At 48.4% G+C, this 112,997-nt stretch carries 101 protein-coding genes, 1 pseudogene and 1 riboswitch; of the genes and pseudogenes, 58 read left to right on the top strand and 44 right to left on the bottom strand.

Annotated features, from left to right (window positions below; genetic code table 11):
- Window positions 1–37 precede the first annotated feature (37 nt).
- Window positions 38–6,160, top strand: coding sequence for a non-ribosomal peptide synthetase (locus TW77_RS16895; RefSeq protein ID WP_052713240.1), 6,123 nt, complete (start codon window positions 38–40; stop codon window positions 6,158–6,160).
- 137 nt (window positions 6,161–6,297) lie between these two features.
- On the opposite strand, the gene TW77_RS16890 is transcribed toward TW77_RS16895, so the two are convergent.
- Both TW77_RS16890 and TW77_RS25420 read right to left on the bottom strand, forming a co-directional pair.
- On the bottom strand, window positions 6,298–7,530 hold the full coding sequence (locus TW77_RS16890; RefSeq protein WP_046006151.1) for a lysine N(6)-hydroxylase/L-ornithine N(5)-oxygenase family protein: 1,233 nt from the start codon (window positions 7,528–7,530) through the stop codon (window positions 6,298–6,300).
- A gap of 14 nt (window positions 7,531–7,544) precedes the next feature.
- Complete coding sequence (locus tag TW77_RS25420; protein ID WP_162197966.1) at window positions 7,545–7,715, bottom strand: hypothetical protein; 171 nt, start codon at window positions 7,713–7,715, stop codon at window positions 7,545–7,547.
- 83 nt (window positions 7,716–7,798) lie between these two features.
- Between TW77_RS25420 and dapE the strand changes: the two genes are divergently transcribed.
- Complete coding sequence (dapE, locus tag TW77_RS16885; protein WP_046006150.1) at window positions 7,799–9,022, top strand: succinyl-diaminopimelate desuccinylase; 1,224 nt, start codon at window positions 7,799–7,801, stop codon at window positions 9,020–9,022.
- 25 nt (window positions 9,023–9,047) lie between these two features.
- On the opposite strand, the gene TW77_RS16880 is transcribed toward dapE, so the two are convergent.
- From TW77_RS16880 to fhuF, 6 genes are all read right to left on the bottom strand, one after another.
- The gene (locus TW77_RS16880; protein ID WP_046006149.1) at window positions 9,048–9,812 is read right to left on the bottom strand and encodes a 2,3-dihydro-2,3-dihydroxybenzoate dehydrogenase; all 765 of its coding nucleotides are present in this window, start codon (window positions 9,810–9,812) and stop codon (window positions 9,048–9,050) included.
- Window positions 9,802–11,124, bottom strand: coding sequence for a condensation domain-containing protein (locus TW77_RS16875; RefSeq protein ID WP_046006148.1), 1,323 nt, complete (start codon window positions 11,122–11,124; stop codon window positions 9,802–9,804). The genes TW77_RS16880 and TW77_RS16875 overlap by 11 nt, the downstream gene beginning before the upstream one ends.
- Window positions 11,124–11,990 (bottom strand): isochorismatase family protein, encoded by an 867-nt coding sequence (locus tag TW77_RS16870; RefSeq protein WP_046006147.1) that lies wholly within the window; start codon window positions 11,988–11,990, stop codon window positions 11,124–11,126. Before TW77_RS16870 ends, TW77_RS16875 begins: the two co-directional genes overlap by 1 nt.
- A 23-nt stretch (window positions 11,991–12,013) precedes the next feature.
- On the bottom strand, window positions 12,014–13,615 hold the full coding sequence (locus TW77_RS16865; RefSeq protein WP_046006146.1) for a (2,3-dihydroxybenzoyl)adenylate synthase: 1,602 nt from the start codon (window positions 13,613–13,615) through the stop codon (window positions 12,014–12,016).
- Window positions 13,612–14,850 (bottom strand): isochorismate synthase, encoded by a 1,239-nt coding sequence (locus TW77_RS16860; RefSeq protein WP_046006145.1) that lies wholly within the window; start codon window positions 14,848–14,850, stop codon window positions 13,612–13,614. The genes TW77_RS16865 and TW77_RS16860 overlap by 4 nt, the downstream gene beginning before the upstream one ends.
- A gap of 77 nt (window positions 14,851–14,927) precedes the next feature.
- Complete coding sequence (fhuF, locus tag TW77_RS16855) at window positions 14,928–15,689, bottom strand: siderophore-iron reductase FhuF (RefSeq protein WP_156158697.1); 762 nt, start codon at window positions 15,687–15,689, stop codon at window positions 14,928–14,930.
- A gap of 120 nt (window positions 15,690–15,809) precedes the next feature.
- Between fhuF and TW77_RS16850 the strand changes: the two genes are divergently transcribed.
- Window positions 15,810–17,450 carry a cyclic peptide export ABC transporter gene (locus TW77_RS16850; protein WP_046006143.1) on the top strand — a complete coding sequence of 547 codons (1,641 nt, stop codon included), beginning with the start codon at window positions 15,810–15,812 and terminating at the stop codon, window positions 17,448–17,450.
- On the opposite strand, the gene TW77_RS16845 is transcribed toward TW77_RS16850, so the two are convergent.
- From TW77_RS16845 to TW77_RS16830, 4 genes are all read right to left on the bottom strand, one after another.
- Complete coding sequence (locus TW77_RS16845; protein ID WP_046006142.1) at window positions 17,447–18,136, bottom strand: 4'-phosphopantetheinyl transferase family protein; 690 nt, start codon at window positions 18,134–18,136, stop codon at window positions 17,447–17,449. The two genes, TW77_RS16850 and TW77_RS16845, sit on opposite strands and share 4 nt — an antisense overlap.
- Before the next feature lie 92 nt (window positions 18,137–18,228).
- Window positions 18,229–18,615: a hypothetical protein gene (locus TW77_RS16840; protein WP_052713239.1), complete on the bottom strand. Its 387-nt coding sequence runs from the start codon at window positions 18,613–18,615 to the stop codon at window positions 18,229–18,231.
- A 2-nt stretch (window positions 18,616–18,617) separates the two neighbouring features.
- Window positions 18,618–20,285 carry a S41 family peptidase gene (locus TW77_RS16835; protein WP_046006141.1) on the bottom strand — a complete coding sequence of 556 codons (1,668 nt, stop codon included), beginning with the start codon at window positions 20,283–20,285 and terminating at the stop codon, window positions 18,618–18,620.
- 161 nt (window positions 20,286–20,446) lie between these two features.
- Window positions 20,447–21,151, bottom strand: a complete 705-nt coding sequence (locus TW77_RS16830) for a hypothetical protein (RefSeq protein WP_046006140.1) — start codon at window positions 21,149–21,151, stop codon at window positions 20,447–20,449.
- 161 nt (window positions 21,152–21,312) lie between these two features.
- Here TW77_RS16830 and TW77_RS16825 point away from each other — a divergent pair, with 161 nt between their 5' ends.
- The 3 genes from TW77_RS16825 (at window position 21,313) to TW77_RS16810 (ending at window position 25,430) form a co-directional block, all read left to right on the top strand.
- A complete protein-coding gene (locus TW77_RS16825; protein WP_046006139.1) occupies window positions 21,313–21,693 on the top strand; it encodes a hypothetical protein in 381 nt (126 codons plus the stop codon).
- 489 nt (window positions 21,694–22,182) lie between these two features.
- Window positions 22,183–23,376, top strand: coding sequence for a DUF3103 family protein (locus TW77_RS16820; RefSeq protein ID WP_046006138.1), 1,194 nt, complete (start codon window positions 22,183–22,185; stop codon window positions 23,374–23,376).
- Window positions 23,377–24,725: 1,349 nt separating this feature from the next.
- The gene (locus TW77_RS16810) at window positions 24,726–25,430 is read left to right on the top strand and encodes a hypothetical protein (protein ID WP_046006137.1); all 705 of its coding nucleotides are present in this window, start codon (window positions 24,726–24,728) and stop codon (window positions 25,428–25,430) included.
- Window positions 25,431–25,485: 55 nt separating this feature from the next.
- Here the strand turns inward: TW77_RS16810 and TW77_RS16805 are convergent, their stop codons facing one another.
- Entirely contained in the window at window positions 25,486–25,710 is a 225-nt protein-coding gene (locus TW77_RS16805) for a hypothetical protein (RefSeq protein WP_046006136.1), read from the bottom strand.
- 406 nt (window positions 25,711–26,116) lie between these two features.
- A complete protein-coding gene (locus TW77_RS16795) occupies window positions 26,117–27,763 on the bottom strand; it encodes an endonuclease (RefSeq protein ID WP_082078956.1) in 1,647 nt (548 codons plus the stop codon).
- Window positions 27,764–28,087: 324 nt separating this feature from the next.
- On the opposite strand from TW77_RS16795, the gene TW77_RS16790 reads away from it, so the two are divergent.
- The 5 genes from TW77_RS16790 to TW77_RS16770 all read left to right on the top strand — a co-directional run bounded on the left by TW77_RS16790 (window position 28,088) and on the right by TW77_RS16770 (window position 33,905).
- Complete coding sequence (locus tag TW77_RS16790; protein ID WP_046006134.1) at window positions 28,088–29,905, top strand: assimilatory sulfite reductase (NADPH) flavoprotein subunit; 1,818 nt, start codon at window positions 28,088–28,090, stop codon at window positions 29,903–29,905.
- Between the two features lie 54 nt (window positions 29,906–29,959).
- A complete protein-coding gene (gene cysI / locus TW77_RS16785) occupies window positions 29,960–31,684 on the top strand; it encodes an assimilatory sulfite reductase (NADPH) hemoprotein subunit (RefSeq protein ID WP_046006133.1) in 1,725 nt (574 codons plus the stop codon).
- Between the two features lie 64 nt (window positions 31,685–31,748).
- The gene (locus tag TW77_RS16780; RefSeq protein WP_046006132.1) at window positions 31,749–32,489 is read left to right on the top strand and encodes a phosphoadenylyl-sulfate reductase; all 741 of its coding nucleotides are present in this window, start codon (window positions 31,749–31,751) and stop codon (window positions 32,487–32,489) included.
- A 124-nt stretch (window positions 32,490–32,613) separates the two neighbouring features.
- Window positions 32,614–33,399: a hypothetical protein gene (locus TW77_RS16775; RefSeq protein ID WP_046006131.1), complete on the top strand. Its 786-nt coding sequence runs from the start codon at window positions 32,614–32,616 to the stop codon at window positions 33,397–33,399.
- Window positions 33,396–33,905, top strand: a complete 510-nt coding sequence (locus TW77_RS16770) for a DUF4124 domain-containing protein (RefSeq protein ID WP_046006130.1) — start codon at window positions 33,396–33,398, stop codon at window positions 33,903–33,905. Before TW77_RS16775 ends, TW77_RS16770 begins: the two co-directional genes overlap by 4 nt.
- Here TW77_RS16770 and TW77_RS16765 read toward each other — a convergent pair.
- Genes TW77_RS16765 through TW77_RS16755 form a run of 3 tightly spaced genes read right to left on the bottom strand, consistent with a single transcriptional unit; the run spans window position 33,902 to window position 35,882 of the window.
- Entirely contained in the window at window positions 33,902–34,999 is a 1,098-nt protein-coding gene (locus TW77_RS16765; protein WP_046006129.1) for an NAD(P)/FAD-dependent oxidoreductase, read from the bottom strand. The two genes, TW77_RS16770 and TW77_RS16765, sit on opposite strands and share 4 nt — an antisense overlap.
- A gap of 28 nt (window positions 35,000–35,027) precedes the next feature.
- Window positions 35,028–35,468: a PaaI family thioesterase gene (locus TW77_RS16760; protein WP_046006128.1), complete on the bottom strand. Its 441-nt coding sequence runs from the start codon at window positions 35,466–35,468 to the stop codon at window positions 35,028–35,030.
- A 15-nt stretch (window positions 35,469–35,483) separates the two neighbouring features.
- Window positions 35,484–35,882 (bottom strand): RNA-binding S4 domain-containing protein, encoded by a 399-nt coding sequence (locus TW77_RS16755; protein ID WP_046006127.1) that lies wholly within the window; start codon window positions 35,880–35,882, stop codon window positions 35,484–35,486.
- Window positions 35,883–36,088: 206 nt separating this feature from the next.
- Here TW77_RS16755 and TW77_RS16750 point away from each other — a divergent pair, with 206 nt between their 5' ends.
- Together TW77_RS16750 and TW77_RS16745 are read left to right on the top strand one after the other, a co-directional pair.
- Window positions 36,089–36,361 (top strand): hypothetical protein, encoded by a 273-nt coding sequence (locus tag TW77_RS16750; protein ID WP_046006126.1) that lies wholly within the window; start codon window positions 36,089–36,091, stop codon window positions 36,359–36,361.
- Between the two features lie 84 nt (window positions 36,362–36,445).
- On the top strand, window positions 36,446–37,120 hold the full coding sequence (locus tag TW77_RS16745) for a hypothetical protein (RefSeq protein WP_046006125.1): 675 nt from the start codon (window positions 36,446–36,448) through the stop codon (window positions 37,118–37,120).
- Between the two features lie 55 nt (window positions 37,121–37,175).
- Here the strand turns inward: TW77_RS16745 and TW77_RS16740 are convergent, their stop codons facing one another.
- A complete protein-coding gene (locus TW77_RS16740; protein ID WP_046006124.1) occupies window positions 37,176–37,838 on the bottom strand; it encodes a DUF2959 domain-containing protein in 663 nt (220 codons plus the stop codon).
- Between the two features lie 111 nt (window positions 37,839–37,949).
- Here TW77_RS16740 and TW77_RS16735 point away from each other — a divergent pair, with 111 nt between their 5' ends.
- Genes TW77_RS16735 through dtd form a run of 3 tightly spaced genes read left to right on the top strand, consistent with a single transcriptional unit; the run spans window position 37,950 to window position 40,261 of the window.
- Entirely contained in the window at window positions 37,950–38,831 is an 882-nt protein-coding gene (locus tag TW77_RS16735) for a virulence factor BrkB family protein (RefSeq protein WP_046006123.1), read from the top strand.
- An 11-nt stretch (window positions 38,832–38,842) separates the two neighbouring features.
- Window positions 38,843–39,784, top strand: a complete 942-nt coding sequence (locus tag TW77_RS16730) for an alpha/beta fold hydrolase (protein WP_046006122.1) — start codon at window positions 38,843–38,845, stop codon at window positions 39,782–39,784.
- Between the two features lie 39 nt (window positions 39,785–39,823).
- Entirely contained in the window at window positions 39,824–40,261 is a 438-nt protein-coding gene (dtd, locus tag TW77_RS16725; RefSeq protein WP_046006121.1) for a D-aminoacyl-tRNA deacylase, read from the top strand.
- Between the two features lie 12 nt (window positions 40,262–40,273).
- Here the strand turns inward: dtd and TW77_RS16720 are convergent, their stop codons facing one another.
- Window positions 40,274–40,963, bottom strand: a complete 690-nt coding sequence (locus tag TW77_RS16720) for a spermidine synthase (protein WP_046006158.1) — start codon at window positions 40,961–40,963, stop codon at window positions 40,274–40,276.
- A 215-nt stretch (window positions 40,964–41,178) separates the two neighbouring features.
- Between TW77_RS16720 and TW77_RS16715 the strand changes: the two genes are divergently transcribed.
- The gene (locus tag TW77_RS16715) at window positions 41,179–42,072 is read left to right on the top strand and encodes a bifunctional GNAT family N-acetyltransferase/hotdog fold thioesterase (protein WP_046006120.1); all 894 of its coding nucleotides are present in this window, start codon (window positions 41,179–41,181) and stop codon (window positions 42,070–42,072) included.
- Window positions 42,073–42,108: 36 nt separating this feature from the next.
- Here the strand turns inward: TW77_RS16715 and TW77_RS16710 are convergent, their stop codons facing one another.
- Window positions 42,109–43,131, bottom strand: coding sequence for a phospholipase A (locus TW77_RS16710; protein WP_046006119.1), 1,023 nt, complete (start codon window positions 43,129–43,131; stop codon window positions 42,109–42,111).
- 169 nt (window positions 43,132–43,300) lie between these two features.
- Here TW77_RS16710 and TW77_RS16705 point away from each other — a divergent pair, with 169 nt between their 5' ends.
- A complete protein-coding gene (locus TW77_RS16705) occupies window positions 43,301–43,504 on the top strand; it encodes a hypothetical protein (RefSeq protein WP_046006118.1) in 204 nt (67 codons plus the stop codon).
- A 128-nt stretch (window positions 43,505–43,632) separates the two neighbouring features.
- On the opposite strand, the gene TW77_RS16700 is transcribed toward TW77_RS16705, so the two are convergent.
- The 4 genes from TW77_RS16700 to dapA are packed head-to-tail and all read right to left on the bottom strand — an operon-like array spanning window position 43,633 to window position 47,600.
- Window positions 43,633–44,745, bottom strand: coding sequence for a succinylglutamate desuccinylase/aspartoacylase family protein (locus TW77_RS16700; protein ID WP_046006117.1), 1,113 nt, complete (start codon window positions 44,743–44,745; stop codon window positions 43,633–43,635).
- Window positions 44,746–44,747: 2 nt separating this feature from the next.
- Window positions 44,748–45,953, bottom strand: a complete 1,206-nt coding sequence (locus TW77_RS16695) for a PLP-dependent decarboxylase (RefSeq protein WP_046006116.1) — start codon at window positions 45,951–45,953, stop codon at window positions 44,748–44,750.
- Complete coding sequence (locus TW77_RS16690; protein ID WP_046006115.1) at window positions 45,953–46,693, bottom strand: 2,3,4,5-tetrahydropyridine-2,6-dicarboxylate N-succinyltransferase; 741 nt, start codon at window positions 46,691–46,693, stop codon at window positions 45,953–45,955. The genes TW77_RS16695 and TW77_RS16690 overlap by 1 nt, the downstream gene beginning before the upstream one ends.
- Window positions 46,694–46,703: 10 nt before the next feature.
- Window positions 46,704–47,600, bottom strand: coding sequence for a 4-hydroxy-tetrahydrodipicolinate synthase (dapA, locus tag TW77_RS16685; RefSeq protein WP_046006114.1), 897 nt, complete (start codon window positions 47,598–47,600; stop codon window positions 46,704–46,706).
- A gap of 113 nt (window positions 47,601–47,713) precedes the next feature.
- A riboswitch (Lysine riboswitch) is annotated at window positions 47,714–47,890 on the bottom strand.
- A 173-nt stretch (window positions 47,891–48,063) separates the two neighbouring features.
- On the opposite strand from dapA, the gene TW77_RS16680 reads away from it, so the two are divergent.
- On the top strand, window positions 48,064–49,821 hold the full coding sequence (locus TW77_RS16680; protein WP_052713238.1) for a response regulator: 1,758 nt from the start codon (window positions 48,064–48,066) through the stop codon (window positions 49,819–49,821).
- On the opposite strand, the gene TW77_RS16675 is transcribed toward TW77_RS16680, so the two are convergent.
- Both TW77_RS16675 and TW77_RS16670 read right to left on the bottom strand, forming a co-directional pair.
- Entirely contained in the window at window positions 49,805–50,419 is a 615-nt protein-coding gene (locus tag TW77_RS16675; RefSeq protein WP_046006112.1) for a hypothetical protein, read from the bottom strand. The two genes, TW77_RS16680 and TW77_RS16675, sit on opposite strands and share 17 nt — an antisense overlap.
- Window positions 50,420–50,515: 96 nt before the next feature.
- Window positions 50,516–51,397 carry a TraB/GumN family protein gene (locus TW77_RS16670; RefSeq protein WP_046006111.1) on the bottom strand — a complete coding sequence of 294 codons (882 nt, stop codon included), beginning with the start codon at window positions 51,395–51,397 and terminating at the stop codon, window positions 50,516–50,518.
- A gap of 517 nt (window positions 51,398–51,914) precedes the next feature.
- On the opposite strand from TW77_RS16670, the gene ilvG reads away from it, so the two are divergent.
- From ilvG to can, 8 genes are all read left to right on the top strand, one after another.
- Complete coding sequence (gene ilvG / locus TW77_RS16665) at window positions 51,915–53,570, top strand: acetolactate synthase 2 catalytic subunit (RefSeq protein ID WP_046006157.1); 1,656 nt, start codon at window positions 51,915–51,917, stop codon at window positions 53,568–53,570.
- Window positions 53,571–53,598: 28 nt separating this feature from the next.
- Window positions 53,599–53,838 (top strand): acetolactate synthase 2 small subunit, encoded by a 240-nt coding sequence (gene ilvM / locus TW77_RS16660; RefSeq protein WP_010383772.1) that lies wholly within the window; start codon window positions 53,599–53,601, stop codon window positions 53,836–53,838.
- 18 nt (window positions 53,839–53,856) lie between these two features.
- A complete protein-coding gene (locus TW77_RS16655) occupies window positions 53,857–54,780 on the top strand; it encodes a branched-chain amino acid transaminase (RefSeq protein ID WP_046006110.1) in 924 nt (307 codons plus the stop codon).
- Window positions 54,781–54,890: 110 nt separating this feature from the next.
- Complete coding sequence (gene ilvD, locus TW77_RS16650; protein ID WP_046006156.1) at window positions 54,891–56,747, top strand: dihydroxy-acid dehydratase; 1,857 nt, start codon at window positions 54,891–54,893, stop codon at window positions 56,745–56,747.
- A 2-nt stretch (window positions 56,748–56,749) separates the two neighbouring features.
- Window positions 56,750–58,294 (top strand): threonine ammonia-lyase, biosynthetic, encoded by a 1,545-nt coding sequence (gene ilvA, locus TW77_RS16645; RefSeq protein WP_046006109.1) that lies wholly within the window; start codon window positions 56,750–56,752, stop codon window positions 58,292–58,294.
- A 62-nt stretch (window positions 58,295–58,356) separates the two neighbouring features.
- Entirely contained in the window at window positions 58,357–59,412 is a 1,056-nt protein-coding gene (locus tag TW77_RS16640; RefSeq protein WP_046006108.1) for an ABC transporter substrate-binding protein, read from the top strand.
- 75 nt (window positions 59,413–59,487) lie between these two features.
- Window positions 59,488–60,681 carry a methyltransferase gene (locus TW77_RS16635; RefSeq protein WP_046006107.1) on the top strand — a complete coding sequence of 398 codons (1,194 nt, stop codon included), beginning with the start codon at window positions 59,488–59,490 and terminating at the stop codon, window positions 60,679–60,681.
- A 9-nt stretch (window positions 60,682–60,690) separates the two neighbouring features.
- Window positions 60,691–61,359, top strand: a complete 669-nt coding sequence (gene can, locus TW77_RS16630) for a carbonate dehydratase (RefSeq protein WP_046006106.1) — start codon at window positions 60,691–60,693, stop codon at window positions 61,357–61,359.
- A gap of 6 nt (window positions 61,360–61,365) precedes the next feature.
- Here the strand turns inward: can and ubiK are convergent, their stop codons facing one another.
- A complete protein-coding gene (gene ubiK, locus TW77_RS16625; RefSeq protein WP_046006105.1) occupies window positions 61,366–61,635 on the bottom strand; it encodes a ubiquinone biosynthesis accessory factor UbiK in 270 nt (89 codons plus the stop codon).
- 127 nt (window positions 61,636–61,762) lie between these two features.
- Between ubiK and rep the strand changes: the two genes are divergently transcribed.
- Window positions 61,763–63,775 carry a DNA helicase Rep gene (gene rep, locus TW77_RS16620; protein ID WP_046006104.1) on the top strand — a complete coding sequence of 671 codons (2,013 nt, stop codon included), beginning with the start codon at window positions 61,763–61,765 and terminating at the stop codon, window positions 63,773–63,775.
- Here the strand turns inward: rep and TW77_RS16615 are convergent.
- The 3 genes from TW77_RS16615 to elbB form a co-directional block, all read right to left on the bottom strand.
- On the bottom strand, window positions 63,772–66,345 hold the full coding sequence (locus tag TW77_RS16615; protein WP_046006103.1) for a sensor domain-containing diguanylate cyclase: 2,574 nt from the start codon (window positions 66,343–66,345) through the stop codon (window positions 63,772–63,774). The two genes, rep and TW77_RS16615, sit on opposite strands and share 4 nt — an antisense overlap.
- A 169-nt stretch (window positions 66,346–66,514) precedes the next feature.
- Entirely contained in the window at window positions 66,515–66,904 is a 390-nt protein-coding gene (locus tag TW77_RS16610; protein ID WP_046006102.1) for a c-type cytochrome, read from the bottom strand.
- Window positions 66,905–67,133: 229 nt separating this feature from the next.
- Window positions 67,134–67,784 carry an isoprenoid biosynthesis glyoxalase ElbB gene (gene elbB, locus TW77_RS16605; protein WP_046006101.1) on the bottom strand — a complete coding sequence of 217 codons (651 nt, stop codon included), beginning with the start codon at window positions 67,782–67,784 and terminating at the stop codon, window positions 67,134–67,136.
- 434 nt (window positions 67,785–68,218) lie between these two features.
- Between elbB and polA the strand changes: the two genes are divergently transcribed.
- The 3 genes from polA to TW77_RS16590 all read left to right on the top strand — a co-directional run bounded on the left by polA (window position 68,219) and on the right by TW77_RS16590 (window position 72,497).
- Window positions 68,219–70,972, top strand: coding sequence for a DNA polymerase I (gene polA / locus TW77_RS16600; RefSeq protein WP_046006100.1), 2,754 nt, complete (start codon window positions 68,219–68,221; stop codon window positions 70,970–70,972).
- 438 nt (window positions 70,973–71,410) lie between these two features.
- Window positions 71,411–71,974 (top strand): YceI family protein, encoded by a 564-nt coding sequence (locus TW77_RS16595; RefSeq protein ID WP_046006099.1) that lies wholly within the window; start codon window positions 71,411–71,413, stop codon window positions 71,972–71,974.
- Window positions 71,967–72,497 carry a DUF1285 domain-containing protein gene (locus TW77_RS16590; RefSeq protein WP_046006098.1) on the top strand — a complete coding sequence of 177 codons (531 nt, stop codon included), beginning with the start codon at window positions 71,967–71,969 and terminating at the stop codon, window positions 72,495–72,497. The genes TW77_RS16595 and TW77_RS16590 overlap by 8 nt, the downstream gene beginning before the upstream one ends.
- A 31-nt stretch (window positions 72,498–72,528) precedes the next feature.
- Here TW77_RS16590 and yihA read toward each other — a convergent pair whose 3' ends face one another.
- A complete protein-coding gene (gene yihA, locus TW77_RS16585) occupies window positions 72,529–73,179 on the bottom strand; it encodes a ribosome biogenesis GTP-binding protein YihA/YsxC (protein ID WP_046006097.1) in 651 nt (216 codons plus the stop codon).
- 370 nt (window positions 73,180–73,549) lie between these two features.
- On the opposite strand from yihA, the gene TW77_RS16580 reads away from it, so the two are divergent.
- From TW77_RS16580 to TW77_RS16565, 4 genes are all read left to right on the top strand, one after another.
- Entirely contained in the window at window positions 73,550–74,182 is a 633-nt protein-coding gene (locus TW77_RS16580) for a c-type cytochrome (RefSeq protein WP_046006096.1), read from the top strand.
- A 647-nt stretch (window positions 74,183–74,829) separates the two neighbouring features.
- The gene (locus TW77_RS16575; RefSeq protein ID WP_046006095.1) at window positions 74,830–75,480 is read left to right on the top strand and encodes a class I SAM-dependent methyltransferase; all 651 of its coding nucleotides are present in this window, start codon (window positions 74,830–74,832) and stop codon (window positions 75,478–75,480) included.
- Between the two features lie 22 nt (window positions 75,481–75,502).
- Window positions 75,503–76,078, top strand: coding sequence for a Der GTPase-activating protein YihI (gene yihI, locus TW77_RS16570; RefSeq protein WP_046006094.1), 576 nt, complete (start codon window positions 75,503–75,505; stop codon window positions 76,076–76,078).
- Between the two features lie 3 nt (window positions 76,079–76,081).
- Window positions 76,082–76,588, top strand: coding sequence for a DUF2489 domain-containing protein (locus tag TW77_RS16565; protein WP_046006093.1), 507 nt, complete (start codon window positions 76,082–76,084; stop codon window positions 76,586–76,588).
- A 14-nt stretch (window positions 76,589–76,602) separates the two neighbouring features.
- Here the strand turns inward: TW77_RS16565 and TW77_RS16560 are convergent, their stop codons facing one another.
- From TW77_RS16560 to cutA, 6 genes are all read right to left on the bottom strand, one after another.
- Window positions 76,603–77,496 carry a DMT family transporter gene (locus tag TW77_RS16560; protein WP_046006092.1) on the bottom strand — a complete coding sequence of 298 codons (894 nt, stop codon included), beginning with the start codon at window positions 77,494–77,496 and terminating at the stop codon, window positions 76,603–76,605.
- A gap of 169 nt (window positions 77,497–77,665) precedes the next feature.
- Window positions 77,666–79,006 (bottom strand): acetyl-CoA carboxylase biotin carboxylase subunit, encoded by a 1,341-nt coding sequence (accC, locus tag TW77_RS16555; protein WP_046006091.1) that lies wholly within the window; start codon window positions 79,004–79,006, stop codon window positions 77,666–77,668.
- A 21-nt stretch (window positions 79,007–79,027) separates the two neighbouring features.
- Window positions 79,028–79,486 (bottom strand): acetyl-CoA carboxylase biotin carboxyl carrier protein, encoded by a 459-nt coding sequence (gene accB, locus TW77_RS16550; protein WP_046006090.1) that lies wholly within the window; start codon window positions 79,484–79,486, stop codon window positions 79,028–79,030.
- Window positions 79,487–79,505: 19 nt separating this feature from the next.
- Window positions 79,506–79,967, bottom strand: a complete 462-nt coding sequence (aroQ, locus tag TW77_RS16545) for a type II 3-dehydroquinate dehydratase (protein WP_046006089.1) — start codon at window positions 79,965–79,967, stop codon at window positions 79,506–79,508.
- Window positions 79,968–80,203: 236 nt separating this feature from the next.
- Window positions 80,204–82,033, bottom strand: a complete 1,830-nt coding sequence (locus TW77_RS16540) for a protein-disulfide reductase DsbD (RefSeq protein ID WP_052713237.1) — start codon at window positions 82,031–82,033, stop codon at window positions 80,204–80,206.
- Window positions 82,033–82,353: a divalent-cation tolerance protein CutA gene (cutA, locus tag TW77_RS16535; protein WP_046006088.1), complete on the bottom strand. Its 321-nt coding sequence runs from the start codon at window positions 82,351–82,353 to the stop codon at window positions 82,033–82,035. Before cutA ends, TW77_RS16540 begins: the two co-directional genes overlap by 1 nt.
- 174 nt (window positions 82,354–82,527) lie before the next feature.
- Between cutA and TW77_RS16530 the strand changes: the two genes are divergently transcribed.
- The 5 genes from TW77_RS16530 (at window position 82,528) to TW77_RS25230 (ending at window position 87,484) form a co-directional block, all read left to right on the top strand.
- Window positions 82,528–83,034, top strand: a complete 507-nt coding sequence (locus TW77_RS16530; RefSeq protein WP_046006087.1) for an FxsA family protein — start codon at window positions 82,528–82,530, stop codon at window positions 83,032–83,034.
- Between the two features lie 144 nt (window positions 83,035–83,178).
- Window positions 83,179–83,466: a co-chaperone GroES gene (locus TW77_RS16525; protein WP_046006086.1), complete on the top strand. Its 288-nt coding sequence runs from the start codon at window positions 83,179–83,181 to the stop codon at window positions 83,464–83,466.
- Between the two features lie 61 nt (window positions 83,467–83,527).
- The gene (gene groL, locus TW77_RS16520; RefSeq protein ID WP_046006085.1) at window positions 83,528–85,177 is read left to right on the top strand and encodes a chaperonin GroEL; all 1,650 of its coding nucleotides are present in this window, start codon (window positions 83,528–83,530) and stop codon (window positions 85,175–85,177) included.
- Window positions 85,178–85,404: 227 nt separating this feature from the next.
- Window positions 85,405–86,601 (top strand): tyrosine-type recombinase/integrase, encoded by a 1,197-nt coding sequence (locus tag TW77_RS16515; RefSeq protein WP_082078955.1) that lies wholly within the window; start codon window positions 85,405–85,407, stop codon window positions 86,599–86,601.
- Between the two features lie 733 nt (window positions 86,602–87,334).
- Window positions 87,335–87,484, top strand: a complete 150-nt coding sequence (locus TW77_RS25230) for a hypothetical protein (protein ID WP_156158696.1) — start codon at window positions 87,335–87,337, stop codon at window positions 87,482–87,484.
- A 1,696-nt stretch (window positions 87,485–89,180) separates the two neighbouring features.
- Here TW77_RS25230 and TW77_RS16510 read toward each other — a convergent pair.
- A complete protein-coding gene (locus TW77_RS16510; protein WP_205623883.1) occupies window positions 89,181–89,399 on the bottom strand; it encodes a helix-turn-helix domain-containing protein in 219 nt (72 codons plus the stop codon).
- Window positions 89,400–89,527: 128 nt separating this feature from the next.
- On the opposite strand from TW77_RS16510, the gene TW77_RS16505 reads away from it, so the two are divergent.
- The 3 genes from TW77_RS16505 (at window position 89,528) to TW77_RS16495 (ending at window position 91,188) form a co-directional block, all read left to right on the top strand.
- On the top strand, window positions 89,528–89,998 hold the full coding sequence (locus tag TW77_RS16505) for a hypothetical protein (RefSeq protein ID WP_046006083.1): 471 nt from the start codon (window positions 89,528–89,530) through the stop codon (window positions 89,996–89,998).
- A gap of 428 nt (window positions 89,999–90,426) precedes the next feature.
- Entirely contained in the window at window positions 90,427–90,825 is a 399-nt protein-coding gene (locus TW77_RS16500) for a hypothetical protein (protein ID WP_046006082.1), read from the top strand.
- A gap of 54 nt (window positions 90,826–90,879) precedes the next feature.
- Window positions 90,880–91,188, top strand: coding sequence for a hypothetical protein (locus TW77_RS16495; protein ID WP_046006081.1), 309 nt, complete (start codon window positions 90,880–90,882; stop codon window positions 91,186–91,188).
- A 738-nt stretch (window positions 91,189–91,926) separates the two neighbouring features.
- Here TW77_RS16495 and TW77_RS16490 read toward each other — a convergent pair.
- Complete coding sequence (locus TW77_RS16490; protein WP_052713235.1) at window positions 91,927–92,916, bottom strand: hypothetical protein; 990 nt, start codon at window positions 92,914–92,916, stop codon at window positions 91,927–91,929.
- Between the two features lie 13 nt (window positions 92,917–92,929).
- A complete protein-coding gene (locus tag TW77_RS16485; protein ID WP_046006080.1) occupies window positions 92,930–93,151 on the bottom strand; it encodes a hypothetical protein in 222 nt (73 codons plus the stop codon).
- A 559-nt stretch (window positions 93,152–93,710) separates the two neighbouring features.
- Between TW77_RS16485 and TW77_RS16480 the strand changes: the two genes are divergently transcribed.
- The 3 genes and pseudogenes from TW77_RS16480 to TW77_RS26055 all read left to right on the top strand — a co-directional run bounded on the left by TW77_RS16480 (window position 93,711) and on the right by TW77_RS26055 (window position 96,250).
- Window positions 93,711–93,968 (top strand): hypothetical protein, encoded by a 258-nt coding sequence (locus TW77_RS16480; RefSeq protein WP_046006079.1) that lies wholly within the window; start codon window positions 93,711–93,713, stop codon window positions 93,966–93,968.
- 1,559 nt (window positions 93,969–95,527) lie between these two features.
- A pseudogene (locus tag TW77_RS26060) lies at window positions 95,528–95,860 on the top strand (phage integrase SAM-like domain-containing protein); the annotation flags it as partial.
- 159 nt (window positions 95,861–96,019) lie between these two features.
- The gene (locus TW77_RS26055; protein WP_082078954.1) at window positions 96,020–96,250 is read left to right on the top strand and encodes a site-specific integrase; all 231 of its coding nucleotides are present in this window, start codon (window positions 96,020–96,022) and stop codon (window positions 96,248–96,250) included.
- A gap of 636 nt (window positions 96,251–96,886) precedes the next feature.
- On the opposite strand, the gene TW77_RS16475 is transcribed toward TW77_RS26055, so the two are convergent.
- Entirely contained in the window at window positions 96,887–97,186 is a 300-nt protein-coding gene (locus tag TW77_RS16475) for a hypothetical protein (protein ID WP_156158695.1), read from the bottom strand.
- 352 nt (window positions 97,187–97,538) lie between these two features.
- On the opposite strand from TW77_RS16475, the gene TW77_RS16470 reads away from it, so the two are divergent.
- From TW77_RS16470 to TW77_RS16460, 3 genes are all read left to right on the top strand, one after another.
- Complete coding sequence (locus tag TW77_RS16470) at window positions 97,539–98,555, top strand: hypothetical protein (RefSeq protein ID WP_046006077.1); 1,017 nt, start codon at window positions 97,539–97,541, stop codon at window positions 98,553–98,555.
- Between the two features lie 184 nt (window positions 98,556–98,739).
- On the top strand, window positions 98,740–99,051 hold the full coding sequence (locus TW77_RS16465) for a hypothetical protein (protein ID WP_046006076.1): 312 nt from the start codon (window positions 98,740–98,742) through the stop codon (window positions 99,049–99,051).
- On the top strand, window positions 99,051–99,539 hold the full coding sequence (locus TW77_RS16460; RefSeq protein WP_046006075.1) for a hypothetical protein: 489 nt from the start codon (window positions 99,051–99,053) through the stop codon (window positions 99,537–99,539). Before TW77_RS16465 ends, TW77_RS16460 begins: the two co-directional genes overlap by 1 nt.
- 113 nt (window positions 99,540–99,652) lie before the next feature.
- Here the strand turns inward: TW77_RS16460 and TW77_RS16455 are convergent, their stop codons facing one another.
- Together TW77_RS16455 and TW77_RS16450 are read right to left on the bottom strand one after the other, a co-directional pair.
- Entirely contained in the window at window positions 99,653–100,258 is a 606-nt protein-coding gene (locus TW77_RS16455; RefSeq protein WP_046006074.1) for a hypothetical protein, read from the bottom strand.
- Window positions 100,259–100,503: 245 nt separating this feature from the next.
- Window positions 100,504–100,758, bottom strand: coding sequence for a helix-turn-helix domain-containing protein (locus TW77_RS16450; RefSeq protein ID WP_046006073.1), 255 nt, complete (start codon window positions 100,756–100,758; stop codon window positions 100,504–100,506).
- Window positions 100,759–100,849: 91 nt separating this feature from the next.
- Here TW77_RS16450 and TW77_RS16445 point away from each other — a divergent pair, with 91 nt between their 5' ends.
- The 3 genes from TW77_RS16445 to TW77_RS16435 all read left to right on the top strand — a co-directional run bounded on the left by TW77_RS16445 (window position 100,850) and on the right by TW77_RS16435 (window position 103,776).
- Complete coding sequence (locus TW77_RS16445) at window positions 100,850–101,224, top strand: hypothetical protein (RefSeq protein ID WP_046006072.1); 375 nt, start codon at window positions 100,850–100,852, stop codon at window positions 101,222–101,224.
- 802 nt (window positions 101,225–102,026) lie between these two features.
- Window positions 102,027–102,338 (top strand): hypothetical protein, encoded by a 312-nt coding sequence (locus TW77_RS16440; protein ID WP_046006071.1) that lies wholly within the window; start codon window positions 102,027–102,029, stop codon window positions 102,336–102,338.
- Window positions 102,322–103,776 (top strand): hypothetical protein, encoded by a 1,455-nt coding sequence (locus TW77_RS16435; protein ID WP_046006070.1) that lies wholly within the window; start codon window positions 102,322–102,324, stop codon window positions 103,774–103,776. Before TW77_RS16440 ends, TW77_RS16435 begins: the two co-directional genes overlap by 17 nt.
- Before the next feature lie 295 nt (window positions 103,777–104,071).
- Here the strand turns inward: TW77_RS16435 and TW77_RS16430 are convergent, their stop codons facing one another.
- Entirely contained in the window at window positions 104,072–107,224 is a 3,153-nt protein-coding gene (locus TW77_RS16430) for an Eco57I restriction-modification methylase domain-containing protein (RefSeq protein WP_046006069.1), read from the bottom strand.
- A gap of 445 nt (window positions 107,225–107,669) precedes the next feature.
- Between TW77_RS16430 and TW77_RS16425 the strand changes: the two genes are divergently transcribed.
- From TW77_RS16425 to TW77_RS16395, 6 genes are all read left to right on the top strand, one after another.
- Complete coding sequence (locus TW77_RS16425) at window positions 107,670–108,122, top strand: hypothetical protein (protein WP_156158694.1); 453 nt, start codon at window positions 107,670–107,672, stop codon at window positions 108,120–108,122.
- Window positions 108,119–109,072, top strand: coding sequence for a relaxase/mobilization nuclease domain-containing protein (locus TW77_RS16420; protein WP_046006067.1), 954 nt, complete (start codon window positions 108,119–108,121; stop codon window positions 109,070–109,072). Before TW77_RS16425 ends, TW77_RS16420 begins: the two co-directional genes overlap by 4 nt.
- An 18-nt stretch (window positions 109,073–109,090) precedes the next feature.
- A complete protein-coding gene (locus TW77_RS25225; protein ID WP_156158693.1) occupies window positions 109,091–109,330 on the top strand; it encodes a hypothetical protein in 240 nt (79 codons plus the stop codon).
- Window positions 109,331–109,332: 2 nt separating this feature from the next.
- Entirely contained in the window at window positions 109,333–110,793 is a 1,461-nt protein-coding gene (locus TW77_RS16410; protein WP_046006065.1) for a type IV secretory system conjugative DNA transfer family protein, read from the top strand.
- A 196-nt stretch (window positions 110,794–110,989) separates the two neighbouring features.
- Complete coding sequence (locus TW77_RS24405) at window positions 110,990–111,772, top strand: J domain-containing protein (protein ID WP_156158692.1); 783 nt, start codon at window positions 110,990–110,992, stop codon at window positions 111,770–111,772.
- 30 nt (window positions 111,773–111,802) lie between these two features.
- Complete coding sequence (locus TW77_RS16395; RefSeq protein ID WP_046006063.1) at window positions 111,803–112,894, top strand: hypothetical protein; 1,092 nt, start codon at window positions 111,803–111,805, stop codon at window positions 112,892–112,894.
- Window positions 112,895–112,997 lie beyond the last annotated feature (103 nt).

Genomic DNA, 112,997 nt, shown 5'->3' with positions numbered 1-112,997 from the left:
TGTACTCGACCGGGCACTGAATCTGTGCCCACCGGGTGTGGCCGGAGAGCTTTATATCGCCGGTACGGGTCTGGCACGGGGGTATGTTAACCGTGCCGACCTGAGCGCCGAGCGCTTTGTGGCCGACCCGTTTATGAATGATGGCAGCCGCATGTATCGCAGTGGCGACTTAGTGTGCTGGAACAGCGAAGGCCAGCTGGATTATCTCGGCCGGACCGACCATCAGGTTAAAATTCGTGGTTTCCGAATTGAGCTGGGCGAAATCGAGGCGGCCTTGTACGCCATAGATGGTGTCCGGGAAGCGGTCATAGTGGCCGACCGCGATGGCGCGACGCAGCGTCTGGTAGGCTATGTGTCGGGCGAAGCGGACGTCGAACTGGCGGTCGACGCGCTCAAAGCAGAACTGGCGGCCCAACTGCCAGAGTATATGGTGCCGGCCGTGATCATGGTGCTGGATACGTTACCGCTGAACAGCAATGGCAAAATCGACCGAAAAGCACTGCCAAAACCACAGCTGAACAGTGCCGTGCAATATGTTGCGCCGCAGGGCAAGGCCGAGCAATTGCTGGCTGAAAGCTGGCAAAGTGTGCTGGGTGTTGCTCAGGTTGGCCGGGATGACAACTTCTTCGCGTTGGGTGGCGACTCCATTTTGAGTTTACAGATCATTGCCCGACTGCGTCAGGGCGGTTTCTCCGTGACGGCAAAACAGCTGTTTGAATTGCAAACGGTGGCCAGACTGGCACCAGTGATGACGGAGCACACTGCGGATGCTTTGCCACAGCAAAATGTCAGTGGTCAGGTGGCACTGTTGCCAATTCAGCAGGCTTTCTTTGAGCGCAACATGACGCATTACCAGCACTGGAACCAGGCGGTGATGCTGGAGCTGGCGACGCCGCTGACTGCCGAGCAACTGACACAACAGGTGACTGAATTGCTGACCCAGCACGACGCGCTGAGACTGCGTTTTATTCGTGATGCAGCAGGACAATGGCAACAAAGTTATCGCGATGTCAGTGCCGATATGGCGGCGCAAAGCATCTGGTATCAGCGTGCCTCAATCAGCGAACTGAGTGACATTGCCGAGCAGGCGCAGCGCAGTCTGGATCTGGAAAATGGCCCGCTGCTACGCGTGGTACATGTGAGTCTTGACGACGGCACTGCGCGCTTATTACTGGTGATCCACCACCTGGCGGTCGATGGGGTTTCCTGGCGCATCTTGCTGGAAGATTTGACCACCTTGTGGCAATCGGAACAGGCACAGCTGGGGGCAAAAAGTCACAGCTATCAGTTCTGGGCACAGCAGATCCAAAGCTATGCCTCGGCGCATCCGGCTGAATATGCCTACTGGCAGGAAATGGCGACGCCGCAGACCCGTTTCCCCGAGCTGAACCCGGCGGGCAGTCGCCAGTATCAGGCCGCGGATATTTCTACCCTGATACTCGATACGGCAACGACTACGGCACTGCTAACCCAGGCGGGGCAGACTTACCGCACTCAGGTCAATGACCTGTTACTCAGCGCACTGAGCGAGGCCCTATACCGCTGGACCGCGCAAACTGAGCATCAGATCAACCTGGAAGGACATGGCCGTGAGCCATGGAATGATGAGGTCGATCTGAGTCGCACAGTGGGCTGGTTTACCAGCCTGTTCCCGGTGTTGTTGACGCGTCTTCCCGAGTTGTCCGACACCATTAAGTACAACAAAGAGCAGTTGCGCGGCATCCCGAACAAAGGCGTAGGTTATGGTGCTTTCCGCTACTACGGCAGTGCTTCGCAGCGCAGCGAACTGGCGGCTCAGACGCCCGCTGAAATAGAGTTTAACTATCTCGGCCAGCTCGACAACGTGGCCAGCAAAGAAGCCGGCTGGCGACCTGCTACTGAGTCCACCGGCACGGCCTGGGATCCGAACTATGAAATGGACACAGAGCTGTCGATCACCGCGCAAGTCACTGAAGGTCAGTTACAGGTACTGGTTCGCTACGCGCCACAACGCGTGCCTGCACAGCAGGTGGAGATCTTCACCGCGCATCTGCAAGGTGCTCTGGAAGAAGTGGTGGCTCAGTGCGCAGTGGCTGAGGCGACCTTTACGCCATCCGATCTGCCACTTAGCGGGCTGAGCCAGGCACAAATCGACAACCTGCCGCTGGCACTTGAGCACGTCAGTACGTTATATCCTTTGTCGCCGATGCAGCAGGGCATGCTGTTCCAGAGCCTCTATCAGGGGGGCGAAACCTATGTTAACCAGAGCTGCTTTATGGTTACGGGTCTGGATATGGCCCGCTTTAAAGCCGCCTGGCAGCAGGTGGTGGATCGCCACGACACGCTGCGGACCGGATTTGTCGATGTCGACGGTATCTCGTTACAGTATGTCGCTCAGTCAGCCGAGCTTGACTGGCAGGTGCTGGACTGGCGTGACCGGGCGGTCTCTGAGGTAGAACTGAAAGCGTTTGCCAGACAAGAGTCGCGTCGCGGCTTTGATCTGCAAGGCGAACCGGGCCTGAGCAGAATGCGCATTATCGAGCTGTCAGACGGTCGTCATGCTTTGGTCTGGACCATGCACCATATTCTCACCGATGGCTGGAGCCGCGCCGCCATGCTGGGTGAAGTGTTGATGGCCTACGAAGGGCAAACTTTACCGCCGGTGACGGGCCAGTATGGCGATTATATCGCTTACCTGGCGCAACTGGATGAAGCGCAAAATCGCGCCTTCTGGCAGCAACAACTGGCGCCACTGGAAGAGCCCAGTTACCTGAGCGGCACCCTGAACAAGCCTCAGAGCGGCCAGTTTGGTGGCTTTGATGTGCACCTGTCTGCCCCTGAATTTGCCCAGCTGGTGGCTTTTTGTCAGGATCATCGCATTACCCAGAATACCCTGGTGCAGGGCGCCTGGGCGCTGCTGCTGAGCCGTTATTTGGGTCGCGATACTGTGTGCTTCGGTGCCACAACCTCGGGTCGTCCAAACGATTTGGCCGGTCATGACGCCATCCAGGGCATGTTTATCAATACCGTGCCTATGGTTGCATGCGTCGATCCGGCTCAGTCGCTGAACGACTGGCTACAGGCCCAGCAAAGCACGGCGCTGGCGGTGCGTGAGCATGAGTTTACGCCGCTGTACGACATTCAGAAGCTGGCAGCACAGTCACTGGAACTCAGTCGCGAGGGCTTATTCGACACCCTGTTGGTATTCGAAAACTACCCCATTGATGAGGCGATGTTACAACAGGAAGCACGTCAGACCCGTTTTGAAGTCCTGGAAGATCGCGAAGAAACCAACTTCCCGCTGACCATCAGCTTTATTCAGGAAGACACCCTGCGACTGCACTTCAGCTATCAGGGAAGTGAGCTTGCCGAAGCTGATGTGAAAGCACTGGCCGCGCAGTATAAAACGCTGATCCTGGCTATGTTGCAGACACCGCAGGCGCGTTTGTCTGAGTTTTCACTGGTCAGCGAGACACAGCAGCAGACCTTGCAGGGTCTGGGCTTTGGTGAGTCTATCACACCGCTGCACTCGGGCGCGGTGGAGCCAATTTATCTGCCGGGTGGTGCAGTACCACAGCTCGGTGCGACGCAATATCAGGATGTGGTGTCAACAATCAACCGCCTGGCGGAGCTGACGCCAGATGCCGAGGCGGTGATCTGCGACGGGCGCAGCTACAGCTACAAAGTGCTGGCCGACAAGTCCAGTCAGCTGGCCCATTACCTGCGCGAACAGGGGGTGAGGCCTGAGCAGCGCGTCGGTGTGGCACTGGCGCGAGGGATTGATTTACCGTTGGCATTTCTGGCCATTCTCAAAGCCGGGGCTGTGTATGTGCCGATGGATCTCAGTTATCCGCAGGAACGTCTGGCCTACATGATCAAGGACAGTCAGATGGCCCATATCCTGACCAGCGACAACAGCCTGGATGACATTGCCGGTTCAGCCACGTTACACCCTTTTGCCGACATCGAACTGAGCGAACAATGGCAGCAGCCAGCGGTGTGTCCGGCGCAGGGCGCGTATCTGATCTACACTTCGGGCTCGACGGGTAATCCTAAAGGCGTGCTGGTCAGCCGGGCGTCTATCGCGGCACATTGCCGCGGCATTGGTCGCCGTTATGAAATGCGCCCCAGTGATCGCGAGCTGATCTTTATGTCGTTCTGTTTCGATGGTGCGCATGAGCGCTGGCTGACGGTGCTGACCCATGGCGCGGCTGTGGTGATCCGCCCTGAGCGCCAGTGGGACTTACACGAAACCTATCAGAACCTGCATCAGCAGCGGGTGTCTATAGCTGTCTTCCCGCCGGTGTTCCTGCGTGAGCTGGCAGCCCATGTCGAGCAGGTCGGCAACCCGCCGCCGGTTCGGGTCTACTGTTTTGGTGGCGATGCGATGCCACAGGCCACCTTTGAGCTGGCCCAGCGGGTATTAAAACCTGACTTCTTTATCAATGGTTACGGTCCGACCGAAACTGTGGTCACGCCACTGACCTGGAAAGCCCTGCCGGGCAGCGAGTTTGATGCGGTGTATGCGCCGATAGGTGAACTGGTCGGCCAGCGTCAGGCCTGGCTGCTCGACAGTCACCTCAATCTGGTGTTGCCGGGACAGGTGGGCGAGTTATATCTGGCCGAAGAAATTGGCCTGGCACGGGGCTACCTGAACCGTCCAGACTTAACCGCCGAGCGCTTTGTGGCTAACCCGTTTGCCAATGATGGCAGTCGCTTATATCGCACCGGCGATCTGGTACGCTGGAACGAGCAGGGGCTGATGGAATACCTGGGCCGGACCGACCATCAGGTGAAAATTCGTGGGTTCAGGATTGAACTGGGCGAAATCGAAACCCTGCTGCGCAAGCGCCCTGAAGTACGTCAGGCCGTGGTCGTCGCGGATGACACCCCCAGTGGTAAGCGTCTGGTGGCCTATGTCAGTGGCCATCAGGGCGAGCTGCCCGATGAAGCCGCACTCAAAGCCATGCTGACAGCCAGTCTGCCGGACTACATGGTGCCTGCGGTGATCATGGCACTCAGCGATTTGCCGCTGAACAGCAATGGCAAAATAGACCGCAAGGCGCTACCTAAGGCTGAGCTGCAAAGTGAAGTCAGTTATGTCGCGCCACATAACCACACTGAAGCCCTGATGGCCGAGATCTGGCAAATGGTGCTGGGCGTGGCACAGGTCGGGCGTCGGGATAATTTCTTTGCGCTGGGCGGCGACTCTATCTCCGGGCTGAAAGTGATCAGCCTGTGGCAGCAGCGCAGTGAGCAGCCGCTGGCACTCAAGCAACTGTGGCAGGCGAGTGATTTGGCGGCGCTGGTGGCGACTATGCAAAACGCCGATAACTCCGTATTGCAGCCGCTGAACCCGCACACGGACAAAGCCGAGACCTTGTATTGTTTCCATGAAGGCAATGGCCTGACTGCGCCATACCGCCCGCTGGCCGAGCAGCTCACGGGTCAGTTTAATTGCGTCGGGGTGGCGCCGGCGGCGAACCTGTCAGACATTAATGGCCTGACGGCGCTGGCCGGGCATTACGCTGAGGCGCTGATGACGGCGCAGCCGCACGGGGCTTTCCATCTGATGGGCTGGTCACTGGGTGGCGCACTGGCAGTACTGGTGGCCCGCACGCTTAAAGCGCAGGGGCGCAACGTGCGTCAGGTGTATCTGGTGGATAGTTGGAACCCGTGTAGCGACTTTGCCGCGACGCAGCTGAATTGGTCCGACTGGGTGCTGGAGTGGATTGGTGGGGCAGCCCAATCGGTCGACGCCGCATTGCATCAGGCGTTTGTGGCAGAGCTCAGCGAGGCGTTACAGCAAGACCTGAAGGATGCAGATACGCTGGCAAGCTGGCTGGTGGCGCATCGCACTCGTTTTGCTGAACTGTTCAATGAAGAGCTGCTACTGCTGCCACAGCAGGAGCTTGGCAAACTGCTGTCCGACGGGTTTGAGCTGTATCGACTGGCCCGAATGACGCCGACAGAACATCAGCCGGATTACACCCTGGATGGCGTGACCGAACGGGCGCACGCCTGGTGGTCAACGGATGCCGACCCCGCAGCGACGGCGGCCTATCAAACCATGCTGGGCAGCATAGTGACGGCGACCCACACAGAGGATGATCACCAGCAGATCATCCGCGCCGCAGCGGTTCAGGCCGATTTGATAGCCAAACTTACTCAGCGGGATTAACCTCCCGCTACCGCTTAAAAAGCCGCTGCAAAGCGGTTTTTTTATGTGTTTTCAGGGGTAAATAAGCGTTTGGCGTATATGAAGTGGGGATTGGAAAGGAAAAAAACGGGCTCCGAGGGAAGCCCGTAACAGGGAGATCACAGCTCGAGGGCGTCGACAATCTCAGCGGATCGCACCGCCAGAATAGACAGCAGAGAATCACTGATCCCATGGGTCTGCTCATTCACACCCTGAGTGAAGATCTTGGGCTTGAACTGCTCGCTGGTCTCCAGTTGATATTGGCGTGTAATGTTTGGTTGTAACCACTCACTCACCTGCTCAAGCAGCGGTGAACGGCTCGGATACTGGTAGCCTGTGGCCAGCACCAGCTGATCATATTCCACCTGACTGACACCATGGATGTTTTCCAGCTCCAGAACCACTTTACCCTCGGTATTAATGCGGGCTGCATTGACACTGGTACGGTTGCGGATCGCCAGACGCTCTGTGCCGTTGAGTTTTTGTTGGTACAGGCTGGCGTAAATGTGGTCGATCAGTGGCTCATCGACCACTGAATAGTTGGTGCTGCGGAACTCGTTAAAGTAACGATCTCTTTGCTCCGGCGACTTGCTGAAGACCACGTCGGTAAAGCCGGGATCAAAGATCTCATTAACAAACGGACTGGAATCGGCAGGTTTCATCGCACCGGCACGCATGATCATATCGACCTCAGGCTGCTCGGTCATCGCTGCCAGATCGGCAAAGATCTCGGCACCACTTTGACCGGCACCAATCACCGCAACGCGATCGCCGTCTTGCACTTTATCCTTGTTATGCAGATATTGTGACGAATGCCAGACGTTCTCGGCATCCTGTAAGGCATTGAATGGCGCCGGTACTTTGGCCGAACCACCCACACTGACCACCAGGTGCTTGGTCAGGCGCACACTTTGCTGACCTTCGCTGTCGCGACTGATCACTTTGAGGTGATCAACCTGGCCGTCCAGCAGCACCGGCTCTACGGCGCACACCTGCTCACCAAAATGACAATAGTCGCGGAAGTGGCTGGCGGCCCAGCCCAGGTAATCGTTGAATTCATGTCGTGACGGGTAGAAGGTTTTCAGATTGATAAAGTTGTCGAGACGCTTGTTATGGTGCAGGTAGTTAATAAAGCTGAAGTGACTGGTTGGGTTGCGCAGCGAGACCAGATCTTTTAAAAACGAGATCTGCATCGTGGTGTTGTCCAGCAACATGCCGCCATGCCACAAAAAGTCCTGCTGCTTTTCGATAAAGCAGACTCGATCGCTCAGTTTATTTTGTTCCTGAAGGGCGATGGCCAGAGCCAGGTTGGCGGGACCAAATCCAATCCCAATCACGTCGTATAGTTTCATTGTTTTGCCTTTGATTACCTTAACCACACGCAAAGCTGCGTGAAATAGTGTTTCTTGCCTTTAAGGACGAAGGCTGCGGGCGTTTCTTTAGGGCTGAAGTAGGGGAAATCAGCACAAAGCGCAGTGAAAAAAATCGCATTGATCCAGGGCAAAAATCCGGCAATTAATATGAATTTTTTACCCATCGGCTCGTCTAGCTAATCAACCGGGGCAAAGGTTTTACTTTTGTCCATCATTTCAATAACTAAGAATAAACGGGTAAAGCCATATGCAAGTTGCCGGAACGGCTCTGAAACGCTGTGCGACATTAAGTGAACAGGCCATTGCACTGACTCAAAAGTTGGTGCGTTATAAATCCATTACCCCGGACGATGCCGGCAGCTTCTGCTTTTTAGTGCGCAAGTTACAGTCGCTTGGCTTTGACTGCCACGAAGTCACTCGTCAGGGCGTGCGCAACCTGGTGGCTAAACGCGTGTTTGGCCCCGGTGAAACACTGGCTTTTGCCGGACATCTGGATGTGGTGCCGCCGGGCCCGCTGGAGTTGTGGCAAAGTCCGCCCTTTGCCGCCAACATTCAGGATGGCCGCTTGTATGGTCGTGGCGTTGCGGATATGAAAGGCGCAATTGCCTGCTTTATTGCTGCCGTCGAGTCTATTCTGGCGCAGTGTACGCGTGGCAGCCTGATGTTTTTGATCACCTGTGATGAAGAAGGCGAGGCGGAGCACGGTACGGCCGCGCTGATGAGCCATCTCAAGCAGCAGGGGGTCGATCATCTGCCGGATTATTGCCTGGTCGGTGAACCATCGAGTCGCAAAACGCTGGGCGATGTACTCAAAATTGGTCGTCGTGGCTCTTTGTCTGCGCACATCCGGGTGTACGGGCGTCAGGGTCATGTGGCTTATCCGCACAACTGCGACAATGCCACCCATCATACCGCACGATTGTTACAACGCTTACTGGCGTTGGAATGGGACAAAGGCACCCCGCAGATGCCGGGCACCACATTTCAGGTGACTCAGCTTAACAGCGGCGAGTTTGTAGATAACGTGGTGCCAGGCGCCTGTGATGTCTGCTTTAATTTTCGTTATAGCAGCCGTTTTAACGAAGCGGAGCTGAAGCGCCTGATCGACGACATTTTGCTGGACCTGGACTTAAATTACGACATCGAGTGGCAGCGCCCCTGCGCGCCGTATTTTAATCAGGCGGATGAGTTTGTGGCCCTGATCTGCAATGCCATCGAAGCGGTGGTGAGACAGGTGCCGGTACTGACCACTGATGGCGGCACCTCCGACGGGCGCTTTATTGCCTCCAGTCATACTCAGGTGATTGAATTTGGCCTCAGAAACGACAATATCCACCAGGTGAACGAATCGGCCGACGTCCAGGACATTGCCGATCTGGCGCACATCTATCAGTTAGTGATCCAGGCGTTTTGTCTTGACCCGCAACGAATCATGGATGCTCAGGCTGAGCAGCTGGAGGCGTTGACCTAATTGCTCAGGAGCATGGGGCGAGACGCTAAAACGTCGCGCCACCGTCAATGGTCAGTACCTGCATAGTGGTATGGGAAGACAGGCTGGATGCCACAAACACGATACTGTCGGCAATTTCCTCGGCCGTGGCCAGCTTTTGTAACGGGATCCCCAATTTGTACTGGGCCGCAAAGCCATCGATCACCCGTTGGGCGCCCTGATCATCTTGCCACATGCCCGTTTGCATTGGTGTCAGTGTCGAGCCGGGTGCTATCACATTGCAGCGTACACCGAAGTTGGCCAGTTCCAGTCCGGCTGTGAGGGTCAGCTGAGTCACCGCAGCTTTGGAGGCACAATAGGCCGCCATTTGCTGGCGTGGCGTATTTGCGGCATTGGAGCCGACGGTCACCACCGCGCCTGTGCCTTGTTGTTTAAAGTGAGGGGTGCAGGCACGTAAAAAGGTAAACACAGCCGTGCTGTTGACGTGCTGACAGTGTTGCCACTGCGCAAGCGTCAGCTGCTCTAAATCGCCCAGCTCCAGTACCCCGGCAATACTGATCAGGTTATACGGGGCAAGGCCTTGGGCGATCAGCGTGTCCAGCTGCTGAGCGAGCTGCTCTGGTGCACCTAAATCGCACTCCACCGCACGATGCAGCACACTGAGGTCGCTGAACTGGCGATCAAAGCCAATCACTTTGGCACCCAGGGCATGAAAACGCTGCGCCGCGGCCAGGCCAATACCCTGACCAACCCCACTGATCCACACCAGCTTATCGCGATATTCCTCTTTGAGTCTGGCATCAAACGGCATACTCTGCTCCTGCGCTGAGCTCTTCGATCACTGAATGGAGTGTGCGGTTTGGTTGTGCAGACCAGCAACGGGCAGCGGCAAAGATCTGCGCCTGCACCTGCTGTTGCTCAGTATCTGAATAGCGTGCAACATTGGCGTCGGTATCCAGTTTCGCCGGCTGGTCCTGCAATAAATGCCATTGCAGCATAATGTCGTCGGTGGCACCGGCGCTGAGAATATGCGACTGGCACGACACCGCACCGTATTTTGGACTGCTTGAGAAGGGCAACAGGTTAACCGTGGGGCCATATACGTGCGGGCTCAGACCTTGTTTGTTGCGTTCGCGCTTGAGTTCTTCTACCCGGAAGGTTTGCAGTGATTTCAGCGCTTTGATCCCCTGATTGATCACCCGGCAGCACTGGCTGAGGGTCATTTCGGCATCCAGCTCCAGCGGCAGCGGCATCACGTTGCTTTGCACACAGGGCGTGCTCAGCTCTACCTGATGCTGGCGGTTCATCATGATCATGCCAAGGGTGACATGGTACTGAGCGGATTTAGCAACCAGCGCGGCGCACACGGCGGCGATCAGCAGCTCGGCATGCGCGGCCTGGCACAAAGTGGCGGCCGACTGAATGGTATGCCAGTCTGCGCGGCTCAAAGTGGCACTTTGGCGGCGGTTCGCCTCGGTGACGTCCGCATCTTTGGCACTAAAGCTTTGTGGTGGCGGTGCGTTTTCCAGCCAGGCGATCAGCGTGGCTTTGGCCACCTGCTGACGGGCCAGATAGGTTTCGCTGCGTTGCCATTCGAGCAACTGGCTTTGTGTACCAAAGCGCAGATTGGGCAATGCCCGGCCTTTTTGTAATGCGTTATAGCTGCGGTTCAGTGCCTGAGTAAACAGACCAAATCCGTAGCCGTCGAGCAGCAAATGGTGGCCGACAATAAACAGCAGATCTTGCTCTGGCGTGCGTACCAGCGTCAGCTTTAGCAAAGCCTCATCGGGCAGTGAAAAACTCTGTGCCATATACGGTGCAACAAAGTCATTGGCAAAAGCCTGAATGTCTTCTGGCTGGGTGTCCTGAGTGTGAATATCGATCTGCGGCACGTCCTTGTTCGGACGCAGCTGAGGCACAAAACTGGCGTCATGGACAAACCGGCTCGCCAGACAGTCGCTGCTTTGCCAAACGTGGGCCAGTGCCTGCTGTAACATGGTTGCCGAGATCTGACCCTGAAACTCGATACATTCGGCGACGTTAAATAAGGTACCCCGACCGCTGATGGTGTGCAGCAGCCACATGGCCTGCTGCGAGTCGGTTAATGGCAAAGCGCTGGACATCAGTCCTCCTTACGCTCTTCGAGTAGCTCAACCCAGGCGGCCAGCGTCGGGATCTGGGCCAGTTCAATAAAGTTGGTTTCTATGCCTTGCTGCTGCCACAGGGCAATCAGGTTCATCACCTGTACGGAATCCAGGCCATAGTCGATGAGGCTTTCATGCTCATCAAATTCATCTTCCTCACAATCAATCAGTGGCAGGATATGCGCTTTGAGGCCTTCAAGCGTGGTGATGTCCTGTGTTTCTTCGCCCAGGATCTCGGCAACCGTCGCCACTTTACCGCAGCGCCCGGCCACAAAGTTCAGTGCCATCAGGTGCTCATCGCGGCTGAAATCGGCGATTGCATCGGCAATCACAAAGGGCTGAATATCACGCATAAAGGCGTCGACCGCGGTGGTCATCACACCGATATGGCCATAGATACCAACGATCATCAGCTGATCACGGCCGCGTTCTTGCAGTTGCTGTTCAAAGTCGCACTTTTGGAAAGCACTGTAGCGCCACTTGGTCAGTACCACGTCCTGTTCGGAGGGGGCCAGCGCATCAACAATCGGTTGCTGGGCTGGGTCTTGCAAGCCCGGGCCCCACATATCGCTCAGCAGCCCGCGCTCATGCTGGCCCTGTTTGATCGGTTGCGCGGTGTAAAAGACCGGAATGCCTTGCTCGTAACAGAACTGTTTAAGGCGCTGGATGTGGCTGATCATGGTTTCAATCAGCGGGTTGTTGTCGCCATAGTAGCCAACAAAATAATGCTGTACATCGTGGATCAGTAAGGCGGCACGGCTGGCATCAAGCTGCCAGTCAACGCGGTTTTCGGGCAACTCCGCAGCGCGGGGTAACGGGTAATGGGATAGCTTAGGAATACTCATGGTGTTTTTGCTTCTTTTATTAATCAGGCCTGGCCGTCGAAGGTGGCGCGCAGGGCTTTTTTATCGACTTTACCGACCGCAGTCAGGGGTAAGTTGGCAACAAACTGGAATTTATCGGGCACTTTGAAATCGGCGATCCCCAGCTGGCGCAGATACTTGCGCAGTTGCAGCGGGGTGAGCTTTTCGGCTGCGACCACAAAGGCACAACTTTTTTCGCCCAGGGTGGCATCGGGCATAGAGACAATGGCTACCTGCTCGATGTGCTGGTGGCCCAGCAAATGGTTTTCCACTTCTTCGGCCGCGATTTTCTCACCGCCCCGGTTGATCTGATCTTTATCACGCCCAACCACAATCAGGTGGCCGGAAGACAGTTGTTTTACCAGGTCGCCCGAGGCATAAAACCCGTCTGCATCAAATGCACTGGCGTTATGCTGAGGTGACTTGTAATAGCCCCTGAAGGTATAGGGGCCACGGGTCAGGAGTCTGCCAGCTTCACCGGGCGCGACTGGCTGGCCGTGCTCATCGACCACTTTGATTTCATCGTCGGGACTGATCGGGCGACCCTGAGTGGTCAGTACCAGCTCGTCGTCATCGTCATGGCGGGTGTAGTTGACCAGTCCTTCTGCCATACCAAAGACTTGCTGAAGCTGGGCACCCAGCAACGGCCTGACCTGCTCGGCCACAGTGCGGCTGAGTTTGGCACCGCCAACCTGGATCAGCGCCAGGCTGCTCAGGTCATGCTGGCTTTGCTGGGCGTGTTGCAACCACAGCTGCAAGGCCGGTGGCACCAGTGCGGTGTGGGTGATGGCAAAGCGTTCAATTAAAGGAAAGCAGTGGCTGGGACTGGGATCGGAGGCCAGGATCACGGAGCCGCCGGCGGCGAATACACCCAGTGCACCGGGTGAGCTGAGCGGGAAATTATGCGGTGCCGGCAGGGCACATAAATAGCGGGTGTCGCCATGCAGCTGGCAAATATCCCGGCTGGCGACCACAGAATAGAGGTAATCATTGTGGGTGCGCGGGATCAGTTTCGGAGTACCGGTGCTGCCGCCAGAGAGCTGGAAAAACGCCACATCTTCTGGATTGAGCTTTGGTGCATTAAAGGTACGCGTTTGTAAATAGGCCTGTTTGAGTTCGCTATTGCCTTTGCTGTGATCGACCATGATGTGGCTGATACAGGCAAAGCGATTATACAGCTCGTGCGTGAACGACTCATCGGCAAACAGCGCCTGAGCTGATGAGACAATCAACAGCTTGGGCTGCAGAATCTCGCAGTAGCTTTGTAGCTCAGTGCGCTGATGATTAAACAGGGCACACACAGGGGCAACACCGAGTTTAAGCAGCGCAAAATAGCTGATGTAAAACTCCACACAGTTGGGCAGCTGAACCAGCGCCGTGTCGCCTGATTGCAGTCCCTGGCTGGCCAGCTGCGCTGCCAGGTTTGAGCTGTAGTCATCCAGCTGCTGATAGCTCAGCTGTCGATTGGCATCGGCCACGGCAATGCCTTGTCCGTTGTGCGCCAGTTGCTCGTACAAAATACTGGTGAGCGGTTTATCCTGCCAGTAGCCCTGGGCGCGGTAGTGGGCGGCCAGATCTTCGGGCCACGGGGTATATTCAATACTCATAGTGTGTGTTTCGTTGCTAAGTGATAGGCATGCCGTACGTCCAGCGCGTTCAGCATAGTGTTTAATTTGGCTTCGGTTTCCAGCCATTCTGAGCTGGGATCGGAGGCGGCGACAATGCCGGCACCGGCAAACAGGGTCGCCAGGTTGGCTTGCAGGTAACCACAGCGGATCACCACCACCCACTCTCCATTGCCCTGGTTGTCGCACCAGCCGACGATCCCGGAGAACAGGCCGCGGCCATGACCTTCCAGCGCGTCAATGTGTTGGTACGCAAGCGCTGTGGGCTTACCGCACAGCGCCGGTGTCGGGTGCAGGCGGTTGGCCAGTGCAATCGCACTCTGTTCGGGGGCTTTGAGTGTGCCTTCGATCACGGTAGATAAATGCCACATAGTCGCCGTGCTGAGCAGATCGGGTTGCTCAGGGATATGCAACTGATTGCAGAGCGGGCCGAGGATCTGGGCCATGTCCTGCAAGACCACGGCATGTTCAAAACGGTCTTTTTTCGACGCGAACAAGGTAGCGCGGCGCTGGGCTTCAACACTGGGGCAAGGGTCGCGGGGAATGGACCCGGCCAGCGGATTACTAAAAATCTGCTCGTTTGTTTTGCGCAGCAGCAGCTCCGGGCTCACACCCATCAGTACGCCGGCATGTTGCTCAGTATGGGCATCATGCAACTGAGCAGGAATAGAAAAGTGATAGCCACTGGGGCTTTGCGTTAGCAGTTGTGAGAGCACGCCCACCTGGTCCAGCGGCTGTTCAAAGTGCAGTTCTACTTGTTTACTGAGGACGATTTTATCCAGCTGGCCATCGGCAAACAGTTCTTTGGCGTCGCGCACGGTCTGCTCAAAATGAGCTCTGTCCTGTTTGTAGTGCACCGACTGCAAACGATTGGGCGTCTGCGCGCCAGCCTGTTGTGCGCTCAGGCACTGTGCAAACAGTTGCTTGTCCAGCGTGCTGACCTGCTCCGGGATAATAAACTGAGCCTGTTGTTGCTTACAAAACGGCACCACACCGAAGGCAATGGCCTGGCCGTTGCTTCTGGCGGCATGTTCGTCCAGCTGTTGCTTAAGTCTGCTGGTCAATGCCGCATTGTCATTGATGGGTAAGGTAAAACGTCTGGCCACACCGCGGCTTATCAGGCATGACGGCCCGGACACAAATAAACAGTCCTGCTCGGGCCGGAACTCGCCAAGTTCGTGCGTCTGGGTGGGCTCGGATAATTGACCAGCATGCATGGTTTACTTTCCTCTGTTGACTCTGTCGATAGCAACGCTGATGCAAACTGCACTCAGCGAGATGTGACCAAGACGACTCATTGCGAAAAAGATTTAGTCCCGCAGGCAATTTGCTTGCGGGCGGTTTTGCGTGCCGCCATAAACTCCGGGCGCTTGGGGCAGTCGCCACAGTAGTCTTTGTGCGGGTGGGCGTGCAGCAAACAGCAGGCACCGCGTACCCGCTTGCCTGCGACCATATATTCGTTACGCTGCGCACTGAATAGCGGGTTGGGCTTGTCCTGCCAGCAATCTTGGCTCAGCAGGGAGCGCACATCCTGTTGCAGCCCAGAGGCATCAGGCAACACACTGGCGATGGTGGTGCTGATGTGGCGCAGGCGAAACACCAGATTGCTCCACAATACCCGCTCTGTGACGCTAAAATGGCGACTGAGAAAGGCATGCAGCGGGGCAAAGTGGGCAAAGATCAGCGAATGATATTTCTCGGCTGTGCAGCTGGCAGACGCAACTGGCTGGCCACACGTTGGCAGCATCAGCCGCTGTGTGGTTAAACACAGTTGCACGTGCTGCGCCGCTATAGGCAAGTTCCGATTGAGCACGCTGTGGCTGAGCAGCACGCTCGGCAGCACCCTAACGCAATAGCGCATATGCCAGACAGAGGCTTGTGCCCGGGGCGAATCTATCCCCTCAGCACGTGCCCAGCCAGCTATGGCGCTCTTTAACGCCGTTATCTCGGCAAATTGCTGTGCCAGTGTCGGCAAGTCCGGGCTCTGTGACAAAGTGACGGCCTCGCCATATTCCCGAAAGGGCCCCTGAAAAAACGGTTGTAATGTTGGAAGCAAGCGGACCTCGTGCTTGATTTGCTACAAATACCGATACCTAGACGTTTTGTGGGTGAATTTTTTTACTCCCTGTTCGTCACCACCTAAAGCAAATCCACGTCAGCAAAGAAGAGAGACCCCGTGCTTGCAAAATTGATCCGTAATACCTGGTGGCGCTTTATCGCCACCGCACTCAGCAGTGTGTTGTTTGGTTTGATCAGCGTGTCGCTGGTTGCACTGATCAACGAAATCATTAACAGTGATCAGGCTGGCCGCTCTGAGCAGTTTATCTGGTTTGCCGTACTGGCCTGTCTGGGAGTGAGCCTGCAACTGGCCTCTAAATTACTCGCTGAGCAGCTTAGCCAGCAAAGTCAGGCCACGGTGCGCCGCGAGGTAGCTGAACACGTGATAGGCGCGCAATTCAGTCATGTTGAAGCGCAGGGCGCTGGCAAGATTAAATCCTGCCTGACCGAGCATAGCCTCAAAGTGGCGGAGTTTTTCCAGAGCCTGCCGAATATTCTCAGTAATGCCATGGTGGTGCTGGGCAGCTTTGTTTACATGGCCTGGCTCGACTGGCAGGTATTTTTATTCGCTCTGCTTACGCTGGTACTGGGCTCAGTAGGCTACAGTCTGGCCAATGCCAATGCGTTTCGAAAAGTGACCGAGGCGGCGAAAATTCAGGACACTTTATACGATCAGTTCGATGCCATTTATGCCGGCGCAAAAGAGCTCAAGCTACACCGTAAAAAGCGTGAAACCTTCTTTCAGGATGTGATTGGCAGCACCATTACTTTATTGCAAAAGCGCCGGGTGCAGGGCGCCAGCATGTATCACTATGCGGCATCCTGGGGCGGTTTTAGTGTCTTTGCCTTTATCGGTGGCGCACTGTTTTATCTGTCCGCGCCCGGGGCAGACAGTGGTAAGGTGATGTCGGGCTTTGCGCTGTTATTTTTGTATATGCTGACGCCACTGGAGGTGATGCTGGCCGCCATTCCCAAAGCTGCTGCCGCGAAAGCCTCGGCCAATACCATCGCCACGTTAACCAAAGACATGGCGCTGATGCCGAGCAGCAATGAGGCCATGAATGACTTTAACCAGCTTACCCTGACAGACATAAGTCACGGTTATTACCACGAGCAAAGTGATGAAGTGTTTGCCCTGACCCCGATTAATCTGACGCTACGCAAAGGCGAGTTAGTCTATCTGGTGGGCGGCAACGGCAGTGGTAAAACCACCTTTGCTAAATTGTTGTGCGGTCTGTTTGAAGCGCAGCAGGGACAGGTGCTGGTTGACGGGCAAGCGGTGCAATCGGCGCAGTTCGATGATTATCGCCAGCTATTCAGCACAGTATTCAGTGATTTTTATCTCTTTGATAGAGTCCTGGGGTGTCAAGGAAAAGCGCTGGAAGAGAAAGGCAATGCCTTGATCCGCAAGCTGAACCTGCACCATAAAGTGGCGATTAAAGACGGTGCGTTTACCACCCAAAAGCTCTCGCAGGGTCAGCGTAAGCGCCTTGCGTTGGTGGTGGCCTATATGGAAGACAGGCCGTTTTACATCTTTGATGAATGGGCGGCGGATCAGGATCCAGTCTTTAAAGACGTGTTTTATCGCGAGCTGTTGCCAGAACTAAGCGCTCAGGGCAAAACCGTGCTGGTGATAACCCATGATGACAAGTATTTTGGCCTGGCCGACCGGCTACTTAAAATGGACAACGGTTGTCTCAGCGAGCCTGCCAGCACGGCGCCCGCTGAGTCATCAGCACAGCAAACGGCGCTGGCTTAGGGCGCGGCGCGCAGGCAGCACTCGGTCAGTACAAGCTCGTCACTGAGCTGGTAATAGACGCTGATCCGGGTGCCCTGTGGCAGGGTCTCATGCAGTGTCTCGGTGAGCGCAAAGTGCAGCTGATTATCGCTGTGCTCAATCAGGCATGCTGCCTCAAAGCCAAAAAAGCGTTGTACCACAGGGTAGAGCGCTTTATAAATGCTTTCTTTGGCGGAGAAGATCAACGTCAGCGGGCAGCTCTGTGTTTTACTCAGCTGTTCGAACGCTGCCTGCTCTGCCTTTGCCAGGATCTGGGTTTGTAGCTCCCGCTCCTGTTTGTCTGACATTTTCCTTTCCAAGTCTATGCCTAATCCCCGTACCTTGGGATCATCACTGACCATCGCCATAGCTACTTCCTGGGTATGGCTGATGGTGCCCTGAATGCCTTTTGGCCAGATAGGCGCACGATTGTCGGCACTGGCAATCACGGTATGAGGCAATCCCAGCATTTGTAACGCCTGACTGGCACAGTGGCGTCCGGCCAGGTATTCGGCCTTGCGCTTGGCAACAGCACGGCCGAGTTTATCGGGCAACGGTTGAGCATAGCGGGCAAAATCACTGTCCTGATAATCGGCAATGCAAAACGCGCTGCTGTAACTGGCAAATGACAGCTGGGGGGTGAATAATTCGGCTGGTGATAACGACATATGACTCCCTCAATTAGTGGCAGCCAGTTTACCGATATAGGGGAAGGTTGCAAGCACGCTCTGGCGCAAAGCGAGGCTTCGCGCTTGCCATGCTAAGGCTGTTGCGGGTTGATCACGCAGGGCACCGAAGGCAGCACCCGATATTCTCCGCTTGTGGGGTAATATAACACACACTGCTCGCCGCGTTTTTGCAGTTCAAAACCGGTTATGCCACCTTCTCTGTTGCCGACAATGGGTTGTCCATAGGGATCCAGTGGATTGCCTTTTTCAAGGAATAACGTGGAGTGCTGCATAAACACATTGTGCGCCAGCTGAGGAGCCGTGCCGCCCTTGAGGGCGACGATGGCGTGCTGTATTTCGCGGATCATATCCGGGGTGGTTTGTTCAATTAAGGCCGCATAGACAGGCGCCGCTTTACTGGTCTGGCAACCTGTGAGCAGCAAGGCCAGTAAACTGGCAAACCATCCCGAATATTTCATGGTTATTGTCCTTTGAGGTTTGTGTGGATAGCACCATGACGTAAAGGCTTGAATGGCAATGTCACTGCGTTATGCTCATTTGCCTGCTCGCCGTTATCAGGCTTGGCAGACACCCCCGATGCTTCATTGACCAGGCAAGTCCCAGTTACGCTGTGATGCAGGGCGGTTGCCAGCAGCTGTTCATTCTCATCACCTAACGCATGGCTTAAATCATCGCTCACCTGACAGCCTGGCACCTTCGCATCCAATCCGGTTTCACCGCTTACCTGACTGGCCGGTGTCGGGGTGAAGCCATTGGCGTAGTCGCCAAAGCCCTTTTCATTGGCAGACTTAGACTGAATGGTGTAATACACCATGCCACAGTTGGGCGCAGGTAAGAAACCATAGGGTTTACCTCGTGTGGTGGTTCCTATCTGGATCACCTCTACATCAATACCACGCAGGCCGTTGATGACCATTTCACTCGCTGAGGCAGTATCGTCGGTGGTTAGTACATAGACTTTGGATAAGTTCAGGCTGGGCAGAGTCGTGTCATTCATAAACTCGTTGCGGGTCCAGTCTATTCGGCGAGGCTCGAAGGTATAGACGCGGTTTTCACTTTGGCGTTTATCATTGTAGGTAGTCACCCCGAAATTGCGGCTCAGTGAGCTGTCACCGGCCACCATATAACCCAGTTGAGCAGCACTGTGGACAAGGCCGCCACCGTTGTAACGCATATCCAGTATCAGCTCATCGACGTTACGGTTTTTAAAGGTATCAAAGGCTGCGATCAAAGGCGCCTGCGCAGTGGGGATAAACTGATTAAACTGCACATAGCCAAAGCTTTTTCCACCGTGCGGTATGATTTTGGTATTTTGCACGGGGCTTTGCTCAAAGTCGACGGCCGTCATTGTGGCTGATTTATCTTCTCCCTGTATAGGGCGGAACACAAAGGTATAGGCCTTTGGAGCACTGGGAAATAGGGCTTCATTGAACAGCGTGACATTATCACCATCTATAAAGTCTTCGCCATCAATGCTGACCAGACGGTCGCCTCTGCGCAGGCCACTGGCTGCTGCCGGTGAGTTTGGCTCGATATACGCAATGGTAAAGTTACGATCTGGCGAGGCGGTTTTGATAGCCGACCATTGAATGCCATAGCTGGTGGTGACACCTGACTGACTTTCTTTTTGATAGGCTTCGTAGGTGGTGGAAAAATGGAACTGATCTTTCAGTGAGTTATCCGGATTACGCTGAGTTGTTTTGAGCTGGGCGAAATAACTTGCCACGGTGCTGAAATCGCTCGGATTGTTATCAGCAATTTCGTCATACCATAAGTAGGTTTCGTTGCTAAACGAGCGCAACCACATTTTTTCATGCATCATGGTCCCGGCTTTGTCGGGATAGGGCTGATTATTGTTGAAGGGGTCTTGCCCGGTGCGCGGGGTAGCACAGAAGTTGATGAAATTTGTCGCGGGTGGAAACACGCCGGCCTGCCAGCTAGGCTCAGTGCTGCTTCCGCCTGAGTCAACACCGGCATCCCCACCATTATTATTGTTATTATCAGGGGTTGTTACAGTGCCAGAATTGCTGCCAGTACCGCTCTCTGTACCACCGCCACCGCATCCAGAGAGTGCGGTGAGGGTTAGGGCCAATCCGATGGCAAGGTATAAGTTGCTGAATTGCATCATGGTTTATCCTGTCTATTCATTGCGCTAAAAACTATCAACACTTTTTGTACAATACAACAGATAGACCGGGTTGACTGTTAATTAATGTCAACGGCTGCACAAATAATGAGTGTAAGCCATAACCCGGGTTAAGAACAGGTCGCTTTGTAAGGCGCGAGAAGCTAGCGGATTTGCTGACGGCGCCTGCGCCAGGGCGGGGATTGCAACAACAGCAAGATACCACTGAGACAAAACGCCACACTGCTTGCGGCAAAGGTGATCAGCAAGGGGTTGTTGAAATCATCACGCTCGTCATAATCCATAATATGCAGCATCCAGAAAAAGTCGAAAATACGCCACAGCGTACTGCGAACGGTGATCACCTGACCACTTTGTGCATCCAGATAGAGGGTTGTACTGAGTGTGTCGGCAAATGTGACTTGCCACACCTGAGGGCGATACTGTACTTCCCGGGGACCTTGGGTGAGCAGTTGTGCTGACTCGATGAGGCTATTGCCGAGGTAATGCGCCTGAGCATTGGCGCGGATCTGGGCTTCGCTTGGGGTAGGGAAGGGCGCGCCAGCAGAGGTGAAATAGGCGCGTTCAGCGCCTGTGACAACAATTATCGGCTGGTCTAAAAAGTGATGCAAGGTCAGGCTGTTAAATCCTGCAACACGGTTCGCCAGCTGGTTGAGGTTAGCGGTGTAGTCAACGTAAGTAAAAGGATTCTCTAGCGTGCGCTTAGCCAGATGTTTGCCATGTACCATATCCAAAGGAATGGCGCTCATAACCAGGCCGCCGAGCAACCAGGCAAAGATCTGTAATGCCAGCAGGTAACCTGCCAGTTTGTGGAATTTTCGGATAGATTTGAAGCTGGACTTATTCATAGTGGTGTTTTTTCGTCAAAATTGCTGATAGCTTATGAGAATTCGCGTAAAATCAGTAGTGACATATTGTCGCACCTGCCAATCGACCGTGTTCTGGCGCTGAACATGACCTGGATCTGGCAGCGAACCACTCAAAAAAGAAACAAGGTAATTGCCCCGTCATGTCAGAAATCCAGTTTTTAAATGTCGACTTAGAGTTAGAATCCAAGCAGGATATTTCTGCCCTGGTTGCGGATCTTAAAAAGAACGCCGTGGTACTGCACTATGACCAGGATGAGTATCGCCAGCTGGCCAGAATTGAGGCCAGTGCCGAGGTAACGAGCCCGGACAAAGCCATCAATCATTTGTGTGAACTCATTGAATCATGCTCTAAGTCTGCACTCAAACAGTGGCTGGGATGTTCGAAGCGGACCTTTGATATTGGTTTTAGCTGTGGAGAGCAGCCTAAATGCTATTCTCAGGCGCTGCATGTTGATACTTTACTACGTATCTCAGCTATCGGTGCTGGTATGGAAATCACCCTGTATCCTGCTGAAAAGTAATGATTCCTGCGTCTGCGAGGCTCGACCAGCTTAGGTGAGCAGCCTCAGGCGCGCGTCTAGATACTTAACGACGGCGCTCTGTCTTCGGTGCAACCGGTGCTGGTATGGAAAGCGCTTTGTACCCTCACGAGAAGTAATGACTCCTGCTTAAACTCATGCACTCAGCCGGTCTGGCCTGCTCAATCTCGCAGGTTCAGTGTTGCCGGTATATTGCCTGTTTGGCACTGTTTCTCTGCCACTAATAATGAACCAAACCAAATAGAGTCATCACTCTTGTTGCCTAAAAGATCTATTTCTTACTTATTTTTTAATATTTAAAGTTCTTAAAAAACATAAATATATTCATTTTTTGTTAATTTCTCTATGTAAATTTTATATTAATGTGTTGATAATTTGATTTTCGTGTTTTATCTTGAACTGGCACACGAGAGGTGGCTTCCCGTGGTTCAGGTGAGGCCGGAACAGGATTATTTCTGGAGAATTATAACAATGAAACGCATATCTCAGATGACCTTATCTGCACTGGCCCTGGGCCTGAGTGCAGCAGCGAGCGCAACCGCAGCACCGGTTGAGACAGTGAGTAACCTAGCAGCGCCGTTGGCGCAAATTGACCGCTTTAATCCACAGGCCTTTCAGGTCAGTGATATTAAAAAAGTGATGGCGAAGTCTCTGGCGCAAGAGTTGTCGCAGCAGGGTCCGCGCTGGCAGTCAGCGCTGGCCAGTCAGCCACGCCTGACGGTGCAGGATATGCAGGTATCACAACAGGCACAGTCATTGATTGGACAGGCAAGCACGCAAACTCGGGTATTGAAAGGCTTGCCACAAAGCGACAGCAACCTCTACCAATTGCGTCTGGCTTCTGCTGACATGCTGAGCCAGTGGCAGGAAGGCGAAGAGCCGTTGATCGCCTTTGCACCGAAAGGGGATGATAAAACCTGGATCCATGTTGAAGCCTATGACAGTGATGGTCAGCTGCATCTGTTAGATGCGCAGCAAATGCCACAGCGTCCGGTGCTTGTGCTGGAGCTGGATCAACAGCAAGTGCGCCGTGAAGGGCTGGCCGTGATGCAAAACATTTTTAGCAGTGCCAGAGAAGCGCAATCGGTTGAGCGTTTTTCTACCGAGATGCTGCAAACGAACCAAATGACGATTCAGTCTGAAGCCATCTCGACCAGTGTTTTGAAACGTATTCGCCTGAACAATGATCAGGAGCCCTGGGTACTGGGTAAAGCGGAAGTCTATGGCATCGTCACAGGGGTAAGCCCGTCACGGGATGAGCCAGTTCTGGATATTGTAGATATGCCCTACCTGGATCATGACGGCACTGACTACACGCCGAATCAAATCCTTATCCACTGGGAGCGTTATCGCTGGCAGGCCGCCGATGTGCTGCTGATGGAACAGGATGACAACACCAATTACAAAGACTTAGCGACGACTTTCCTGGATATCGTCACTCAGGTGATGCGCACCATTCCGGATCCTAATGTGCAGGGTTATGCGATCATTCCTCAGCTGACTAATCAGCTGATCAAAGCGATGCCGGACCACTGGTTCAGCAATGATGATGACTATGTGGATGTGTTTTATACCTTGTTTGAAGGCCAAAATTACAGCGGTTACATGGGCGCCAGCAACAACGCAAAAATTACTCTTTCTCCCTTAACCATAGAGCCAAGATAACAGCCAGTGGCCAGCCCATTGCCTTAGCTTATTAGCTCACAACCCGTTGAGTAGGTTACGGTCTAACGGACTAGGCCGGTTTTTTTATTCTTCAGCGAGCATACCTTGGTATGCTCGCTTTTTTATTAGCTTAGATCTGGCACTACCGGTCACACTGATACCTTGTCAGTGGAGGGCCGACATGGCTGTTTACCGAATTAACTACATTCACCTGCCACCATTACGTAGTTTTGCCTTGACTGTATTATCTAAGTGTAAAATCTCTGTAATTGGGTGTTGCTTCCTAAATCACTGAGCTAATTTAGCTTTGTGTGATCGGCTTGGTAAAAGCGGATGGCGCCTGTGGTACCATGGGCTTTTATGCCGAAGTCGCACCCAAAAAGGCCGAAGCAGTGATCCTACCAATGTGTAACGCTCAGTTGTTGGAGGATGGACACGCTCGCAACAGCGCGTTCATTTGAACAAAGTATTTAGGTAGCTGTGAGTGGAGAAGTGTGCGAGCTACCACCGATATTCACTTGCGGGAACGACAATGTACCGATATAAACAGTTGATGCATGACAAGCTGGAAAATTGTCGATTCAATCAGAAGCATGCTGAAGCTGTGCTCAAAGTGAAAGTGCTCAATAGAATGGCTAGACTAGGTATGCCAGAATATCAGAGAAACAGTTGGAATCGTGGTGTTACTGACGCTACTTGAACTTTATCAACAAGCTCCTCTTTGGAAAGGAAGTTGCGAAGGGGGAAGCTGGCTAAACTCTTTCGTGACTCGCAGTTGAAGTATGATTGGAAGATTAAGCTTGTCTCCGGAACTGATTAACTTCACTACATTTTTTTGTTTCTGTTCGGTGATTTTCTTTGTGTTTTTGTGTTATTTTACTGTGTGCATTTTATAAGTTAACAAAAGAGTGACTAATACCAAGTATTGAAACTTCGGTTATGAAGAAGCGAATAAAGCGCTTATACAAAGAGCGAAGGGAGGCTTGGTTGGATTTGTAAGGTATGCTTGAGTTACTTTGCACTATGTGTTGCGGTGGTAAGTGATGGAGTGGTTGTCTTAGCCTTTTCAAATCAGGTTACTAAGTGGTTATCAGAGCATCTTGACTGTCTAAATTATGGCGAAAATTAGTAGGTTTTTGTCAAATAGTAATTTAAATCACAAGCTTGCTCCATGACTGTATTTTTGTAGGAGCATACCTTTAACTCCAATTCACCGGGCCATATCATCAATATCCATAGCTTTAATTGTTAAGTAAGTAGTATTTAGCTATGTGGTCTGAGCAGGAATTTGAATTAAAAAAATTAGATAAAGGTAACATTTCAATGCATGTTTTAAAGAGGAAAGAAGTATGTCAGAGCTTGATAATGAAGAAAACTCAGTAACCGCTGGGCCCTTTAAAGTTACAGGAAAATGGGCGGTAGGGCTCACATGTACAATTCTTATCCCTTTTTTATTGATTTACGCTTTGGCTGGGGAGCGAGTTGGAAAAGGATATGCGCGCTTGAAAAACCCTGAGATCTACGAGCAGCTACATACCTACACGATTCAATTTAACTTAATTATGGCAATAATTGAAGCTTGGAATAATGTTGAGTCGTTAGAAAACTTTAAAGACGATCGAGTGATGAAAGTTCGAAGTGGTATTGATGGTGCAATAGCTAGATATAAAACCTTATCAATAGATAAACTTGGTAAAGGCAATGAAGCCGTTAGAGATTTGAACTTAGCTAAGCTTTATATGATTAGGTACGACTTGGCACCTAATGAAAATGATTTTTATGAATCACGAAAGCGGTTAAGATCTGCGCTGGCGATAGCTTCAGACAGCTCTTTACTAAATGATAAGGAAATTGAGCAATTTAAAAAGCGCCCAATTATTGACGAAATAGAGTGGGTAAAGCTGGCACTTTATAGCTTACATGTATTTCATGGGTATGAAACTCACAAAAGTGATTTAATGGAAATAAAAAATAAAATGGGTGGGTGTTCGTATTTTCAACATGAGATGTTAAGACACAAAAAAATGAAGCAAGCTCTTGAGTGTTCTTATTAAATTTGGGATTGGCCGTGATATTCAACACTTCTAAAAACGCGGCCAATCAAACTTTCTATGCCGTGAGTTTACCCCAAATAATATCTATAAGAGGTTTCGTCTCTTTTGGCTCTATAGGGGGGTAAGCGGGCTTACCGTTGCTGACATGACTATTCAAGCCAGTAGCTTTTACTTCACTTTTTGCAACCGCTAGACCTGCGACCAGCGCAAGAGAGATAACTAGCGCAGACGCTTTGGTCTTTGTGACTAGTTTATCACGCTTGTTTAGTCTTTTGTTCATAGGGATATCCTTAATCTATGTTTAAAGTCTTACTTGGACTGCCAATTGATTTAAAGTATTAAAAAAATTTAACAGTTGGGTAACTTTACAAAGAAACAACATTTTTGTCAAATTTTCGTACTTTTGCAGTAAGCTAGTAGAGAGGTTAAAATATTCAAACTTCACCATCTCCATAGTAATGATAGGCTTTGGGGGTCCCCTCATAATTAAGGCCTTCTAAGCGTTTGTATCAAACGCAAGTATTCAAGTATAGACCTGCGTAATTGTTTCCATGTCATAACATAATTGATAGCGTACTACTTTGAGAAGGTGGTTGTATTTTAAGCAGCCTACAGTGGTATCCAAATATGTGATGCAGGCCGCTTAATGTTAGTAGGATTTTTGCTTTTTAGAGTTGAAATTGTGTCTACCAGATCTGCTCTACAAACTCAGGGTGATCCACAAACGGGTTGCGGTTGCCCTGGAACTGATAGGCACCTTCGTTGCGGGCACGCTCCAGTGCATCAACCGGATCGGCCTGATGCCAGCGTTTGAGCATAGTGACTACCCAGCTCTCAAAGACCTGATCACTGCTGCCATTAAGGACCGCATCGCTGTAGCTGGAATAATTCTGCCAGCTACTGATACGATCCTGATAGCGCGTGGCCATATAGAAGTAGGCGCGGGCAAAGTCGCCCTTGAACTGATCAATCGGCTCAAACACAGTACCGCTGTAACCTATGCCCGAGGCGCTGCCCACTTTACTGCCGTTGCTTGAGACATAAGTACTGCTGCCGACTTCGCCAAACGGGAAGCTGCTGCGGCGGTTATTCACATAGCCGTCGGAGGCAAAGATATGGTGAATGTCTGAGTTCATTGGCTCAATTTTGCCACCAAACCAGCTTTTCGGAAATGAATGCTCACGGTTGTAACAATCGCCCTCAATGCGGGCTGTGCCACACTGATCGCCCACCGCCGTAAACTCGTGACTGTCCGTGCCGCTTGGCTTTTCAGAATAGCGGTCCAGCACTGTGCCATTGTTCTCAAAGTAGCGGTCGCGCTCGTACTGATCGATGAACGACCAGATAGCACCATAACCCTGATTATTATGGCTGGCAATGATGTTGTGCAGGGCCGTTTTCAGGGCATAACCTGATAAACCAGCTGCGGCACTGTAGTAGCCGGTAGGGGTATCACCACCACCGTCGCCACCGCCATTATCGCTGCCCAGTGTGAAGCTGTGTGAAGCCGATGAAGTGAACTGGCTACCCGACGCTATCGTCCCGGATGAACCGTTCAGACTATATGAACCGTTTCCATAACTGCAACAAATACCGTCACCATAGCTGTCAGATATCGTAAAAGTGTATGAGCCATCGGTTAAGCACAGGTTTTCACTGTAGCTCTGATTAGCGCCATAATTCTGGCCGCTGGCAACGGTCGTATTCGACGCGTTTTTAATTACCCAGCTGGTTTCCTCACCGTACTTGTCTGTGGTCAGGTTGAAGGTCAGCGCATTGGCCTGGCAGGCACCACCGGTTGGTGGCGGTGTGCTCGTAGTGCCGCTGGGCTGAAAGTGATCAACATAGACGGTTTCATTGCCGTCAAATCCGCTGACGTCATAAAAACGCAGCCCAACCGTGATTTGGCCATTGCTGGTGGCCGTATAATCATGGCGCAGTTGTTGCCATTGGTTTAACTGTTGCGGATCCGAATAATTGTGATAACCGTCAGCGACCAGGCGAGCCCTGACGCCGCCTTCAGTATGGTAGACCCAGGTACTGAAGGTGTAGGTTTTACCGGCCTCAACCGTGACGGTTTGTGCCAGATCGGTATTCCCCTGCGTTGTTGTCAGCACATTGACGGCCGCCGCCGTCTGTCCGCTGTAAACGCGATTCTGTTCGGTAGTCAATGAGATACCCGAATCAATGGTGGTCCAGTTGCTGGGTGTACCCAGCTGCCACTGCTCGAAATCTCCGTTGTCTACCTGTCCCCATGCCATGGTACTGAGCAGGCTTAACGCGCTGCCAGCCAGGCCCATTGTCAGGCACAAAGGCCCTTTTCTTGTAATCATTTTATTATTCCCGTGTTCTATTTTTAATTTATATTGTTGTTTGGTTGTTAAAAACCGAGTGGGAGTTTAAAGGGTTTCTGTTACATTGTCGTTAACTTTTTAATTGTAAAAATCGGTACAATGATTTTTAATCTGTTTTATTTGGAGTTTTTGAATATCCATAACCAAATGGAATAACAAAGCAGATACTGTTCTTTTTGTCGCGCGGTGAGTTGCGTATCCTGCATGCTAAGAAAATGACCGAATTGCATCTATGGGCGCGGGTGGAACCGCCGGGCAGTTCGGCGGGGCAAGCTATCTAAGGGTTATGGGGAAACAATCATCATGTTGTTAAGTCAACTCAGTGCCGCGGCCAGTCCGCTGACACAAGAACAACTGCAAAAATTACAGGGGTTAGTGGCGGAACTTAATCCGATCCAGCAGGCCTGGGTCAGTGGTTATCTGGCTGCCAACGCCAACACCGCCGCACTTGCCGGCACATTAGGACAGGCACCTGCAGCTGCTGCAGAAGCGGCACCTTTGACGATTTTGTACGGCTCTCAAACCGGCAATGCCAAAGGGGTTGCGGCGCAACTAGAAAGTGCCGCTAAAGCACGCGGTCTGCAAACCAAGTTGGTTAATATGGCTGACTACAAGCCTGCGGCGCTGAAGAAAGAGCAGTTTATTGCCGTGGCTGTTTCGACCTATGGTGAAGGTGAGCCACCTGAAGACGCAGAAACCTTGCACGCCTTTTTGGCCGGTAAAAAAGCCCCGAAACTGGATGGTGTTAAAGTAGCGGTACTGGGTCTGGGTGATTCAAGCTATGAGTTTTTCTGTCAGACGGCCATTGATTTTGAAGAGCGCTTGCAAAAGCTGGGTGCCGAATCTGTGGTTGCCCGTGCCGATCTGGACGTAGATTATGAAGAGCAGGCAACAGCCTGGATTGACAGTGCACTCGATGCCTTTGAACCTGCGCTAAAGGCACAGCAAGAACAAGGCGGTGCTAACGTCGTGGCCATGCCATTGGCAACGGCCGGTGCCCATGCCAGCCAGTACACCAAACAAAACCCGTTCAGCGCAGAAATCTCTGTGGTGCAGAAGATCACTGGCCGTAACTCGACCAAAGATGTTCGCCACGTCGAAATTTCGCTCGAAGGGTCTGACATTCAATATCAGCCAGGTGATTCACTGGGGGTCTTCTTCCTCAATGACGAACAACGTGTGGACGAGGTGATCGCCCTGCTTGGTCTTAAAGGCGACAGCGAAGTCACGCTGGGTAACGAGACACTGACACTGCGTACTGCCTTGGTTGAAAAACTGGAGCTGACTCAGTCTTACCCTGGTTTTGTTGAAAAGTATGCGGCTGCAACGAATAACGCAGAACTAAGTACACTGGCTGGTGATAAGGCGGCGCTGCGTGAGTACATCGAAGCGCGTCAGATCTTCGATATCATCAAACAACAGCCTGGTACGCTGAGTGCGCAGGCATTGGTCGACAGCTGTCGTAAGATCCAGCCACGTTTGTATTCTATTGCGTCGAGCCAGGCTGAAGTGGAAGAAGAAGTGCACCTGACTGTGGGTCTGGTGGAGTTTGACGCCTTTGGTGAAACCCATCAGGGCGGTTGCTCTGGCTTCCTGGCGCACCGCGTTGAGGAAGGCACGCAAGTTAAAGTGTTTAGTGAGCATAACGACAATTTCCGTTTGCCAGCAGATGACAATACGCCCGTGATCATGGTCGGTCCGGGTACCGGTATTGCGCCATTCCGCGCCTTCTTGCAAGAGCGCGAGGCACGCGATGCTGAGGGCGATAACTGGTTATTCTTCGGTAACCCGCACTTTACTCAGGATTTCCTGTATCAGGTTGAATTACAAAAGTACGTGAAATCGGGCGTACTGAATCGCATTGATCTGGCCTTTAGCCGCGATCAGGCAGAAAAAATCTACGTTCAGGACCGTTTACGCGAAAAGGGTCAGGACGTGTATACATGGTTGCAAAATGGTGCGCACTTTTATGTGTGTGGAGACGCCAGCCGTATGGCCAAGGACGTTCATCAGGCATTAGTAGACATCGTTAAGCAGTATGCAGGCAAGAGCGACGAGGAAGCTGAAGAGTATCTCAAAGAGTTACGCAGCGCGGGTCGCTATCAAAAAGACGTGTACTAATCCTGCGGGATTAGTCTGTACACACCGTCACAGTGTAAGAATTTAGGAATAAAGATGAGCAATAGCGATTACAAACCCAACAGTAAGCTCGACCCGAACGCCAAGCTGTCTGATAACGAGCGTTTGAAAACCCAGAGTAACCTGCTGCGTGGCACCATTAAAACCGATCTGGGCGATCAGCTGACCGGTGGATTTACTGACGACAACTTCCAGCTGATCCGTTTCCACGGTATGTATCAGCAGGATGACCGCGATATTCGTGCCGAGCGTATCAAGCAAAAGCTGGAGCCGATGCACAACGTCATGCTGCGTGCGCGGATGCCCGGCGGGATCATCAAGCCGCATCAGTGGTTGGCGATTGACAAATTTGCTGAAGAAAAAACCGAGTATGGCAGCATTCGTCTGACCACGCGTCAGACCTTCCAGTTCCACGGTGTATTGAAGCCACACATTAAAGAAATGCACCTGACGCTGAACGATGTGGGCATTGACTCCATCGCTACTGCGGGTGACGTAAACCGTAACGTACTGTGTACCACCAACCCGGTTGAGTCTGAACTGCACCAGGAAGCCTACGAGTGGGCGGCACGCATTTCTGAGCATTTACTGCCAAAAACCCGTGCCTATGCCGAGATCTGGCTCAACGGTGAAAAGCAGGAAACCACCGAAGAAGAACCGGTGCTAGGTAGCACTTACTTACCGCGTAAGTTCAAAACCACAGTGACTATTCCACCGAATAACGAAGTGGATGTGCACGCTAACGACCTGAACTTTGTCGCCATTGCCGAAGACGGCAAGCTGGTTGGCTTCAACGTCCTGGTGGGCGGCGGATTGGCCATGACCCATGGTGATGTGAACACCTACCCACGTAAGGCCGATGACTTTGGTTTTATCAGCCTGGACGATACGCTGGCGGTAGCCGAACACGTGGTGGGTGTACAGCGTGACTGGGGTAACCGTGCGAATCGTAAGAATGCGAAAACCAAATATACGCTGGATACCTTTGGTACCGATGCGTTTAAAGCGGAAGTAGAAAAACGTGCCGATGTGACCTTTGCACCGAGCCGTCCGTATGAATTCACCCATCGTGGCGATCGCATTGGCTGGGTTGAAGGCATTGATGGTAAGCACCACCTGACGGTCTTTATTCAAAGTGGTCGAATTTTGGATTACCCGGGCAAGCCGCTGAAAACCGGCTGTCGCAAGATTGCCGAGATCCATCAGGGCGATTTCCGCATGACAGCAAACCAAAACCTGATCATCGCGGGCGTGCCGGCTGAGCAAAAAGCCGAAATCGAACAGCTGGCCCGTGAACACGGCCTGATTGATGATGCGCATACTGAGCAGCGTAAAAACTCGATGGCCTGTGTGTCTTTGCCAACGTGTCCGCTCGCCATGGCAGAAGCCGAGCGTTACCTGCCTGATCTGATTGAAAAAACGGAAGCTATCCTTGCCAAACATGAAATTGCTGACGACGACATCATTTTGCGCGTAGTCGGTTGTCCAAACGGCTGTGGCCGCGCCATGCTGGCAGAAATTGGCTTTGTCGGTAAAGGGCCGGGCAAATACAACGTATACCTGGGCGGTAACCGTGCCGGGACGCGGATCCCGAAACTGTATCTGGAAAATGTCGGTGAAGAAGTGTACCTGCCTGCACTGGACGAGCTGATTGGCCAGTGGGCCAAAGAGCGTCAGCCGGATGAATGTTTTGGTGACTTTGTGATCCGTAAGGAAATTGTGGCTGAAGTGAAGGTATCTAAAACCGACTTCCATGCATAATACAGTGGGCGCTCGGCGCCCCTGACCACAGCTTTGAGTTGTGGTGGAATACTGGGAATGAGTAATGAGTGACTTTAAACAAATCCTGACACTGGATAAGGCCTCACAGCAGGCTTTATTGAATGATGCCAACGGCATGCTGGCGCAAAAAAGTGTTGAAGAGCGGGTCATCTGGGCGTTGGAAAACTTGCCAGATAACCCGATTTTGTCGTCCAGCTTTGGTATTCAGGCTGCGGTGATGCTGCATTTAGTAACCCGTCAGCGTCCAGATATTCCTGTGGTACTGACGGACACCGGGTATTTGTTCCCGGAAACATACCGGTTTATTGATGAGCTGACTGAGCAACTGAACCTGAATCTGCAAGTCTATCGCGCGAAACAGGGTCCGGCGTGGCAGGAAGCCAAGTACGGCAAACTGTGGGAGCAGGGTGAAGAGGGCATTAAGCGCTATAACACGCTGAACAAAGTAGAGCCGATGACCCGGGCCTTAAAAGAGCTTCAGGCAGGCACCTGGTTCAGTGGTTTACGTCGTCAGCAATCTTCGACCCGTGCCGACAAACAGATCTTAGAGATCAGCCGAGGTACAGTGAAGGTGTATCCGATCATCGACTGGCACAACCGTGACGTGTACCAATATCTGACCAAACATGGCTTGTCTTATCATCCTTTATGGGAACAAGGCTATGTGTCTATGGGTGATGTGCACACCACCCGTAAACTTGAGCCTGGTATGAGCGAAGAAGAAACCCGTTTCTTTGGCCTTAACCGGGAATGTGGCTTGCACATTGACGGGGACGGCATTTAAACGTCTCTTTCAGAGCACGAATATCACAAGCGGACCCGGCGATACAGCCCGGTCCGCTTTTTTGTCACAAATGAGACAGAAACGCTACACTGTGACTAACAAGTGAAAAGAGTAGGTGGATGCGATGCGCACAATATGCAGTCTGTTTGTTCTGTTGCTGGTGTCAATCAGTGGTCACAGTGCTGTCTCGCCCCTGTCACCGACGGGAAGCGAGTTGTCGGTGTTGCGTGTCGCCTTACCCTACAACGCCTTTCCGCCTTTTGTGACCGGCGATCCAGAGCGTCCTGGTGTGCTCCCTGAGCTGTTAACCCATTTTACTCTGAATGGCGCGCCGGTGGACGTAGATTATATTCCGGAAGAGCGCTCAAAAAAGCTGATCAGCCACGACAAAGTCCAGGTGCGAATGGAGTCTGAATCCTGGTATCGGGGTGACAGCCCGATGTGCTGGAGCCCGGGGTTATACTGGGTCAAAGATGTGTTGATCACTCATCAGGATGGCGCAGTGCCCACGCAGAGTTATCAGGATTTCATTATGCTTGGCCGGTTTGGCTACACTTATCCGACCGTAGAGGAAGCACTGAGACTTGGGCAGTTGCAGCAGAAGCTGTTTTACTCTGAGCGGGAGATGCTGGATGCGCTCGCCTCGCCGGTGAAAGAGGACCGTCGCTTTGCGCTGATGAGTCTGCCCGCAATTCGCTGGCTACAGCTGAGCAATCCCAAATTTATCACTGCACTTAAAGTGCATCAGGTGGTCGATACCGCGGCATTACAGTTACAGTTTAATCGCAGCACGCTGGGGCTAAAGGGCTGCGCAAAATTTCGTGATTTCTTTATGCGCTTTCGTCACTCTACCGAATATCGCTCTATACTGTTAAAGTATGGCCTCGATATAAAAGGAGTGCCGCAATGAAGTACGCAACTTATCTGTTAATTATGGTGATGCTGGTCGGCGTGGCATCGCTGTTTGTCCTAAAGCGGCCCGACGGCCGCACCTGGTTGAGCCTGGATGATATCCTCGGCAAGGCGCAAACTCAGGCCCAGCAAATACTGGACGAGTCAAAGCAGCAGCTCGATAAGGCCGTGGACATCGTAAACAGTTCGGATGAACCGGCGCCTCAGCAAAAACCCAGTAAAATCTATAAATGGCAGGATGCGCAGGGCAACTGGCACTATTCAGATCGGCCAAACGCCCGTGGGCAGAGTGAAGAAATGACGCTGGATCCGAGCAAAATCACCATTATGGCGGCGGAGAACACCGATATTCTTAAGCAGCTAAAAGAGCAGCAAGATGCCGGCCGCATTCCCAAAGATTTACCCGCCAACATGAGCCCGACAGACATTAAAAAGCTGGTGCAGGATGCACAGAACATCGAAAAACTGATGCAGGAGCGCAGCAAAAAGCTCGAAGAGCTCTAGCGTTTAAGCTGCGCCTCAACATACTCGGCGATCGCCAGGCTGGCGGTCAGGCCGGGTGACTCAATGCCAAACAGGTTGATAAGACCGTTAATCCCATGGTGTTGATGCCCTTCAATCACAAAGTCTTGCCCCTGATCCAGATATAACTTAGGCCTTATTCCCGCATAGTCCGGCTGTAACCGTTCAGGATCCAGTGCGGGCCAGTAGCTTTGGATGGCTGCCACAAAGCGTGCTTTTGCCTGAGCGTCCAACTGGTAATCCAGCTTATCAATAAACTGGGTGTCGGGCCCAAACCTGAGTTGACCGGCCATGTCTAACGTGGCGTGGATCCCCAGGCCGTGTTGCTCCGGCATTGGATAGATAAGATGATGAAATGGATGGGAACCCTGATAACAAAAATACTGACCACGACATAAATGGCTTTGTGGAATGTGGTTTGCTGCCAGCCCATGAATGCGTTTGGCATTATCCTGCGCAAACAGGCCGCCTGCATTGATCAGCGTATTACAGCTCAGCATAAAGTCTTCGCCGTCACAATCCAGGGTCACGTTAAATCCGTTGGCTGTTGGTTGTGCCGAGTCAAAGCGGGTGTGGCAGACCAGGTTACCACCTGCATGCTCCAGCTGATGCACCAAAGACAGCATCAACTGATGACTGTCGACAATGCCGGTAGACGGAGAAAACAGTGCAGCACTGGCACGCAGTCCGGGTGCCATCTCGGCAATTTGTGCCTGGCTAAGTGGGGTCAGGTCGTGTACGCCATTGCGCTTTGCCTGCGCCTCGATAGCAGCCAGCTTGTCTTGCTCTGCGGCTGTGCGCGCGAATAAAATTTTACCGAGTCGTTTAGCCGGTACGTGGAAGCGCTCGCAATGCTCATACAGCAAGGCCTTACCACGCACACACAGGCGCGCCTTGAGGCTGTGCGCATCATAATAGAGTCCGGCATGGATCACTTCGCTGTTGCGGCTACTGGTGTGTTCGCCGAATTGTCCCATCTGGTCGATAACCAGCACCGGGCGGGTCTGACTGAGGCGGGCCGCGAGGCTTAAGCCTACGACCCCGGCGCCAATGATCACTGTATCTACGTGGTCCATGGATATATCAAACGGGCAGCGGTTAATGTCATCGACGTTCAACAACGGCGGCGGTCATACGGGCAATACAGCAGAGCTCGCCCCGTGCATTGACGATTTTCACTTCCCAAACCGAGGTGCGTCGACCCAGATGCAAAGGCCGGGCTGTGGCGGTGAGGGTACCATTGCGTGATGCTTTAAGGTGATTGGCATTGATCTCCTGACCAACACAATAAAACCGTTCAAAGTCGACCACAAAGTTGGCCGCATAGCTGGCCACGGTTTCGGCCAGAGCCACGTTGGCACCACCGTGGACCATGCCAAGCGGATTGTGGTGTGCCGGGGTCGCCGGCATAGTGGCTACCAGGTAATCATCGCCAATTTCACTGATGCTGATCCCTAAGGTTTTCATCAGGGTGCCTTTTTGATGATGGCCTTCATCCAGCGCCTGACACTCTGCCAAAGTGACAGGTCGATACCAGATACTCATGTGATACGCTCCGGTTTATCCAAACGAAATGGGCTTTCTGCCCGTCACACTGTCGACATTATTCTTTTGCTTATTGCGTCGTTTTTTGCCTGACTGGCTGGACTTTTTGCCTTTATCAGAAGCCGAAGGTGCACTGCTTTGGTGCGCAGCTGGCGGTGTTGGCTGGCCGCGTTCGGCGGGAGTGGCACCTTCTGCCAGGGTCAGCATAAAGGTTTCTTCGTTAAAATAGAGGGTGTCACCGGCGTACAATTTCTTGCGTTTAATCGTACAAAGTTCGCCGTTAACGCCCACATATCCGGCCGCAATAAGCTGCTTAGCTTGCCCGCCACTTTCTGCAAAGTCTAATACTTTTAACAGGTTACAAAGTTCAATTGGCTCTTCTTCGAGCTCAATTTCGATATATTCTTGATTCATATCACAACCTCACTGGATGTTTTGCGACAGTATAGCGCGACGCTGCGGTGAACCACGAAACTTTTTCGTTTGTCACCGTGTCTTTAATGTAATTGCAGCATTTGGTGTGTATCTTGCACGCCGATCGGAGTCGGGCGGCCCAGGGCCGTCGCTTTTAGCAGTCATTCGCTGCGGCTTTTGTAAATTATGACAACAGGAGACACTCCATGGGGATCCGTTCTGCACTAAAAAAAGATCTGATGAACTTAGAGGCATCGGGATTAATGACAGCAGATGATGTGCGTGGTTATCTCAATACTCAGCTCAATCAGGGCAGAGACAAATTGACACTGATCTCACGATTTAATGAACATCACAGCCAGGTACAAGCTGGCTTACCCAGTCAGGAAAGCGAGCTGAAGTTTGAGCGCCACCGCTTGTTTAAAGAGATTGTGTATCCCAAAACCGCAGTGCAAAACTGGCTGACACGCAGCCATTGAACCCGCGAGATGTGCTGACATATTGGACAGCGCTTGAGCGACTGTGATTTACTCAGACCATAATAACAAGAATAAGGAGTTTTCATGCGGTTATGGTCTTTGGTTGGGTGCGTGTTGCTGAGCGCCTGCAGCACTCATCCTGTGGTACATGTGTTTCACTCGTCTTTGGACGACACAGAGCAAAAAATATTGGTGAGCCAGTTAGAGCAGGCCAATATAAACTATGTCTTAAATGACCTTGCTGTGCCTGTAGAGTACAACAGTGACAGTGATACTGTCCGTCTGAATCGTTTTCCCGCGGATCAAAATGATGTGCTGATCTCACAGCTGTCTGAGGTGGTACAAGCGTTAGGCTATAGCGGGCTCGATGTGCAGGAGTTTAACGGCGAATATCATCGTTTCAGTGAAGGAAACTACGGCCTGTACTTTCCCGGTGAGCTGACGCAAGTGGCTCTGCCTGAGGTCGTGTTTTCACACAATTGCGCGTTGGACGCATTTCAGATTGAGCTAAAGACAACGGGAGACTGGTTGCTTACGGACACAATGACGCAAGGGAAGTGGCTCTATAACCATCCTTATCTAACTCTGATCTGGGATAGCGGTCAGGGGACCATCCAGCAAGCCTATCAAGTTACGTCACACACAGTGCAAACGCGATTTGGAGAGAAACCAGCTGCCACTTATCAGGTAATGGGACATCGCAGTTATGCCGCCATCCCCATCTTTAACTGCGATTTGCAGGTGATCTATGCCGGGTAGCTCGGTAGCAACGGTTAACAGGCTGAGCTAACCGTTGCTGAACATGGCGTCTCGTTTATGGCTGATTGGTATTATTCATGCTCGCGATAAAGGCATTGGAGTCTTCAATAGAGCGATTCATATCCGTGATGAGCGACTGAATATCGCGTTTTAAACCACTGAACTCACCTTTGATGGCGGCAATTGCCTGGGCATTGAGGTTGTGCTTTAAGTACAGCACATTGTCTTTGAGCGAATCCAGGACCGGCTGCATTTTGGCTTCGCTGGCGCGCATTGAGCGTAGCAGCTTTTCAAACTGGCGCTGCGTTTGACGCAGTTTTTGCTCGCTCTGGCGCTTGAGTTTGGCGCTCGAATACTGCGTCAGCTCATCCTGCCATTCTGAGAACAGGGCTTCAGCAACATCCTCTACTTTGTCTATGTTGGTGCGCACGTCCTGCGCCGCGGCTTCACTGGCGAGGTAATCATCATTGAGTTGTTGATACACGCTTTGCAATTCGCCACCATCAAAGTTAATCAAAGTGGTCAGGCGCTCCAGCGCAGACTGAAACTCCTGTTGCGTGACCTGTTGTGCTTCTTTGGTATTTTCCACACGGTCTACTAAAATCTCGCGCTTATGCACCCCGACTTTTTCCCAGGCGGCATAGTACGCGCTTTGACAGGCACTGAGCAGGCTCAGGCTTAAGATAATGAGGCTCGTTGTTAACACAGAATTGTTCATTGGCTTTCCTAATGCAGTTGATACATAACGGCTTATACTTAAATCTGACCCTATGAATTATGACTGGGATTGGTAAGATGTGCAAAACTCACTCTGTAAACCTGTGTAATGATGAATGAATTATGGCGCCTGCGGTTGCAACGTCTTGACTTGCAATGTCGTGCGTTGGTTAGAAGCCAGCCCGACTGGTGGCAGCGCTTTTTTAAACGTTGTCAGGAAGATCAACTGACCATCAACGCCGGCTATCTGGCGTATGTGACCTTATTATCACTGATCCCGCTGGTGGCAGTTGGGGTGGCAATTTTCAGTGCCTTCCCCGGCTTTCAGGATGCCCGGGATGCGATAGAAAATTTTATTTTTAATAACTTTGTGCCCACCTCAACAGACACCATTAAATCCCACATCAGTGCCTTTACCGGCAATGCCAATGAGATGACTGCGGTGGGGATTGGCTTTTTGACGGCGGTTGCGCTGTTACTGATCCGCAATGTGGATGCGGCGCTCAATCGCATCTGGCGGGTTGAAAAGTCCCGGCCTATGATGATTTCCTTCGCGATTTACTGGATGGTACTGACACTGGGCCCTGTATTGCTGGGTGCCAGCATAGGGGTGACCTCTTATATCGTTTCGCTGGTATCGTTTGCCGATCAGGGGATCCCGGGGTTCAGCGGTTTCTTATTGAAGCTTTTGCCCTATGTTATTTCCATGGCAGGCTTTTTTATGCTCTATACTTTAGTACCAAATACACGCGTGTCTTATCAGGCAGCGATACCCGGGGCGTTTTTTGCGGCTTTGTTATTTGAACTAACTAAAAAAGGCTTTGCCCTGTATATCAGCCATTTCCCCTCGTATGAGGTGATCTACGGTGCCCTGGCCACAGTGCCTATTTTGTTTGTCTGGGTGTACTTGTCCTGGATGGTGGTGCTGTTAGGGGCCGAATTTACTGCCTGTTTGTCCGAAAAGGATTGTGAGGATCAAGACACACCAGAATAAAGAGGTGTGCAATGACGCAATTATATCGGCTGGAGTCGCCGCGACGGAGTTTTCATTTGGCGGTGTCTGATGGACACCAGCTACACGTAGAAGAGTTTGGTCTGGAGACCGGGATCCCGGTGGTGATCTGTCACGGTGGCCCGGGCAGCGGCTTGTGTCGCAGCTCGGCCAGTTATTTTAACCCACAACGCTATCGCATTATATTGTACAGCCAGCGCGGCTGTGGCCAGTCTTCGCCGCAACAACTCACGTTTAACACCACCGAGCATTTGCTACAAGATATAGACCATTTGCTGTCTTATCTGGACATCAGCCAGTGTGTACTGGCCGGTGGCTCCTGGGGCGCAACGCTGGCATTGCTGTTCGCTCAGCGTCATCCACAGCGGGTGCAGGGCCTAATACTGTGGGCGTCTTTTTTGGCGTGTAAGAGTGATTTACAGTGGTTGTATGGCGTCAGTGGTGTTGGCGCCCAATTCTATCCAGAGCGCTACCAGATGTTCAGTCAGGGAGAGGCTGACTACAAGGCGGTACTGGCGCGCTACGCGCAGTTACTCCACTGTGATGACGAAGTGGCAGTACGCCGGGCAGCGCAGCAGTGGCATGACTGGGACCGCCAGCTGAGCGTGGGCAGTCAGGCACAGCGCTATCAGCTGGACCATGAACAGGCTGTGGTACAGCAGGCCAGGATCATGGTGCACTATTTTAACTCGCGCTGCTTTATTCCAGAGCAACAGATCTTTCATCAGGCCGAACAGCTCAAGCATTTACCGGTCTGGATGATCCATAGCCGCCACGATTATGTTTGCCGCTTTGCCATGGCCCAGGCACTGGCGGATCAACTCAATGCCCGCTTGCTGATCCTCGAAGAAGTTGGGCACTGCGCCACAAATGCAGTATATTCCGAAGCCATACGTCGCGCTGCTGATCTGCTGCTGTGTAAGCTGGCACATTAGGCGCATTATCAATCATATCCGCAAACCATTGAGGTAACAGTGCAGGGATTAATTCAAAGAGTCAGTCAGGCCAGTGTGGTGGTCGAGGGAGAATGTGTCGGTCAAATTGGCCAGGGGATCCTGGTGTTACTCGGCGTGGAAAAGGCCGACGAGCAAAAAAGTGCAGACAGCTTGCTGCACAAAATCAGTAACTATCGTATTTTCACCGATGAACAGGGCAAAATGAATCTGAGCCTGAGAGACATCGAAGGTGAGTTGCTGGTGGTTTCTCAGTTTACGCTGGCAGCGGACACCAAAAAAGGCATGCGGCCGAGCTTTTCTTCTGCAGCCACACCGGCGCAAGCCGAAGCGCTTTACGAATACTTTGTTGCTCAGGCAAAAGCGTCGGGGTTGCGTGTGGCCACTGGCCGTTTTGCGGCCGATATGCAGGTGAGCCTGTGCAACGATGGCCCGGTGACCTTTAACTTGTCGGTGTAATCGAGAGTGCGCTCAGCGTGTCAGTGAAATAATGTGATTGGCGTAATCGGGCACTTTGTGTACGAAGGGTTTTTTGCCAAAGTTGGTGATAAGCAGGTGCTCGAGCTGTTTTAGTTGCGAATCATGCTCTGCAAGAAAATTAATATACAGTCGCCCGCCTTCGTTCAATGTGGCGCGAATTTGTGTGTAAAACTTGTGTTCGTACAAAAACCGCGGCGCATCCAGTTGGCTGAACAAATCCAGGATGATCCAGTCATAATGGCCATTGTTTTCCAGTGCCTGATAGGCATCGCTGCAGCTGACATTTGAGATAGGATCGCCGCCGAAATAGCGCTTGTAGCAGTGGATGATATCCGGGTTATTATCGATAGAGGTGATCTGGCAGTCCGGGTAGCTGATGTGCAGATAATCCCGGATGGCACCGGCGCCAAGCCCCAGTTCCAGCACTTTGCCAGGCGCGGGGCATTTTTGCCACAACGCAGCTAACACCTGTAAATGCGGAAAAAGCAGTTTCTCCGGATGATTGAGTTCAATCACGGATTGCAGTGTGTCGTTTATCAGTAACCAGCGTAAGGATTTTTCCTGACGTACCTGTATGCTGATTTTGCCATGCTTGTGCCAATACAGCAGGTGCCCGAGCTGATGACTCTGGTGCACAAACTCGTTACTGATGGTGCCGGGTTCGGTTATAAAATCTTGCATAGTTACATCAGCATAGCTGGGCTTCACAGTTCTGCCAGCGCGTTTCGTTGAATTTACATGACAAATTGGCCAAATCTGGCCAATCATTCCCTGTTGCCCACTTTTCTTGTAAGGTAAGGTCCATAAATTAGACAAAAGTTCCCCGTAAAAAAGTGGGAGCAGGTTGCACAGGCCGAGCGTATCGCCTCGGCGACAGGAAAAGCACAGGAGTCACCATGTTTCAAATAACAGCGCCACAGAGCAGTGAAGATTGGCAAGCGTATTATCAATTACGATGGCAGGTTTTGCGGGCCCCCTGGGATCAGCCCAGAGGCAGCGAGCAGGACGACCTTGAGCAGGAAGCTGAGCATCGTTATATCAAAAATAACGAAGGTCAGGTGCTTGGTGTAGCCCGCCTGCATTTTAATAATCAACAGCAAGCCCAGGTCCGTTACATGGCGGTTGATGAGGCGCATCGTGGTCATCACCTTGGTAGCCGCTTGCTGCATGAGCTGGAAAAAATCGCCTGGACGCAAAAAGCCGAAGAGCTGGTGCTGTTTGCCAGAGAGCGGGCGCTGGCCTTCTATGAGCGCCATGGCTACAAAATGATTGAAAAAGCCCACCTGTCTTATGGCGATGTGCAGCACTGGAAAATGGTTAAACAGCGCCCTTGTGAGCCGGGCTGGTTCCGCCACCCGCAATGGACCCAAGTGTTACAGGATACCTGGCGCGAGTCGATCCCCATCAGCGATGCGATGGGCATTAAGGTAGAAAGCTATACCGACTGGCAGTTCTCAACCCGTGCCGATCTCAAAGCAAACCTGAACCTGCATAACTCGATGTTTGCCGGATCGGTTTACAGCATGGCGACCTTAACCGGTTGGGGGGCGACTTACCTGGCGCTCAAAGAGCTGGCCCTGGAAGGGAATATTGTGTTGGCGGATGCCAATATTCAGTATCTTAAACCCCTGACGACCGCACCCTGTGCGACGGTGACACTGGCTGAGTGTAGTGGTGAGCTGAGCGCACTCAACGATGAGGGCAAAGCGAAATACCGGGTGCCGGTGAACGTCTATGATGGCGATGTGCTGGTGGCGAAATTTGAAGGTATATTTGTGGTTATCAAATAAGGGTACGGCCTGCGCCAGCAGGCCGTGATAGTGAGCTTAGAGCAGATCGGTGACTGCAATACCCAGGCCCAGACGCTGAATATGGGCGTTGTAGTCAATTAAACTCTCGCCATAGCCATTAAAGTACTGCACATAGCCACGCACCCGCGAAGAGCCCAGTAAAGGAAATGACCAGTCGAGCTGTATGGCGCCATGGTTGTCGCTGTTAAAATTGTTCCGGGTCATAAAACCAAATTCATGCTTGCCATGCCGATAGGCACCACTGAGCTCAAAATAACCCATGTATTTATGAATATCCGGGTTATCATCGCCTTTTGCCGCTAGCGGCTCTGGCTTGTCATCTTCCGGCAGGCGGTACCAGGGCTTAAAGCTAAATACGAAGCCCTCATATTCCCAGATAAAGTTGGCATAAAGGCGGTTCCAGGAACGCGAGTTCGGCTGGCTGCGGCCATTTGACTGGTGTGATGCGCCCAGAATGATGGCCATCTCGTCACCCCACAGCACGTTTTCATCGTCCAGAAAGTTAACCCAGAAGATCTCCGGCTCGTAATTGGTTTCACGAAACGGAGAAGAAATATCTTTGTTATAAAGCTGCCAGTAGGATTGCAGTGTCACGCCAACATACACCGCCTGATCTTTGTCTTCAAAGTGTCGATACAGGGGCACTTTCATCGAGATCTGGTATTTGACCTCCATATGATCGAGAGGCTCGCCTTCTTCCTCCTGGATGGCTTTTAAGCCGTCAAAGGGCCGGGAGTTTGGGTTTTTGACATAGGTCGCCGGCAAAATATAGTTGCGGTTGTGTGGTGTCAGTACATTACGGTTGTTTTCTGTCACCATTTCCCGTGCCATGCGGCGGTCCAGCTTACTGAGGCGGGTTTCGTTCAGCTTTTGGCAGTAGGCTTTGAGCTGTGCAACGGTTTGTTGTTGATCTCCGGCAATGATCTCGTTCAGTACACATTGTTTGATCAGCTCTAAGTCGTCCGGGTCGTCCTGTTCAGTGGCGAGCACAGCAGAAGAGGTCAGCAAAGATAACGCAGCGAGCATCCTGAGTTTCATAAGCAGGCAGTCCTTAGTCAATAGCAATAGATAAGCATAGTATCATGGTAAAGAAAAAACGAAGAAGGACAAAGCATGACAATCTGTCATTTTGTCAAGGTATGGGTGGTTGATTTTTGTTCAACATAGCAGTAGGTTAGTTAAGCAAACTGCATAAAAGGAGATTGAAATGAAAATATCACTGAACAAAAAACGTATTAAACAACTGAGTCATGATCAGCAATTAGGGTTGGCTCAGACACCCCACATTGGTGCAGGGGCCTCTGGCTATCCAGCCTGTAACTCGTTTGGTTGCGATACCGCAGTTTTCTTGGGTTGCCCGACGGGCCGAGACTGTTACTCGGGTCATAATGAAATTTGTATGCCAGATTAAAAAGGCCGGCGACAACGTATGTTGCCGCCCCACCTTAGCAAGTGAGGTTTGCTCACCTACTCTCACGCAATCTTTGCTTCCTTCTAGAGGTCATACCAACCGGGGTTTTGGCCTGTTAGTAAGGGCCGCTATAGCTCATAGTAGTTTGTGAAAAACTTATATAATTCAGTGCCCTGATTAACGCTCGCCGAGGCGAAATGGAGGATGGCAATGGCATCTTTATCAAGGCGCAATGTATGTAAAGGCGTTTCAGACAGGTACTGCTCCATACGCAAAATTCGCGCAATGCAGTCGCCTGCTTTAATGTGTCCGCCCAGCGGTGCCTTATATTCCACCATACCGCCCATGGGCGCATAGTAGGTCAGGTAATCTTTGAGCGCACAGGCATAGCGTTTGATGCCTTTTGGTTGATGACTGCCATCTGCTATCACTTCTTTGTGCGTCAGGTAGCTGAGGATGCTGTTGGCATCTTCCACCGCTTCGTCAAGGTCGATTTTTTCCTGAGAACCCAGTTCCACGGTAAAGGCTTCTACGGCTACGGGAAAGTCGCGGCCCTGCGCTTGTAAGGCGCTACTTAGTTGCCACCAGGGACAGAAACTGGCCTCATCCATCGCCCCGTCGAATTCATTGGGGATCAACAACACGTGGGGAATATCAAAGTAGCGCGCGCTGTCTGTGGCGTATTCCGGGCAATATAAGTGCTTAGCCGAAATTGGGCCGGTGTGCAGGTCCAGGACAATATCGGCCTGATGCGCCAGTTTTTGCAGTGTCAGCGCAATACGTTTGCCCGTCGTTAGGGTATGTGCAGGCGCATCGAGCAGTGCCTCGGTTGCCTGACATAACTGCGTACGAAAGGCGGTGATGAGCGCTTGATCTGAGTCTTCACCGTGCTCTGCAAGGCAGTGCTGTACCAGAGCGTTGTGATCATGATACATGCGATTCCAGTTTACCCCGGTAATGGGATCAAAGCGCCCCAGGGTAAACTCACCGGATTTCTGGTTGCAGCCAATCGGATTGGCATAAGGCACCAGCGTAATATCTCCCGCCAGGGTGAGGTGTTTTAGTTGCTCCAGCAGTGCATAAATCACCGCATTACCCTGCACTTCGGCGCCATGCATATTCGCCTGAATATACACGTTTGGCCCGCTGCCATTACCCTGCAGTCGGTAGACCGGGATGGTCAAAGGCAGGCCGTTGGCGATTTCACCAACCTGAATGTGTTGCTGAGTGATTGTGTTCATGCTTACCTCAGGTAATAGTCGGCGTTTTCACTTTGTCGGATGCAGTACAGCTGGCGCTGTTTAAAGACATATTCAGCCGGCAGTTCATGGCACAGAAAGTAAGGCATACTTTCGGTAAAGCCATAGGCACCACACTGGCTGAATATCAGCCAGTCGCCATACCCGAGGTCCTCAGGCAGAGGGTGCGTCCCGAGGTGATCCAGTGCGGTACACAAGGGGCCATGCAAATGATACTGGCGATCAGCGGCAGCAGATGCGCGCAGTGCCTGAACCGGAAAAGCCTGTCCGGTTACGGCCGGGCGCAGCAGGTGATTGATACCACCTGCAAGGATCAGCTGATGTTCGTCATAGTTTTCTTTTTGCTCTACAACCGGGTTCAGATAGTAGCCACAGTGCGCGACCGCATAGCGGCCCAACTCCATCCACAGCTCCTGCACGCCCGCTTCGGCCTTGATGGCGGCCAGGCTGTCGATAATCTGATCCCAGTCAAGTGGTTGCTGCTCCGGTTCATAAGGCACGCCTAATCCGCCGCCCAGATCGAGGATCCTCAGCGTCATGCCCAGTTGGTTACTCAATGCCTTCAGAGGCGACACCATTTGTTGCCATAAGCTGGCCAGCTTTGCCGCATCCAGCATATTGCCCCACTGGAAAATATGCAGACCCGCAAAATCCAGCGCCGGATAGTCGCTCAGCGTGAGTTGCTGCCACTGTTCACTCCCGAGTCCAAACGGGGTCAGGCTGTCGCCCCCGAGTGGGTTTTTGTCGCCTGCTGGCCAGCGCAATTGCACACGCAGCAGCACAGTTAAGGTTGTTTGGTGTTGTTGTGCCGCATCGTTTAACCAGCGCACCTGGTTCAGGCTTTCAGCCACAAAGGTGGTGACGCCAGCATCGAGAAAATGTTGGATCTGGGCCGGAGATTTGGCCGGCCCTGTGTTGAGTACGCGTTCGGCCGCAATGTCCTGAGCCAGTACCTGCGTGAGCTCGCCCCGGCTTGCAACATCAAAGTTAAAGCCGGCGTCATCCAGGGTGTTAAGCACACTGGATAATGGATTGGCTTTAACGGCGTACCAGAGTTTCACCACATTCTGTGCAGTGAGTTGGCTGACATGGGCGCTCAGAGCATCCAGATCGTAGACAAAAAATGGGGTGTCAAGATCGCTGCAAAGGGCCGTCAGTTGCTCGTGCAATGGCGTACTCAAAGTGGTCATTAGCGCAGCACCTCTTCAAGTTCTAATGAGGCGTCACTTTGCTCGTCGCGGTATTTGACAATCAATGCACAGGACATGCTCAGCCCTTGTGCTTTGGCCCAGTCACTGGAAGCCGGACGCGAACCGGGGATCACTATGGCAAATGGGGGAATGGCTTCGCCTTTTTCCAGCGTACGCTCATTGACACAGTCATAGACCGGGATACTGGCAGACAAGCGCACTCCCGGTGCCAGCACCGCGCCTTGTTTTACCACAACGCCTTCGACCAGCACACAGCCTGCACCGATGAACGCATCATCCTCAACCACCACCGGGCTGGCACCAACCGGCTCCAGTACGCCACCGATCTGCACAGCCGCACTGAGGTGAACATTTTTACCAATCTGGGCGCAGGAGCCCACCAGCGCGTGGCTGTCGACCATAGTGCCGCTGTCGATATAGGCACCGATATTGACGTAGGCTGGTGGCATTATGATGGTGCCGGGGGCTACATAGGCACCGCGGCGCACGCTGCTGCCTCCGGGCACCATACGAACCGCATCCTCGGCGGCAAAGCCGCGTGGCGCCAGGTTGTCTTTATCGACAAAGCCACCGGGATATTCGGTGTTTTGACCGGCACGAAAGGCTGCCAGAATACCTTCTTTAACTTCGACATTGGCATGCCAGTTACCGTGCTCGTCTTGACTTGCTGCACGTTGTGAACCGTTTTCTAAATTATCTAATAGTGTTGACCAGGTCATAGGGAGTCTCTTAATTCCAGGATAAAATCTGTTCGTTGGCGGCATGTAGTGCCGCGTGATTTGTCAGTTCCAAGTGTGTTAGTGGGGGCCTGAGGTGTGGCGTTGCCAGCTGGCCCTGCAAGTGCATCAGCGTTTTTACCGGGATGGGATTAGCGACGGCAAACAGGCTATGGATGGCATCGGCCCAGGTGGTAAACAGGTTGGGGCTGGTGCCACTCAATGCACGGCGAACAAACTCTGCGGTTTGGGCGGGCCAGGCATTGGCTGCCACAGAAACCAATCCGGCCGCACCGGCTTGTGCAAAATAGGGCATCAATGCGTCGTCACCACTGTAAATGGCCAAAGTAGGCAAGGCACGGCGAAAGGCCTCAAACGTGACTATGTCGCCGCTGGCCTCTTTGAGTGCCCAAAGGTTGTCGTGATGTGCCAGATTGGTCAGTACTTCGGGCGCGATTGCAACGGCGCTGCGCCCGGGGACATTGTAGATCATACAGGGCACCTCAGCGGTACTGAGCAACGCGTCGAACCACTGCGTCTGACCCACTACTCCGGGTTTGGCATAAACGGGCGAGCCCAGTAGCAGGGCATCGATATTTTGGCTATTACAAAACTCAACCCATTCTAACTGGGCTGCCAGATTAATGCCGCCAACGGCCACCATGATTGGCACCTCAGGTGCGAGCGCGCAGACAAACTCGACGATTTTGCGTTGTTCGGCCAGGGTCAGGGCCAGGCCTTCTCCGGTACTGCCAAGCAGCAAAATGCCATTGTTGGCCTCGACCTGCTGTGCGACGAGTTGCTGTAAACTGTGATAATCGACCTGATCGCATGCATCAAAGGGCGTGACCAAAGCCGTCCATAACGGGTAGTCAGATAACTGGTTAGATAACTGAACGTGTGATTTCATCTCTACCGAACTTCTTGCTGGTCCGGTAGTCAGGAAAGAGTCCCGCTCCGAACCGTTTAAAATTCGAAGAGCAATGGACTTAAAAAGAATAGGCCGCTGGCCATATTGTTTCTAAGACCAGAAGCTCTCCACCAAATGTGTTGGTGACAGTCGCTGGGATTCAACCCAGTCGCCCGAAGCATTACGTAAGCAAAACGCAGTGCTTCTCGGCGTTAATTCCCCTCTTTGAGTTTCGCGGGAGTTTGCTCTCCTCCACTCAAATACCTGAATAACGCACCTCTTCCAGCCCTAAGACGTCCACGCTTTTTGGATGCATGGCCGTCTGGATAAAATAGGGTACGAGCGCATTGAAACATTTTGGCCGTCTGGGTGTCAAGCCACTGTCGGCAAAAGTTTGAAATTTAATCTAAACTGGAAAAGAGTCTGGCGCCTGGATGATTAGGCTGGCATATGGAGGGATGATTTGAACAATCTAGTTACGCGCTATCGCCTGAAATACCTGGTCGCGTTGGTGATTATGTTGTTGTTGCTGACAATGACAACCGGGCTGACTTTGTATCTGCTGGAGCAGCAAAAACAGGCCGCCAGGGTAATTAATATTGCGGGTATGCAGCGTATGCTGTCGCAAAAAGCGGCGCTGCACCTGGAGTATGTGATCATCATGGGTGAGCAAAATGTGGCTGCAAACCGTCAGGCTCTGAGCAATGCATTGCAGCTGTTGCAAAGTAACCATGACTTTTTGCTGATGCGCGATGGCGACGATTATGTGCACCTGAATGAAGAACTACATAGCTGGTATTTTACCCAGCCAGGGGACTTGGATAACCAGTTAAAACAGTACATGGCGCTGTTATCAAACGCAGCTAATCAGCCCAGTTTAAGTCAGATCCAGGAAATTCACACCCGTTCTCAGTTGTTGCTGCAAGATTTGGATCATGCCGTATTGCTGTTCGAAGACTTTACCAATGGCAAGATAGAGCGGCTCAGAAACCTGCAACTGCTGATGTGGTTGCTGGGGCTTTTTCTGCTTTTGGCGGAGATTAAGTGGATCTTTTTTCCGATGGAGCGCAGTATCGCCAGCGCCATTGAGCGGTTGCAGCAAACACGCCAAAAAGCAGAGCATGCCAATCAAAGCCGGGCGATGTTTCTGGCCCGTGCCAGCCACGAATTGCGAACCCCGTTACAGGCGGTGCTAGGGTATTTGCACTTGTACCAGGAATCTCAGCGTGAGGGTTATCTGGCGCAGGCGAACAAGGCGGCCCAGCAGTTAAAAGCCCTGATCGCGTCTGTGGAAGACTACAACCGACTGTCTGACGAACAGGAACCTGAACTGAATTGCCATCCGGCTCGGCTGACCGACACGCTGGGGCAGCCTGTCGCTACTTATCGGTTGTTAGCCAGAGAGAAAGGCCTGGATTTTAGCTATCACTTTAACAGCCACAGCGAAAAAATCTTTGAATGCGATCATGAACGTCTGAGCTGGGTGATAGGCCAGTTACTTGATAATGCAGTGAAGTTTACAGAGCAGGGCGGCGTCAGCTTGTCTGCCCGGGTTGAACAGGTCAGCGCGCAGGATGAAGAAGTGAACTGGCGCTTTTACTGTGAAATAGAAGACAGCGGGCCGGGTTTTAATATTGCCTTGGTTAATGCACCGCCCACGGAAAACAATCCGAATGGGCACCACTTTCAGGGCTTGCAGCTGGGTCTGGCACGCTGCAACCTGCTGCTGGCGATTATGTCTGGTGAGTTGGCGTTTGTTGCCCGTGAGCCGCACGGCACAAAAGCGCTGCTCAGTGTGCCTTTGAAGCGGCTTCCGGAGCCGGAGCAAGTCAGTGGTGTGGCCCGCAACAGTAAAGTGTTGCTGGTAGAAGACAATCAATTGAATGCCAAAATCATCGAAAAAATGCTTGAGAGTATGGCCATAACTAGCATTCATGCCAGCCATGGCGGGCAGGCTGTTGACGTACTAGCGCATCAATCTTTTGATGTGATCCTGATGGACTTGAACATGCCCATCATGGATGGCTTTAAAGCCATCAAGGAGATCCGCCAGACCCTGATGTTATCGACACCGATCCTGGTACTGACGGCAAACACCTCTGAGCAGGCGATTAAGTCGGCCATGCAATTGGGCGCGACCGACTATTTGTTTAAGCCGGTAGAGCAGGCGGCACTGGAGCGCGCCCTGGGCAAAATTTTATCGTTTAGCGACGCAGAGTAATATTGCCAACGCCTACTTCGATATCGAGACTATGTTCACCATCACCGCGATAGCGCAACGTTTCACCGACCATGTTACGGTCGGTATTGGCTTCACCCGGCAGATCGGATACGCGGGTTTTTCCTACACCCGAGTCAAATCGTACGCGGCGAAAGTCTTTAGCACTCGACTCTATATTGACATTACCGACGCCAATTTCGACATCGGCATCATTGTTTAATCCGAGCAGCTTGACGTTGCCGACATCAATTTCAACATCCAGCTCCATCGACTCGGGTACTTTCACAGTCCAGTGTTGTTTTACATACTTATTATTGATGCTCAGGCTCAAGTCGTCGCCTGCCCGGCGACTGTCCAGTTGCACGTCTTCCAGCACACCTGCCATGTTATCCAGGTCGTATTCAGCAGGCTCAAGGACGATGGTGACCTCAATGGTTTTGCCCGTATGGCTTTCGGTTTTGAGTTTGCCAATCGGAAACTGAATTTCCAGCTCTTTACTGTCGGCCAGCTCAAAAGTCTGTGTCAGTGTGCGTGTCTCTTTTGCCTGCGCGGCGGCACTGAGCACCAGCAGTGCCCCAATCATAATATTTTTTCTCATCCTGTTGTCCTTCGAGTGTAGGGTATTGATATCTCTGAGACGCGAAGTAAATCGAGAAGGTTTAAAAGAGACACAAAAAAGTCGCGTTTAAGATAGTCACTTGATGCGTTCCACCTTAAAACCTTGAGCCTGTAACTGCTTAATCAGGCCATGCTGTTGTGGCAAGTGCAGCGCACCAACGGCAATAAAATGAGACCTGTTGGCAAGCTTAGGGGTGAGGCTTGTTACCCAGTTATTGTTACGCTCAATGAGCATCACCTGTTCGGCTTGCTGACCATATTTGCTGTCATCAAAGCTGAGCTTATAAAACACATCAAGCTGCTGATAATCTCCATTTTTCCAGGCGTTGATCATCTTGGTAAAGTAACTGTCAAAGTCTTTCACCTGCTTGAGTGTGTCGACCAGCATAGCGTCGCTTTGAATGCCCAAAGCGCTGAACAAGGCGAGTTGCTGCTCCAGGCTTTCCAGTTCCATAATGGGTTTGTCTAAGCCTGCGGCATACTCTATGACTTGTTTATCAATGCCAAATTCTTCACTGAATCCGGCTTTTTGATATTCCAGCTGCAAAATCGTCAGCATCACAAACCAGGGTTGGTAATTATCGAACAGGGCTATGTCAATCTGGCGCTCAGAAAAGTAGCGCTGGATTTGTTGATAGGTCTCGGCGGATAAACTGGTTTTTAGGGTGCGGCCCTGCTTTTGCAGCATAAAGGGCAGGGTTCTGCGTTGCAGCTCCAGTGCACCTATGGCTTGCGTGTTTAGCTCGACTACCACCGTCTGACTGTTTGCTATGGCCGTTTTGATACGGTTATCCAGGCCGTGCATTTTGCTGTCACCCACATGCACAGTGCCAAACAGGTAAGAGGTTACCCCGTTTTTTTCTACACTCCATAGTGCGGGTTGCGCAATTGCAAGCTGGCTAAACAGGGCGATAAAGAGCACACCCATTAGATGTGTCAGGCGAATAAAGTGAGGCATGGCGTCCTCCAAATGTTAAAAAGTGGGCACATCATAGACAATTCTCAGAGTAAATCACAAAAATTTAATGATGTGACTGGAAAGAATGAATTGTGTGGGAAAGATCATTCACGTCAGCTCAAAAGGGAGAGGATGTTTAAAAAGGGTATTTTTTATCTCTAAAGTCGCTGCTTTTTGGATAAAGTTTTATTTATGCTTCGCTTTAGATGAAAAAAGAGCATAGTTTTTGGGGTTGACTTGTTAGGGTCTCACGGGTTACTAATAAAAAAAGAGCACAGCAGCGCGCTTAAGGCGTGTCTAAAGTATGTGCAACCTAATCGTTTATTTAAAAAGAGCAGTGACATGTTAAAAACAGTTTCTCTACTAGTCGTGGTTATCAACGTGGTGATTATTATTACCGCGGGGGCTGGTTAGTGCTGTTCGAAAAGTATTAGCAAAAAGCCCCCCGCACTGAAAAGTTCGGGGGGCTTTTTCGTTTTAGGGCCAAATTCAAAGACAAAGGGCAATGGGCAAAACAATGACAGGCGCACAATTGGTTATAGACATGCTGGTAAAACAAGGGGTGAGTTCGGTATTCGGGTATCCGGGTGGAGCCATCATGCCGATTTACGATGCGCTGTACGGTGCGCCGCTAAAGCACTACCTGACGCGTCATGAGCAAGGCGCCGGGTTTGCGGCGGTTGGTTATGCCAGAAGCACTGGCAAGCTGGGCGTGTGTTTTGCCACATCAGGGCCGGGTGCCACTAATCTGATCACCGCACTGGCCGATGCCATGATGGATTCGGTACCGCTGCTGGCGATCACCGGCCAGGTGCCCACGGCCGCGATTGGCTCCGATGCGTTCCAGGAAGTCGATGTACTGGGCATGTCACTTTCTTGCACCAAGCACAGCTTTATGGTGGAGCGCGGTGAAGATCTGGCTGAAGTATTACAGCAGGCAATGCATATCGCTCAGTCTGGCCGCCCGGGTCCGGTGCTGGTGGATATCCCAAAAGACATTCAGCAAGCGCAGGTGCCTTTTCATGCCTGGCAGGCCGAGGCTTATCAGCCAACCCCGTTGTCGAGTTTTGAGCTGGATAAGGCCAATGCGCTGCTGGCGCAGGCGAAAAAGCCGGTTGCCTATGTCGGTGGCGGTGTTCACAGTGCGGATGCGCAGGCCGAGTTAATGGCTTTTTTGCAGCGCACACAGATGCCTGCGGTGTCGACGCTTAAAGCGCTGGGCAGCGTCAAGCCCGACTATGCGTATGACCTGGGGATGCTCGGTATGCATGGGGGTCAGGCGGCGAACCTGGCGGTGCAGAAGTGCGATTTACTGGTGTGTATCGGTGCACGCTTTGATGACCGGGTAACGGGCAATCTGGCTAAATTTGCCGCCGCCGCCAAAGTGATCCACCTGGACATTGACCCGGCTGAAGTGGGCAAGCGCAAACCGGCTGCGGCTTCATTGATTGCTGATTTAAAAGTCTCCCTACCTTTATTACAGGGCGAACTGACGCCGGCTCCCTGGCGAGCGCATATCAGCGCGCTGGCCGAACAACACGCCTGGCGCTACGACTACCCCGGCGACAAAGTGTTCGCCCCTTATCTGCTCAACCGCTTGAGTCGTTTGATGCCAGACAGCGGCGTGGTGTGTTGCGACGTGGGCCAGCATCAAATGTGGGTCGCACAACATATGCGCTTTAGTCACCCAAGCAACCACCTGAGCAGTGGGGGAGCCGGGACTATGGGGTTTGGTTTACCGGCTGCCATCGGTGCCCAGGTTGCTCGCCCAGATGACATGGTGATCACTGTGTCTGGTGATGGCTCGATCATGATGAATATTCAGGAACTGGCCACCATACGACGTAACAACTTGCCCGTTAAAATCGTTATTCTGGATAACCAGCGCCTGGGCATGGTACGTCAGTGGCAGCAGCTCTTTTTTGATGGCCGCTATAGTGAGACCAACTTGTCAGACAACCCGGACTTTGTGCAGCTTGCAGCGGTGTTTGGTATACCGGGGCAGACCATCACCCGCGCAGATGAAGTTGATGGTGCGGTCGATGCATTACTGGCCTCGACAGGGCCTTATATATTGCATGCCTGTATCGATGATAAAGAAAACGTCTGGCCTTTGGTGCCGCCGGGCGCTGCAAACCATGAAATGCTGACGCAAACGCAGCAGCAAAGTTAATTTTACTTCCTTTGACGGAGCGAACACCATGAAACACCAACTCACCGTAGCGGTAAACAACCAGGCCATCGCAGTCGAGCGTTTTTTGCGCGTCGCCCGTCATCGCGGGTTTCGCCTGACCCAACTTGAGCTCCAGGGCCACGAAGAGTTATTTCACGTCAAAATGACGGTAGATAGTGACAAACCCATCTATCTATTGACGTCACAATTAAATAAGCTTGTTGAAGTGCAGTCAGTCGATCTGCACACACTACAGCAGGCAATATAATAAATAAGGTTTTAAGTAATGACACAAACTTCACAATACATTTGGCACAACGGCGAATTGATCCCTTATGAGCAAGCAACCACGCATGTGCTCAGTCACGCCATTCATTATGGGAGCTCCGTATTTGAAGGGATCCGCGCGTACGATACGCCAAAGGGTCCGGCTATTTTCCGTCTCAAGGATCATATTCAGCGTTTATTTGATTCGGCCAAAATTTATCGCATCGAGATCCCTTTCACCCAGGAAGAGATCATGCAGGCATGTAAAGACGCGGTGGCTAAAAATGGTTTCACCAATGCTTATCTGCGTCCTTTTGCTTTTTTAGGCCACGTGGGTCTGGGCGTACACCCAAAATCACACCGCGCGGAAGTGACCGTTGCGGCAATGGAGTGGGGCGCTTATCTGGGTGAAGGCAGTCTGGAGAACGGCGTGGATGCGTGTGTGTCTTCATGGCAGCGCCTGGCACCTAATACCATGCCAACCGCAGCCAAAGCGGGGGGGAACTATTTATCCTCGCAGCTGATCACCGCAGAAGCTAAGCGCCATGGCTATGTTGAAGGCATCGCACTGGATGTTAACGGCTATTTAAGTGAAGGCGCCGGTGAGAACCTGTTCGTGATCCGCAAGGGCATTATCTATACCCCGCCAACCACCGCCAGCATTTTGCCCGGTTTAACCCGTGACACCATTATGCATCTGGCCAAAGCCCGTGGCTATGAAGTCAGAGAAGAGCCTATCGCCCGTGAAGGTCTGTATCTGGCGGATGAGTTCTTTATGGTGGGCACCGCGGCCGAAGTGGTACCGGTACGCAGTGTGGATCAAATTCAGGTGGGTGATGGCCAACGCGGACCAATCACTGCCGAGCTTCAGCAGGCTTACTTTGACCTGGTGAAAGGGCAAAGTGACGACCCGCAAAACTGGCTGGATTACGTCAACGAATAACACCAGTACATTAACGTATACACGCCGGGCTGACTGGTCCGGCAATGAATTTTTGGAATGAGGAAAGCCGTTGCCAGATGGGGCAGCGCAAACTGGAAAAAGGGGTCAACATGGCAAAGTTACGCAGCAAAACAACCACTGAAGGCAGACAACAAGCAGGTGCCCGCGCACTATGGCGCGCCACCGGCATGACCGACAGTGATTTTCATAAGCCCATTGTGGCAGTGGTGAACTCGTATACCCAGTTTGTGCCCGGGCATGTGCACCTCAATCAACTCAGCGAGCTGATGGCCGATGCCATCCGGGATGCCGGCGGTGTGCCGCGCGAATTTAATACCATTGCCATTGATGATGGCATTGCGATGGGCCACGGCGGCATGCTGTATTCTTTGCCATCAAGGGATCTCATCGCCGATTCAGTAGAATATATGGTTAATGCCCACTGTGCCGATGCCATGGTGTGTATTTCAAACTGCGACAAGATCACTCCAGGCATGCTGCTGGCGGCACTGCGTCTGAATATCCCGGTGATCTTTGTCTCGGGTGGACCAATGGAAGCGGGCAAAACACGCCTCGCCGACATCGACATCAAACTCGACCTGGTTGATGCCATGGTCAAAGGCGCAGACCCCAGTGTCAGCGATGAAGACTCAGACAAAGTGGAGCGCTCAGCGTGTCCAACCTGTGGTTCCTGTTCAGGCATGTTTACCGCCAACTCTATGAACTGTTTATTAGAGGCACTGGGCCTGGCATTACCGGGTAATGGTACTACCCTGGCCACCCATGCCGATCGTCGCTTCTTATATGAAGGAGCTGCAAAGCGCATTATGGCGTTGTGTGAAGACTATTATGGCAAAGACAATGAGGCTGCACTGCCGCGTAACATTGCTAACCAGGCCGCGTTTACCAATGCCATGACCCTAGATATTGCCATGGGTGGCTCATCTAACACGGTATTGCACTTGCTCGCGGCTGCCATCGAAGGTGGGGTCGAATTTGATATGGCTGACATCGACCGCTTATCCCGGACTACGCCTTTCTTGTGTAAGGTGGCGCCGGCAACCCAGCAGTATCACATTGAAGATGTTCACCGTGCCGGTGGCATTATGGCGATCCTCAATGAACTGGCCAAAGCCGATAAGCTCGACCTGGCGGTGGGGCATGTGGCAGGTGGCACACTCGGTGAGGTGATCAAACGCTGGGATGCCACGGATCCCAATAATGAACGAGCACAAACTTTTTATCGAGCAGGCCCTGCGGGCGTGCGCACCACACAGGCGATGAGCCAGGAATGTCGCTGGGACGAGCTGGATCTGGACCGCGAGGGCGGCTGCATTCGCAGTGTTGAACACGCGTTTCGTCAGGACGGGGGTCTGGCGGTACTGACCGGCAACCTGGCGCTGGATGGCTGTATCGTGAAAAGTGCCGGGGTCGATGATGACATGCTGTGCTTTGAAGGTCCGGCCGTGGTGTTTGAATCTCAGGATGACGCCGTAGAGGGGATCCTCGGTGGCAAGGTGAAAAAGGGCGATGTAGTGGTGATCCGTTACGAAGGGCCAAAAGGCGGGCCGGGGATGCAGGAAATGCTCTATCCGACCAGCTACCTCAAATCCATGGGGCTGGATAAAGACTGCGCCTTGCTAACCGATGGCCGCTTCTCCGGTGGTACGTCAGGCCTGTCAATTGGCCATGCCTCGCCCGAGGCCGCCAGTGGTGGCGCGCTGGCATTGGTGGAAAACGGCGATATCATTCGCATTGATATTCCTGCGCGCAGCATCGACGTATTACTGGATGCACAGCAGCTGCAAGCACGTAAAGAGCAGCAAGATGCCCGCGGAAAAATGGCTTATAAACCACTGGACCGTCAGCGTTATGTCAGCCCTGCTCTGAAAGCCTATGCTTTGTTAGCAACCAGTGCAGATAAAGGCGCGGTACGCGATTTCGAGAAGCTGGAGGCATTGAGTTAATCATGGTGGCAAAAGAGCTCGATTATTTTCGTGCTGTAGTGCAGGCCAATGTCTCGCCGCTGGTCCGGGAAACCGAGGTCAGCGAGCTGAGCGGGCTTTCGGCCCGGCTCGGACATCAGATCTGGCTCAAGCGCGAAGATCAGCAACCTGTTTATTCTTTCAAACTGCGCGGCGCTTTTAACAAGCTCAGCAAACTACCGGCAAACAGCCTGGTGGTGACGGCATCCGCGGGCAATCACGCTCAGGGAGTGGCATTAAGTGCCGCTCATCTGGGGCATCGCGCGGTCATTGTTATGCCGGTGACCACACCGGAGATCAAAGTGAATGCGGTGCGCAGCCAGGGGGGCGAGGTGGTACTACATGGTCATCATTTTGATGCCGCGCAGGAGTACGCCCAGTCTTTATGTAAATCAGAAGGCGGTGTGTTTGTACCACCATTTGACGATAAAGACGTGATCATAGGTCAGGGCACGGTGGCCCGAGAATTGATGCAGCAGCTCCATCAGCTGGATGCGGTATTTATTCCCGTTGGCGGCGGCGGTTTACTGGCCGGGATGGCAGTGTATATAAAGTCATTGCGTCCGGAGATCCGCGTGATTGGCGTGGAAGCACAAGAAAGCGCGTGTCTGAAAGCGGCGATGGAAGCCGGGCATCCGGTCGAGCTGGAGCGGGTTGGTAGTTTTGCTGACGGCGTTGCGGTAAAGCGCATTGGCAGCGAAACCTTCCGCCTGGCCGAGCAGTTTTGTGATGAGGTGGTCACTGTCAGTGCCGACGAAATTTGTGCCGCAGTTCAGGATATTTTTGTTGAAACCCGGGCCATTGCAGAGCCCTCCGGTGCTTTGGCCACGGCCGGGCTAAAAAAATGGTGCGAAGACAATAATGAGCAGGGGCTCACCCTGGCATCGGTATTGTCCGGAGCCAATCTCAACTTTGACCGCTTGCGATATATTGCCGAGCGCACGGCTTTGGGCGCACGCAGTGAGGCGTTGCTGGGCGTAACCATAGAAGAATCCAAAGGCAGCTTTAAACGCTTTTGTCATGCTCTGTCGGGCCGTGCGATCACTGAGTTTAACTATCGTTATGCCGGTGGGGAAACGGCCCAGATTTTTGCCGGTGTCGGATTACGTGGTGGCGAGCAGGAATTGCAGGAGCTCAAGGCCAGTCTGAGCGAGGCGAACTATCAGTTTACCGACTTGTCCGACAACGAGCTGGCAAAATTGCACATTCGCTATATGGTCGGCGGCAAGCCGCCGGTTGCGCTCAGTGAGCGGCTGTTTCGCTTCGAATTTCCAGAATATCCGGGTGCACTCGCGCGCTTTTTGGAGACCCTGGGGAGTAACTGGAACATCACTTTGTTCCATTATCGAAATCACGGGGCGGCGCAGGGCAATGTACTGGCGGCGTTTGAGCTCAGTGCACAAGACCGAGCGCGCTTTGATGAGCACCTGCAACGCTTGGGTTACCAGTATCAGGAAGAAACAGATAATCCGTGTTTTAAACAGTATCTTCAGCACGATATGCCACAGGCGGATCGTCGCGTCAGCTAATTTTGCATTGTGTCCGGTGCCTTCTATAGTTGTAACAAGGCAGGCCCCGGGCGCGTACCATAATGAATTACTCCCACTTTATCCTGGCCATTGCGTTGTGCAAGAGCTGTACGCTTAGCGCATTGGAAGAAGTGACGCTGCAACTTAAATGGACCCATCAGTTTCAATTTGCCGGTTACTACATGGCCCAGCATAAGGGCTTTTTTCGCCAGCAGGGACTGGACGTAAAAATTGTGCCTGCCGATCAGGATAATCCGGATGAGCAGTTTAAAGTGCTGTCGGGACAGGCCCAGTTTGGTGTGACTCACTCGGGCATTTTGCAGCAGCGTTTGCAGGGCAAGCCGCTGGTGGCGCTGGCTGCGATTTTCCAGTCTTCTCCTTATTGCTGGATGGTTCGTGCTGACAGTGATATCTATGTTCCCAAAGACTTTGTGGACAAAAAGATCAGCCACCTTGGACGCGTTGAGGGGGCAGAGCTGGTGGTGATGCTGGAGCGGGCTGGGATAGATGTGTCACGCCTGCCATTGTACGCCGGACTGGAACCCATCAAAGACTTTGTTGCCGGGCGTTTCGATGCATTACAGGTGTATATTTCTAATGAACCCTTTAAGCTGGCTCAGCAGGGGGTGGCTACCCGGCAGATCTGTCCTAAGCATTTTGGCCTGAACGTTTATGCCGATATCTTATTTACCTCCGAAGATGTGCTGAATTACCGGCCTGAAACCGTTGCCCGGTTTCGCCGCGCGTCCTTACAGGGCTGGCGCTATGCCATGAGCAATCCCGATGAAGCACTGGCGGTCACTCAGGCTGAGTATGCGACAAGCAAAAGTATCGCGGCGCTGGCAAATGAGGCCGATAAACTGATGCCCTTTATTAAAGCACCGGGGATTGCACTGGGTGCCATGTCGCAGGCGCGATGGTTGTGGATAGCCCAGCTTTATCGACTTGATCTTGCTAATTTTCACGAACAAAAACATAAGTTTATATATACCGAGCCGGATAATGAAGAAACCAGCTGGTCATGGATGCTGACCTTAGCGGTGATAGTGGCGGTGATTTGTGTGCCCATGTACATACACCTGATTTTTTTCCGCCGTCGGCGTTTTACCTTAAAATGACGGTCAGTGCTTTGCGCGCAGGGCACGAGCGCATACAATGAGCGCCCTTTGTTTCGTTCGGTGCCGGTGACTTGTATGCGCAGTTCCTTTCATTCTCAGTTTTTAGCCCTGGATGCTCTGCTTGCGGACACCCGCCAGTACTGGCAGTTGCTGGCCTTCGATCATACGGATATTCCCTGGCCTGAACTCAAAAGTGCTTTATTGTCGCTAAGCGATGAACAAGTGACGGCACTGGACCATGAGCCCGCTGATTTACTGGCTTTTTTACTGCCCCATATACCGGCATTAGCAACGTTGCCAGAGCTGACAACCCTGGCTCAGGTACAAGCGAGTCGTCCAGAATTTCCGTTCTGGCTCAGCAATGGCATCAAGGGCCGTAAGCTGACTCAGTTACAGGATTTTGTTGCCCACGTTTATCAGGCAAAGCGCCCGGTACTGGAGTGGTGCGCCGGGAAAGGTCACCTGGGCCGACTGCTGGCGTATCTGGGCGCGGAGCACGTCGACAGTGTGGAGCTACAGGCGGCGTTGTGTCAGCAAGGGCAGCACAGTGCTGAGCAACAAAAGTTGGCGATGACGTTTCATTGTGCCGATGTGCTCAAAGATCCCGTTGCGCACTATTTTAAGCCACGCCAGCAGGCTGTGGCACTGCATGCGTGCGGCCGTCTGCATCAGACCTTTATGGCACAGGCTTGCGCCGCAAGATGTGAGCAGATCAGTTTGTCACCCTGTTGTTATCACTTGTTTACTGAGCCCACTTATCAGCCAATGAGCGACGTTGCTGAGCACAGTCCCTTGGTCTTGTCACACAGTGATATGAAGTTGGCGCTGCAGGAAACCGTGACTGCGCCCGGCAGAGTGGCCAAAATTCGCAAGCGGGAAGTGCAGTGGCGGCTGGCTTTTGATGCGCTACGCCGCGATGTCACTGGCGATACTCAGTACCTCAGTGTGCCGTCAGTGAATAAGGCGATTTTTTCTGGTGCCTTTGTTGATTTCTGTCACTGGGCGGCTGAGCAGAAACAGCTAGACTTACCGGCACGCTTTGATGCTGAACATTACCTGGCGCAAGGGCGGGCAAGACAGCGCATTACGGAGCGCATTGAGCTGGTGCGTCATGCTTTTCGCCGTGCCATTGAATTGTGGCTGGTGCTCGACAGGGTGTTATATCTTGAACAGGCCGGGTATGATGTCAGCCTCTCAGAATTTTGTCATAAATCACTGACACCCAGAAATATCTTGATCCAGGCGACACGGTGTCAGTCAGTAGAATAAGGAGTAGCCATGTGTCAGTCTGACAGCCAGCTGCAACACTTGCTCAATAACAATCGCCAGTGGGCGAAACAGACTCAGACCAATAACCCGGAATTTTTTGCCAAGCTATCGATGCAGCAGAATCCTAATTATTTGTGGATCGGTTGCTCCGACTCACGGGTACCGGCTAACCAGATTGTCGACTTAATGCCGGGGGACTTGTTTGTTCACCGCAATGTGGCCAATGTGGTGGTGCATACCGACCATAATTGTTTGTCTGTGATGCAGTACGCTATTGAGGTATTGAAAGTAGAGCATGTGCTGATTGTCGGGCATTATGGCTGTGGCGGTGTTCGTGCGGCTTTGGAAGATGCCCGCTTAGGTCTGATAGATAACTGGCTGCGCCATGTCGGTGATGTCAAAGAAATGCATCAGGCGATGCTCAATGAAATCCACCCTGAGCAGCGTTGCGATGCTTTGTGCGAGCTCAACGTGATTGAGCAGGTTCGTAACGTATGCCGAACCAATGTGGTACAGGATGCCTGGGCGCGGGGCCAAAAGTTAACCATTCACGGCTGGGTGTATGGCCTGGCCGATGGCCTGCTCAAAGAGCTGAATACTCAGATAGAGCGCGAAGAGCAACTGGCAACGCACTACGAGCGGGCCCTGGTGGACCTGGCCAAGCGCTACCAGTTGTAGCATTGACTATTCTGGCTGGTTGTTCTCCTGAGCGGCCAGCTTCGCCTCTAATTCGGCCACTTTGGCTTCCAGTTCAGTCAGCTTTTCACGGGTTTTGATCAGTACTTTGCTCTGAATATCAAATTCTTCACGACTGACAAAATCCATCTCTGCCAGTTTATTTTGAATGGCTTGTTTGGTTTTGCTTTCAAAGGTATCTGCCAGGTTTTTCACGCCTTGTGGCATGTTACTGGAGATCTGCTTGGCGATTTCTTCAATTTTTGCTGGGTTGATCATGGGCTGGCCTCTAAGCTTGATTATAGTCTCTATCTTACCTAAAGCGGTCACCGGTTAAAAGCGCTTGGGATCCACTTGAGCATTACGGTAAACTTAGCAGCTTATTGACTAAAGGTGATCACAGAGTATGAAACTGAACCCGAAACAAGACGAAGCCGTTAAGTATATCAGCGGACCCTGTCTGGTACTGGCCGGTGCCGGCTCTGGTAAAACCCGGGTGATCACCAACAAAATAGCCTATCTGGTACAAAAATGTGAGTACAAGGCGCGCAACATTGCGGCGGTGACCTTTACCAACAAGGCCGCCAAAGAAATGCGTGAGCGGGTATCGCAGACACTGGGCAAGCAAGAAGCCAAAGGGCTGTGGGTCTCGACCTTCCATACCCTGGGACTGGAGATCATTAAAAAGGAAGTGAAAACGCTGGGCTATAAGCCGGGCTTTTCTCTGTTTGACGATCAGGATACCCATCAGCTGCTGGCCGAACTGACCGAAAAAGAGCTGGATCGCGACAAAGATCTGCTTAACCTGCTGAAGATGCAAATTGGTAACTGGAAGAATGAACTGATCCAGCCCGAGCGCGCCATTCGTGAAGCCGGTGAAGCGCAAAAAGCGTTGTTTGCCCAGCTGTATGCCCGCTATCAGACTCAGCTCAGAGCCTATAACGCACTCGATTTTGACGATCTGATCATGATCCCCACGTTGCTGTTAAATAGCTCAGTCGAAGTGCGCGAGCGCTGGCAGGCGCGTTTTCGTTACCTGCTGGTGGATGAATATCAGGATACCAACACCAGCCAGTATCAGCTGGTAAAGCTGCTGGTGGGTGAGCGTGCCCGCTTTACCGTGGTAGGAGATGACGACCAGTCTATCTATTCATGGCGCGGTGCCAAGCCACAAAATCTGGTGCTGCTGAGCAAAGATTTTCCGGGGCTGCGCCTGATAAAACTGGAACAAAACTACCGCAGTGCCGGGCGGATCCTGAAGGCGGCGAATATTCTGATCGCCAATAACCCTCATGAGTTCGACAAAAAACTATTCAGTGAGCTGGGGTATGGGGATCCACTGCGCCTGATCCCAACTCGCGATGAAGAGCATGAAGCCGAGCGGGTGGTGGCGGAGATCATTTCCCATAAGTTTATGAAGCGCACCAGTTACAAAGACTACGCCATTTTGTATCGGGGTAATCATCAGGCACGGGTATTCGAAAAAGCCCTGATGGCGAACCGCATTCCTTATAAGATCAGTGGCGGTATGTCGTTTTTTGCCCGCAGTGAAATAAAAGACATCATGGCGTACTTGCGCTTGCTGGTTAATCAGGACGACGACAATGCGTTTTTGCGCATCGTGAATACCCCGCGCCGTGAGATCGGGCCGGTGACGCTGGAGAAGCTGGGGAGTCTGGCCAACGATAAGCACATCAGTTTATTTGCTGCCTGTTTTGAACCTGAGCTGCCACAGCGCCTCAGCGGCCGTGGTCTGAATGCCCTGATGGGATTTGCCCGCTGGGTGGTGGAACTGAGCGACAGGGCCACCCGCGGAGATACCCTGGAAGCCGTGAAGGACATGGTACGGGAGATCAATTACGAAGCCTATTTGTATGAGTCGTCGCCGAGTGCCAAAGCCGCCGAAATGCGCATGAAGAACGTGTCTGAACTGTATCGTTGGATCAGCGACATGCTCACGGGCGATGCCGACAATCCAGCTATGACTTTGCCCGAGGTGGTCAGCAAGCTGACGCTGCGTGATATGCTGGAGCGCAATGAAGAAGAAGACGACAGCGATGCGGTGCAACTGCTGACCTTACATGCCTCGAAAGGGCTGGAGTATCCACACGTCTTTATGGTCGGTATGGAAGAAGGCTTGTTGCCGCACCAGACCAGCATAGACGAAGACAATGTGGAGGAGGAGCGTCGTCTGGCCTATGTGGGCGTAACCCGGGCGCAGCAGACGCTGACCATGACCTACGCCAGGAGTCGTCGTCAGTTTGGTGAACAGATCACTCCGGAACTCAGTCGCTTTGTGCAGGAAATGCCGCAAGATGATATTCAAAGTGAAGGTAAAAAGCCCGTGCAGTCACAGGCCGAGCGCATGGAGAAAGGTCAGGCCCGGGTGGCCAATCTGCGGGCGATGCTAAAACGTTAAAGCGGCAGAGATTCGTGTGCGGTGGCCGGATCGCTCTGGCTGGCCCCCGACAAGCTTTGTTGCTTGCCAAAAAACAGGCTCAGTCCGTGACGTTCCAGCAGACTTCTGAAATTTAAAATGGCCGGACCCTTGGCGATAACCTGAATGGACTTCAGCGCCGTGACCGCCAGGATCCCCTGGAGCTGCACGTCATAGCTGTTTTGTTGCAAGACCCGCTTGCTGAACGTTGAACTGAGCAGCAAATATTTAAACTCAATATGACTGAGCAGCGCCAGATCGCAGCGATCTTTGGCAAAGTCATTCAGGCCAACCGCAATCCCCAGGCTGCACAGCTCTTTGAGGTTTTCCAGCTGCATACTCGATGCGTAGCGGATCTCACTTTCATCAAACAACAAACACAGGTTGCTGGCACGCTGGCTGAGTAATTGTTTCAGCTCGCCAAAGGTGGTGCTTTCCAAAATGGCACATGAACAGGCAAACAGCACATCGGCAGTTTGCGCTTTGCCAAGGGTTGTGGCCTGCTCGAGTGCCTGACCCAGCAGCTGCATTTCGATTTTTAGTTGCTCATCTTTAGCGGCGGCAAATTTTTTGAGAATGTCGAAGCTGGTGCTGCCAAGAACCGGGTGTTCGCCGAACGCCTCTAACATCACAATCTGCTGGCCATGATTGGCCATATTGACGATTTCGGTACTGCGAAAGTGTACCGGCAGAGCGCTGAGATGGTGGTATTCCGTTTGCTTGCTTTGGGTGCTGGCTGCGCTGAGCAGTGGATGATAAAACTCGTAGCGCCCGCGACCGGCATTTTTGGCGTAATACATAGCCGCGTCGGCATCACGGATGATCTCATCGGTATTTTTGTAGTCTTTGTTGCTGTAGGTAATACCAATACTGGCGCCACTTTGCATACATACGCCTTTCATACAAAACGGCTGCTGCATCACTCTGATCAAACGTTTGGCAACATCTTCTGCCTGCTGGCGATCGCTCAGATGATCCAGCAGGATCACAAATTCATCACCGGCCAGACGGGCCAGTAAGTCGTGCTCACGAATACATTCCGAAAATGCTTTACTGACCCAGATTAAGAACTGATCGCCCGCCTGGTGACCCAGTTCATCGTTGATGTCTTTAAATTTATCGAGATCGATAAATAAAACGGCAAAGTTATTGTCCGGGTAACGCTGGTACTTTTGTAAGGTTTTTTCCAGCTGAGTCAGGAACAGCAAACGGTTTGGCAGCGTGGTCAGGGGATCATGATGCGCATCATGATACAGCTGCTGCTCAATCTTTTTTCTCTCTTCAATTTGCATCTGTAAATGCAAATTGGTCTGACGCAACTCTTTGGTTTTTTCAGCAACCCGATGTTCCAGCTCCAGGTTGCTGGCCTTGAGTGCCTGATTGGCTAAATGCGTTTGTAAAACCGAGGCAATCTGGTTCGAGACAAATGAAATTAATTCAACATCCTCGTGATTGTATTCGTACTCATGGTTATAGGCCTGACAGGCGATAAGACCAATCACCCCTTTTGCCGTTTTCAGTGGGGCGCCCAGCCAACTGGTGGCGGCATTTTGTAGCTGGTAATTGTCGGGTCGTTTAACAATTTCATTGTCGATCAGTACTTGTGCCCGCTTAGTGTCGATCAGCTGGCTGCGCTCAGTGGTGATCACCAGTTCACTGTAGCCATTGGCAAAGGGCCGTGGCTTGTACTGGGTCATCTCATCCACGCTATATGGGAAAGTGAGCCAGTTAGACGCCTTGTCATGTAGCGCAATAAACAGGTTATCGGCAAAAGTAATAGAGCGCATGATCTGGTGAACTTGCTGGTATACGTCGTCTATGTCGCTGAACTGCGTTGCCAGCTCTGCTATCTTAAACAGGATCTGTTGCCGTTCCAGTGCCCGCTTACGTTGCTCAATTTCGGTATTGAGCGCCTCGTTACTCTGCATCAGAGCACGGGTTCTAATTTTAACTTCAGACTCTAACAGCTCGCGTTTTTTGACGCGCTCAATGGCGGTTGCCAGATACAAAGACATGACTTCGAGCAACTCTACTTGTTGCTCACTGTAATGCTCATCCGCCGCATAGTTTTGCGATACCATAACGCCAATGATGGTTTTTTCGCGGAAAATAGGAACGCCCACCCAATGCTCAGCCTGGGTGCCCAATGCCTTGAACAGCCCCTGTGCACTCATATGCTCCATTTGTTGGCGGTTCAGATACAAAGTTTGTCGGTTTTTAAAGACGTAGCCCGTTATTCCCTGGCTAAAGTGGTTCGCCTCATGCAAAGGGACCGAAATACCATCTTTTTCGTCAACAAAATAAGAAAGCTCCAGCCCCTGAGTGAACTGGTTTTGTAACACCACATAAAAGCTTTTACTAGGCAGGTATTGTTCTAAAATGCTGTGAATAGCGGGATATAGCAGCGTCAACTCCGCCACTGTGCTGGCCTGCTCTGATAACTGGATCAGGGCATGCTGCAGGTGTGAGTTTTGTTTATATTTTTTCAGCAAGGACTCTAAACGGCGGTTCTTTCGAGTCAGTTTGCGAACTAGGACGCTGGGATCTTCCAATGATGAAACCAAGAGTTGTTATTGTCTATTTATTGTTCTTATATTTTCACTTTTACAATGAGGGGTCAAGTGCAAAATTTTAATAACAATATGGTGATAATTGTCGAGAATTTTGCGACAAGACACGTCATTGAAGGGGATGTGTTATTCATCCCCATGCGGCGATTATTTACTTAATCATGAAGTCGATGGCTGCTGCAATTTCGTCATCGCTACAGTCCATACAGGTACCGCGAGGTGGCATGGCATTGAAGCCATTGATCGCGTGGTCAAGTAGTACGTCGTTGCCTTTAGCAATACGAGGTGCCCAGTCATCAGCTGTTTTAGGTGCACCTAGCGCGCCTGTGCCATGACAAGCGAAACAGGAAGCCTGATATACTTGCTCACCAGTACGTGGGCCAGTTGGGGCAGCGGCAGCAGTATCTTCGGCACCCGCCAGGTAGACAGAGCCTACAGGCTCAAGACGCTTTTTAATCGCTTCTTCAGTTAAAGAATTGTCGAATGGCTGTGCGATTGCCGCAGTAGATAGCAATAACAGTGCTGCTGAAAGTTTCTTCATTTACCTTGCTCACTTCAAATTGAACGTGATCTATCACGATGGATGACGGAATTAAGCCGATTATAACGTCACCAACTAATTTATAAAACGTAAACTTGATTATAAGCGACTAAAAAATAAAATTTATTGCGTTAGGGCAAAAAATCACAGGGTGAAGGGGGAGAATTTTTGCAGCTGTGGTGTTTTTTCGAACAATAGAATAGGCGGCGTGATGCCGCCTTATTTTGCGTTACGCCAGTTCAATGAGTTTTTGCACCGCTTTTTCAATACCGGCTGATGCTTCACTGATAGAGCCTGCCAGCATGTAGGCCGGTGTGCTGATCACTTTATGCGTGTCATCGACAACAATGTCAGACACGCCACAATTGATATGACTGGCACCTAAAGCTTCAACGGCCTGAGCCGTGGCTTCGTCGTTGCCTATCGTCGCCAGTGTGCCTTTGGCATGAATGTGGCCAATCAGTGCCGGGGCAATACATAAATAAGCAATAGGCTTACTTTGTTGGTGAAAAGCCTGACATTGTTCTTTGACCGTTGCCAGGATGCTGGACTGTGCACCCTTAAAGGCAAAATCAGAGAGGTTTTTCGCCACCCCAAAGCCACCAGGCAAGATCAAGGCATCAAATTCACTGGGATCCAGTGTGGCCAGATCTGCGACCTCACCGCGCGCAATACGCGCCGCTTCTACCAGCACATTACGCTGCTCGTCCTGCTCTTCTCCTGTGAGGTGGTTGATTACATGGTGCTGCTGAACATTCGGCGCAAAGCACTGATAACGCGCACCGAGGCGCTCGAGGTGCAGCATAGTCAGGACAGATTCATGGATCTCAGCACCGTCAAAGACGCCACAACCGCTTAAAATGATCGCTACTTGTTTCATCGGGATCTCCCTTTAAGGTCTTTAATTTTCGATATATGCAATTTTGTCATTACGTGAGTTAGAAAAAAATATAAAGGATCTGCTTTGATCTTTGAACGTTTGTGTTAGTATACGCGTCCGCTTGAGAAAAAGCGGTGAATTTATAGCCATTCAATTGCAGGCTGTAAACTGACTCCAAAGTCACTGTCCACAATCTTAGCTTAAAGCATATAAAAGAGTAAAAAGAAATTTCCTTTTATATTCAGTGTTTTAAATATATCTCCTAGACTTCTTTTTGAAGTGTGGGCTGATAGCGCGTGTTTATCTACAAAGTTATCCACAGGCCATCCCCATTTTTCATGGGCTGTTTTGGACTGTGTCAGACTCGTTTTATTCCCGCCCTTATGGCATGCTAACCCAGATTTAAAACTTCCAATTTTAGGATCCCTATAACTATGTCTCAGATCCCTGAAAATCCGCTGATCCTGGTCGATGGTTCGTCGTATTTGTTTCGTGCCTATCATGCGCCACCGCACCTGACCAACTCCAAAGGAGAAGCCACAGGCGCCATTTACGGTGTCATCAACATGCTGAAAAGCTTGCTCAAGCAATATCAGCCCAGCCATATGGTAGTGGTGTTTGATGCCAAAGGGCCGACTTTCAGAAATGAGATGTACAGTGAATATAAAGCACATCGTCCACCGATGCCGGATGATCTACGTACGCAGATAGCCCCGATCCACGATATTATTCGTGCCATGGGCCTGCCGCTGGTCAGCATTGAAGGGGTTGAAGCAGATGATGTCATTGGTACCTTCTCGCGCCTGGCGTCAGAGCAACAAAGGCATGTGCTGATCAGCACGGGTGATAAAGACATGGCACAGCTGGTCAATGAGCATGTCACGTTAATTAATACCATGACCAACACCATTTTAGATCCGCAGGGCGTAGTGGATAAGTTTGGTATCGGGCCAGAATTGATCATCGATTACCTGGCGCTGATGGGTGACAAAGTGGATAACATCCCGGGTGTGCCTGGTGTGGGTGAAAAAACCGCGCTGGCCATGTTGCAGGGACTGGGATCGATTGACGATCTCTATGCCAACCTGGATAAAATCGCTGATCTGGGTTTCCGCGGCTCAAAAACCATGGCGAAGAAACTGGCAGAACACGAAGCACAACTGAAATTATCCTACGAGCTGGCAACCATCAAACTGGATTGTGAGGTTGAACAAGACCTGGAACAATTCAAGATCCAGGAAATGGACAAAGATCAGTTGATTGAGCTGTATGGCCAATGTGAATTCAAACGCTGGCTGGCTGAACTGCTGGATGGTAAGAGCGCGCCGGAAACGGCCGCAGACACAGAGCAGGACTCAGTGGTCACGCCACCGGTTGAGGTGGACTATGAGACCATTTTAGAGCGCGAACAACTGGATCGCTGGCTGGATAAGCTGCGCGAGGCCGAGCTATTTGCCTTTGATACCGAAACCACCAGTCTGGATTACATGCAGGCGGAGCTGGTTGGTATGAGCTTTGCGGTCGCTGCCGGTGAAGCGGCCTACCTGCCGCTGGGCCACGATTATGTGGGTGCGCCCGAACAGCTCGACAAGCAGCTGGTGTTTGAGTTGATTGGCCCTATTCTGGCAGATCCTAAGTATAAAAAGGTCGGGCAGAACCTGAAGTACGACAAGAGCGTGCTGGCCCGCGCCGGACTGGAGCTCAATGGCATCGCTTTTGACACTATGCTGGAATCTTACGTCTTTAACAGTGTGGGCACGCGCCATGATATGGACTCGCTGGCACTGAAATACCTGGGACATAAAAATATCAGCTTTGAAGAGATAGCCGGTAAAGGTAAAAACCAGCTGACCTTCAATCAGATTGAGCTGGATAAAGCCGCGCCCTATGCGGCTGAAGATGCCGACATCACTTTGCGTTTGCATCAGCACCTGTGGCCGCAATTACAGCAGCATCCCACTTTGGTGAGTGTGTTTGAAGACATCGAGTTGCCACTGATCAGCGTGCTTTCTGAGATTGAACGTACCGGTGTTAAAATCGACAGCGACATGCTGGCCACGCAGAGCCACAATATTGAGACGCGCCTTAAAGAGCTGGAGCAGGAAGCGTTTGAGCTGGCTGGAGAAGAGTTCAACCTCAGTTCAACCAAGCAGTTGCAGGCGATCCTGTTCGACAAGCTGGAACTACCGGTGTTGAAGAAGACGCCCAAAGGTGCGCCGTCGACGGCAGAAGAGGTGTTGCAGGAACTGGCCCATGATTATCCGTTACCTAAACTGATCATCGAGCATCGCGGCCTGGCCAAGCTTAAGTCTACCTATACCGATAAACTGCCTAAGATGGTTAACGAGCAGACTCAGCGTGTGCATACCTCGTATCATCAGGCGGTGACCGCCACGGGTCGTCTCAGCTCCACCGATCCTAATCTGCAGAACATTCCGATCCGCAATGAAGCTGGACGCCGGATCCGTCAGGCCTTTGTTGCCGATCAGGATCATGTGATCATGGCGGCGGACTACAGCCAGATTGAACTGCGGATCATGGCGCATTTGTCTCAGGATACGGGCTTACTCAAGGCCTTTGCTGAGGGTAAAGATGTTCACAGCGCCACGGCCAGTGAAGTCTTTTCAGTGCCACTGGACGAGGTCACCTCCGATATGCGTCGCAAGGCCAAAGCGGTTAACTTCGGACTGATCTACGGTATGAGTGCCTTTGGCCTGGCCAGACAGCTGGATATTCCGCGTCACGAAGCACAGCACTATATGGATAAGTACTTTGAACGCTTCCCGGGTGTGCTGGAGTATATGGAGTCGACCCGAGAGAAAGCCGCAGAGCAGGGCTATGTTGAAACCTTGTTCGGCCGTCGTTTATATTTGCCAGACATCAAGGCACGTAACGGTGCGCGTCGCAAGGCGGCTGAGCGTGCTGCTATCAACGCCCCGATGCAGGGCACAGCTGCCGACATCATTAAAAAGGCGATGATCAAAGTAGCCCAGTGGCTGGCAACACAGCAGGACAGTGACATCAAGCTGCTGATGCAGGTACACGATGAACTGGTCTTTGAAGTCAAAGCCGACAAAGTGGCGCAGTACAGTGAGCATATTTGTCAGCTGATGAGTGAGGCTGCCGACCTGGATGTGCCTTTGTTGGTTGAAGCGGACCATGGTGACAACTGGGAGCAGGCGCATTAATTTGCACTCTTGCTGAAAAACAACACGGCTTCGGCCGTGTTTTTTATTGCCCGAAGTCCAGTAATGACGGGCCCTGCAAATGTATCAGGTGTAACTGAGAGGTAAAAATGCGCAGCCTGATGTTTAAAAAATATCAAATTGGCGCATAACTTGCTTTTGATGGTTTATTTCGCCTGGGTGATTTGTTACAGTGCGCGCGTCCTCTTCCTGTAGGACATCCTGTTGATGATGTATCTCTCCTTGTGAAGATACAGTGTATTGATAGCTTCTCCCCAGATTGCTATAACGGCTCGCAATGTGAATGGTGCGAGCCGGTTTTTCTCCCTCTTACTCGAATATATCCCAAACACCATGTCTGGCCAGTATTAGGCGCTATGTCGTTGCATCTGTTCTGGGTATGCAGGTAATATGACCACTTTCATTTTCAAGGAATTCGTCATGCTTAAACCTCTTCTTTTTTCTGTTCTTGGCTTATCAGCTCAGTTTGCCCAGGCATGGCAGCTGGACGCAGCGCACAGCGATGTGAGTTTTACCTCCATCAAGGCTGGCAGCGTTGCTGAAAATCATCACTTTAAGCAGCTTTCTGGCACCATTAATCCCGCTGGTGAGCTGGATTTAAGACTGGATCTGAGCAGCATAGAAAGCCTGATCCCCATTCGCAACGAACGCATGCAAAAAATGCTGTTTGACGTCGCTAAGTTTCCTGAAGCGAAGATCACCGCCAATGTGAGTCAGCACCTCAAGGCGTTAAAGCCCGGCGTGCAGATCATTCGTCAGGTCCCGGTGACATTGTCATTGCATGGTCAGGTGGCAACACTCAACGTGGATCTGGTGGTGAACAAAGGCGCTCAGCAACTTCAGGTGACGCCACTGCGTGCTGTGCTGATCAACAGCCGCGATTTTGGTTTGGATTCTGGCATCGAAGCGCTGCGCAAAGTGGCGGGTCTGAATACCATTGCCACCGCGGTACCGGTTACTTTCAACCTGGTGTTCAGTGAGTAATACTGAGGCGCTGATCGCCCACTATGTGACGCAGCATGCGCCCACCGGGCGCTGGCATGCCCACGAATGTGGGGTTGGCGCGTTTGCCATCGATGCACAGGGTCGCTGGTTTCACGAAGGCACTCCCATAGGACGTGAAGGCCTGGTGAAACTACTCGCCAGTGTATTGTGCTACGAGCAGGGCCAGTATCTGCTCAAATCTCCGTCCGAGACTTGCCCGGTGGAGGTCGCCGACAGCCCGTTTGTGATAGTCGCCTGGCAATATTGTGAGCTGGCACCCACACTCGGCCTGGGTCCGACACTTATTGCACAGGACAATCTCGGACGTTTGTGGCCGGTGTGTGGCGAGTTTCCCCTGGTGCTTAAATCCTACCAAGGTCAGTTAGTCCCCTATTTGATGCTCAATTATGGTTTGTCGGCTCGGGTTGGCCGTTCGGTTTACTATCAGTGGGCTGAGCTGGCGCAAAGCCAGGGTGAGGCGTTTGTGTTAACGTCGGCAGATACGCCGTTTGTGATTGGCTAGGCTGCGCCAGCGACGCAGCCTGAGGTGTCTACTACTGCGCTGAAGGGCTGTCCTGCTCTGCCTCTTCTTCTTTGACATACGGTCCCAAAAACCAGTCATCCAGCTGCCAGGCCAGCTCTTTCAAACCCAGTCCTTTTAAAGAGGAAAACGCGTGTACGGTAATGTCGGCATTCAGCTCTGCCAGTGCTTTACGCACTTGTAATACTTCGGCTTTGCGTTTGCCCTGCTTGAGCTTGTCGGCTTTGGTTAACAGTGCCAGTACCGGAATATCACTGCCTGCGGCCCAGTTAATCAAATCCATATCCAGGTCTTTAAGCGGGTGACGGATGTCCATCAGTACCACAATGCCTTTCAGGCTCTGGCGCTTTTGCAGGTATTCGCCCAGCGACTTCTGCCATTTCTTCTTCATTTCCAATGGCACTTTGGCAAAGCCGTAGCCCGGTAAGTCAATCAGGCGCTTGTCTTCGTCGAGCGAAAAAGTATTAATGAGCTGAGTACGGCCCGGCGTTTTACTGGTGCGCGCCAGCTTTTGATCGGTCAGGGCATTCAGTGCACTGGATTTCCCTGCATTGGAGCGTCCGGCAAACGCAACTTCAATACCGGTATCGGCGGGTAATCGGGAAATATCTGGGGCACTCGTTACAAACTGAGCACGGTTATACGGCATGCGGGATTTTAGCACTTCGACTCCTCAAGGGGATTGATCTCATTATTGTCTATTTTATTATACTTGGTTGCTAAAGCAAAAGCCGATAAAATCTGCACCCTGGGTGAGTTTTTACGCTATGTCCCGGAGAGGAAACTTAATCCAGGTCAAATCCCTATAATTTATGGGCTTAATGTGAGCAGAAAACGTGCCAGAGAAATTAATATCGTGTAGAATGTAGCAATTGCAACGTAAAACTCGAGTCCGTTGACTTTGTCTGTGCCAATTAGTGCACATTTAGCAAGCTTGGTCAGTCGGTCTCAAATAAGATTTGCCCACGCAGTAAAAGAAACGAGGCTTTTTCGGCTGGGGTCAAAATTACAGGGTCGGAAACAGAGAATTTACCATGAAAAAAATAGCATTAACTTTAACTATGTTGCTAGGGTCCTTGTCAGCCAGCAACGTCGCGGCATTTGATGGCGATGCGCAAGCAGGTAAAGCAAAGGCTGCAACTTGTGCGGCGTGTCACGGTCCGGATGGCAATGCTCCTGTTACTATGTATCCGAAAATCGCTGGTCAGCATGCGGATTATATCTACAAGCAACTGCAAGAGTTCAAGCTAGGTATGACCTCAGGTGGTAAAGAAGGTCGTATGGACCCTGTGATGAGCGGCATGGCTATGCCACTGTCGGATCAGGATATGAGAGATTTGTCTGCTTACTTTGCGTCTTTGCCAATGTCGTCAGGTACTACACCTGAAGATGTGGTCGAAGCGGGTCAGAAACTTTACAAAGCCGGTGATGCTGAGCGTGGTATTCCGTCTTGTGCTGCATGTCACGGTCCACGTGGTAATGGTACGTCTCTGTCTAAGTTCCCGAAAATCTCATTCCAGCACCCTGAATACATCAAGGCGCAGCTTGAAAAGTTCCGCAGCGGCGATCGTAACAACGATCCAAACGGCATGATGGGTGACATCGCGAAGAAACTGACTGACAAAGACATTGAAGTATTATCTAAATACTTAGGTGGCCTACACTAAAGTCGTATAGATACAAAACAGACCCAGTGTAAACTCTGGGTATTGTAAAAAAGGCAGCAACCAGGCTGCCTTTTTTTGATCTGGCGCTGTGAGATATATCTCAACATGCTTGTAAGATATATGCTTATAGTCAGTGTAAGAATTGACTTAATTTCATCCTGTGTTCAGTTGTAACCCTTTGTAATAAAATTGGTTTAATGTTGTTCTAAAATATTCAGGTAATAATTTTGTTATTGTTTAGTTGTAACTGTTTCAGATCGGCGTAGATTATTCGTTGTCGCCAGATAATACAAAAACAGGGACAATTCGTATCGGAAGCGTCGGTGGCAAGATTAGGTATTCTCTTTGAATACGCAGGATGACCAAGAAAGAGTCAGGAAGACCGAAAATAAAAAATGCATTGGAAGTTTGATAACAATAACAATATGGAAAGTGTTCACGGAAGTGACAATAAAAACAAAACGGAAGATACCACAATAAAAATAATAATGACTTAAAAGTCGAAGGGAGAAGTGTCCAGTTTGTGACGCTCAGATTAGTAAGCGGTAGAGAGCAATCTCTGCCGCTTTTTTATTTGTGTGTGCATATTTGTTCACTAATTGATTGCTGTTACAATACGGCCTTTAAGGCATTTCGGTTTATCTCAGTTGCAAAATCCACAGTCATGGCGTTGCGGCCTTTGTGAAGGCGACTCACTGACGCACTACCATCAGGACAAATTCAGAGACTACTGGCAGTGTCAGTGTTGCAAGCTGGTGTCTGTCTCCCCCGAACAGCGATTAAGCGCTGAGCAGGAAAAAGCCATTTACGACAGCCATGAGAATGATCTGATGGATCCCGGCTATCGGCGATTTTTATCCCGGCTGGCTGAACCGCTGTGTGGGCGCTTGGCGGCGGCCCAATCCGGCCTGGACTTTGGCTGCGGGCCGGGGCCATTGTTGGCCAAAATGCTGACCGAAGCAGGCCATCGGATGGCGCTATATGATTTATACTATGCCAATGATCCCAAAGTGCTGGATCAGCAGTATGACTTTATTACCTGTAGTGAAGTGATAGAACACCTGGCCCAGCCTGGTAAAGTGCTGCACCAGCTGCTGGCCATGCTCAAGCCTGGCGCACCATTGGCATTAATGACTAAGCTGGTAATAGATCCAGCACGTTTTGCAAACTGGCACTATAAAAACGACCAAACCCATATCGCGTTTTTTAGTCGTGAGACGTTTGCCTACATTGCAGAGCAATTTAATACCCAGGTTGAAGTGATAGGCAATGATGTCATCATTTTGACTAAGCGATAGTACAGAATGAGTAAAGACTAGTATGACCAGAAAGAAGAAATCCCGTAAGGTGGGCAACATTGGCACACCGAGGCTGAGTAAAGAGAAACTTCAGGAGCTGAGAGCGCTGAAAGAGCAGCGCAACAAAAAGCACAAAGGTAAAAAACCGGGTTCACGTAATGCACAAGAAGCCAAAATAGAAGAGAGTAAGGCTTCGGGTAGCAAGAAGGATCCGCGTGCGGGCAGTAAAAAACCGGTTGCGCTGGTACCTCAGCCACAGCAGGCCAGCGAGCCTAAGCTTAATCGTGACCTCAAACCTCAGGTGGAGCTGAAGAAGGTCGCGCCAGTGGCATTAACGCCGGAAGAAGAGCTACGCCAACTGGAAAATGATGAGCGACTGATGGCGCTGTTAGAGCGTCATGAGCGTGGTGAGCTAATAACCGGCAAAGATGCCAAGTACTTCAATAAGTCGGTGGCACGCCATCAGGAGTTATGTGAGTTACTGGGCATTGATGATGAGTTCGAAGAAGCTGATATGCCTCAGGAAGATGAGCTGGATCAGTGGATGAGCAATGATCTGGCCAATGAGTGGTTAACAGACGAAGACGAGGAGCGTTAAACTATGTGGATAGCCGCGATTGTGGTAGGCGCGTTGATCATCGCCGGTCTGGCATTTTACGCCGGCAAGCTGCTGTGGCAGCTTAAAGTACAGAAAGACACGATTGCAAAATTGCAGCAGGAGCAAAAAGAAAAGCTGGCACGCTCTCGTCAGGAGCGCAATGCCAAGCTGTCCGATAGTATCAACCTGATAGCCAAAGCAATGCAGCAAAAGCAGTGCGAGTACTCTGAGGGTTGTTTGCGGGTGTGGGTGCTGATGTCTCAGTATAGTTTTGATGAAGAGGTAGAGCTGAGTCAAAGCTATCCGGGCGTGCATGAAATGTACGAAGAAGTCAAAGAAATGCCGACCCACGAAGCACGCAAAAAATACAGCAAGAAAGAGATCTATAAGATGGATGCGCAGCGCTGGCGTGCTGAAGAGCGACTGGAAGCGCAGATCCTGGAAGACTGCGACAAGCTGTTGAGCCGGTTTAAGCCACTGCCAGGCAGCGAAAACGTGGTTTTTCAGTAGTTAAACAGCAGGCTTTACCGGGCGCGCGCAGCGCGCTTTGTTTGCCAGGTGGCGGGTGAAAACCCCGTCACCAGCATAGTTCCACCTAACACCAAGATCATCCCTCCCAGTGTATTGATCCCAACCTGTTCATCTAATACCAGATAGCCCCATACGATGCCGAACAGGGGAATTAAGAAAGTAACCGAAAGCGCAGAAGCCGCACCTACGTCTGAAATTAATCTAAAATACAGTAAGTAAGCAATGCCGGTACAGATCACGCCCAGTGCAATAACGGCAGAGATTTCCGTGCTATCTGGTACTGCCCGCATGGGTATAAAAGGGAGCAATGGCACCAGCCAGACAACGGCGGCCCACATGCTGCCATGGGCATTATCAAACGCAGCAATCTGTGGCGCGTTTTTAGCATAGTTACTCGCTACACCGTAACTCACGGCGGCTAGTACACCTGCCAGGACCGGCCAGATCAGCGCTTCTGAGACAAGTGTCTGGTCCCAGCCAACCAAGATGATCACGCCACATATCCCCAGCACCATGCCGATCAGGGACTTCACTGAAAGAGGCGTTCGGTGCCAGAAAAAAGCGATCAAAGCACCCCAAATGGCAGCCGTCGCGTTTAAAATTGCCAGCACAGAGACTGTCAGGGTTTGCGCCGCATAGGCAAAGAGCACGAAAGGTAGCGCTGTATTGAGTAATCCCAAAATAAAATAGTGCCGGGCGTGGGCGCGAAAATGCAGAGATCGCTTCAGGTACAAGGCTGTCACGAGCAAAGCAAGTGCGGCAAAGCTCACTCGGAATTCGATCAAGTAAGCCGGTCCAAAGGTCGGCGCGGCAATGCGCATAAACAAAAATGAACCGCCCCAGATTGCAGCCAAACAGATCAAACGTAAAAAACTGGATAAAGTCATCATCTTCTCTTTTACTGAGTCAGTCTGTAAATCAGGTGAACTAATGTAATTAAAGTGACGGAAGTGGCATCTGGATGCAATGAAAAATATGCAGTGAGTTCTGAAAGTGTCTACACGGGGGGGGCGAGCAGATTAACGCAGGGGAATGACATCCCCTGCGTAGACGGGCTTACAGGCCCAGTTTCTTTTCCAGGTAGTGGATATTGGTACCACCGTTTTGGAAGTTTTCGTCCGCCAGAATTTTCTTGTGCAGCGGGGTATTGGTTTTAATACCGTCAATCACAAGTTCATTCAGGGCGTTACGTGCACGGGCAATGGCCACGTCACGGTTTTCACCGTAAGTGATCAGCTTGCCGATCATGGAGTCGTAATGCGGTGGTACTGTGTAGTCAGCATAGATATGGCTGTCCCAGCGAATGCCCAAACCACCTGCCGGGTGGAAGCGCGTGATCTTGCCTGGAGACGGAATAAAACTTTCCGGATCTTCGGCATTGATACGACACTCAATGGCATGGCCACGAATTACAACGTCATCCTGAGTGATAGACAGCGGCTGACCTGCAGCAATTTTCAGCTGCTCTTTGATTAGGTCAACGCCAGTCACCATTTCAGTCACCGGATGCTCTACCTGAATACGGGTGTTCATCTCAATGAAGTAGAATTCACCATTTTCGTACAGGAATTCAAACGTACCAGCACCACGGTAACCGATTTCGATACACGCACGCGTACAACGATCACCAATGAACTTGCGCATTTCTGCGGTAATACCTGGTGCAGGCGCTTCTTCTACCACTTTCTGGTGACGACGCTGCATTGAACAGTCACGCTCGCCCAGGTGGATGGCATTGCCCTGACCATCCGCCAGTACTTGTACTTCGATATGACGTGGGTTTTCAAGGAATTTCTCCATGTAAACCATGCCATTACCAAAGAATTGCTGTGCTTCTGTCTGCGTTAGTGCGATAGAGTCTAATAACTCTTTTTCGCTCCGTACTACACGCATACCGCGACCACCACCACCACCGGCAGCTTTGATGATCACCGGATAACCGATACGCTTAGCGATTTGGACGTTACGCTCGTTATCTTCAGTCAGCGGGCCGTCAGAACCCGGTACACACGGCACGCCAGCTTTACGCATTGCTTCGATTGCAGAAACTTTATCACCCATCAGACGGATCGTGTCGCCTTTTGGACCGATAAAGACAAAGCCGCTTTGCTCAACCTGGTCGGCAAAATCGGCATTTTCAGACAGGAAGCCATAGCCTGGGTGGATAGCAACCGCATCGGTTACCTCTGCCGCAGCGATGATACGAGGAATATCCAGGTAGCTCTCGCTGGCAGCGGGTTTACCAATACAAATGGTTTCGTCTGCAAGTAGCACGTGTTTGAGGTCACGATCGGCAGTTGAATGCACTGCAACCGTTTTAATCCCCAGCTCCTTGCAGGCACGCAATACGCGAAGCGCAATTTCGCCTCGGTTTGCAATGACTACTTTATCTAGCATAGTGTTAACCTTCCAGGGGCATTATTCGATGATGAACAGAGGTTGATCAAACTCAACCGCATCGCCATTCTCAACCAGGATTGCTTTTACAACACCGGCTTTATCAGATTCGATTTGGTTCATCATCTTCATCGCTTCAACGATACACAGTGTGTCGCCCACGTTAACTTTTGAGCCCACCTCTACGTAAGCCGCAGCAGTTGGAGAAGACGCTGAGTAGAAAGTACCTACCATAGGTGATTTTACCTGATGGCCGGCAGGCGCGTCGCTGGCTGCAGCTGGTGCTTCCGCGGCTGGTGCTGGAGCTGCTGCAGGCGCTGGTGCTGCTGTTGGTAGTGAGTATTGCTGTGGCTGAGCAATAACCGGCGCGCTGCTGTGACGGTTGATGCGTACCGACTCTTCACCTTCGGTGATTTCCAGCTCAGCAATGCCTGATTCTTCTACTAATTCGATAAGTTTTTTGATCTTGCGAATATCCATAACTTGACCCGCCTGTTAGTTAATTTGAGTTATCTTGTTTGCGCAGCTTGGCTACGGCCGCCATTAATGCCGCCTCGTAGCCCAGCGCACCTAATCCACATATAACGCCCTGTGCCACATCCGAAAAGTAGGACTTGTGACGAAAGGGCTCGCGTGCATAAACATTTGATAAATGCACTTCATAAAACGGAATGCTGACGCTCAGTAAGGCATCTCGCAAAGCAATACTGGTATGCGTAAAAGCGGCTGGGTTGAAGATGATGCAATCAACACGCTCATACTGCGCATGAATATGCTCAATCAGCTCTGCCTCGCTATTGCTCTGAAAGTGACTTAGTTCAACATTCAAATTTACCGCGCTTTGCGTCAGGCTCTGCATAATGTCTTTCAAGGTCCGGGTGCCGTACTTGTCCGGCTCGCGTCGGCCCAGCATGTTCAGGTTTGGGCCGTTTAGGACTAAAATCTTCAAATTTGTAGACATAATGCGTGAAATTCCTTTATTTAGAAAACAAAGCGACTTTTTTCGAAAAAGACCTTGTTAACTTAAGCGTATGCACGGTAAATAGCAAATATTTCTCACGTTCGTGAACTATTATAGAGAGTTCAAGGTAAATAGCAGCAAAATACTGGTCTAATCAGCATAGGAAGAGACGAGACACAGAGGCAATTCTTCAGGCCTCTGTGTCGTGGGGAGCAATTCTTTCGCTAAAAAGCAGGTTACAGCACGTATTGGCGTACTTTTTCGAGGTGAGCGGCGAACTCGTCGGCATCCTGGAATCCGGTGATGCGCAGTTCGGGGATCTCATTGCCCTGGGTATCAAAGAACAAAATGCTGGGCAGACCGAATACCGTAAATGCTTCCATGATCTCTATGGTGGTATCGTTACTTTCGGTCAGATCGAGCTTTAACGTATCGAAGTAGGCAAACTGCGCCTGTACCTGCTCGGTAGGAAAGGTGTATTTTTCAAACTCTTTACAGGCCACACACCACTCGGCATACAGATCTACCATGGCGATTTTACCGTTACTGTTCGCTTGCTCGACTGCCACATTCAGCGCAGCCAGGTCGTCCAGCAGTCTGAAGCCTTGCTTGGTGTCATTTTGCGCCACGCTTGCCTGAGCTGTTTCAGGGGCCGGGAAAACCACGCTTCTGGCTGTCAGCAAGCCAACTACGAATAAGCTGGTTGCCATTGCCCAGAGCAGGGTTTTGCCTTTGCCTTGAGCCTGTCCGCTCTGCCAGTGGTGCAGATACAATGCGGTTGCCACCGCCAGCACCGACGCCAGGCCCAGAATAATATTAAAGTCGAGGATCCGCTCCAGCAGGATCAGCGGCACAAACAGCATGACAAAACCAAACAGGGTTTTGACCTGCTCCATCCAGCCGCCGGCCTTGGGCAGTAATTTACCACCTGAAGTACCCAGCAGCAGCAGCGGCAGACCCATTCCCAGGCTCAGCGCGTACAGAGTCAGGCCACCGACCATAAAGTCACCACTTTGGGCGACATATAATAGTGCCGCTGATAATGGCGCTGTGGTACACGGGGAAGCGATCAGACCGGATAAGACGCCCATAGAGAACACGCCAACATAATTACCGCCACTTTGTTGGTTACTGATCTCGGTCAGCTTGTTCATCATACCGCTGGGCAGTTTGATTTCGTACCAGCCGAACATGGTAAAGGCCAGCAACACAAACAATAAACTAAAGCTGATAAGTACCGCCGGGTGTTGCAGATAGCCCTGTACCTGGCCGCCAAAATAGGCCACCACTAAGCCAAGTGCGGCATAGGTTACGGCCATGCCCTGAACATAAACAAAAGACAGGCTAAAGGCCTTTTTGGTCGACAAATGTTGCTGTCCGGCGATCAGGCTAGACAGGATTGGAAACATCGGGAAGACACACGGGGTAAATGCCAGACCCACGCCCACCGCAAAAAACACTGCCAGGTTGGTGAGCAGTGATTGCTGCGCCAGTCGCTCCGTGAAGCTTAAATCGTCGCTATTAGCGGATGCAGCCTCAGGCTGGCTGGTTGCTTCGGCGGGTGGGGTTGCATCAGCATCGCCGCCACTGACGAGTACAGTTAAAGGTACTGTGATCACTTCGGGCGGGTAACACAGCCCGGCTTCGGCACAGCCCTGGTAGCGAATCTTGACGACTGCACCGTCTGTAATATTGCTGAGCCGGGAGATCACGGCAAATTGGTCAAAGTACACTTCGGTTTTGCCAAAAAATTCATCCTCGATCATTTCGCCCTGTGCATATTCGGGCACCGAAATGTCTGCCCCTTTGGCGATGATCTCCAGTTTCTTCTTATATAAGTAGTAGCCGGGCGCAATATCCCAGCCGGTAAACAGCACTTTGCCCTGCTGGTCGAAGTCGAACTTAAACGCTTCTTCGACGGGTAAAAACGTTTGCTGCTTGGGAGCGAGCAAGCTATCGAGCACAGTGGCATTGCCTGCCGCCTGGCTGCTGGTGCTTAGCAGCATTAACAGGGCGGTCAAAACGGCCAGTATGCCGCTGGGTAAAAAGCGCGTCAGCATTCGCATTAATTCAGTACCTCATCAATCCAGTTAAAATAGTCCCGCGATCCAGCACAGACTTCGATGACCTGAATTTCAGGCACATCGTATTGGTGCAAACGGTGAATGGTCTCCATGACGGCCTCGACCAAGTCAACATGCGTTTTAATCATTAACTTGTACTCGCTGTCCTGAGTGACCTCACCCTGCCACACATAGATGGACTCAACGTTTGGCAAAATGTTCACACAGGCTGCCTGTTTATTTGCCACCAACTGCCTGGCAATGTCTTGGGCCTGCGCATGAGTGCCACAGGTGGTCATGACCAATCGGTAAGGCGTCGTCATGGTTATCCTTTCACTTGAGCTAAATTTGCTCTAGTGTAACCAAACATGCCGGGTATCCCAAGCGCTTCACCTGTCGTTTCAGCGCATTAGTCGTGTGCTTTGCCGTGCCTGATGCGCGGGCTTGAAATAAGACCCGAGGACCCATACATCTATTTCAGTTATTTTGGAGATCCTATGTTTAAAGTCCTTTTTCTACTCTTTATTGTTATTCCCATCGCTGAAATAGCCCTGTTACTGCAAGTCAGTGAAGTCATCGGCGGATTTGCCACCCTGGCACTGGTGATCCTCACGGCGGTACTAGGAGCGCGCCTGGTCAAGCAGCAAGGCCTGGGTGCCTATGCCAATGTGCAACAACAAATGGCACGCGGCCAGTTACCTGCCAGCGATCTGTTTGCCGGTATTTGTGTGATCATTGCCGGTGTATTGCTGATGACACCAGGGATCATGACTGATGTGCTGGGCTTTATGCTGCTCACGCCGGCGATTCGCCAGAAATTAGCCAAGGCGCTGCTGCAACGTGCCACCGTGCAGGTGCAAAGTGGTGGTATGTTCAGCCAGCAGAGCACACAGCAACAGGAGCAGCAGTTCGATCCGTTTGCCGGTCGCACTTCTGGTCATGGCCAATCGCAACGTGATGAGGGGAATACCACGTTAGAAGGTGAGTTTAAGCGCAAGGACTAAAAAATTTGAAAAAAATGCTTGGGTTTTGATTTGCCCATCCCCATAAAGTGAAGCAACTTAGAAATTAATTAGCCCCTTGTAAACAATTCAGTTTGAGCGGGCAAACATCTTACACTATGTATTCTGTCACTGGAGAACTGACACATGAACATTCGTCCTTTACACGATCGCGTTATTGTTAAGCGTCTTGAAGAAGAAACTAAGTCTGCTGGCGGTATCGTTTTAACTGGTTCTGCTGCTGAAAAATCAACCCGTGGTAAAGTGGTTGCTGTGGGCAACGGCCGCGTGTTGGACAATGGTGAAGTGAAATCATTACAAGTTAAAGCGGGCGACACAGTCTTGTTCGGCTCGTACGTTGAGAAAACAGAAAAAATCGAAGGTCAGGAATACCTGATCATGCGCGAAGATAACATCCTGGGCATCGTAGAATAAGCCTGGTCGTCGCACTCAACATTTAACGGTTAATCGAAAAGAATTTAGAGGAATAAACATCATGGCAGCTAAAGAAGTTCGTTTTGCAAATGACGCTCGTACAAAAATGCTTAACGGTGTAAACGTACTGGCAGACGCAGTAAAAGTAACCTTGGGTCCAAAAGGCCGTAACGTGGTACTGGATAAGGCGTTCGGTGCCCCTGTTATCACTAAAGATGGTGTATCTGTTGCAAAAGAGATCGAACTGGAAGATAAGTTCGAGAACATGGGAGCCCAGCTCGTTAAAGAAGTCTCGTCTAAAGCAAACGATGCGGCGGGTGATGGTACTACGACTGCAACGGTACTGGCACAAGCTATCGTGAACGAAGGTCTAAAAGCTGTTGCTGCGGGCATGAACCCGATGGATCTGAAGCGTGGTATCGACAAAGCTGTGATTGCAGCGGTTGAAGAGTTAAAAGCGCTGTCTGTTCCTTGTTCAGACACCAAAGCGATTGCTCAGGTAGGTACTATCTCTGCAAACTCTGACAAAGAAATTGGTGACATCATTGCAGAAGCAATGGAAAAAGTAGGTCGTGAGTCTGGTGTTATCACCGTAGAAGAAGGCCAGTCACTACAGAACGAATTAGACGTTGTTGAAGGTATGCAGTTTGACCGTGGTTACCTGTCTCCTTACTTCATCAACAATGCTGAAAAAGGCCAGGTTGAGCTGGACAACCCACACATTCTGTTGGTTGACAAAAAAGTATCTAACATCCGTGAATTGCTGCCAACTCTGGAAGCCGTTGCCAAAACCAGCAAGCCTCTGTTGATCATCGCTGAAGACCTTGAAGGTGAAGCGCTGGCGACTCTGGTTGTGAACAACATGCGCGGTATCGTAAAAGTTGCAGCGGTTAAAGCACCAGGTTTTGGCGACCGTCGTAAAGCAATGTTACAGGATATTGCTACCCTGACTGGCGGTACGGTTATCTCTGAAGAGATTGGCCTTGAGCTTGAAAAAGCAACGGTTGAAGACCTGGGTACTGCGAAGCGCGTTGTTATCACTAAAGATGACACCACTATCATTGATGGTGCGGGCGAGCAGGAAGGTATTGATGGCCGCGTTGCGCAAATCAAAGCACAAATCGAAGAAGCGACTTCAGATTACGACAAAGAGAAACTACAAGAGCGTATGGCTAAACTGGCCGGCGGTGTTGCAGTGATCAAAGTTGGTGCCGCAACTGAAGTTGAAATGAAAGAAAAGAAAGACCGCGTTGAAGACGCCCTGCATGCAACCCGTGCTGCGGTTGAAGAAGGCGTAGTACCTGGTGGCGGTGTTGCACTGGTTCGTGTTGCAACCAAGTTGGCTGACTTGACCGGTGACAACGAAGAGCAAAACCACGGAATTAAAATGACTCTGCGTGCATTGGAAGCGCCTTTACGTCAAATCGTATTCAACGCCGGTGATGAGCCTTCTGTTGTAATTAATAAGGTGAAAGACCATAACGGTAATGTAGGTTTTAATGCCGCAAATGGTGAATACGGAAATATGATTGATATGGGCATTTTGGATCCGACTAAAGTGACGCGTTCTGCACTGCAATACGCAGCGTCTGTTGCTGGCCTGATGATCACCACAGAAGCCATGGTTGCTGAAATTCCGAAGGAAGAAGCAGCGGGTGCCCCTGACATGGGTGGCATGGGCGGCATGGGTGGTATGGGCGGCATGATGTAATCTGCCTCCTATGATTCCATAGAAACTCATAACGTTTCAAAAACCCCGTAAAATACTGTTTTACGGGGTTTTTCTTTTTGTTGAGCTGTTCAGCTTGTTTCACAATAGTTCATGAAGTTTCAATTTTTCGGGGGTATAAAGTGGGGGATCACCATTTGCTAAGCGATGCTTTTTAGTATTAAATGAGGTGCATACCCCACAATTGATACCCCTAGAAGGAATGGACTATGAGTTTAACGGCGTTAGAAGTGAAAAGTATCACTTGTCCAGAAGGCAAAAAGCAAATCAAGAAATTTGATGGTAATGGTTTGTTTTTGCTAGTAAAAAGTAATGGTTCAAAATTATGGAGGATGCGCTTTAAGCTATCAGGAAAGCACAAAGAGTTGGCTTTAGGTCAGTACCCCACGATACCCCTCGTTGAAGCAAGAAAGCTGGCAGAGGAAGCAAGGGTTTCTCTGATTCAGGGGATCAACCCAATAGACGAAAGAAGAGAGCGTAAACGAAGCCACGCTGCAATTGATAGACAGTTTCATGCCGTAGCTATGAATTGGTGGGAGCAACAAAAAGACTCTTGGTCGGCTGATCATCAAGCTCGCGTAAAGCGTTTTATTACCAATGATTGTAAATCTCTGAGCAAACTACTTGTTGAGAAAATTGATGCAGGCCATATAACCGAAGTTATGTTGTCTATAGAGGCATCAGGGAGCCCTAAAAAAGCCCCTGTGATACTTTCAATCATTAATCGCATCTTTGGCTATGCCCTGGCTCACAGGCTGACCAGATATAACCCAGCTCAAGGTTTACCACTTAAAGACATTATTAAACCACTACCAAAAGTACGCTCACACTCTGCCATCATTAAAGCGAGTGAACTTGGGAAGCTCATTTATGACATAGATACCAGTCCCACAGGGAGCTTTTGTACCGTTGAAGCCTTGAAGCTTATCCCAAGGTTATTTCTCAGACCGAATGAAATACGTAATTTGAAGTGGGAGTACGTTGATTTTGATGACAAGCTCATTCGCATCCCAGCCGCAGAAATGAAAAAGGACCGTGATCACCTCGTTCCACTCTCAAAACAGGTTATCAAGCAGCTGAGATATATACAGGGCGTTACCAGCTACTCTGTCTATGTTTTCCCGAGCCAAAGGGATAGTAGTAGACCCATGAGTAAGAATGTTATGACAAACCGCTTGAGAGACTTAGGATATGCTGCTGATGTAATGTCTGCTCATGGTTTTAGAAGTACTGCTTCAACCATACTACATGAGCAAGGTTGGAATCATGACGCAATAGAAGCTCAACTCGCTCACTTAACTGGAACGAATACATCAAGGGCATATAACAGGTCGATGCACTTACCTGAGCGCAAGAAAATGATGCAAGAATGGAGTGACTATTTAGAACGAATTTCAAGTAAATAGTTATATGTTCATAAGCCACAAGTTGTTGATTTTGATATTTTAGTGAGGTCTTTTGTCTTCAAAAACCTCAGCAGAATGCGAACTATTTACAAAATTAAAAAAAGTTGTATAAATTAATGTTGAGTTAATAGGTACTGAGTATAATTGCTTCGCCTAAGACGTCTGGCAATTATATATTTACTAACTTTTTTTGATGAAAAAAGAAACATTTCTTACGTCCATTTCAATCGACGTGTATCAACCGAATAACAGTGGAAAAGCTTGAGAACGTTCAAAAGTATTTTATGACTTACTGAATTTGAATATGAAACAGATCCAATGAATTATCAAGATGGTTCGTTTGTGTGCCGAAGATGGAGGATCTTTACGTATGATATAGTAAAGTTGAAAACAATTTTCCTCCTTTACACTCATTGCATTGATGAAACTGCTGTACACAAGCGACACAATGAAAACGCATTTAGATTTTAATAAAAACAGCATGATACGATTTGTTTGAATGATGAATAATTGGTTTTTTCAACGCACGTTGCGTAAGAAAGTAAAAGTTTCTCACAGGCAAAGGCATATCTATATTTCATGAAAAACATGAAGCTGAAAAAGTGAACTCATGAAGCAGTTCATTTACTCGGAAGTCTGTTCAGCCACCCCCGAAAATGCCATCGTACTTCTTGATCCGCATTGAGATATGTCGAAAGAAATAGCGAGATTCAAGGAATTTTCGGACGAAAAAATGGCGGACAGATTGGTGTATATCGATCCGTCACTCAGTACGAGTGCCTACCCATCAATTAATCCATTTTCTTTTGTCGATACTCACGAAGACAGTATGAACCTCATGGCACAAGAGATCATCAAAATACTTAACGTGTTGCTCAAATGAACGACGACAACCAGCCAAATGAATGCGATTTTGTACCCATGTGTTTCAACTCTACTCAGGCGAAAAGACAGCTCGCTGATAGACCTGAAACGATTTATGAATGATGATGAAAACTCTGATCTTATTGAAGACTGATTGAAGCTAGAAAACCCGATTCATCGTTGATTCTTCATTAAAAAATTCAAAAGTAAATCATTGGGAATAAGTAAGCATGCTATAGAAATGAGGCTGCAAGTCTTACTAAATGACCCCATATTGCAGCGATTACTCACCTGAGCTCATTCGATAGATCTAGAAAGCTTGATACAACAGAGAAAAATCATCATCTTTAGACTGCCACTATGAGAGCTGGGAAGTGACAGTGTTGAAGCCTACTGACGCTTTATCGTCGCGTTGCTGCGTGTGATTGCACTCAAAAGAGCCAAAACACTCAGAGTGAAAAGAGTTCCAACCTTTTTGTTTATAGACGAGTTTCATAATTTCATTTCTTCTGACCTTGAAAAAGCGTTAACCCAGTTGCGTAAATACAAGCTGTACCTTGTCCTGGCCAGCCAATACATCTGACAATGCTGAGACAAGTACTTGCAAAAAGCACTGTTGTCAGTATGAGTGATTATTGCCTGACAGAACGAACGAAAAAGCCGAAAGGCCATTGAAGACGAAACCGCCATTGTTTCGGGCGAAATAGAAAACTTGAAACATTGAGAATTTTGGGTACAGTCATCAATGGTACGACCATTTAAAATTAGGGTGCCAAGCTTTCTTTTAAATAACGCTCATTCCATGCCGTATACTCTGTGGAAACAGATACGTAAGATTCAACTATCTAAATATTACTTTGAGAGAATAGTGAATTTTGAGCCAAATAGGCTCACAAAACACATCGACCTTTCGGGATTATCTCCTAAATATTAGAGCCTTGAAATTAACAATCGCACAGAGTTATGTGCTAGAAGCACTAGCGACATTTCAATACCTTACATCGCAGCAACTCAGTTCTATCTTACCGAATGTAAGCGTCTCAACGGTGAACCGTTACTTACGATCTTTAAGGGAATCAGACAGGCCTTTGGTGAGGGTGCTAGAGTTCGGATTTGTACCATGAAAATGACCCCTCGCTCCTGTGTATTGTCTGACGGAAAGAGGAGCAAAGTGACTGGCAAAGCAGTGAAGGTATTCATTAGAAAGTATTAGAAGACCACTAGGGCGAAGTTGCTTCTTTGCAGCTGATTATTATCATCGAGTCGCGACCATTGATTTCAAAATATCGTTTTTTAAGTGGATACGTAGGCAGTGATATACATTGAACTTCTTTCATTGCTACTTCGAGCGAGAGTGAAGTAATAACACGCTCAGTGGGGCTACTTCCAAGTCAAAAGCTTTGCTCAAGGCCTGAGATCTGCAAATAATCCCTGATGCCATTATTGGCTATCAAACACCACAGTGAGGCAAGCTCACGCTATTTGAGCAGCATATGGGTAGAGATGCCAAAAGAGCGCTCCAGCAAATACAGTGGCACTGTTTCTTTCTATCTCTGTGAGTGGTGAATAAGAAATACGGTTCACACAAAAATAGCTGTATTTACTATGTGTTTGAGCACAAGTCATGTATGGAAGCGGTGGTTCGCAGGCTGGAGCAGTTGAGTTGATTTGCTAAGTTTCGACCGTATTTTCGTTTTAAGACAATGCAAGAGGACTTAAGTGTCCTGGTTGGCTTGTAGTTCTTTATCTACCAATTCGACCAGTTCTGCGGGTGTGCATTCCAGTACTCTTGCCAGATCAAACACCGTAGCGAGAGTTGGTTGGAAGACCCCTTGTTCGAGTTTGGAAATATGGGCTCGGTCAATGTCTGCCTCAAGCGCTAAGAGTTCTTGAGACATCTTCTTCTTACCATGCTTTCGAACATTTCTCAGCACTCGGCCAAAGGCAATTTTTATATCCAACGCTGATTCCAATCAATGCTCTAAAAGTATTGGAATGTTCAATTTTTGTGGTATAAATTACCACGGGGTATACCCCTCAAAATTAAATAAGGAAGGATATTATGAATAAACTCGCTCATTCACTGGCAGCTCTCTTTGTATACTTCATTTCAACTTTTGCCCTCTCAGCTGAGCAAGAGTCGGTCTATGGCATTGATTACCATAAAATTACGTATCCGAAGATCATTGCTGATTTTATGTATGGTATAGAGCCAAAGCTGATCCAGTACTACGACACTTTGAATTTGACCGAAGAGCAAAAGGTTCAGTCACTTAAGGGGATTGCTGGAAGTTTGACTTTGAATCATATGTTTAAAACACTGGTGGAAGATATTGCTGCAACTGATCCAGAAGCTACGTTTGTTTTTACGAAGCTGCCGAAGGACGATTACTCAAATCTACATTTGCTCGCAGAGTATTTCCGACAAAAGAAAGAATACAAAGATAAGACGGGGGTTGAGTTAACGGAAGAAGAAGCCGAAAGTACCCAAAAGTTATATAAAGCTTTGTTTGGTAAAGATTATAATCATTAACTATCAGTCATATGGAAAAATTGGAGGAACAGCTTTCACTGGCTGACATGCAACAACAAGAGCTCATGAAATCGCTTTCGTGAAAACTTGATGAACAATTGTGAATAGGTGGCGTAAGAGAATTAGGGGACAAATATTTGCAGTCACTTGATGCAAATATTCAAGCCTGAAATGAACCATCAAAAGAATTCGCACAATACCAGCTTCGTATTGAGTGATTGAAAAATCTCACAAGATACAGCAAGAGGAGCTGATATGAGGCTTTTATTGAGCTGCTGAAGAAGCAGGAAATATCGTCTGTTGACTCATTGCTGCTAACAATGAGTCATAGTAGAGAATCAATACAGTATATAGAACAGAACGGATTCCCTACTAATAAAACATCTATTGATCTATTCAACGAGAAATTCTGAACTAAATTATCAGTATTGATTGAAGCTGATAAACAAGTGCTCAACTCATATGAAGCCTGTACTGAAAGACTCATAAAACTTCATGACCAGCTTGATCATACTGAGCTTGCAGGCTCTAAAATATTAGCGTTGCTGAGTAGGCTCAAAGATGGCGATACCGAAGCGTACACGCAAATTAAAGAGCTATTGCTTAATGATCCTAATGAGCTGAAAAAGCTCTTACTATCAGCCAAAAAAGCGGATTCAAAGAATCCCCAATCCCACATATACAGAGAAATTACGCTCACGTTAATTGATATTGACCCCAGCTTTGGAGATAAAATTAGAGCGTTTGAGGACAAGTACTCATCAAATAAATCGTTAGAAACCAGTTACCTTTTATCGCTTTCTGGTAGCAATATCGAAAGGGTGTGAGATTCGCTGATATCGCGCGGTGACGAAAACGAAATCATAGCGATAGATATGTGAGTGAACCCACCTCTCAGGGAGATATCACTGGATGGTGATTACGCCATTGAATCAAATTTTCCACTTGCTGATTTGCTCAAGCCTGAGCAGGAATACCAAAAGGTCTATAAAGACACCATGCCCAAAATAAGAGCCGCAGGTTTTTTAAGGACTCAGGCAATTCAGGAGCACATTGAAGACCTTATGCAACATAGTTCAGGGGTGTCTGAAATAAAGTCTGCATTGAGCAGGTGTTATCAAATAGATGTTTCTTTTATTAAGAGCATGGATGATCTCAAACCAAGTAATCTTGCTAGTTTCATGCAATGATTTCAAAACACACTCGATACTGCGATGGAAAAGTACAAAGCCTGACTTGATGTAGCGATCCAGGCTAATCGTGAAAAAGTAAAAGAGCAGGACAAGCGAAAAAGGGAAATACTCCAGTTTGTTCATTGAATTGGTTTTGATCTCATAGATCAGTATTTTACTGACTCACTTATCCAAGAAATCAAAAGCAACTCGTTTGATGTTCATGGTTTGCATCTAGATCCGAATCGTCTTGATATCGCCAATGGTATGTTTGGTGAAAGTCCGAGTGAAGCCGGTGGTACAAGATGGAAGAAAAACCTCATTGCGTTCTACAACAAAATGATAACCTGAAGCCCTGATAAGCCTCTATCTGTTATCACGCATATTTCAATGTGATGAAAAGTAGAGGACAGAACTCAGATGCAGCATTTGCTAAGGAGCTACGGACTGCTCACTGAAAGTGGGAGTTTTAATAAGGAAAAAGCGAGGGGGAATTTGGGTAATAATATAGGTTAGCACCACATAATAAACAGTTTTAAGAAAGGAATTTTTATTGTTATAGAGTCATATAGTGTACTAATAATATCTGAGCTTATAGTTTTGATGAATAGAGTGGACTTCACCTGACAAACAGCTCTGAGCGAAAGTCGGACTATCGTTCAAGCTCGTTTCTGGACAAAAGTGTGCTAGGGCATTTGCACAAGCACACTAATGGAAGATAAGAAAAAGTAACTTGAAACACTGAAGTGCTTGTTATCACAACTGAGCTTTCACCGCTTCTGAGATCATATTTACTTCTTTCATATAGCCAGAGAGCATACCCGATGGGAGTTTATTGAAGTAATCATGTAAGCATCCAGCTATGGAGGCTCCCTCGCCAATATTCCGTGCTAAATCTTCCGTTAAGCTTTTAGCGTGATTCAACTGGTTAACATACACCTCATCTCTGTGTTTTTTGTTAGGCGAATTCTTCGGATTTTTTGCAAACTCCCGCAGAAGTTGCAAACCCTGAGGTATCTCATTTTGAATTAATAATAATATACTTTTGTAATAACGGGCGCTTGAATAGTAAGATACTTCGATTAATTGATTCAGCATTGACTCTATCACATTAACATCCTGGAGTTGGAACATTCTTTTTAGCAGATCAGAGTCAAATATCGTCATAAATGCATAGTCACACCCACTATCGGCAGCAATAATCAAGCAGCGAAGCGCTTCCACCACATTGCCTTCATTTAAAAGAAAGGCCGCCATTGCATAAGCTGCGCCTACATGACCACGATTATGTGCCATTGATAGCCACAATAGACAGTTTTCATTTAAGCCGTCACTCAATACCATACCAATCCAATACATAGCACCAACATGGCCATTACTTGCAGCTTTATTGATTAATACTTGCTCTTCTACGGAGCGCGGTCCATTGGCAAATAATAAGGGCAGACAAGACTCGTTTATACGGTTCTTAAGAAATTGAATAAGCTCATCCCATCCACAACCATAGTCATTTATAGATGACTGATTTAAATGCTTCTTCGGTCCAGTTGAGGAGTTAATCGCGTCATACTCTACTTTTTTTGCCTTCCTATAACTTCCTGCCGTCGTACCACATGGAAGAACAATGTCGTCAGTATGAACAGTGTACATTGCCTCTGTGAAGTCACTATGAAGATTTTTTAGCCACCCACCAACCTTTAAAGAATATGATTTATTATTGTGCGAAATGACAACGTGATGCTTCATCCTGTTTACTCCCTTAATTATAAGTACGATCACAGTAAGCTTGCGCTGCAAATAGAGCTTGTTCCCAAGTCATTTGCGGATGTTTTTCCATAAAATCCAATGCGATATTCATCAGTAATCGTTGAACCCCGAGAGTACCTGATTCCATCATTTTTTGCTCATTGTCGATCCGGGAAAGAACTTGCCCTTTACGTTTGCGAGAGTCAGAAGTAGATAGCTTGATGATTTGTGACATGAATATTGCCTCCTATAAGGTGAGAGGCAGAAAAGGAAAGCACAGACCCGCCTCTCATAAATTAAATGAGATAGAGAATCCGTTACTTGCTTTCGCTGGCTACGAACAAGCCAAATTGGAGAATACATACGAATCAGAAAAAAGGCAATAGCACAAGTGCTTAATTTACATGCGTGACAGCAGTGATTCGGAGGCTGATGTTACCTCAATCCTGTTGACACATTACTGATATTAGGACAAGTGAGTCAAGTGACGATTTGGTGAAATAAGTAGTAAATCTATTGAAACAAAGAATGGGGCAGAAACGAGTTACGCCTGTAGATCTGTTTATGGTACAAAGCAGCTACCCACTGTCAGGTTAGATTCAACCCTTAAGATCAGATTTAACAGATCAAGTTAAGATTTAATCATAAAGTCTAGTAATTATATCGGTTGACCCTGCGAGTCAATAACCGATTTTCCTACGTGCCTTGTAAAATAACGGTTCTTTGACACCTTGCGTCATACCGATGTTTCATAATCACTTTATTAATTAATTTCTTGAATTATGAGAAATACGGTGAGTGAACTACAAGGTTACTTTTGTCCATTTGGATCTTTAGATATTCGTGCGATTTGTAAGATTGGTGATGATCTTGATATGAATGAAGGTGAGCTGTTCGAAATTATAGATGATTTTCGTGAAAGCATTGGCTCTGAAAGTTGGGATAATATTGATCCAGTGTACTGCGTGCTTGACTATGTGTTGCAAGAAGCCAGAAACAGAGTGTCAGAGGTAACTGGCTATGACTTTATCAATGATTTTTCAGGAGCATGAACAGAAATATATGTGCATGGTAACTTCATGTGCAGTAGCTTTGATTACTCTGAGGCTGCAATTGAAGAGCTTGTCAGCAATACTTCATGACATACTTCAGAGTTAATGGACGATAAATTTTGCAAATATCTTTTCGATGAACTGGATATTTCAGGGGCGTAGCCCCTGATCTTTTATGATCTATTTTACACCCTTTTTAAGTAACCCATCATATGCAAATAACAGAGCTATTCAATTGATTTAAAAAGTACTTTCTCGTGGCGAGATGAAATAAGGCTAAAAGCTATATGAGCGTGTTGAGCACCATCAATCTACTTGTTTCATACAAAGGGGCGGAATCTCTCTGATACTATACCAGAGACGTGTTGGAAGACTTCCTGACAGAGACAAGTAAGTTGAGATGCTGGACTTCCAAAACATACAGAAATCATTGGCAAAACCTAAAGTCTTTTTTTGTCCGGTGTGAAATTGTGGGCTACGTTAAAACAAACCCCGTACTCAGTGTGCCAAAGCCTAAACTCGATAAGCCTTTGCCCAGGTTTGTTTCAGAAGCAGACATCAAAACGATCATCTACGAAACCGAGTATTACCCATGGAGATATTCACTTGAAAGGTCACGCAACAGCGCGATAATTTTCACCCTATTGCTTTCGTGAATGAGACTCCAGGAAATGTTGAACCTTACCACATCAGACGTCGACTTTTGAGAAAAGGAAATCCTCATCAGGAAAGGGAAATGAAATAAGGACCGAATCGTTCCTATCAACCAAAAGTTGCTTCCTCGACTCAAACAGTACCATGAGCACAGGAGTAGAAAGCTGAAGCCCTCTCAATGGTTCTTTACAAGCGTGAGATCTGGTAAACAACTCACTCAGAAGAACATAGCGACCATTTGTCAAAAAATCAGGTGTGCAGCATGAGTGTATTTTTCTCCGCATATGCTGAGACACACATTTGCTCGTATGGCAATTGATGCAAAGGTGAACTTGTTTGCAATTAAAGAGGTTATGTGACACGCAGATATTAGCACTACTCAGAGGTATTTATCGATTTCAAAAGAAACACTGAAAAGACAAATTTCTGATGTTAACTTTTTTATTTGACATTAAAAGAATTATCAATAAGATGCTTTGGCCTTATGGTTGTTGGATGAAAATTCAATAATTACAAATTTTACCGAAATTTGCGTAAATTAAGTTGTGAGGTGAAGAGTAAGCAGTCGTTTATTATTCCCTTATTAAAGCCAAAGAACATCTAAGCTATAAGAGCTTATATGCTCTTATAGTTCTGTCGCGGAGTGGAGAAGTGGTATCTCGTCGGGCTCATAATTAAAACCCTGCCGAAACCATTTTTATTAGCAGCGATAGAATTAGCTATTTCTAGCTTAAAAGTACGTGAAAATTAATTGAAATTTGTATCCGATGACAAAAAGGTAACACCTGAAAGTCATCGTTTTTTTATGTTTTAATTTATTTTTTATGTTTCAAATCGAAGAATTACATAACAAGTTTTGCAGGTACTGAGAAATATTTAATTGATACTCACCGAGAACGGTTCAAGCGTTCAAACACAATTTTGTACTGGTCAGAAAATACAAATCAATTGAAAAAATTCATGAGCTGGACAAAGCATATATCGAATCCTTTATCATTCACGCAAAGATTGACAGAGAGTGGTCTCCTAAAACCATAAAAAATAGCCTCTGTTATCTCAGCCTGTTTTTGAAACGGTGTGTGAATGAAGGCTATATTGATGAAAATCCAACTCAGAAGATCGCTCGCCCGAAAGTTCCCAGGAAAGAGCTAAGAGGCCTATCAGCAGAAGAGGCTACCAGCCTCATTGAGTATGCTAAAAACTTACCAACATCATACTCTTATTACAGAGACAGGTGAGTCGCAATTATTGCAGTCTTTCTCTATACCTGAATTCGTTTCAGTGAGCTGATAAACATCAAAGTCTCAGATATGGATATTGAACATCGAGTGCTGCACATCAAAAACTGAAAATGAAGCAAAGATAGACTCATTCCTATGCCTTGAGCTCTAGTTGATATCCTAAAAGGCTACATAGCTCAGCGAAATAGACTGAAGAAAAAGTGCATCTACTTTTTTACTTCGAGTAAATATGACACTCCGTTGAGCTATGACGTACTCAGACGTTACATTTCCACACTCAGAGAATATAGCGGCATATATTTTTACGCCCACAAGCTTCGCCGTACCTTTGCTACGTTGATGCTTGAAGGTGGCTGTGATTTGTACGCATTAGCCAAAATGATGTGACACAGTGATATAAGCACCACAGAAAGGTACTTAAGTGCAACCGTCTATCACTTACAAAGACAGGTCAATAAACATCCTCTGAATTTTTAGGGGATATCGTGCCTGGCGATCTTGAGTGGAATAGGCTAGATTCTGTGGCCCCTACCTTAGTATCGGTTTTAAAATCTAATGCTCTGATAGCCAACCGAGTTCGTGAATTTGTTGGAATCAAGGAAAATGACATAGTTATTATACAATTAGCTTCCGAGAAGTTGAGAACAAGATTTGCCTGATACTTGGTGGATAAAAAAAGATAAAAAAACTTGCGTGATTCGCGATGTTTAGTCTAACCTTTTAGACCCTGATTGAAATTTGCTCGGTGGTACGTATCGCGATGTACTCTCCTGTGCAAAGAATATGCTGATTTGGATTGTTTTCTGTCTCAGGAAATGAAATGTTTATCTTAGATAAAAAATTCCACAATGTTTGTTTTTGGGTTTTTTTATTCATTTTTTGGTCTAAAATGTTACCATGAAGGTAATTTATTTTTGACAGATTTGGAAAAGTCATTATAGTCAGTACGGCCTGACCTATGAATTTATAGGTACAAGTGCGAATAAAAAAAAGCCTCTCGTAGAGGCTGCATGATTACCAAAGTTATTGGATGGTTTTCGATTTATCGGTTTTTTTCTCACTGAAGTTTACTTCAATTTGAGAGCCGAAAACTCGAATTTGAAATCTGGTGATTTCATCCTTCCTATCTTGCATGATTGCTGTGGTGTTTGCTGCGCCAACAACAAGTTCAACCATCAGTATACATGCTAGTACTTTGGCTAAGATTAAAAGCCCGGATAATATTCGGGCTTTTTTACTTCTTTTATTTTCGGGATTTAGCATAACCATCTCCCTAGTTTCGCCAACAGCTAGTAATAGTGTGAGGCTAAGTTGGCGTTTCAAAGCTTGTTCCCACACCAACTACTTACACGTAACCATTTACTGCTATGGCTTATTTGAGCCTAGACTCTATGCGCATGTTAAGCAACTAATTGTCGGAAGGAAATAGCCCTAAGGTATGCTGATTTGGTTGTTTTTTTCTTCCAAATTGGTGCTGCTTCCTCTATTTTTCAGTTTTTATATTAATTAGCACTAAAAATGTGTATTGCTTGGTTGCATTATGAGGAAAAGAATGTATAGATTGACGCATGATTGATGGCGAATCATGATATGTTTGCTTTCTAAATTGGTGCAAAAAATTTAATTTTTATGACGAATTAATCTTGCTATTACTAGGGAATTTAAAGGAAGAAGTATGAGTAAAAATGTTGAATTAGACCCGTTTAAGCGATACACGCTTCTAGCTGAAAGAGCGCATAGTTACTTCAAAGATGGTCAAAAGGTGAAAACAGCAGCGGCAATTAAGAGTGAGTTAGAAGCAATTGTAAGGGATAATTTAGCGGAATTTTTAACTCTACATGGATATCCTGAAGGTGATTTCGATAAGTACAAAATTACCGTTAAAGATCCTTATCTTCTTCTTAATCCTAGAAAAGAAGGTAAAAATAGAACAATTAGTCAAAAGAAGTTTGAGTTTTTTTGGCATCACTTTGAGATGGATAGCTATGTTCATAAACAAGTGAAGGAGTTACCTGATAATTACCTTTTTGATGCTTTAAAGTCCTTTATATACAACGACAAAGATGTAAATGGAGATCTTGAGCCAGGCCACTACATCTTGAAGAGGATGTCCTTTAATTCCAACTTTAAGGGGCATATTGTTGTTATTAGGATGTGGGTGTACTTTGAAACCAACACTATAGGTGAGAGAGTTTTAAAGTACAGAGCAATTAATGCCTATGACCAAGCGAGCACCTCTGAAGGTGAGCCTTACAAAAGAATACGAGTAAGTGAAGGGTTTGTTATTAAAAATCAATATAATACCCTTCTTTTTGGTTCAATAGATTACACACATTTGTTTGAGACAGAAGGAAAGTCATCTTCCAATCATTATCCAGAAATAGTTTCGCTGCATACAGCCAGCCCAAACTCAAGCTTATTCGTTGGTTTTTCTTTGGCGAATTACCCTGACTATAAAAAACCAGCAGTAACACAATGCTATATCGAACGTTTAAGTGCTGTTGATGATAAACTAATGACATTCGATGAGTATCTTGCTGCAAAGCCGTGGGAGAAAGATCAGCAGACTGGAGAAATTAAAATTGGTGTGCGACGGCCAACAAAGAGTGAACTTGTAAATCTAACGCTGTCAAAAGACGATGCTGCACATCGGAATATCATGATTCCAGAAAAGTCTGAATTACCAGATTAAAATAAAATGTCTAATTTTTACCTGCATGATATTCTTTAAGAAGGGTTTTTTGTTGAATGTTTTTTTGATTTTATTCTGAACTAATTGATATTAAATTCGACGACGATTAAAATTTTAATTCAATGTGACCTGGCGACTACCTGAGTTATATAACCTGTCATTGATCTAAGGAGAGGTGAGTGAGATGAAATTGTATGTGAAGAACCCATCAACGGGTGAAAAGATATATTTAAAACAGACTGCGCTTACACGTCAAGAGCTAGCAGCCCAACTTGGTGCCTATAAGTTTAGTGTTGATGGACAGATCTTTTCTGTAAGTGACGTTTTAGCCGAAAGTAGTGAAAACACAGCGAGTGCTATGGCAGCAGGGGGAGTCATTGGTGTCGTCGGTGGAGTACCTGGTGTAATACTTGGTGGGTTGATCGGAGCTTTACTCGGTAAAGGTAGTGATGACGAGGATAAAGTTCAATCAGAAAATTTCAACAGGAGTCGATAGTGCGATCTCCAAATTTAAAGTTGGCTCTAGTTTTTTTGCTACTAGTTGGTCTATCTGCTTTACTGCTTCTCAATAAATCGGAAATGATGTTATATGTCAAAAATGTATTAGAGTGGGAGCATTTAGGAGCGGCTCTTTGGCTTGGTTTGACCTCTTGCTTCATAGTTCATTATATGTCTATATTTTCTGACGATTCATATCAAGGAGGGATTATTTATAAACACTTTGGGAAGTTCGCTGACTCGGCGTTTGCATCCATAACCTATGGACTTGCATCATCAACTTCGGCATCGATATTAAAAGGTGTTTATGTGCAGCAGTTTTTTAGTACTGAGGTGTACTTTAAGAACTTTGATGATATAGATATTTGGTCAATGTTGGTTGTATGTTTGTTTTTACTCGGTTATTCAATCTATGCTGGTTTTAACGCTTTGAGGACTGCAATATTTAATACTCAGACAGAAGTCGCAGTAGGGATTAGTAGTTAGCTTTTTGAGCAATGCGTGAGATATGCCGACGCTGTTTCCTTAACTATGTCACAAAAAACCAGAACAAAGTCTGGTTTTTTGAGGATATAACTCTTATGGATGGAAGGAGTGCTTTAAGAAAGACGCGGCTCCTGATCCTCTGAACCATTTGATTTTGCAGAGCAGATCATCATGGTTAACACCGCCCCACAACATACGGCCCATGCTATATAAATAAGCCCTTCAAAGTTATCGTAAATCAATGTCCAAGACTTCCAATCAAAATATGACCAAGCAATATTTTCGATAAGTCCTAGTAGATTTATGACCGACATATACATGAAAATCCAATGAAAAATCCCATCAAAATATGTTAACTCGATCTTTGGTGATTTCGATATTAGCCGAGAGACTTGTACTCTAAATATTAGGAGGATTGTGATCAATAAACAGAATAATATTTGCATTCCATAGATCAACGTGCCTTGAAGAAGTTTATTATCAGATGGGTTGACATAGTTGACGATACCTGCTTCAAAAATAGCATATTCAATGCCTGTAAAAACGAGGATAATCCCTGCTATATGAGTGATATTTATATCTTTTTTATATGTTCCGTAGACTACACATACACCTAGCACCGTTAAATAAAGAGGTGTAACGAGGCGATCATCCCAAAGCTGCATATAAAATACCGCCATAGAGAAAATAGTTAGCAAAATTAAGTTTGAAAGTTTCATTACTTATCCTTGTGAGCTCACTTCAGGAGCTGGCTCTATTGGGTATATTTTGGCCGCTTGTGATCTGGGTGGTTTTTTCGCTGTTGCTCCTCCTGATACTAAAGAGCATGAAGTGGGATTACACACTATTAGCGCAGATCGATTACGTCTTATTTCCCGCTGTTTTCTGTCAAGAAGGTCTTTTTTTAATAATGGCTTAGAGAATAAAAAGCGCTGAACTAAGTCAAAAAACTTTATCTTTTTCATTATTCATCATCCTGTAATCTTTTCTTAGTAGAGCTGTTCATAGTACTACTAACTTGTTTAATCTGATTTAGTAAAGACTTAGTATCTATTTTACAGAGCATAAGCCACAGAAACAGTTGTTTAGACTTAATGTCACTCACACCCTGTTCGTAGTTACTAATTGTTTTTCGATCACATTCTAACTTTTTTGCCATAAGTTCTTGAGAAATATTGGCTTTCTTTCTCATCGCTTTTAAATCATCACCATCAATCACGTCCTTTTTCCTTATTTTTTTGTGATGTGGAGACTTTTCCACATCTGAATGAACATAATCTTAACAAAGGTGTCTCAATGTTTAAACAAAAATGAACGTGTCAAACTTACTACAGTTAGAAGATATCGTCGTCACAGCCGTGCAGGGCTATGGATTACACGATATTTATAAATACTCAAAAGGTCAACAGAGCGTTTACATAAAGCATGTTTTTATGCCGAAGCTACAGGAGATTGTAAAACCAGAGATAACAACTGAAGAGATTGATTTCTTGCGGTCACTAGATTCTATGTATCAGTACTGCTATGTCCTGGTCTATGTCAAATGCAAGCAAACAGGCCGCTTTGATACTGCCTTTTTTATGGATGATGGTGAAGCTATCAAGGGTACGAGTAAAAGCGATGTTAGCCAGCGCCTTGCTGATTTTCAGGAGATCGCAAAGATCATACGTAATGTGTTGCTATGAATAGGAGTATTCCTGTTCATCAGTAGTTTTTTAATGTGTTGAGGAATATCAAAATTCAGAAAGGATATTGAAAGACGCGTATTATTCATCAAGAACTTAAAGTGAAGTAAAGACAGGGTTTTCTTGTTCAGTGACCTTTAATTTATATGCTTAAAAGTTAGATAGACGAGAGAGGCAGAGCTCAAAAAGAAGTGCGTCTATGTACGAGTATGATACTCAATTGGCTATGACGTGATCAGACGCTACGTTTCTTCATTTAAAAAATATAGAGTAATACATTCGGATGATCACAATCTTTCCAGCATTTTGCCAGCCTCGCACTTGAAGGAGGGTATGTGTTGTACACTTGATATACCACGATATGACACTACGATAGCTATGGAAGATATTTCAGCGTGACAGCCTCCTGACTTACAAAGGTAAGTGAATAAACAGATGCTAAACTTTTTAGCAGATGGCTTGTTGCATGTCTCGCTTATAAAGTGCTGCACCCTAAGGTTTTGGCTTTAGCAATTTGATGAATAGTTCTCATTTTCTTTTTGGTATCTTTAAGTTTTTAAGTCCTATACACCTTGTAACATAGAAGTGTAACGAGCAGAGAGCTTGAGAGGGTAAAAAAAGTGAAATCTAAAAAGTGGGCTGTTCTGGATTTACGTTGTGGGCAGTCTATTATTAAGAAGGGCGTTATGTAGCTCTTGTAAGTTACTTCTTTCAACTCTTGATAATAGTTCTTGCATTCCTATTAGAGGGTCTTGTTTTAGTCCTTACAATCATTTATGGATAGATAAAATTGGAGGGGTGAGTGTATAAAATTAAACCTATAATTGATGAATGTTACTCATTCTTTAAGAGGGTGGCTGTTTACGATTTCATTGTTAAGCTTGGGGTTGTAGTCACTATACTGTCTGGCCTTATAAGCATGTATACTTTTTTTCAGAAAGATACAAGAACAGAAGAAATGGGAAGTAACTCTATTATTAATGATGTAGAAATAAGTGGTAATTCGAACGGTGTTATTAATATAGGTTCTGATTTGAGAGGGAGTGTAATTAATATCGATGGTGCCAAGTCGAGCGATGTTAAAAAGGAGGATGTTGATGAGGGTGATAATTAAGGTTAATTTAGCTTTTTTCTTGTTTCTTTATTTTGGATTGTGTCTTGGTAATGATGTTGTAAATAATAAAGTTGATGTGGAAGGCTCTCACATGGTATTTGTAGGTAATGACCAAAAAGGAGCTGAGATAAATTATGATAATAGAAGCTTTTCAACTATTGTTAATGACGTTTTAGTTAATTACGAAGGGTTTAGTGAGCAAGAAAGGCTTGAAATTATTAAATCAATTGAAGTTTTAATACGAATGTCTACTAAACTTAGGGAAGAAGAAGAAGCTAGAGGAGAGTTCATAAAAGAAGCTGTTGATTATTTCACAAGTCTGGCGGGGCACATTCCGACAATTCGTAGTAAGATTGAAAAAATTTCAGAAATTAATGAGATTAATAATTCAGATGAGCTGTATAGGTATATATCTAGAAAAATAATGATAAGCACTGAGTTTAGGTATAATATTAAAAATGAAGATGGAATGGATAAGCACTTAGTCACCTCTTATTTAATGTCTTTAGCTGACTCTGCCGTTTTTAAAAAAGAATACTTAAATATTTCTAGGGAGGCTTTCATAGAGGAAGCTAGAGCTATTTATGGTTATGATAATGTTGCAAAGCTAAGCATTGAATACCTCGCGAAAATTGAAAAAGATTTTTACTGGACATTAAAGTCGGCTGTTATGATGTTCGAAGTTTTGAAGCTAGTTGAGAGCCCTGCCCCAGGTTTTGAAAGTTATCATGAAGGTATTGTTTCTAGATCTATTGATTTTGACGACTTTATGAGGGATAAACATCCTCTGGATTACTTAGGAATTAAAGGCTACAACATATTTAATGATAACGAAGTAGCTTATTACTCCTCGGTTTTGAAATCTCTTGAGTATCATTTTCCTAGTAATTATACAAAGGATGGCGGGCCATATAGGTTTGATGATTCTCGTTATTTGAGATACTCTTCCTCATCTTATGAGACGCAAAATAAAATTTGTGCCGCATTTGGTATTTTACCGAGTACGAGCTTTTATTTCCCTAACTGGGGTGAGCTTTGGGAGATGTGTATTTCAGGCTATATTCTGCTTGCTTTTTTACCAACTGAAAATGACAAAAGAGAAAATGAGGTTGCTCGTTATTTTTCTGAAGATTTTGAAGAGGGAAGTTCGTTGCATGAGTACTTTAGACATTATTATTACTATAGTGATTATGGGGAAGATATATTTATAGAGTATTATAACTTTTATCAAAGGCTTTGGGGACTGCCTGTAACTTCTTACGTTAACAAAACTACGAATTGTTTTATAATGGATGATGCCTTCTGTTTACGTGAAGTGGTAACAGAACCTCTCGGAGTCCACTTGGATTTTGATTTATTTATCAGTGATTTAAAGAGGGGTGGGATATCTGAAGATGTAAGTTATTCAGCTTCACCTATTGTTGGTTGTGTCTTGTAATATTTTTATACTTTGGCTTCTGTTCAGGCGTGACCCAAGTCACTTTGGAGCTTAATATCTGCGGTATCTGCATTGGACAGTTTTTAATTTTTATGTGGGACTTACTTCAGAGAACTGATAAAAAGAAAACTAAATTAGTTCGATTATTTAGGAAGTGATGTCCGTAGATATAGGTTTCCACTAATGGTGTTGAATAGCCCTAGTCTCTAATAAACTAAGGTCGTAAAATTAAACCCTACTTAATAGTGTTGATATAAGGGGGGGTTACAAAATTGTCACCCCTTATTATTTTTCGTTATCTTACCAATATTTCTAAAGCTAGGGTGTTAGCTTCTTGAGTGAGTTTTTCAAACTTCTTTTTATCATCTGTTGAATGAAGCTTTTCAGAGATATTTGCAAGCAGAACTGATTTTTTACAATTTTTTTCAAAGCTAGGTAAGTCAAGGTGTTTAAAGATATTGCTAACTTGAATGCTGATAGTATGACTTTCTATATAGTGCCTAACTAGGCTACAGTTTAATAGGCCACAAATGTAGTGCGCAGATTGTTTATCATAACAATCTACAAAGTAAACCTTATGGTCGGGAACATAGGGTCTCTTACCAATGAGTGGCACTATTTTATGATCGCAAACAGCTGCTTTGAAGCTACCACTTTGTTCCGCCCACATTACTTTATATGGAGAAAAAGAGTATGCCCCCACATTATATATGTGGAAGAATTCATACTTGCTTAGCCTCGCCTTGTAAGTGGAGCGATCAAGCAACAACTCTCTGTAATCGGAAAGGTAGCTGTAAGTTTTAGGTAAGTCATTCTCAAGTACATCTTCAGCTTCTAATAGAAACTTCTTCGTAATTCCTGAGTTGGGAACTATATGGAACAGCGAGTGTTTGGGTTTAAACTTAAACTCAGAAAAGTCAGCTGCTCCTTTCACCATAGGGTAAAGAGTATCAGGCTCTATCCAAAACCTCTTTGCGACACCGATATCTTTTTTACCTGCCTGGGGCCTGGTTTCTATCTGAACTAAACCTCTTTTTTCGTCCACATCTAGAATTTCAACCATGTAGATGCCATTTAGGTCTGCGGTAACTCCCTTTCTACCACTTACCCATTCGGATTTCCCCCTGATAACAGATGTTTTTTCAAACTCACCTATATTCATAATAGCCCAGGGTGAGCGGGAATCAGCTACGGGGTTAGCTTCCATTGGTGTGCGTTTTATTCCATCAAGAACTTCTTCGATAGTTGAATGTTCTTTGATTGCTTTTTTGAAGCCAGATTTAGCCTGCCAAATAGTATAAGGTACAGGGTATGGGTTGTGTGGCTCGTTTACCTTTTCAAATCCTACAATAACAGTCTTGTTTGCTGCATCGGGGAAAGGTTTTAGAGCTTTCAAGTCTTCGACAAAAGTTGGTTTCAAGTATGCGGTATCACTTATTTTAAAACTCCTGAATCCCTGAGAAGAAGGCGACTGAAAATGAGTTTGAGTGATGACGAAAACAATTTTCCCACCATTGGTAAGCCACTTATCTGAAGCCGTATATGTGATCATGCCAGAAATGTCTAGTTCGTTACCGCCATGAAACTTAGTTTCAGAGAAAATTTCATAGGCTTCGCACGTTGGCTTAACTTTTTCTCTATAATCGACAGGAAGAGCAGACCACCGTACCCAAGGAGGGTTGCCAATAATTAGATCAAATTTACCGGCTGTTGCTGACCAAAAGAAGTTACGAATGATTCTGAACCAAATACCATTCCAGTTTTTTTTGTGTAATGAGAGAACTCTTTCATAAGTTTCCTTTAAGGGGGCTTCCCAATTACTCAGCTGGAGTGTGTCAGCAATTCTTTTTCTAATTAATTTTTGTGAAACTGTCTTAAAATCAGAATCTTTTTCGATTTCACTTCCCATAACAGAAAAAACCATATCTAACTTGGCTCGGTCAAATGCCAGTTCTGAAGGTATAGTAATTAATAGGTTTGCTGTTCGACTTCCGATCCTGTACTCAACAACATCTTCATCGCTTTTAGGATTTCTTGCTGGGGAGTAAACACTATCAGCAAGTAGGATCGGTAACTCGATGTTTTTGGCTTTACACTGAGTTACTAAATCCGAGATAGCAATTAGAAAATTTACTCTTGCAGCTTGAACTGCAAGTGGGTTTAAATCAAACCCCCAAACAGTGTTTAGTAGTGCATCTATTGTCTGTTCTGGATCGAGTCCTTTTTTGTCAGCCTCGGCTCGTTTTAATCGAATTGTCTGTAGTAAAAAAGAACCTGAACCACACGTTGGGTCCAGCACTTTTTTTTCAAGCCATGAATCTTGATTAGAACGGTTCAGTGTATCGGTTACTAGCCAGTCTGGGGTATAAAATTCACCTAGGCTTTTACGAAGCACATCAGGTACTAGAGCTTGATAGAACCCCTTCAGAACATCTTTCGAACGGGCAGAAGTTAAATCGTCAAACCGGTATAGAGAGATTTGTATAAGTGCCTCTTTCAAAGCCTTTATTATTTCTTTACGATCATTTTCTTCTGTAGAGTCCAGATACCAAGAGAATATGGCTTCTTCAACAAAACCTTTAATTCCTACGGTTTCGAAATACTGACTTTTCTCGATATCGTGAGAAAGTGCTCTCAGTAAATTATCTTCTTCTAGGGATGCAAGGTTACCACAAAAGTCTTTGTATTGAGTTAAGTTCAAGTGAGATACTAGCTCAGCACCCAATAGCTTCATTATCAGAGCGTTGTATGTATGAATAATAAAAAGAAGGCCAGAGATGCTCTCACTGCCCATTTTGGGGGCACTAAAGCCTACCTGTTTAGTGATTTTAGAAACTTGGTCATTCGTTAAGCCTGACACTTGTCCAAAAAGTGATTGCCACTCTTTGAACAACATTTTTATCTTGTTGTTTCCCTTAGTTTGGAAGTGTAATGACAATTCATTGGACAAAGCGTTCATCAGCCCCACTCCCACAGTTGCATTATGACCGAAATCATCAACAAGGTTCTGGGTGGTTAATGCTCGCCTTTTATTGTATTTAAGGGCTTTCAATACCTTTGTAATTGCAATTTCAGAAACTGGCATCAAATCATGGTGAATTATTTTCCCGTTTTTCATGAAACAAAAAACAATACTTTCACCATCTGTTGCAATGCCTGTGTACTCTTCTTCAGCTATACCTTCGGCTATTGCTCTTCTTTTTATATATTTATACAAGCGATCATAGACGGCATTCTTAAAGGCAGGTGATGTAACTTTACCTCCAAATAGACCTTTATTCTTAAGCTCAATAATGACTTGATTATGAAGTAGATCGTTTTTGTCTCTTTCGGCATGGAATGCGATACCTACTGCTGAAAACGTTGTAGTCCACGCTATTCTTAGCTCTTCTTCTGACGCGCATTTGTTGGTATGTTTGACCAGTTGCTCATATAGTTCTGTGTACATATTCTTTGCGTTCTATACCCTGATGTATCAAATGATCCCACAATTTGTGCGATTGACAAAGTTAATTGGTATCAGCTTTCCGATTTACCTAATTGCAAGGTGTTTTCGTGAGTAATGCTCATGCAGCTACTCTCAACATTTTCTTAGTTGTTCAGCTAGGATGCGTAACGTGCTTTTTTCTTCCGTAAAGTACTGAGTATTACGAATCATCATAAACTGTTGTTATCCCTCGGCAGCATATGGCTTTTGGCTTCGTATTGTACATTAAACTCTGACTTTCAGGTTCTTCAACAAGCCGTTCTGAAACCATAAATAATAGAATGCGGTATATCCGCAGCATCTATTACGTTTGGAGGTAAATATCTTTACACAACGTGTTAAATTTTTGTGTTTATAACTGGTGCAATAGTTCAATAAATCATCTATGCTGAGTGGAGTAGCAAGATTGCAAGTTGGTAACCAACATCTGCTCTCTTGCTTAGGGGACCCCCTAAGAACCCCAGGATTTCAACAGCTGGAATGCGAGCATATGGATGAAAAGCGGCGAGAATATTTCAAGAATTATGTAGATCAAAGGAAGCGCATTAGCATCAGTCTTTGCTCTTCAGACTATCAAAAAGTCGAATATTTAGCTGAAAAAATGCAGATGAAACCAACTTCATTTGTAGGCCATCTTGTCCAACAAAAGCTTGGAAAGAATCCTGTCTTAGCCCCTGAGATACACAAAGAGCTAAGAGAAATTACCTATCTTATTCGAAATATTTCAAGCAATGTGAATCAAATCGCACATCGCTCAAATACGCTTAAAGTAATGGTTGATGAGAATGCTTTACTCATGGAGCTTAAGCGCCTTGAAGATGTCATTAAAGGCTACGTTGCTCAGAAAGCCGACTCATGATTATCAAATCGATGAGCCGTAAAAGTAGAAGCTTTTCACAGCTATACCACTACATGAAGAAAGGCTCTTCACGTAGTAGCCAATATGATTTTTTCGCGCAGAATATTTATGCGCGTAAAGACAAAGATATTATCGCAGAGTTTTCTGCGAATGCTCACAGACTAAAGGCCCGAAGAAATGGCAATTACTTGTTTCATGAGATAATCTCGATTACTAAATCATCGCAGTTAACTCTTGAGCAGGAAAAGCAGAGGCTCTTTGATATTGTTCAACACTACGCCCAAATGCGGTGTAAGTACAATTTGGTCGCTGGTTATCTGCATGATGAAAAAAGCAACAACGTGCATTTTCACTTGATGATAAGCAGTAATGAAATTGACTCGCCCACGAATCAACGGCTCACTAAATATGAATTTGATCGAGTTAAAAAAGCGACTGAAAAATATGTGATAGAAACATACCCTGAGCTTGAGCAAGACATCTTAATTAACGCGACCCGTGAGCAAAGAAAACAAAAACAGTCAAACAAAGCCGGTGAGGTAAAACGCAAAGGAGGGCGGCTTGAGAAGAAAGAGAAGATCACTCAAACGCTCAGAGAAATCTTTGCTCAAAGTCGCTCTATGAGTGAACTGTTTAACAACCTATCTGAGCAGGGCATCGAGATGTACAACCGGGGGAATACTATTGGATTTATTACTCTGGGTGATGGCAAGAAGTATCGACTCAAGACATTGGGGCTAGAGGATGCTTTTCGCCAGGTGGAAGCACTCTCTACTCGGCAGACTAACAGGCGTGCTGAGAAACCTCCTTCTTCATCACAACAAAGCACTGAACATGAGCCAGTGAAGCATGATGATGAAGTAGAGCGCAGAAAAGCTGAAATAAAAAGCCATCGTAGCAAGAAAGCAAACCGTGGCGATAAGCAAAACGACAACGACTTTGAACGTTAATCTTCAATAGGTGAGTATATGGATATTTTTGGTTTATTTGATGGCTTATTTAGCTTCTTTTCAGCCTCGCGTGCTGCACGAGAAATCAGTGATGATGCTCCAAGGCCGGAGTCTGTATCCTCTCAAAAGTCAGCGAGACAGCGGCGGGAGAAGCTGCAACAAATTTCCCAGCGGCAACAGGAAATATCCACACAGAGAAAGTATCAGGCCCGTGCCCGCATAAATCATAGAGATCATTCTCGTAATCGGGAGCGCTGATAGTGTCTAAGATCATCAAAGGTACATTCTCAAGCCTCTTGAGTATTGGAAGCTTTATCGCCAAAAAGAAGCTCTTGGTCCAGGAACAAGGAGCACGTTTTGCGAGTCAGTCTGAACTGAGTTCCATATTCTCTCGAAGTAACAAGGGAGTTCTGATCAATGGAAATGACAAAAGGCTATCGCTCAAAGATTCCTTCGAACATTTAGCCGTAATTGCGAAGCCTGGCTCAGGGAAAACAACCGCTTTTATAATTCCATCAATATTGGAGCTTGGGTCCTCGGATTGCTCAATGATAGTGAATGATCCAAGTGGTGAGGTATATCAGCTTACCAGTGGCCACTTGGCCTCAAAGGGGTTTCGCATTGTTCGGCTTTGCCCAGAAGACTTGCCTTCATCTTCACAGTTTAACCCTTTTGCTGGCTTAGATGCTCGCCATACCATAGAAATTGAACAGATTTGCGCGTCCATAATCTTATCAAAGTATGGCTCTGATAAAGAACCTGTATGGAATGAGGGAGCCATTTCGATACTGGAGGTGCTGTCTAAATGCTTAGCGTATTCTCAACCTGAGAATCTGAATTTGGTTGAATTGAACTCGTTAGTTTTGCGCTTTGGGAGTGATGGTACTGGCCTAGATGAGTGGGTAGCAGAGAATTCAATTAATCCATTTGAACCAAATGACAGGTCGCTCTGGGAATCGTGGTTGGGGCTTACCACCAGTAACGAAAAGATGCTCAGTAGCTATGTCACTATTTGCAAAACTGCGCTTAAACAACTTAACAACCAAAATATACGAGAGTTAATGCGCTCGGATACTCTCGATCTACAAAATATCCGAAATGAAAAAACGATCATTTATCTTAATTTTTCTGAGTCCAAACAAGCCTATTATCAGTTCATTATTGACCTGTTTTACGTGCGCTTTCTGTCTATTGTGATGGACCACAAGCCCTCACCTGGTGAGCTCGATGTTTTTGGTTTTTTGGATGAGATGGGCAATTGCTACATCAATGATTTTAATATCAGTATCAACAACGTTCGTAAGTATCGTGTTTCACTCTCACTGGTCTTTCAAGGCATTTCACAGCTCGATGATAAGTATGGGCATGACAAAGCAAGGGCAATTAAAGCGGGTATAGGGAGCTTTCTTATATTTAGAGGTGGTGATTTGGATACGAATACCGAGTTTTCAAAAGTCATCGGTGATCGCGCCCTTGCGCAACGTGAGCACTTTACTGACATTCGAAAAACATACGAACGTATGCCTTTGTTAGCCCCTGAGCAACTCAGGACTTTGGGGAGCAATCAAGCCGTGTTTATATCTTCCTACAAGCAGCCAACTATCGTTGATTGCATGGGTTACTTTGAGCACGGGCGTTACTCGCGTTTAAGTAAAAAGAAACCGGCACCGACCAGTAAAGGCTCTGTCACCTTAGATTTTGATACGACTTTGAGGTTATAGAGATGAATTCTGACTTGTTGGTTTTTCTCGGGATCTTTTGGTTTGCGGGTTTATCCATTGGCTGGTTTTTTAGAAAGGGCATTTCACTGCTTGGTCTTATCGTTCTGATCTGTTTTTTACCAGTATTTAAGGCCGTTTCTATTATAGATTGGTGGCCGTTTACTACGGCCTTTGTCTTTGGTTTGCTCATTCATACATGGAAGCCACTTTACAAAAAGGTACAACAACTATGACTCCACTCCTTTTTGGCGCAGCTGCTTATATGCTAACGGGTTATTTAATTGGCAAATTATTTGTGCGTTTTAACCCTGCTTTGATGTTGATCGGTTTATTTCCACTCTATGGTATGTGGATAGGTATTTCCGAGTTAGACAATAAATACTTCGCCACCGTGTTTTTTGTCATTGGTATGGTCCTGAATTTCAATCGGCCATTAACCTATGTACGTTCACGTATCAGTGATGTAGTCGGGACAATACGGCTTCGCAAATTAAGTAGTGACTACGCCTCAAACATTGAAGCGCAAAAGCAACAAGCCGAGCGCGACCTATACGAACAAAAGTGCAAGGTAGAGGAAGAGCTCAAGCGCCAGAAAAAAGAAGCAGAGCGAGACCTTCAAAGGCAGCGCCAAGAAGCGGAAGAAGCTATAAAGCGAGAAGCCGAGAACCTTCGTAAAGAGCAAGAGCGCTACAGGCGAGAGCAAAGTCGCAATCAAAATCAGACAGATTCTGAGCAATCCTCAAGCGCACATTCCAGCAGTCCACACTTGAACCCATTAGTGTTTGCTGATGCTTGCGAGATCTTAGGCCTAAGCCAGGGGAAAAGCCTAAAAGAATACAAAGCTGCTTACTTGAGGCTCATGAAACTGTATCACTCAGACAAACTGGCTGGGTTGAGTGATGAATTGCGTAAGCAGGAAGAAGAAAAAGCTAAGGCTTTGAATGTGGCCTGGGATACGGTGAAGAAGAAGTTGAAATAAACAGGTTAAAAAATAATAAAAGGACTGAGCATGGCACCATGTTTTAAGAAAATATTCCCCCATTCAATGGTTGTGGTTTTAGTCGCTGGTTGCAGCGCGATGTATAAGGATCAACAACGAGTAGATCGCATTCATCATGAAAGTATTAGTTACACTCAGTCTATGATACGAGTCGAGCTTGCACCTATGTACCGAAACAAAAAGAACATATATCCAGGAAGTGGCTATGGGCTCTACTTGGGGGACGAACTACTTATGACTGCAAATGAAAACAGAGAATTTCTTTTGTCGGACAAGAAATTGAGGTGGAGGCTATATGAAATATACAAGGATAAAGGGAAGCTTTGTTTTGAAATTAGGAGAGGAAAGCCTAAATATGACTTATCAATGTACTCAGAATATAACTGCTTCATCAACACTGAGCTCGAAAAGAAATTTTCAGTTGATATGGCGATTGAAGAATTGGAGCAAAAAATTAGAAGGTTGGAAGCTGAAATAAAAAGTGAAGCGGTCTTAAGGAATTCAAATTTTAACTCTAGAACACAGACTTGTGATAAGCCATATATTAAGCCTATAAGTAACCTGTGTGGCAGGCCACAGAAAGAACTGGATCGACTATATATCGATTGTTTTAGGCCTTTAGGTTCTAAAGCTTGTCGTTACTTAGCTGAGGAAAACATAGAGAGAAAAAACTTATCGGCGGAAGAAAAAAGAAGGAAAAAGCTCGCTTCAGCTATTTTCTGTAAAACAGTTGTTGGTGGAAAGATTACAGGTGCAGAAATAGCTGATGAACTTGGTGATGAGCTCACAAGTTCTGACAATATTTTCGTTCAAGGTGCCGGTTACTTGTTGGAATTTGGTTCTGCAATAGCAACAACAGCTTCTGTTTCTAGCTGCTTATCGCGGTTTGATATGCACTGCGATACTCTAGTTAACCAACGAAAACTGCAAAATTATCAGCAATGCTCAACTGGCCTAGTTATGTTTGATAAAAAAAAGGACGAACTAAAAACATTAGAGAAGCAAGTGAACTCTCTTCGTTACTCTAGGAGTCGAATTGTTAGAAATCGCTCTCCTAAAAAGAGCAGCCGTTTAATATTGGCTTTCAATAACAGGTTTTGATTTAAATTGGTTTAAAATTATTAATACGTTTAACCTGGGGGGAAAGTGCCGAGTGCAATATTTCTGTTGCTCAGGTAGAAGTTGAGATATAGTCATTTCTGGT

The organism is Pseudoalteromonas rubra, from assembly GCF_000967655.1.
GTDB classification, from domain to species: Bacteria; Pseudomonadota; Gammaproteobacteria; order Enterobacterales; family Alteromonadaceae; genus Pseudoalteromonas; species Pseudoalteromonas rubra_A.
The sequence above is the reverse complement of the archived record's forward strand: the minus strand, read 5'-3'. Positions and strand labels throughout refer to the sequence as shown.

What these genes read in the sequence shown, in the direction of transcription:
- TW77_RS16890 (WP_046006151.1), bottom strand. Translation starts at nt 7,530, where the DNA reads ATGAAACTATACGACGTGATTGGGATTGGATTTGGTCCCGCCAACCTG.
- TW77_RS25420 (WP_162197966.1), bottom strand. Translation starts at nt 7,715, where the DNA reads ATGGGTAAAAAATTCATATTAATTGCCGGATTTTTGCCCTGGATCAAT.
- dapE (WP_046006150.1), top strand. Translation starts at nt 7,799, where the DNA reads ATGCAAGTTGCCGGAACGGCTCTGAAACGCTGTGCGACATTAAGTGAA.
- TW77_RS16880 (WP_046006149.1), bottom strand. Translation starts at nt 9,812, where the DNA reads ATGCCGTTTGATGCCAGACTCAAAGAGGAATATCGCGATAAGCTGGTG.
- TW77_RS16875 (WP_046006148.1), bottom strand. Translation starts at nt 11,124, where the DNA reads ATGTCCAGCGCTTTGCCATTAACCGACTCGCAGCAGGCCATGTGGCTG.
- TW77_RS16870 (WP_046006147.1), bottom strand. Translation starts at nt 11,990, where the DNA reads ATGAGTATTCCTAAGCTATCCCATTACCCGTTACCCCGCGCTGCGGAG.
- TW77_RS16865 (WP_046006146.1), bottom strand. Translation starts at nt 13,615, where the DNA reads ATGAGTATTGAATATACCCCGTGGCCCGAAGATCTGGCCGCCCACTAC.
- TW77_RS16860 (WP_046006145.1), bottom strand. Translation starts at nt 14,850, where the DNA reads ATGCATGCTGGTCAATTATCCGAGCCCACCCAGACGCACGAACTTGGC.
- TW77_RS16845 (WP_046006142.1), bottom strand. Translation starts at nt 18,136, where the DNA reads ATGTCGTTATCACCAGCCGAATTATTCACCCCCCAGCTGTCATTTGCC.
- TW77_RS16840 (WP_052713239.1), bottom strand. Translation starts at nt 18,615, where the DNA reads ATGAAATATTCGGGATGGTTTGCCAGTTTACTGGCCTTGCTGCTCACA.
- TW77_RS16835 (WP_046006141.1), bottom strand. Translation starts at nt 20,285, where the DNA reads ATGATGCAATTCAGCAACTTATACCTTGCCATCGGATTGGCCCTAACC.
- TW77_RS16830 (WP_046006140.1), bottom strand. Translation starts at nt 21,151, where the DNA reads ATGAATAAGTCCAGCTTCAAATCTATCCGAAAATTCCACAAACTGGCA.
- TW77_RS16825 (WP_046006139.1), top strand. Translation starts at nt 21,313, where the DNA reads ATGTCAGAAATCCAGTTTTTAAATGTCGACTTAGAGTTAGAATCCAAG.
- TW77_RS16820 (WP_046006138.1), top strand. Translation starts at nt 22,183, where the DNA reads ATGAAACGCATATCTCAGATGACCTTATCTGCACTGGCCCTGGGCCTG.
- TW77_RS16810 (WP_046006137.1), top strand. Translation starts at nt 24,726, where the DNA reads ATGTCAGAGCTTGATAATGAAGAAAACTCAGTAACCGCTGGGCCCTTT.
- TW77_RS16805 (WP_046006136.1), bottom strand. Translation starts at nt 25,710, where the DNA reads ATGAACAAAAGACTAAACAAGCGTGATAAACTAGTCACAAAGACCAAA.
- TW77_RS16795 (WP_082078956.1), bottom strand. Translation starts at nt 27,763, where the DNA reads ATGATTACAAGAAAAGGGCCTTTGTGCCTGACAATGGGCCTGGCTGGC.
- TW77_RS16790 (WP_046006134.1), top strand. Translation starts at nt 28,088, where the DNA reads ATGTTGTTAAGTCAACTCAGTGCCGCGGCCAGTCCGCTGACACAAGAA.
- cysI (WP_046006133.1), top strand. Translation starts at nt 29,960, where the DNA reads ATGAGCAATAGCGATTACAAACCCAACAGTAAGCTCGACCCGAACGCC.
- TW77_RS16780 (WP_046006132.1), top strand. Translation starts at nt 31,749, where the DNA reads ATGAGTGACTTTAAACAAATCCTGACACTGGATAAGGCCTCACAGCAG.
- TW77_RS16775 (WP_046006131.1), top strand. Translation starts at nt 32,614, where the DNA reads ATGCGCACAATATGCAGTCTGTTTGTTCTGTTGCTGGTGTCAATCAGT.
- TW77_RS16770 (WP_046006130.1), top strand. Translation starts at nt 33,396, where the DNA reads ATGAAGTACGCAACTTATCTGTTAATTATGGTGATGCTGGTCGGCGTG.
- TW77_RS16765 (WP_046006129.1), bottom strand. Translation starts at nt 34,999, where the DNA reads ATGGACCACGTAGATACAGTGATCATTGGCGCCGGGGTCGTAGGCTTA.
- TW77_RS16760 (WP_046006128.1), bottom strand. Translation starts at nt 35,468, where the DNA reads ATGAGTATCTGGTATCGACCTGTCACTTTGGCAGAGTGTCAGGCGCTG.
- TW77_RS16755 (WP_046006127.1), bottom strand. Translation starts at nt 35,882, where the DNA reads ATGAATCAAGAATATATCGAAATTGAGCTCGAAGAAGAGCCAATTGAA.
- TW77_RS16750 (WP_046006126.1), top strand. Translation starts at nt 36,089, where the DNA reads ATGGGGATCCGTTCTGCACTAAAAAAAGATCTGATGAACTTAGAGGCA.
- TW77_RS16745 (WP_046006125.1), top strand. Translation starts at nt 36,446, where the DNA reads ATGCGGTTATGGTCTTTGGTTGGGTGCGTGTTGCTGAGCGCCTGCAGC.
- TW77_RS16740 (WP_046006124.1), bottom strand. Translation starts at nt 37,838, where the DNA reads ATGAACAATTCTGTGTTAACAACGAGCCTCATTATCTTAAGCCTGAGC.
- TW77_RS16735 (WP_046006123.1), top strand. Translation starts at nt 37,950, where the DNA reads ATGAATGAATTATGGCGCCTGCGGTTGCAACGTCTTGACTTGCAATGT.
- TW77_RS16730 (WP_046006122.1), top strand. Translation starts at nt 38,843, where the DNA reads ATGACGCAATTATATCGGCTGGAGTCGCCGCGACGGAGTTTTCATTTG.
- TW77_RS16720 (WP_046006158.1), bottom strand. Translation starts at nt 40,963, where the DNA reads ATGCAAGATTTTATAACCGAACCCGGCACCATCAGTAACGAGTTTGTG.
- TW77_RS16715 (WP_046006120.1), top strand. Translation starts at nt 41,179, where the DNA reads ATGTTTCAAATAACAGCGCCACAGAGCAGTGAAGATTGGCAAGCGTAT.
- TW77_RS16710 (WP_046006119.1), bottom strand. Translation starts at nt 43,131, where the DNA reads ATGAAACTCAGGATGCTCGCTGCGTTATCTTTGCTGACCTCTTCTGCT.
- TW77_RS16705 (WP_046006118.1), top strand. Translation starts at nt 43,301, where the DNA reads ATGAAAATATCACTGAACAAAAAACGTATTAAACAACTGAGTCATGAT.
- TW77_RS16700 (WP_046006117.1), bottom strand. Translation starts at nt 44,745, where the DNA reads ATGAACACAATCACTCAGCAACACATTCAGGTTGGTGAAATCGCCAAC.
- TW77_RS16695 (WP_046006116.1), bottom strand. Translation starts at nt 45,953, where the DNA reads ATGACCACTTTGAGTACGCCATTGCACGAGCAACTGACGGCCCTTTGC.
- TW77_RS16690 (WP_046006115.1), bottom strand. Translation starts at nt 46,693, where the DNA reads ATGACCTGGTCAACACTATTAGATAATTTAGAAAACGGTTCACAACGT.
- dapA (WP_046006114.1), bottom strand. Translation starts at nt 47,600, where the DNA reads ATGAAATCACACGTTCAGTTATCTAACCAGTTATCTGACTACCCGTTA.
- TW77_RS16675 (WP_046006112.1), bottom strand. Translation starts at nt 50,419, where the DNA reads ATGAGAAAAAATATTATGATTGGGGCACTGCTGGTGCTCAGTGCCGCC.
- TW77_RS16670 (WP_046006111.1), bottom strand. Translation starts at nt 51,397, where the DNA reads ATGCCTCACTTTATTCGCCTGACACATCTAATGGGTGTGCTCTTTATC.
- ilvG (WP_046006157.1), top strand. Translation starts at nt 51,915, where the DNA reads ATGACAGGCGCACAATTGGTTATAGACATGCTGGTAAAACAAGGGGTG.
- ilvM (WP_010383772.1), top strand. Translation starts at nt 53,599, where the DNA reads ATGAAACACCAACTCACCGTAGCGGTAAACAACCAGGCCATCGCAGTC.
- TW77_RS16655 (WP_046006110.1), top strand. Translation starts at nt 53,857, where the DNA reads ATGACACAAACTTCACAATACATTTGGCACAACGGCGAATTGATCCCT.
- ilvD (WP_046006156.1), top strand. Translation starts at nt 54,891, where the DNA reads ATGGCAAAGTTACGCAGCAAAACAACCACTGAAGGCAGACAACAAGCA.
- ilvA (WP_046006109.1), top strand. Translation starts at nt 56,750, where the DNA reads ATGGTGGCAAAAGAGCTCGATTATTTTCGTGCTGTAGTGCAGGCCAAT.
- TW77_RS16640 (WP_046006108.1), top strand. Translation starts at nt 58,357, where the DNA reads ATGAATTACTCCCACTTTATCCTGGCCATTGCGTTGTGCAAGAGCTGT.
- TW77_RS16635 (WP_046006107.1), top strand. Translation starts at nt 59,488, where the DNA reads ATGCGCAGTTCCTTTCATTCTCAGTTTTTAGCCCTGGATGCTCTGCTT.
- can (WP_046006106.1), top strand. Translation starts at nt 60,691, where the DNA reads ATGTGTCAGTCTGACAGCCAGCTGCAACACTTGCTCAATAACAATCGC.
- ubiK (WP_046006105.1), bottom strand. Translation starts at nt 61,635, where the DNA reads ATGATCAACCCAGCAAAAATTGAAGAAATCGCCAAGCAGATCTCCAGT.
- rep (WP_046006104.1), top strand. Translation starts at nt 61,763, where the DNA reads ATGAAACTGAACCCGAAACAAGACGAAGCCGTTAAGTATATCAGCGGA.
- TW77_RS16610 (WP_046006102.1), bottom strand. Translation starts at nt 66,904, where the DNA reads ATGAAGAAACTTTCAGCAGCACTGTTATTGCTATCTACTGCGGCAATC.
- elbB (WP_046006101.1), bottom strand. Translation starts at nt 67,784, where the DNA reads ATGAAACAAGTAGCGATCATTTTAAGCGGTTGTGGCGTCTTTGACGGT.
- polA (WP_046006100.1), top strand. Translation starts at nt 68,219, where the DNA reads ATGTCTCAGATCCCTGAAAATCCGCTGATCCTGGTCGATGGTTCGTCG.
- TW77_RS16595 (WP_046006099.1), top strand. Translation starts at nt 71,411, where the DNA reads ATGCTTAAACCTCTTCTTTTTTCTGTTCTTGGCTTATCAGCTCAGTTT.
- TW77_RS16580 (WP_046006096.1), top strand. Translation starts at nt 73,550, where the DNA reads ATGAAAAAAATAGCATTAACTTTAACTATGTTGCTAGGGTCCTTGTCA.
- yihI (WP_046006094.1), top strand. Translation starts at nt 75,503, where the DNA reads ATGACCAGAAAGAAGAAATCCCGTAAGGTGGGCAACATTGGCACACCG.
- TW77_RS16565 (WP_046006093.1), top strand. Translation starts at nt 76,082, where the DNA reads ATGTGGATAGCCGCGATTGTGGTAGGCGCGTTGATCATCGCCGGTCTG.
- TW77_RS16560 (WP_046006092.1), bottom strand. Translation starts at nt 77,496, where the DNA reads ATGACTTTATCCAGTTTTTTACGTTTGATCTGTTTGGCTGCAATCTGG.
- accC (WP_046006091.1), bottom strand. Translation starts at nt 79,006, where the DNA reads ATGCTAGATAAAGTAGTCATTGCAAACCGAGGCGAAATTGCGCTTCGC.
- accB (WP_046006090.1), bottom strand. Translation starts at nt 79,486, where the DNA reads ATGGATATTCGCAAGATCAAAAAACTTATCGAATTAGTAGAAGAATCA.
- aroQ (WP_046006089.1), bottom strand. Translation starts at nt 79,967, where the DNA reads ATGTCTACAAATTTGAAGATTTTAGTCCTAAACGGCCCAAACCTGAAC.
- TW77_RS16540 (WP_052713237.1), bottom strand. Translation starts at nt 82,033, where the DNA reads ATGCGAATGCTGACGCGCTTTTTACCCAGCGGCATACTGGCCGTTTTG.
- cutA (WP_046006088.1), bottom strand. Translation starts at nt 82,353, where the DNA reads ATGACGACGCCTTACCGATTGGTCATGACCACCTGTGGCACTCATGCG.
- TW77_RS16530 (WP_046006087.1), top strand. Translation starts at nt 82,528, where the DNA reads ATGTTTAAAGTCCTTTTTCTACTCTTTATTGTTATTCCCATCGCTGAA.
- TW77_RS16525 (WP_046006086.1), top strand. Translation starts at nt 83,179, where the DNA reads ATGAACATTCGTCCTTTACACGATCGCGTTATTGTTAAGCGTCTTGAA.
- groL (WP_046006085.1), top strand. Translation starts at nt 83,528, where the DNA reads ATGGCAGCTAAAGAAGTTCGTTTTGCAAATGACGCTCGTACAAAAATG.
- TW77_RS16515 (WP_082078955.1), top strand. Translation starts at nt 85,405, where the DNA reads ATGAGTTTAACGGCGTTAGAAGTGAAAAGTATCACTTGTCCAGAAGGC.
- TW77_RS25230 (WP_156158696.1), top strand. Translation starts at nt 87,335, where the DNA reads ATGGCGGACAGATTGGTGTATATCGATCCGTCACTCAGTACGAGTGCC.
- TW77_RS16505 (WP_046006083.1), top strand. Translation starts at nt 89,528, where the DNA reads ATGAATAAACTCGCTCATTCACTGGCAGCTCTCTTTGTATACTTCATT.
- TW77_RS16490 (WP_052713235.1), bottom strand. Translation starts at nt 92,916, where the DNA reads ATGAAGCATCACGTTGTCATTTCGCACAATAATAAATCATATTCTTTA.
- TW77_RS16485 (WP_046006080.1), bottom strand. Translation starts at nt 93,151, where the DNA reads ATGTCACAAATCATCAAGCTATCTACTTCTGACTCTCGCAAACGTAAA.
- TW77_RS16470 (WP_046006077.1), top strand. Translation starts at nt 97,539, where the DNA reads ATGAGTAAAAATGTTGAATTAGACCCGTTTAAGCGATACACGCTTCTA.
- TW77_RS16465 (WP_046006076.1), top strand. Translation starts at nt 98,740, where the DNA reads ATGAAATTGTATGTGAAGAACCCATCAACGGGTGAAAAGATATATTTA.
- TW77_RS16455 (WP_046006074.1), bottom strand. Translation starts at nt 100,258, where the DNA reads ATGAAACTTTCAAACTTAATTTTGCTAACTATTTTCTCTATGGCGGTA.
- TW77_RS16445 (WP_046006072.1), top strand. Translation starts at nt 100,850, where the DNA reads ATGAACGTGTCAAACTTACTACAGTTAGAAGATATCGTCGTCACAGCC.
- TW77_RS16435 (WP_046006070.1), top strand. Translation starts at nt 102,322, where the DNA reads ATGAGGGTGATAATTAAGGTTAATTTAGCTTTTTTCTTGTTTCTTTAT.
- TW77_RS16430 (WP_046006069.1), bottom strand. Translation starts at nt 107,224, where the DNA reads ATGTACACAGAACTATATGAGCAACTGGTCAAACATACCAACAAATGC.
- TW77_RS16420 (WP_046006067.1), top strand. Translation starts at nt 108,119, where the DNA reads ATGATTATCAAATCGATGAGCCGTAAAAGTAGAAGCTTTTCACAGCTA.
- TW77_RS25225 (WP_156158693.1), top strand. Translation starts at nt 109,091, where the DNA reads ATGGATATTTTTGGTTTATTTGATGGCTTATTTAGCTTCTTTTCAGCC.
- TW77_RS24405 (WP_156158692.1), top strand. Translation starts at nt 110,990, where the DNA reads ATGGAAGCCACTTTACAAAAAGGTACAACAACTATGACTCCACTCCTT.
- TW77_RS16395 (WP_046006063.1), top strand. Translation starts at nt 111,803, where the DNA reads ATGGCACCATGTTTTAAGAAAATATTCCCCCATTCAATGGTTGTGGTT.